The sequence below is a fragment of the Actinomadura xylanilytica genome (assembly GCF_030283145.1).
GTDB lineage: Bacteria > Actinomycetota > Actinomycetes > Streptosporangiales > Streptosporangiaceae > Spirillospora > Spirillospora xylanilytica.
Genome location: NZ_JASNWE010000001.1, coordinates 1672410 through 1783834 on the forward strand (window position 1 = coordinate 1672410; position 111425 = coordinate 1783834).

A 111425-nucleotide genomic window follows, 5' to 3' on the forward strand; every position below is an offset into this window, starting at 1 on the left:
CACCGACCTGGCCGCCCTCGTCGTGCACCGGGCAGCACGAGCGTACGGGGCAGGTCCGACACTTGTCGTTGGCCCGCGCCTGGAAGACCTCGCCGGCCATCCCGGTCGCGACGATCTCCACCAGTTTCCGCGGCCACTCGGGATCGTCGTCCTGCCCGGGGGGCGGCTGCTCCTGCTCGCGGGCGCGCGCGGTGAACGCCGCCTTGCCGACCTGGATCAGCTTGGCGCCGCCCGGCTCGATCAGGCCGTGCCGCTCGAACGCGCCGAGCATCACCGCGTACTGGTAGACGCCGAGCTGCGGGTGGCGGGCCAGGTCGTCCTTCGGAACCGCGGTGGTGGAGGTCTTGATGTCGATGATGACCGCGCGGCCCTGCTCGTCGCGTTCGGCGCGGTCGATGCGGCCCTTGATGACGACCCGGCCGAGGTCGACCTTGAACGACTCCTCCAGCGCGACGACCTCGTTGGGGTTGTCGCGGTGCCAGCCGAGGAACTTGTCGACCATCGCGGCGGCCTGCTCGCGCTGCTTCTCCGAGTACCAGGCGCTGCGGAACTCCAGGTCGTTCCAGATCTCGTCGAGCCGCTCGGCGACGTGCACCTCGCCGACGCCGTCGTCGGCGCCCGCCATCTCGGCGACCGCGTGGATGACCTTGCCCATGGTGCTGTACTCGTTCGGGCCGCCCTCCTGCGCGCCGACGGCGGAGGCCAGCAGCCAGCGCAGCCCGCAGGTGGTGAACGCCTCGACCTGGGACGGGGAGATGGTGATCGGCTCGTCCTCGGCGAACGCCGGGCCGGGGTCGGACAGCGCGGTGATGGCGTACCAGTTCTCCGGACGGGCGCCGCGCACCCCCGCGCGCGCGAGGCGGGCCAGGTGCCCGGCGGCGGCGCGGCGCAGCGGCTCGGGGCGGGACGGGTCGGCGACCGCCGAGCGCAGGTCGGCGACCAGCGCGGGCAGCGACAGCCAGCGGGTCTTCTCGTCGAGCTGGGACTCCTCGATCGCGCCGGGCACCAGCTCGTTGAGGAACCGGGAGGGGCGCTCCTCGCTGTCGGCGCCGCCCACCGCGGTGACCACCAGGCGGCGGCGCGCGCGGGTGACGGCGACGTAGAACAGCCGCCGCTCCTCGTCCATCATCTTGGCGGCCATCGACGCGCCCGCGGCGGCCTCCCCGCCGGTCTCGTTGCCCGCCGCGTGCTCGATCAGCTCCTCGACGCCGAGCAGCGAGCCGCGCAGCCGCACGTCCGGCCAGACGCCCTCCTGGACGCCCGCGACGACGACCACGTCCCACTCCAGGCCCTTGGCGCGGTGCGCGGTCAGGATCCGCACCGCCTCGCCCTGCGGGGCCTGCTCGGCGAGGGTGTCGCCGGCGATCTCCTGGGACGCGATGTTGTCGACGAACAGCTCGGGCCCGGCCTGCGGCAGCCGGTCGACGAACCGCGCGGCGTGGTCGAACAGCGCGACGACCGCGTCGAGGTCGCGGTCGGCCGCCGCGCCCCGGGTGCCGCCCTTGACGCTCTGCTCCAGCAGCGCGTCGGCCTGGCCGCTCTCCTGCCACACCGCCCACAGGACGTCCTCGGCGGTGCCCTTCCCGGCCGCGTCCCGGGCGACCTCGATCAGGTGCCCGACCCGTTCGGCGGGGGCGCGCACCTTCTCGTGGACGAGCGCGAGCTCGCGCGGGTCGTCGATCGCGGCGACCATCAGCTCGTCGAGCTGCCGGTGCCCGCCGGACAGGTCCTCCAGGTCGCGCAGGGCCCGTTTGAGGCGCCGCATCGCCAGCGCGTCGGCGCCGCCGAGCGGGCCGGTGAGCAGGTCCTCGGCGACGACCTCGTCCAGGTGGCCCTTCTTCAGCGCGGCGCGCAGCAGCACCAGGATCGGCCGGACGGCCGGTTCGGCGATCAGCGGCACCTCGTCGCCCGCGACGACGACCGGGACGCCGGCCTGCGCGAGCGCGCGGCGCAGCACCGGCACCTGCCGGACCGCGCTGCGCACCAGCACCGCCATCCGCGACCACGGCACGCCGTCGAGCAGGTGCGCGCGGCGCAGCTCGTCGGCGACGAGCGCGGACTCCTGACTCTCGGAGTCGGCGATGACGGCCCTGACCTCGCCCTCCTCGACCCCCTCCGGGTGGCCGAGCGCGCGGTGCTCGGCGGCGAGCGGGCCCGCCGTGAGGCGGCGCGCGATGCGGCGGGACGCGGCGAGGATCTCCGGGCCCATCCGGCGGCAGGTGCGCAGCGCCACCACCGGCGCCGGATCGCCGCGCAGGGTCGGGAACCGCTCGGGGAACCCGAGGATGCCGCGCACGTCGGCGCCCCGGAACCCGTAGATCGACTGGTCCGGGTCGCCGACCACGACCAGGTCGCGGCCCTCCCCCGCCAGCCGCCGCAGCAGCTCCTCCTGGGCCGGGTCGGTGTCCTGGTACTCGTCCACGAACACCGCGTCGTAGGCGTCGCGCTCGCGGACCCGCGCGGCCTCGTCGGTGAGCGTCCCCGCGGCCATGTGGATCAGCTCGGCGTAGTCGTAGGTCGGGACGGGGTCGAGCGAGAACCGGTCGGCGTACCGGTCCATGAACGTGCCGATCGCGGGCCAGTCGTCGCGGCCCCGCGTCCGGCCGAGGCCGAACAGGTCCTCGGGCACGTACCCGCGTTCGGCGGCGCGCAGCGCGAAGTCGCGCAGCTCCTCGGCGAACCCGCGGGTCGCCAGCGCGGCCCGCAGCCGCTCGGGCCAGTCGCGGGCGCCGTCGGCCAGCTCGCCCTCCAGCAGCCGCCGCACCTCCAGGAGCTGCTCGGGCCCCGACAGCAGCCGCGGCGCCTGCTCCTCGTTCAGCACCGCGTCGCGTCTGAGCAGCGCGTAGGCGTACCCGTGGAACGTCAGCGCCAGCGGCGTGCGGGTGGTGCGGCGCAGCCGTCCGGTGATGCGCTCGCGGAGCTCGCCCGCGGCCTTGCGGCTGAAGGTGAGGACCAGCACCCGCTCGGGGTCGACGCCCCGGTTCTCGATCCGGTCGACGACCGCCTCGACGATCGTGGTGGTCTTGCCGGTGCCGGGACCGGCCAGCACCAGCATCGGCCCGCCGGCATGCTCGACGACCCGTCGCTGCTGCTCGTCGAGCACCGGCGGGACGGCCCGCGCGGGACCCGCGCGGCGCACGAGGCGATAGGAGGCTTGCGGCACAACAGTCGATTCCAGCAGATCATCGGAGCTGGTCTGACCACATCGCACGCATGTCGCGGACGAAACCCCCGTGACCACACCGTCACCGCCGGTACCGCACGTCCCCGAACCCCTTGCTGAGGTGCGGTTTCAGCGCTCAGGTCAGGCGGCCCGCCCCAGCTCTCAGGTCGAGCCGTCCCAGCGCGCCCGCCGGATGTCGACGCGGCGGCCGTCCGGGCGCAGCGGCGTTCCCTCCGCGCGGTACTCCTCGTGCGCGCGGACCTCGTGCCCCGAGGCCGGGCTCCCGTCGGCGCGCACCACCCGCCACCACGGCACCCCGCCGCCATAGAGGGACATCACCCGTCCCACCTGGCGGGGCCCGCCGGTCCCGACCAGCTCGGCGATGTCACCGTAGGCCAGCACGCGGCCGGGCGGTATCCGTTCGACGGCGTCCAGGACCGCCTCGGCGTATTCGTCAGGTTCGGACTGCATCTGAGAATTCTCGCGCTTCACAGGTGCCGCCGCTGCCGCTGCCGCTGCACGGTCACTCGTCGATGGACGGGCGGCGGCGGAACAGGTGGGCGATGGCGGCGACCAGGCCGATGCCCGACAGGACGCAGGTCGCGGCGTACGCGACGATGGGCCCGCCGGCCCGGTGCACGACCTGCACGGGACGGACCGCGTCCGTCCCGAACCGCCGCGCGGCGGGCAGCCCGGCCCCGGCGGTGCGGACCCCCGCGAGGCGGTCGGACTCGGTGAGCGCGGCGAGCGCGTCGGCGCGGCCGAAGCCGACGCCGAGGTCGTAGCCGCGGGCCGGACGGCCCCGGGCCCCTCCCACGATGGCCTGGGCGACCAGCGCGGGCGCCAGCCCGGGGTGGCGGGACCGGACCAGCGCGGCGATGCCGGACACGAACGCCGTCGCGGGACTGGTCCCGTCGCCGATCCAGTACCGCGACCCCGGCCCGGCGCCGATGATCTGCACGCCGGGCGCCGACACCACCACGGCGGAGTTCCGGTTGGAGAAGCCCGCGTGCCGTCCGGCCGAGTCGACCGCCGCGACGGAGATCACACCGGGGAACGAGGCCGGATAGGAGTACTCGGTGTGCCCGCCGCGCCGCGCCGGGCGGTCGGCGCCGCCGTTGCCCGCCGCGGCGACCACCACCACGTTGCGGCGGATCGCGTCGGCGACCGCCTCGCGTTCGCGGCGGGTCGGGTACGAGCGGCCGAGCGACAGGTTGACGACGTCGGCGCCGTGGTCGACCGCGTAGCGGATGCCCTGGGCGATGGTGCCCTCGTAGCGCTCGTCCTCGGTGAACGCCGCGAACCCGGGCTCGTCCCGCTCCAGGATCACCCGCAGCGACAGCAGCCGGGCCTCGGGCGCGACGCCGAGCATCCCGGCGGTGCCGCCGGGGCCGTGGCCGTGCCCGGCGATGATCGAGGCCATGTTGGTGCCGTGCAGCCGCTTGGGCGCGACCCCCGGCGGGTTGGCGCCCTCGGTGTAGTCGGGGCCGGACGTGACCGAGCCCGCCAGGTCGGCCTGCGCCGGGTCGACGCCCGAGTCCAGCACGGCGACGGTCACGCCGCGTCCCTCGGCGAGGTCCCACGCGCGGGGCACGTTCAGCGACTCCAGGACGGGCGTCATCGCGTCCCGCACCTGATCGGCGCGGGCGGGCCGGGCGGACGGTCCGAACACGGCGGGGACCGCGAACAGGACAGCGCCGAGGGCGGCCATCAGCCCGCGCGCGGTCAGCACGACCAGTCCGGGGTGTCGCAGCGGACCGGCGCGGCGGCGGTGAGCGGGCGCAGGACGCCCTCGACGAGCTGCGGGCCGAGGGCGGGCAGGTCCGGCTGCTGCTGCCCGGCGCGCAGGGCGGGGCGTCCGTCCGCGTAGCCGACCGTCGCGGCGACCACGTACGGGCCGTGCTGCGCCACGGCGGCGGACTGCCGGGCCGCGTCACCGAAGCGGGCCGTCACCGAGCCCGGGAAGGGGACCGCGCGCAGCCCGGGACGCGGCGAGCCCCTCGGGAACCAGGGGACGACCGCGCGCGCCGCCACCTCGTCCGGGAGGACCACCACGGCGACCGTCACCGCGAGCCCCTGCGGCTGGTCGAGGTAGGTGGCGCGGAGCACCGCACGGCAGCCGCGGACGTCGAGGGAAGCGCCGAGCCGCTGGTCGACGGCCGTGCCGCACCGGGTGTCGGTATCGATCCCGACGCGGCGCGCGGTCTCGGCGGACCCCTGGTCGAGGGTGTAGGGGATCTCCGCGGGGAAGACGCGCCCGGAGGGCCACGCCTGATAGCGGCGGGCCACCTCCGCGGACACCGCGGCGGCCCGTTCCGGACGGCTCGGGTCACGGGTCAGCTCGGCGGCCAACCGCACCCCGGCGACGCTGAGCACCGTCGCGCATCCGGCGGCGGCCACCAGCGCGAGGGGCACCCGGCGTCCCCCGGCCCGTTCCCCGAGCGGCTCCCGACCGGCGTCCGGGGCTGAGATCTCGGCGCGCGACACGGGGCGGAGCGTAGCCGACAGACGATCAAGACACCGGACGCGGCCCGGGAGGTTGGTCAGGGGACGGCCCGGGGACGCGGCCCGGGGACACGGTTAAGGGACGCGGGCGGTGGGGCGGGGGTGGCGGCGGGCGAAGACGACCGCGATCGTGACCGCCGCCGCGGCGCCGCCGATGCCGAGCACCAGCACCACCGCGATCAGCGGGCGCACCCACACCGGACGGTCGATCACGTCGACCGGGCCCGGGGCGGATCCGAACCGCTGCGCGGCGGGCTTGCCGCCCCCGGCCGTCCCGGACGAGGTCAGCCCGTCCGCCGCGGCGAGCGCGCGCGGCGCGTTGACCTCGCCGAACCCGACCTCGGGGTCGTAGGTCCCGGCGGGCCCGTACCGGGTGCCGGCGATGAGCGCCTGGGCGACGAGGGCGGGCGGCAGCTTGGGGTGCCGGGCCCGGATCAGCGCGGCGATCCCCGAGACCAGCGCGCTGGAGTCGCTGGTGCCGTCGCTCATGTAGTACTTGCCGTCGGGGCCGCCCGCGGGCAGCCCGGCGCCCGGCGCGGACAGCAGCACCGAGTAGTTGCGGTTGGAGAACATCGCGCGGCGGTGCCCCGGCTCGGTGGCCGCCACCGCGATCACGCCGGGGTAGGCGGCCGGGTAGGAGTAGGGCGCGAACCCGTCGGAGTCGAGCCGGCGCCCGCGGTCCCCGTCGTTGCCGACCGCCGAGACCACCACGACGCCCTTGCCGATGGCGTACCCGATCGCGGCCCGTTCGGCGGGCTCCTCCTCGTACTTGCCGAGGGAGAGGTTGATGACGTCGGCGCCGTGGTCGGCGGCGTAGCGGATCCCGCGCGCCACCGCGCCCTCGGCCTTGTCGGACGAGCGGTAGGCCCCGTAGCTCGCGTCCTCGCGCTCGCCGATCGCGCGGACGGCCAGGATGCGGGCCTGCGGGGCCATCCCGATGATCCCGTCACCGCCGCCCGGCCCGTGCCCGTGCCCGGCGATGAGCGAGGCCATGTTGGTGCCGTGCAGCCGGGCGGGCTTGGTGGCGCCGTCGACCTCCGCCAGCATGTTGGGTCCGCTGATGACCGATCCCCGGAGGTCGGCCTGGCGGGGGTCGACGCCGGAGTCGACCACCGCCACCGTCACCCCGGAGCCCTTGGTCGTCTGCCACGCGGTCTCCATCCCGAGCGTCCGCAGCATGGCGCTCTGCCGGTCCCGGACCTCGTCGGCCCGCGCCGGCGCGGCGGTCGCGAGCGGCAGGCCCGCCGCGACGGCCAGCGCGAGGAGAGCCCTGGCCGCCCCGACCCGGCGCCCCACGCCGGCACCACGGGGTCGGACAGCGGCGGCACGGGTGCGCCCGGAGAGGGCATCACGTCTGAGCGGTGCGTCGCGCATCGGGGTCAGCACCGCCACTCGCGGCTGGAGCAGTCGGGCAGGGACCGCATCGACAGGGACCGCGCGATCGTGTGCGCGATCTGCGGCGCGAGGGTGAACGGGTCGGCGGGCCGGTCCTTCTTGATCGCGGCGGCCGGACGCCCGTCGGCCTGGCCTGAAGTGGTCAGCAGCACGTACGGGCCGCCGCGGTCGGCGGTGCGGGCCTGCCGGGCGGCGTCGGCGAACCGGCCGGACGCGGTGCCGGGGAAGGCGGCGGCGCGCAGCGCGGGCCGCACTCCGCCGGACTGCTCGGGCTCCCGCGCGCCGGGAGTCTCCTGGTAGGCGCGGTCGGCGCGCCACGGATCGGGGAAGGCCACCACGCCCACCGTGACCACGACCCCCTCGAGGTGGTCGGTGTAGGTGGCGCGCAGCACGGCGCGGCAGCCGTGCTTGCGCAGCGTCGCGGCGAGCTCGGCGTCGACGGCGTCCTCGCAGGTGGTGGAGGCGGCGATCCCGGTGCGGGTGGCGAACTCCCCGTCCCCGTCCTCCGGCTTGTAGGAGAGCCTGTCGGGGAAGATCCGGTCGGCGGGCCACGCCTGCCAGCGCCGCGCCACCTCGGCGTTCGCGGCGCGTTGCAGCTCGGCGTTGGTCGGCTCGCGGTGCAGGCTCGCCCACGCCCCGGTGAGCGAGACGGCGCTCAGCAGCAGGTAGCAGCAGCCGAGCACGAGCGCGACGACCATCCACTGGCGGCTGCGCAGCCCCAGCACCGTGACCCGCCCGGACGCGGCGTCCGGGCCGCCCGCCATCGGCGCGCCCGGGTGACCGGGCGGCGGGCCCGGCCGCCACTGCTGCGACTCCGGCCGCCACCCCTGCTGCTCCGGCGACCAGCCGGAATGTCCCGGAGGACGGCTCTGCTGCTCCGGTGGCCACCCTCGCTGCTCCGGCGGCCGGCCCTGCTGCTCTGGCGGCCAGCCTTGTGGGCCTGTTCGCCCAGGTAGGGGGCTTGGTTGAACGGCCGACGGGTCTGGTGGACCGGTCGGCCTGCCAGGCGGCGGGCCCGATGGACCGGCGGGCGGTCCCGGTGAGGGCGGCTGTTGTGAGGGGGGCTGGAACGCCACAACCGTCAAGATTAGCTGTGGTTCACCACATTCCGCCCTGCCCGCCGGTAAGACACCGGCCAGGGACCGGGGCGCTCGGCGCTACGGGCGGAAGCCGTTCCGCATCCGCCCGGCCTCCTCGTGGATCCGCGTCTCGGTCTTCCATTCCTGCGGACGTAGGGGCTGACGTGGGCGTTCGACGGTCCGGGGTTCGGGGAATTCCGGGGGGCATGGCAAGGTTGTGCGGTGAAGGGACGATGGCGTCCGCCCCCCCGAACCAGCCGAGCGTCAGCACAGGAGCACTCACCGTGTCGTTGCCACCTCTGGTCGAGCCCGCAGCGGAGCTCACCCGTGACGAGGTCAATCGTTACTCGCGGCATTTGATCATCCCCGATGTGGGCATGGCCGGGCAGAAGCGTCTCAAGAACGCCAGGGTCCTGGTCGTGGGCGCCGGCGGGCTCGGCTCGCCCGCGCTGATGTACCTGGCCGCGGCGGGCGTCGGCACGCTCGGGGTCATCGACTTCGACATCGTCGACGAGTCCAACCTCCAGCGCCAGGTCATCCACCGCCAGTCCTCGCTCGGCAAGCCCAAGGCCGAGTCGGCGGCGGACGCGGTCCGCGAGATCAACCCGCTGATCGAGGTGGTGGTGCACAACACCGCGCTCGACCGCGACAACATCATGGACATCTTCGGCGGCTACGACCTCATCGTCGACGGCACCGACAACTTCGCCACCCGGTACATGGTCAACGACGCGGCGGTGCTGCTCGGCAAGCCGTACGTGTGGGGCTCGATCTACCGCTTCGACGGGCAGGCGTCGGTGTTCTGGGCCGAGCACGGCCCCTGCTACCGCTGCCTCTACCCCGAGCCGCCGCCCCCCGGCATGGTCCCCTCGTGCGCCGAGGGCGGGGTGCTCGGCGTGCTGTGCGCCTCGATCGGCTCGATCCAGGTGAACGAGGCGATCAAGCTGCTGGCCGGCATCGGCGAGCCGCTGGTCGGCCGGCTGATGATCTACGACGCGCTGGAGATGACCTACCGGCAGGTCAAGGTCCGCAAGGACCCCGAGTGCCCGCTGTGCGGCAAGAACCCGACGCAGACCGAGCTGCTGGAGGACTACGAGGCGTTCTGCGGCGCGGTGTCGGAGGAGGCCACCGAGGCCGCCAAGGACTCCACCATCTCGGTGGTCGACCTCAAGGCGATGCAGGACCGCGGCGACGGCATCTTCCTGGTGGACGTGCGCGAGCCCAACGAGTACGAGATCGTCTCGATCCCGGGCGCCACGCTGATCCCCAAGGGCGAGTTCCTCAACGGCTCGGCTCTCCCCCGGCTGCCGCAGGACAAGAAGATCGTCCTGCACTGCAAGTCGGGCGTGCGCAGCGCCGAGGCGCTGGCCGTGGTGAAGGGCGCCGGGTTCGGCGACGCCGTGCACGTCGGCGGCGGCGTGCTGGCGTGGGTCAACCAGATCGACCCGAGCCTGCCGTCCTACTGACGCGCTGAACACTCCGAACATCCCGGACGCCCCGGGCCGCACCCGCGGCCCGGGGCGTCCGGCCGTCCGGGGCGTCCGCCGATCCGCGGGGGCGTCCACCGGTCTGGGAGGGGCGGGGCCGCGCGTCCCCATGGTTTCGGAGTGTGATATAGCGGATACATAGAGTGACGCAGGGTGGTCTCAGAGTCGGCGCTCCTAGGCGAAAAGCGCATGTGGACGCCGAGTAAACGCAAAGCGCTTGTGATCTCCCCCACGCAGGGAGAGACTGAGCGCGCTCCCGGGTCACACCGTCACGCGAACACCCGCGCGACGTGAGTTCACGCCCCGGCGGCATTCTCTCGATTCTTTGCACGCTTTTCTGGAGGCACGATGTCCACGCAGGTGACCACTGATGCCGAGACTTCGCTCGGGTATCTGGAGCGCCTGACCGACGAACTGCGCTCCCGCGGCTGGACGGTCGAGGTGGCCGCGCCGGCCGACCGCTGGCCGTCCGCGCTGGTGGCCAACCCCGAGATGCGGGCGCTGAACGAGAACGTCATCGCCGCGCAGGAACGGGCCGACCACACCTGGTCGTACTTTTACGGCTGGGGCGAGCGGATCGCGCCGTGCACCGACCCGGCCCGCGCCGCCGCCCTCCTCGGGCGGGTCCTCGGGACCTCCGGCTCCGACCGCTGAGCGCCCGGCCGGGCACCGCGTTCCCTTCAGGGCACCACGCGTTCCTTCAGGGCGCCGCATTCCCATCCGCCGTGTCCAGGCACTGCGTCCAGGGCAGTGCGTCCAGGGCACTGCGTCCAGAGCACCGGACTGAGCGGCCTTCGGGCAGGTCAAATAGCATGCTCGCATGGCATGGAAGCGATATGCGGCGATCGGCGACTCCTTCACCGAGGGGCTCGGCGACCCCCGGCCCGGCGGCGGCTGGCGCGGCTGGGCCGACCGCGTCGCCGCGGAACTCGCCGCGCGCACCGACGGCTTCGCCTACGCCAACCTCGCCGTCCGCGGGCGGCTGCTCGACCAGGTCCTGCAAGAGCAGCTCCCGGCGGCGCTGGATCTGAAGCCCGACCTGGTGTCGGTGTCGGGCGGCGGGAACGACCTGCTCCGTCCCGGGACCGACGTCGACGACCTGGCCGGGCGGATGGACGCCGCCGTGGCCGGGCTGCGCGCCGCCGGCGCCGACGTGGTGCTGTTCACCGGGGTCGACCCGGTCGGCTCGGCGGTGATCCGCCGCACCCGGGGACGGGTCGCGGTCTACAACGAGCAGCTCCGCGCCATCGCGGTCCGGCGCGGCGCGCACGTGGTCGACCAGTGGTCGATGGACGTCCTGCGCGACTGGCGGATGTGGGGCGTCGACCGGCTGCACATGTCGCCGGACGGGCACCGCCGCGTCGCGCTCGCCACACTGGAGTCGCTCGGCGTCGCGGACGCCGGCGACTGGCGCGAACCCGGACTGGAGCCGCTGCCCGAACTCGGCCGCGGCGCCCGCATGCTGTTCGATCTGCGCTGGGCCCGCGCCCACCTCGCCCCCTGGGTGGCACGGCGGGTGCGCGGCCGGTCGTCCGGCGACACCGTCACCGCGAAGCGCCCAACGCTGGCGCCGCCCGACTGATCCGCGTCCGCCCGCGTGCCCGTGCGGAGGGTCAGGCGGACTTGCGTCCGCGGGGCTTGGACTCGGTCTTCTTCGCACCGCTCTTGCTCGACGGCGCCTTCCCTGACGCGGCCTTCCCGGACGCGGCCTTCCCCGACGGCTTCCGCGACGAGGACGACGACGAGCGGGCGGCGGGCTTCTCGGCGCCGCCGCCGCGGCCCTTCTTGGCCGCCTCGACGCTGGCGCGCAGGGCGCTGAGCAGGTCGGCGGCGGGTTCCTCGGCGGCCTCGGCCTCGGGCCGGGTGACCTCCCGGCCCTCGACCTTGGCGTCGATGACCGCCTGGAGCGCCTCGCGGTAGGCGTCCTTGTACTCGCCCGGGTCGAAGTCGCCCTCCATGCTCTCGATCAGTGAGGACGCCATCGTCAGCTCCTGCTTGCGGACCTCGATGTCCTCCTCCAGGAACGGGAACTCGGGCGCGCGGACCTCGTCCGGCCACAGCATCGTCTCCAGGACGAAGACGCCCTCGCGGACCCGCAGCGTCGCCAGCGACTCGCGCTGGCGCAGCGCGATCTTGACGATGGCGACCTGCCCGGAGCCCTCCAGCGCGTCGCGCAGCAGCACGTACGGCTTGGCGCCCTGCTGGTCCGGCTCCAGGTAGTAGGACTTGGCGAAGTAGATCGGGTCGACCTCGGCGCGGTCGACGAACTGGAGCACGTCGATGCGGCGGCTGGACGACAGCGGCAGGTCGGCGAAGTCCTCGTCGGTGAGCACGACCATCTCGCCGCCGGGCAGCTCGTAGCCCTTGGCGATGTCGGAGTAGGTGACCTCCTCGCCGTCGACCGTGCACACCCGCTTGTACTTGATCCGCCCGCCGTCCTGGCGGTGCACCTGGTGGAAGGACACGTCCCGCTGCTCGGTCGCCGAGTAGACCTTCACCGGGATGGTCACCAGGCCGAACGAGATGGCGCCCTTCCAGATACTGCGCATGATCTCTCCTTACCCAGCGTGCTCCTGCCCTTAGCGTCGCAATCCCGTTCGATTTATGCCACAACGATCCGTTGATCCTTTTCTTGGGATCGGCCATCGGGTAGGACCCGACTATGACCATGCCGTGGCCGGTCGAGCCGATGATGGCCGCGACCGGGGACCTTCCGGGCGACACCGGCCGCTGGGGTCTGGAGGTCAAGTGGGACGGCGTCCGCGTCCTCGCCCACGTCTCGGCCGACGGCGTGCGGGCGGGCGGGCGGCGGGCCGGCGAGGTCGCCGGCCGCTACCCCGAGCTGTCCGGCCTCTCCGACCTGCTCCCCCACCACGACGCGACGCTGGACGGCGAGGTGGTCGCGTTCGACGACGGGCGGCCGAGCTTCGAGCGGCTCCAGCGCCGGATGCACGTGGCCCGCCCGGACACCCGGCTGATCCGCGAGGTCCCGGTCCGGTACGTGGTGTTCGACCTGCTGTTCCTGGACGGCAGGCAGCTCTACGACGTGCCGTACGCCGACCGCCGCGCGCTGCTGTCGGAGCTGGACCTGGCCGGCGCGGGTTCCGTCGAGGTGCCCCCGTACCTGCACGGCGGCGACGCCGCCCAGGTCGCCGAGCTGCTGGAGTTCACCCAGGAGCAGCATCTCGAGGGGCTGATGGCCAAGCGCCTGGACTCCCCGTACCGGCCGGGCCGCCGGGTCGACTTCTGGCGGAAGGTCAAGAACTTCCTCACCCGGGAGGCGATCGTGTGCGGCTGGAAGCCCGGCAAGGGGCGGCGCGAGGGCGGCTTCGGCTCGGTGCTGCTCGGCGAGTACGACGGCAAGGGCCGGCTGTGCTTCGTCGGGCACGTCGGCACCGGCTTCAGCGATCGGGCGCTGGACGAGCTGTACGAGGCGCTGTGGCCGCTGCGCCGGCCGTCCAGCCCGTTCGACGAGGAGGTGCCGCGCGAGGTCGCCCGCGACGCCCAGTGGGTTGAACCGCGCCTGGTCGGGGACGTGGCCTACAGCGCCCGGACGAGGGACGGCAGGCTGCGCCACCCGTCGTGGCGCGGGCTGCGCGACGACAAGGATCCGCACGAGGTGGTCGGTGAGTTCTGAGAAGGTCGGCGTCGAGGTGGACGGGCGGGAGCTGACCCTGTCCAACCTCGGCAAGAGCCTCTACCCCGACTTCACCAAGGGCGAGGTCATCGACTACTACGCCCGGATCGCGCCGGTGCTGCTGCCGCACCTCGCGGACCGTCCGGCGACCCGCATCCGCTACCCGGACGGCGTCGACGGCGGGTCGTTCTTCGAGAAGAACGCGCCGTCCCACACGCCGGACTGGGTGCGCACGGCGACGATCCCGACGCCGGGCAGCTCGCGGGGCCGCGACACGCTCGACTTCGTCGTGGTCGCCGACCTGCCGACGCTGGTGTGGTGCGCCAACCTCGCCGCGCTCGAACTGCACGTCCCGCAGTGGCGGGTGGGGCCGCGCGGCGGCCTGCGCAGTCCCGACCTGATGGTGTTCGACCTGGACCCGGGCGCCCCCGCGACGGTCGTGGACGCCTGCGAGGTCGCCCGGCTGCTCCGGGAGCTGCTCGCCGCCGACGGGCTGGAGTCGTACCCGAAGACCAGCGGCAAGAAGGGCCTGCACCTCTACGTGCCGGTCGAGGAGACCGACCGGACCTCCGAGTACGCCAAGGAGGCCGCCGAGCGGCTCGCCACCGACCACGGCGGCCTGGTCGTCAGCAAGATGGAGCGGCGGCTCCGCACGGGGAAGGTCTTCGTCGACTGGAGCCAGAACAACCCGGCCAAGACCACCGTCGCCCCGTACTCGCTGCGCGCCGCCGCGAGCCCGTCGGTCTCCACCCCCGTCACCTGGGACGAGGTCGGCCGCTGCCGCGCGCCCGCCGATCTGGCGTTCGCCCCCGACGAGGCGCTGGCCAGGGTGGACGAGCACGGCGATCTCCTCGAACCGCTGTTCAGGGAGCGCCGCCCCCTCCCCTGACGGTGCGGCCCTCCCCTGACGATTCGTTCACCTCCGCGCCGCCGTATGTGTTCGAACCGGCACTCTCCGGCGCCACCTTCCGTCACCATGTGCAGGCGGGAACAGCGTGACCGAGGAGTTGAGCAAGGTGTCGCAGAACCATCGCTTCGACGTCGTGGTGCTGGGCGGGGGCAGCGCGGGCGAGCTCGCGGCCTCGCAGCTTGCCAGGGCCGGACGGATCGTCGCGCTCGTGGAGAACCGGCTGGTCGGCGGGGAGTCGCCGTACTACGCCTGCGTGCCGTCCAAGTCGCTGCTGCTGTCGGCGCGGCGCGGCGAGACCTGGGAGCTGGCCGTCGCCCGCCGCGACGAGGCCGCCCGCCACCGAGCCGACGACGGCGCGGCGGCGCGGCTGACGGGCGACGGCGTGACCATGCTGCGCGGCCGGGGCCGGGTCACCGGGCCCGGCCTGATCGAGGTGGGCGGGACCGAGCACGGGTTCACCGACCTGGTCGTGTGCACCGGCAGCGAACCCGCCGTCCCCGCCGTCGACGGGCTGGCCGAGGTGCCGACGTGGACCAGCGACGAGGCCCTCGCCCTGCCCGACCTGCCGCGCCGGCTGGTGATCCTCGGCGGCGGCCCGGTCGGCTGCGAGCTGGCCCAGGTGTACGCGGCGTTCGGCTCCCAGGTCGCGATCGTCGAGGAGGCCGGGCGGCTGCTGACCGACGAGGCGCCCTTCACCGGGGAGGCGCTGGCGGGCGCGCTCCGCCGGATGGGCGTCGACGTGCGGCTCGGCGCCGGGGTCGCGCGGATGGAGCGCGAGGACGCCGGGGCGCGGCTGTGGCTGTCGGACGGCGGGACGCTCGAGGCCGACCGGGTCCTGGTCGCCGCCGGACGCCGTCCCCAGGTGGACGGGCTGGGTCTGGAGTCGCTCGGCGTCCCCGTCGAGCCCGGCCGCGCGCTGCCGGTGGACGGGACCTGCCGGGTGCCGGCCGGGGAGGACGCGCCGGGCGGGGTGTGGGCCGCCGGCGACGTGACCGGCGTCGCCCGCACGGCGCACGCCGCCCGCTACCAGGCGCGCGTGGTCGTCTCCAACGTGCTCGGCGAGCACCGGGAGGCCGACTACCGGGCGATCCCGCGGGTCGTCCACACGACGCCGACGGTCTACTCGGTGGGGCTGCCGCCCCGGCGGGCCGCCGAACTGGGCTTGGACCTGCTCACGGCCGGGTACGACCTGGCCGCGACGGCCCGCGCGAGGGTGGAGGCCGAAGGCCCGGGCCGGGTGGAGCTCTACGCCGATCGCTCCAGCGGGCTGCTGATCGGCGCCGCCGCCGCCGGGCTCTACGCTGAGGAGTGGATGAGCGAGATCGCACTGGCCATCCGTGCCGAGACGCCGTTGAGCCTGCTCACCGATGTCGTGCACGCGTTCCCGACCTTCGGCGAATCGATCGAGGCGCCGCTCCGGGAACTGGCCGGACGCCTCTGAGGGGGAGGACGCGTGATGAGCGAGACCAGCGAGACCGGGCCCGAGACGCCGGACGAGGCGCAGGAGGCCGACGCCGCCGAGCAGCGGGCCGCCCTGGTGGACGGCGAGGACCGGGACGAGTGGCCCGAGCAGGTCCCCGACGACGTCGACGAGGCCGACGCCGCCGAGCAGAAGCGGGTGGTCGAGATCGACGAGGAGGACTACCGCTGACCCCGGAAGCGGCGGCGGGCGGGCGGTGGCGGGGACGAAGGAGAGGGCGAATGCGAGGAACGTCCTCGGCATTGTTGGTGACCAGCAAGGTTACCGGCGCGTAGGATGATGGGATTGATTCCCCGCGACGGGTACCCCTCTGACCGTCGCACTGATTCGGTGATCGGAGAGTGTGGTGACCGCGACCCCGGACGCCCGCCCCCGTGGCACGAGACTGCCGCGACTGGCGCGCCGCAGGCAACTGCTCGGCGCGGCCCAGGAGGTGTTCGTCGCCCAGGGCTATCACGCCGCGGCGATGGACGAGATCGCCGAACGAGCGGGCGTCAGCAAGCCCGTGCTCTACCAGCACTTTCCCGGCAAGCTGGAGCTCTACCTGGCCTTGCTCGACGAGCACGCCGAGGCACTGGTCAAGACCGTCCGCGACGCGCTGGAGTCCACCTCGGTCAACAAGCTGCGGGTGCAGGCCAGCATGCAGGCGTTCTACGACTTCGTGTCGGGTGAGGGCGAGGCGTACCGGCTGGTCTTCGAGTCCGACCTGCGCAACGTGGCCCCGGTCCGGGCCCGGGTCGAGCGGGCCAACCAGCAGTGCGCCGAGATGATCGCCCAGGTGATCGTCGAGGACACCGACGCACCCGCCGACGAGGCGCACCTGCTCGGCATGGGCCTGGTCGGCATGGCCGAGGTCAGCGCCCGCTACTGGCTCTCGCAGCACCGGGCCATCTCCAAGGACACCGCCGAGAAGATCATCGCCCGGCTGGCCTGGCGCGGCATCTCCGGCTTCCCCCTCCCGAACTGACCGGGGCGCCCCACGGCCGTTCCGGGCCGGTTTCACTCGGGGCGAAGCCGCCGGGCCGCGGATCCGGTGATCTCCGTGCGACCATCGGGGGCAGCCCCCGCCGGCCGTCGGCGGGGCGGATGGACACAGGAGCATCGCGTGCAGGTTCGCATCGGCGTCCAGTTCGTGCCCAAGGAGCTCGTGGTCGAGACCGCGCGGTCCGCCGACGAGGTGGAGCGGGCGCTGGCCGACGCGCTGGCCGATGAGCACGGCGTCTTCGTGCTCAAGGACCAGCGCGGCGGCCGGGTGGTCGTCCCCGCCGACCGGGTCGGCTACCTGGAGATCACCGAGGAGGAGGGCCGCACCGTCGGTTTCGGCGGCTCCCAGCGCCCCTGAGCCCGCGCCCGCCCCCCGCGCCCCGCCCCCCGCGCCCCGCGTACGGTCAGGAGCGCTTTGGTGACGGCGTACCGGACGGCGCGCCGGCCGCGGCGAGGACATCGGGCCGCAGGACGTCGCGCAGCCGCTCGTAGGGCACCACGATCGGCGTCCGCGACCGGACGCAGGCCATGCTGTAGCCCAGGTCGAACAGCGGGATGTGGAACTCGGCCCCCCGCTTGCCCAGCAGCAGGTCCGTCCCCTTCGAGAGGTTCTCGGCGGAGAGGTCCCGGGGGGTCGTCGGATCGGTCTCCCAGGGTTTCTCCTTGAAGCCCGATCCTCCTTGCTCGCACAGCGAGCCGCCGCCCGGCCCGTACCGCTCCAGCAGGCGGGTCAGCGTGCGGGCCCCCGCCGTGGTGATCACCGCGGGCAGCAGCAGGTCGCGCGTCTCCAGCTTCCGGCCGGTGGTCAGGTCGGCGTTGACGGTGAACGGCGAGCCCGTGTTCCTCTGGGTATCGGTGAACTGATAACGCACCGAGAAGAGCCGCGGGCCGGTGATCCCGGTCTCGTACGAGTCGGACGGGCGGAACGGGGTCGGCCGGTCCGAGGGCCCGCTGAACGACGCGATGTCGCCGGCGACGTCATCGGCCATCTCCTCCACCGCGTTCCTCAGCACCTTGTTGACGGCCGCCTCCACGGCGGGGCGGCCGAGGCCTGACACGCGCGGGTAGCTCAGCCTGACCTCGGTCGCCGGACGGTTGAACGTCCTGGTGTGCCCGGCCCTGGTGACGGTGATCGCGGCGGCCCGCACCGTGGGCCGTCCATCCTGGCCGCCCTGGGGGCCGCTCACGGCGTAGACCCCGGCGCCGCCCGCCGCGACGGCCGCCGACGCGGCCACCGCGACCGCGACCTTGGCGCCGGTCGCCGCCAGCAGCCCGCCGCCCCCGGCCATCGCCCCGCCTGCCGCGGTACCGCCCGCCGCCGCCCCGCCGGCCGCAGTGCCGCCGGCCGCCGCCCCGCCTGCGACAGCCCCGCCGGCCGCCGTGCCGCCCGCCGCCACCGCGGTCGCGGCGGCGCCTCCCGCCGGGGCGAGGCCCGCGGCGATCAGCGGGAAGACCGCCGCGAGGGCCACCGCCGCCCCGGCCAGGGCGCGCACGCCCTGCCGCTCCCAGTCCGGGCCGTACGCCGCGCGGGCCGCCGTCTCCAGTTCGGCGACGAAGGCCGCGGCACCGGGCGGACGGTCCTCAGCGGACTTGGCCATTCCCCGGGCGACCAGGTCGCGCAGCGCCTCCGGTACCTCCCCGGCCGGGACGGGCCCGCTCAGATGACCCGCCGCCAGCGCCGCCACGTCGCCGCCCGCGTACGGGCGGTGCCCGGTGACGCACTCGAAGAACACGCAGGTCGCCGCGTACACGTCGGTCTCGGGCGAGGCGGGGCGCTTCCGCCACTGCTCGGGGGCCATGTAGGCGGGCGTGCCGGCCCCGGCGCCCTCCCCGGCGAACGTCGCGATCCCGAAGTCGATCAGCTTGCTCAGCCCGTCGGCCTGGACGACGACGTTCGCGGGCTTGTAGTCGCGGTGCACCACGCCGGCGTCGTGCGCCGCCGCCAGGCCCAGCAGCGACCCCTTGAGCACGGTCAGCGCGGCCTCGGGCGCCAGCGTTCCGTGCTCGGCCAGGACGGTCCGGAGCGGGACCCCGTTCACCGCCTCCATCACCAGCGCGCAGCCGTCCGTGCCGGACACGAACCGGTAGAGCCGGACCACGTGCGGGTCGGTCACCCGGCCGAGCATGACCGCCTCGTCGCGCAGCCGCTCGACCGCGGCCTCGTCACCGTCCCGCCGGGTCAGGTACTTGATCGCCACCGGGGTGCCGGCGGTGGCGTGGCGGGCCAGCACGACCCGGCCCTGCGCGCCCGAGCCGAGCTCGCGGACCTCGGTGAACCCCTCGACCCGCCATCGATCGCCCATCCGCACACCCGCCCGTCAGTCCGTTCGCCCGTCGGTTCGACCGTCCGCGCCCGTCGCGCTGTCCGTCGCCCGTCGCCCTGTCCGTCCGCTCGCCGGTGCGTCGCGCGTCCCGTCCGCCCAGGCCGGGCGGGTGGTCACTTCGCGCCCGCCGCGGCGAGGAGGCGGGGGTAGATCTCGGGCTTGATCAGGTCCTTCACCTTGGAGTACGGCGCGGTGAAGGTGAAGTTGTTGCAGTCGGTGCCCGTGGTGGACCAGATGAGCTCCATGCCCTGCGGGGTGAACAGCACCCCGGCGGGCGCGGGCGACTCGATCGGGTCGCCGTCGCGCTTGCCCGGGGAGAAGTCCTTGCGCTGCGGGACCTCCAGCTCGCAGTCCGTCCAGTCGTCCTTGGGACCCGACAGCCGGTCGAACAGCTTCTTCAGCCCGTCCTCGCCCAGCGTCTTGGAGGTGAACAGGTCCTCGGGCTCCAGGACCTTCCCGGCCTTGAGGTCGACGGTGACCGGGACGGTGGGCAGCCCGCCCTCGCCGTCGTAGCAGGGCACCATCTGGATGGCGTTGGCGACCGACACCACCTCGCCGCGCAGCCCCATCCGCACGTTGGTCTGGATGACGCTGGAACGCCCCCCGCACTCGGCGCGCTGCTCCTTGAGCAGGGTGGCGCCGGCCCACTGGACCGCCCAGTCGAGGGGGCTGCGCAGGGCCTGGTCGAGCCGCTTGGCCGCGGCGGCGTCGGGCAGCCCGGCGATCTTCACGTACTGGGCGTTCTTGAGCTGGACCTTCTGCTCGGGATGGGACGTGTTGTCCTGCTCGACGAGCGGGCCGTCGGCCGGCCTCCCCCGCCCCTTCGCGCCGTCCGATGAGGAGCAGCCGGACGCCCCGGCCACCGTCGCGGCGACCGCCGCCACGGCCAGCACGCCCTTCAACCTCGCCCGCATACGTCTCCGTTCTTCTCGCCGTCCCGGGTGCTCCCGCGGATTCTGGCGGATCCAAGAATGTCAGGATCCGACCCGGAACGGGGGTCCGGACCGTCGAACGGAAGATCCATTAGCGCCATCTTTTGTCCGGATGTGGCCGCTTCACCGGCCCCGTCCGGCCCGTCCGGACGTCCCGTGTGCGTTCCTGGCAAGGCCTGCCGGACGGGGGGCATGGAATACCACGCGAGGGGGAACCGTTAACACTGGTGATCGGCTATTGGTGTAGACAATCAACGGTCGGTACACTGCGTGGCGGAGTGTGACCGCACGCAGCCACAGCGAGTGACTGCATCTCAACCCCTGACTGCGGTCGCCGAGAAATTTGATCGACGGCTGGTCCCTCCCGCGCGAGCGCGCGGTCACGGAAAGCGACCGGCGGGCCCGCGACAGACGCCGAGCCCGACCGGCACGGACCGTGTCCTTGAACGGCCTGGCCCATCGGCATCCGGCCCCGCCGGGCACCGAGCAGCGCCGCACCGGGGAGCGAGGACCCCGCACTTTTGGAGGCTGAAAGCCCTGACTACCTTTCTAGAACTCGGGGTCGTACCCGAGATAGCCGATGCCCTGCGAGCCGAGGGCATCGTCGAAGCGTTCCCCATCCAGGAGCTCGCCCTGCCGATCGCGCTGGGCGGCCATGACATCATCGGACAGGCCCGCACGGGCACCGGCAAGACGCTCGCCTTCGGCGCGGCGCTGCTCCAGCGCATCGAGCACGGCGGCAAGAAGCCGCAGGCCCTGGTCGTCGCGCCGACCCGTGAACTGGCCCTCCAGGTCACCGACGACCTGCTGGTCGCCGGCGGCAAGCTCGGCAGCCGCGTGCTGTCGGTGTATGGCGGGCGGGCCTACGAACCGCAGATCGAGGCGCTCCGCGAGGGCGTCGACGTCGTCGTCGGCACCCCGGGCCGGCTGCTCGACCTGGTCAAGCAGAAGCACCTGGACCTGTCGCAGGTCGGCATCCTGGTGCTCGACGAGGCCGACCGGATGCTCGACCTGGGCTTCCTGCCCGACATCGAGCGGATCGTCGAGCGGATCCCCAAGCAGCGCCAGACCATGCTGTTCTCGGCCACCATGCCGGGCGAGATCGTGGCGCTGTCGCGCCGCTACCTGACTCGGCCGACCAACGTGCGGGCCGAGTCGCACAGCGAGTCCGAGGCCACCCCGCAGGTCGTCCAGCACGTCTTCCAGGCGCACCAGATGGACAAGCCCGAGATGGTGGCCCGGCTGCTCCAGGCCGAGGGCCATGGGCTGACCATGGTGTTCTGCCAGACCAAGCGGGCCTGTGACCGGGTCGCCGCCGATCTCGTCCAGCGCGGGTTCTCCGCGGCGGCCGTGCACGGCGACCTCGGGCAGGGCCAGCGCGAGCGGGCGCTCCGCGCGTTCCGCAGCGGCAAGATCGACGTGCTGGTCGCCACCGACGTGGCGGCGCGCGGGCTCGACGTGGACGACGTCACGCACGTGGTCAACTTCGAGTGCCCCGACAGCGCCGACACCTACGTGCACCGCATCGGCCGCACCGGTCGCGCGGGCAAGGAGGGCATCTCGGTCACGCTGGTCGACTGGGCCGACCTGACCCGGTGGAAGCTGATCAACAGCACCCTCGACCTGCCGTTCGCCACCCCGGAGGAGACCTACTCCACCTCCGAGCACTTCTTCACCGCGCTGGGGATCCCGGCCGGCACCAAGGGCAAGCTCCCCAAGGAGCAGCGCGGCGAGCGGGCCGGGCTGGACGCCGAGGAGCTGGAGGACATCGGCGAGACCGGCAAGACCCGCTCGACCGGACGGAGCGGCGGCCACGACCGCGGCAACGACCGCGATCACGAAGAGGAGCGCGAGCGGCCCCGGCGGCGCACCAAGCGCCCCCGCTCCCGGACCCGCGGCGGCAGGCCCGTCGAGGCCGGCGCGGACGGCGCGGACGGCGGCGAGCCGAAGGCGGCGAGCACGTCCGGCACCAAGGCCGCCTCCGGAACGGCGGGCGCCGCGGGCAGTGGCCCGGGGCAGGACGACGGCGGCCAGAACGCCGCGTCCGACCAGGCCGCGACCGAGCGCAAGCGGAGCCGGCCCCGTCGCCGGACCCGTGCCGGCAAGCCGTCCGGCGACGGCGCCCCGGCAGCCGCCGAGGCATCGCCGACCGCCTGACCCGCGGGCGCCTTCGGGCGCCCCGGGCCCGGCCACTGCGAGATCACGAGAATCCACCCGTGGTCTCGCGGTACGCCCGGTCAGCATGAATGTCTTTCATGTTCGTTATCGGGGCGACATCCGATCGCAGCCCTCCCGTAATCATGCGGCCGGACGCTACTCGGCATGAGCACAGGCCCGTCCCGCCGTTCCCTCCTCGCCTCCGGCGCCGCCGTCGCCGGGGGCGCCGCCGCCGCCTCCCTGCTGCCCCCCTCGGTGCACGCCGCCCTCGCCCGCCCGCTCCCGCCCGGCGGGCTCGGCGCGATCGAGCACGTGGTCTTCCTGATGCAGGAGAACCGCTCGTTCGACCACTACTTCGGCACGCTGCGCGGGGTCCGCGGATTCGCCGACCGCAACGCCGTCGAGCTGCCCGACGGGCATCCGGTGTTCGAGCAGCCCGGCCTGCTGCGGCACGTCAAGCCGTTCCTCGCCCGCGACGCGATCGGGCACGGCCCGCTCACCGACGTCAACTACATCTCCGGGCTGGACCACTCCTGGGACGGCGGGCAGCGGGCCCGCGGGAACGGCTGGCACAACGGCTGGATCGCCGCCAAGCTGATGCCCACGATGGTCCACTACGACCACCGCGACCTGCCGTTCCAGTACGAGCTGGCCGACACCTTCACCATCTGCGACGCCTACCACTCCTCGGTGTTCGGGCCGACCAACCCCAACCGGACCTACCACTGGACCGGCACCATCGGGTCCGAGCCGGACGGCCGCCGCGCGATCGAGAACGACGCCTACGCCGAGGCCACCCACCCCGGCTACGCCCTCACCTCCTACGCCGAACGGCTCTCCGCTGCGGGCCGTACCTGGCGCGTCTACCAGGAGTGGGACAACTTCACCGACAACTCGCTGGAGTTCCTGACCACGTTCAAGAAGATCATGCGGAAGGCGCTCGCGCCGGCCGGGTCGTACCAGAGCCTCACCGACTTCTACGGCGCGGTCGGCAAGGCCGGGGCGGACGAGCGCAAACGGCTGCTGGCCGCCCTCGACCAGGGCGTCGCCGCGCTGCCGGCCGCCGAGCGCGAGCTGTTCGAGCGGGCGCTGCGGCGGGTGGAGGGCGGCACGCTGGGCGCCGCGTTCCGGGCCGACGTCGCCGCGGGGCGGCTGCCCGAGGTGTCCTACATCGTGGCGTCGGCCGCCGAGTCCGAGCACCCGGGCTCCGGCAGCCCGATCCAGGGCGCGGGCATCACCTACCAGGTGCTCGACGCGATCGCCTCACACCCGAGCGTCTGGGAGTCGACGGCGGTCTTCCTGCTGTTCGACGAGAACGACGGCTACTTCGACCACGTCCCGCCGCCGCTGCCGCCCGCGGACGCGGACGGCGAGCACGTGGACGGCAAGCCCATCGGGCTGGGCTTCCGGGTCCCGATGACCGTGGTCTCGCCGTGGTCGGCGGGCGGCCACGTGTGCTCGGAGGTGTTCGACCACACCTCCACGATCCGGTTCCTGGAGCGGTGGCTGGGCGTCCGCGAGCCCAACATCAGCCCCTGGCGCCGCACCGTCGCGGGCGACCTGACCTCGGCGTTCGACTTCCAGCGGGCCGCCCGCCCGCAGACTCCGGCGCGGCCGGGGAAGCCGCCGCAGTTCCACTTCCGCTGGCCGCCGCTGCCCCCGGTCGCGCAGAAGGGCCCGGCGCCCGAGCCCGGTACCCGTCCCGCCCGGCCCCTCCCGTACCGGCCCGAGGCGTCCGCGCGGCTGGAGGGCGGCGCGCTGACCGTCACCCTGGACGGACGGGGCGCCCGCCCGTCCCATTTCGCGCTCTACCCGTACGCGAAGGAGTTCGGCACCCCGCGCCACTTCGACGTGTCGGGACGGCGCACAGAGCGGATCACGCCCGCGGGCGGCCACTACCGGCTCACCCTCACCGGGGCGAACGGGTTCCGCCGCGAGTTCGCCGGTGCGACGGCCGGACCGGCGGCCACGGCGGCGGTGGCCTCGGCCGGGACGGCGGACGCCCGACATCTCGTGATCACACTGGCGAACCCGGGGTCCCGTCCGCTCACGTTCACGCTCGCGGCGCTGGCGTACGGCACGGCCGCCCGGAAGGTGACCGTCGCGCCCGGCCGCCGCGCCACCGTCCAGTGGCGGACCCGGCACGGCTGGTACGACGTGGAGATCAAGACCGCCGAGGACACCGCGTTCCGGCGCCGCCTGATGGGCCATCTGGAGAACGGCCGGGCGAGCGTCTCCGGCTAGCGGACCTCCCCCGCGCCGCCCCTCCACGTACGTCCGCGCGCCCTGGTCGTACTGCCCGGGGACACCTAGTCGCGGTCCCGAGGGCGGTCGCGGGGGCGGTAGCGGTCGCGGAGCGTCAAGGCGGCGGACGGATGGTCGGTGACCAGCACCGCCACCCGCGGGTCGGCGAGGAAGCGGCGCATCAGCGATTCGGCGTTGACCGTCCAGATCATCGCGGGGATGCCGGCGCGGGCGCACTGCCCCAGCACGCCGATGCGGGCCAGCCGGTGGTTGAGCGCCACCATGTCGGCGCCGGCGCGGCGGACGAAGGGCAGCGGGGCGAAGTTGCTGACCGCGTCCCGCTCCCAGAGGTTGCGGCCCACCGAAAGAGCGGTCTTGACCTGCGGAAACGCCTTCTTGATCTCGGCGATCGAGGTGGCCTCCCCGGTGGTGACCACGAAACCGTCCGGGCCGAACGCCTCCAGGGCGAGCCCGGTCATCTCGTGCTCGCAGCCGCGCTCCTTGAGGTCGAGGTGGCCGCGGGTGCGGCCGGCCATGATCTCCAGGGCGTCGGTGACCAGCGGCACCGGCTGCTCGGACAGTTCTTGGACCCGGTCGTAGGTCAGGCGGTTCAGCGGGAGGCCGGCCACGGCCGGATCGTGGTGCACGACCAGCCGGGCGTCAGCGGTGCGGCGCACGTCGATCTCGACGTACTCGGCGCCCGAGCCGACGGCTTCGCGCAGCCCCGCCAGGCCCGCCCTGTCGCGCCGGTGCGCGGACACGGCCGTCAGCACGGCTCGTCCGGACACGGGAACCGGCATGCCTGCACGGGACGGACGCTACCACCAAAGGCCGTTGACCGGTGTGCGCGGAGGCGGATTTAGTATGGTGGCGACCTGTGAGTACGCCCCGATTCCTGACCCTGCCCCCCGGCGTCCGCCGGACGACCGTCGAGACCTCCCGCGGCGCCTTCGCGGCTTTGGAGGCCCTCCCCGGGTCGGGCGTACCCGATCGCCTCTCCGCCCTCCTGGTGCCCGGCTACACCGGCAGCAAGGAGGACTTCATCGCGGTCCTGCACACGCTCGCCGCGTCCGGCCGCCGCGTCGTGGCGATCGACATGCGGGGGCAGTGCGAGACCGCGGGGCCGGACGACCCGGCCGCCTACACCAAGTCCGCGCTGGGCGCCGATCTGGCCGCGCTGATCGAGGTGCTCGGCCCCGAGCCGGTGCACCTGGTCGGGCACTCCTTCGGCGGGCTGGTGGCCCGCGAGACGGTGCTCGCCGGGACCGTCCCGCCCGCCTCGGTCACGCTGATGAGCTCGGGCCCGGCCGCGGTGACCGGCCAGGCCGCCGCCAAGGCGCGGGCGCTGCGCGACGCCCTGCCGCAGCTCGGCATGGAGCAGATCTGGGCGCTCAGCATGGAGCCGGACGCGGCCCGCCGCGGGCTGCCCGCGGAGATCGTCGGCTTCTTGAAGCGGCGCACCCTCGGCAACTCCGAGGCCGGGCTGGTGGCCATGGCCGGCGAACTGCTGTCGGCGCCCGACCGGGTCGACGAGCTGGCCAAGACGGCCGAGGACACCGGACTCCGGACGCTGGTGCTGTACGGCGAGGACGACGACGTCTGGGATCCGCGCGAGCAGGCCGCGATGGCCGAGCGGCTGGACGCCGACCGGGTCGTCATCCCGGGCGCCGCGCACTCGCCCGCCGTGGACGCCCCGGAGACCACCGCGAGCGCGCTCACCGACTTCTGGAACCACGCCGAGCGCTGCGTGCGCTGACCTGACCGTTCGCCCCCGCGAGCCCGCCCGGAGGGGGCCGGGGGTGCGCCCGCGTCCGAGTAATGACACACTTACTTCAGTTTGTCTCACGCTGATGCGGGGAGCCCCTCCCCCACGAGCTGGCGAGGTGCGAATGTCGGCGACGGTCCAGCCACCCGAAAGCGTCACCTGGCGCGTCCACATCGACCGGTCCATGTGGATCGGCGGAGTGCGCAGCCTCATGCTGCAAGCCCTGCACCCCATGGCCATGTGGGGCGTCTGGCAGAACTCCAACTTCCAGGAGGACCCCCTCGGCCGGCTCCAGCGGACGGCCGACTTCGTGGGCATGGCCACGTTCGGCGGCCACGAGGAGATCGAGGAGCTGGCCGCCCGCGTCCGCGGGATCCACCGCAGCCTGCGCATCCTCAACCACGACACCGGCAGGAAGGAGCGCCTCGACCAGCCCGAGCTGCTCCGCTGGGTGCACTGCGCCGAGGTCTACTCCTACCTGGAGGTGGCCCGCAGGTCCGGGCTGCCGCTCACCGCCGCGATGGCCGACAGGTACCTCGACGAGCAGCGCCACACCGCCACCTACGTGGGCCTGCACGCCGAGGACGTGCCCGGCGGCGTCGCGGAGATGGAGTCCTACCTCGCCGAGATGCGCCCGCAGCTCCGCGTCACCGAGGAGGCCGCGGCCACCGTCCGGTTCCTGATGTGGCCGACGATGCCGGAGAACCTCAAGTTCCTCAATCCCGGAAAGCCCGGCTACTTCCCGTTCGGGGCGCTCTGCTACTACTCGCTGCCGGACTGGGCCCGCCAGATGTACGGGGCGCTGCCCGAGGTGCCCCAGCCGGCCGTCACGGCCGCGCTGCGCTCGTTCCGCACCACGATCAGCGCGGTGCCCGAGCGGCTGCACGACTACGCGTTCGCCAAGCCCACCCGCGACATGCTGGACCGGGCCCGGCAGCGCCTCGCGGCCGACGGCTACGACCTCGGCCGCGGCCTGTACGGCCTGCGCGACCCGCGCCGCTGGCCCCAGCGCCCCGCCCTCATCCCGGCCTGACCCCCGGCCCGCATCCCGCATCCGGCCCGCGAGGCGTTCACCGAACCCTCACGGGCCGGGCGCGGGCTCAGGCGGGTCAGGCTTCGACGGGGAGGGCGGCCCAAGGGTCCTTGCGCGGGGCGGCCTGCGTCCCCTCCGGGCAGTGCCGGGCGAAGTCGCACCAGGAGCACAGGTTGCCCGGACGGGGCGGGAAGACCTCGTCGTACGGGGCGTGGTCGATCGCCGGCTGCGCGCCCGAACGCGGCTTCGGGACGGGACCGAGGCGCGTCCTGTACGCCTCGTCGGCCGCCGCGGCCTCGGCGGCGATCTGCTCGGCCCGGCGCAGGTGCCGGTCGAGCGAGGCGTCGGTGTGCTCCCAGACGGCGGTCTCGCCGGACGGCAGATGGTGCAGCTCGACCCGGTGGCACGGACGGCGCAGCACCCGAGACGCGGCCACCGCGTACAGCGCGAGCGCGAGGGAGCCCCGCGCGTCGTCGGCGGTGAGGACGTGCCGTCCGGTCTTGTAGTCGACCACGACCAGCTCGGGGCCGCGGGCGTCGAGCCGGTCGATCCGGCCCGACACCGCGATCTGCTCGGTGCGGGTGGCGACCGTCCGCTCGACGCCGAGCGGCTCGTCGGACGGGTCGAGCCTGGCCGCGTAGCGCTCGACCATCTCGCGGGCCCGGTCGCGCTGCCCGGCGGACTGCGCCTCGTCCCGGAACCCGTCGGTCAGCCAGCCGCGGATCAGCAGCGTGCCGGCCATCTCGGGGGTGCGCTCGGGCCGCGGCAGCTTCCACCAGGCCGCCAGCGCGTTGTGCACGCTCGAGCCGACGCTGTTGTGCGCCCACCGCGGACCCTTGGACGGCATCGGCCGGTCGAGGTAGGTCATCCGGTAGCGCCGCGGGCAGTCGAGCCAGGTGTTCAGCCGCGACGGCGTGCAGGAGTAGAGCTTGCGCGGCATGCCCTCGAAGCCCAGCTGCTCTGGGGCCACGGTCAGCGCTCCCTGGCGGGTCGGTCTGTGGTCGGACGGCCGGCGAAGCCGCCCGGTTCGGTCGCCCGGCAACCGGGCCGGCCGTCGGCAGCCGGGTCAGTCGCAGTCGCCAGGTCAGTCGCAGTCGGCGGGTCGGTCGCAGTCGCCGGGTCGGTCGGCGGCGAACCGGCCTTCGGCGGCCGGGTCAGTCGTCGTCGCCCTCGCGGGCGAGGGCGCCCCAGGTCTCCCAGCGGGCGTCCTCTTCGCCGACCGTGGTCTCCTCGCCCTGCCCGGGCAGGACCCGCAGGTCCTTGGGCAGCGGGGTCAGCATCGCCCCGATGGAGTTGAGCTGCTTGCGCAGGTCGTCGTAGGCACCGCCGATCGAGCCGGGCCGGCCGCGGTGCAGGGTGTCGCCGGCGAACAGCACGCCGAGCTGCTCGCTGATCACGCACATGCTGCCCGGGGTGTGCCCGGGGGTGTGCATGACCTCCAGGGCGACGTCGGCGATCTCGAAGACCCCGCCGTCCTCCAGCCAGATGTCGGGCTCGAGGGAGCGCAGCGCCTTGGCGTCGTCCTCGTCGTCCTCCTCCTTGGCGAGGCGGCCGAAGTAGTCGCGCCACAGCAGCCGGTCGGCGCGGTGCAGCGCGATGGGGGCCCAGTCGTCCTCGTCCTCCTCGCCGGCGGCGGCCACCTCGAGCGCCACGGCGAGGTGGTGCTCGTTGCCGTCGGTGAGGAGCACGGCCATGACCTCGCGCTCACCGACCTTCTCGAGGATGGCCTCGGCGTCGTACGCCGGGTCGATCACGATCACCTCGTCATCGTCGCCGACGATGAAGGTGTTGTTCTCGACGTCGTACTCGGTGTCGTCCAGGGTGAGCTTCCCCGACGTCACGACCTGTTCGATGCGCGCGTCCACGCCCCGCACCCTACCGTGCTTCCGCAAGCCCCCGGGGGCACGCCCCGAACCCGTCCGGCCCGGCCGGGATCACCCCTGGCCGGGGCGCCGTCAGGCCCCGCCGGTGACCGGGACGGCGCCCGTCGCGGCGGCGCGCAGCGCCGCGTAGGCCGCCGGGGCGGTGGTCTCGGCGCCGAGCCGGTCGCCGGTCGGCTCGCCGTGATCGTCGCTGGAGCCGGTCCGGACCAGGCCGAGCCGGTCCGCCAGTGCGGCGAGGCGGGCCCGGTCGTCCGGGGCGTGGTCGGGATGGTCGACCTCGACGCCGGTGAGCCCGGCGGCGGCCAGCCGCTCGATGACCTCGTCCGGGACGAGGTGGCCGCGGCGCCGCGCCCGCGGGTGCGCCAGCACGCAGGCGCCGCCCGCCGCGCGGACCAGCCGCACGGCCCGGACCGGGTCCGGCGCGTAGCGGCCGGCGTGGGCCCGACCGCCGGACGCGATCCACTCCTTGGTGAACGCCGCGTCGACGGTCCGGACCGCGCCCGCCTCGACCATGGCGCGGGCGATGTGCGGGCGCCCGACCGCCTCGCCGCGCGCGAGCGACCGCACCCCGTCCCAGGTGACGTCCACGCCGAGTTCCCGGAGCCGGTCCACCATGAGCCGCGCCCGGTCCACCCGGCCGTCGCGAATGCGGGCGAGCTCGGCGGCCAGCACCGGCTCGTCCGGGTCGAAGAGGTAGCCGAGCATGTGCAGGCTCTCGCCGTCCTGCTCGCAGGACAGCTCGACACCCGGGGCCAGGGTCAGCCCGGACGGGAGGGCCGCCGCGGCGGCGCCCCAGCCCGCGACGGTGTCATGGTCGGTGAGCGCGAGGACGTCCAGCCCGGCGGCCTTGGCGCGGCGAACGACCTCGGCAGGCGGACGGGTGCCGTCCGACACGTCGCTGTGGGCGTGCAGGTCGATGCGCATGCCCCTTTTGTAACAGCCCGCGCGCGACGGCGGGGCCTGCGCTCAACCACCATTGAGACGGGGGCTGAGCGCGCCGTAGGGGAGGTCGGGTTTCATCCCGGGCTCGCGCAGATCGAGCAGGCTGGGACGGGCCAGCATCAGCGCCCCGGCCTCCGCGGGCCACAGCACCGCCCAGAGCCAGTCGCCCATGGCCTCGCCGACGTAAACGGCGCGGTCGGGCCGGGTGGGCACCGACCACATCGGCACGGTGTGCCCGCATGTCGCCGACGGGCCGCTGACGTCCAGCTTGACGTGCGGCGGGTCGGCGTCGAAGCCCACGCCGGGGTCGGGCTCGTCGAGGCCGGCGTAGTGGGAGCCGAGACCGGCGCCGGGCTGCTCGGCGATCAGCACCAGGTCGGCGGGACCGCTGACCGTCGCGGGCCCGGACAGGGCGACCGCGCACGCCCTCGCCCCGGTGTGCTCGTCGCCGGCGGTGGCGAACCCGGTGACCAGCCAGCCGAGCGGCAGCGGCCAGGGCGTCCAGACCGGGACCCTGGTGTCGTCCAGCACGGCCGCGAGGCTCTCGGCGCCGGGCCGCCCGGACGGCTGTCTCGGCAGTACGGTGCCGTGCACCGGGCACTGCCAGTCGCTCGACCAGAGACTCGGCTCGTGCAGCGGACCCGCGCAGCGCGGGCATGTGGGCTCCGCCCTCATGATTACCAACAGTGCGCGGCGGATCCCGTCACGTCAAGTTCTCCGGGACGAATATCAGCGGCTGGAGGGGCGAAATAGGATGATACGAGTGCGGTGCGTCGGCGGGATCGTCCGCGACGAGGCCGGTCGGTGGCTGCTGGTCAAGCGCGGGCACCCGCCCGGCGAGGGGCTGTGGTCGATCCCCGGCGGCCGGGTCGAGCCGGGCGAGGGCGACGCCGCCGCCGTCGTCCGCGAGCTGCTGGAGGAGACCGGCCTGGACGTCACTGTCGGTGACCTTGCCGGGACGGTCGACCGGCCCGGCCCCGGCGGCGTCACCTACGTGATCCACGACTACACGGCGACGGCGGTCGGCGGCGCGCTGCGCGCGGGCGACGACGCCGCGGACGCCCGCTGGGTCACGTCCGCCGAGCTGAGGGCCCTGCCCACCGCGCCCGGCCTCCTCGAAGCCCTGACCGCCTGGGGCCTGCTCACCTAAGGCCCGGCGGCCCCGCTCAGCGGTCGCCGTTCAACGCGCCGTTGGAACCGGTCGGGGTGTCCGGGAGGCTCGGCGCATCGGAGGCGTACGAACTGTACGGACTGTACGGGGCGTACGGGGCGTACGGGGCGCCGGGGCCGGCGTGGTCGTATGGGGCGGGTGGGGTGTCGGCCGAGGCGTCCCCGGGGACGCCCGCGGGGGCGTCCACCAGGGCCGCCGTCGCCGGTACGTGGCCCTCGGTGACGGTCCGGATCCGCATCCGCCGCATCAGCCAGACGATGACGGCCGCGTACAGCAGCATCGGTAGGACATCGGCGAGGACGTACTGCCAGGGCACCCCGCCCTGCTCGATGTCGAGCGTCCCGACGGCCGCCGGGAGCAGGAACGCCATCAGGTTGTTGAAGACGTGCAGGGCGATGGACGCCTCAAGGCCGCCGCTCCGGACCGCCAGCCAGCCGGACAGCGCCCCGAAGAAGAAGATGTCGAGCATCCCCCAGCCGGTGTAGCCGTGCCCCGACGTGAAGAGGGCGGCGCCGACGACGATGCCGGGCCAGGGGGTCCGGAACACCACGCCGAACGCGCGTGCGACCTTGCCCCTGCGGGTCTCCAGCGTGCACGCGCCGAGCGCCTGGATGATCCAGCCGCGGAAGACGTACTCCTCGGCGGCCGACTGGAACGGCACCAGCAGGATGATCACCAGGGCCGGGCCGGCGAAGTCGCCCCAGCCGACCCAGTGCTCATCCGCCCCCGAGGTGTCGTTCATCAGGGTGCCCGCCAGCCAGGACGCCCCGAACGACACCGCGCAGAACCCGATCGCCACGCCGCAGCACACCAGCATCCAGCGCAGCCGCAGCCGTCCGGCCACCGAGGACAGCGTGCCGGGCGAGCGCCGCTGCACCAGCCAGGCGGCGCCCAGCACCACCGGCAGGAACACCGCGAGGGAGGCGAGGTTGAAGGCGAGGTCGGCGGTCGGGTCCGTGAACAGCGCGTCGTCGGAGCCGGACACCGGCGCCCGCCCGGTCACCACGGCGACCGCCACCAGCAGGACGACCATCAGCATGATGATCGCCGCGAAGCCGACCACCACGACCGCCAGGCTGCCGACGAGCGGACGCCACCAGCGGTGCACTTCCGTCCGGGCCATGCGGTGGTACGGGCTGCCCGGAGGCATCGGCACCACCCACGGCCGCCTCACCCGCCCCGGCGGCGGCCCGTACTGCCCGTAGGGCTGAGAGGGCGCGTACTGCCCGTACGGCTGGGACGGCCCGTACGGCTGGGGCTCTCCGTACGGCTGAGACGACCCGTACTGTCCGTACGGCTGCTGATGTGGGGGGTGTGGTTGTTGCGACGGGTACGCGTACTGCCACTGGCCGTGGGACTGCCCGCTCGGCTGACCGTGGGACTGCCCGTACGGCTGCGCCGGATCGTCCTCCGGCGTGGCGGCACCGGGCGGTGGTCCCGGATCGGGTGCGACACGATCGGGTGGCGCCCAGCCGTTGTCGTCCACCGGTTCCGACACCTATGACCCCCTGTCCAGAAGCTCAGCACTCTGGGGGAGAGCGTACGTGCCCTTAGGCGGGCGGGGGTTCGAAGGTCTTGGTGCGGGCGAGTCCGGCGGCCCGGCCCTTGGCGGAGACGACCAGCGCCATCTTGCGGGACGCCTCGTCGATCATCTCGTCGCCCAGCATGGCCGCGCCGCGCCGCTCGACCCTCGTGGCGTGGTCGTAGGCGTCCAGGATCAGCTCGGCGTGGTCGTAGTCGTCCTGCGTCGGGGAGAACACCCGGTTGCCCGCCTCGACCTGGGACGGGTGCAGCACCCACTTGCCGTCGAACCCGAGCGCCGCCGACCGCTCGGCGACCCGGGTGAAGGCGTCCACGTCGCGGACGTTGAAGTAGGGCCCGTCGATCGCCTGGAGGTCGCGGGCGCGGGCGGCCATGAGGATCCGCATCAGGATGTAGTGGTAGGCGTCGCCCTCGGTGTAGCCGGGCGGCTGCTCCCCCACCACCAGCGTCTTCATGTTGATCGAGGCCATGAAGTCGCCGGGCCCGAAGACCAGGGTCTCCAGCCGGGGCGACGCGGCGGCGATCGCGTCGATGGCGACCATGCCCCGCGCGTCCTCGATCTGCGCCTCGATGCCGATCCGGCCCGGCTCGTACCCCATGGCCCGCTCGATCTGGGTGAGCAGCCGGTCGAGCCACTGGACGTGGGAGGCGTCCTGCGTCTTCGGGAGCATGACCGCGTCGAGGTTCGCGCCCGCGCCCTCCACCACCTCGATCACGTCCCGGTAGGCCCAGTGGGTGTCCAGGTCGTTGATCCGGACGACGCGCACCTTCCCCGACCAGTCGCCCTCGTTGAGCGCCGCGACAACGTTCTTGCGGGCGTCCTCCTTGGCGGCGGGCGCGACCGCGTCCTCCAGGTCGAGGAAGATCTCGTCGGCGGGGAGTCCCTGGGCCTTCTCGATGAAGCGGGGATTGCTGCCGGGGACGGCCAGGGTGGTGCGTCGCGATCGCATGGGCCGGATGCTACCGACCGTCCGCGCCCTGTTCCGGGCCGGGGCGTGAGACGCTGCGGGCATGGGCGAGCTGAACGCGGCGCTGGTGGAAGAGGCGGCGAAGAAGTCCGGGCTGCTGTGGCTTGACCTGCCCGGCCTGCCGCAGCCCCGGGCGGCCTGGCACCTGTGGCACGACGGTGCCGCGTACGTGCTGACCGGCGGTGAGGGCGAGCAGCCCCTCCCCGGCCTGCCGGACGCCGAGCGGGTGACGGTCATCCTGCGCAGCAAGGACAAGGGCGGACGGCTCCTGTCGTTCGTCGCGACGTGTGCGCAGGTGGAGCCCGGCGGCGACACGTGGAACACCGTCGCCCCGCTGCTGGCCAAGGACCGCCTGAACGCCTCCGGCCACGAGGGGCAGCTCGAACGCTGGGCGGACGAGTCGTACATCATCGAGCTCACCCCGCACGAGGCGGCGGGCGAGGCGGCGGGCGAGGGCGGCTACGCGACGGTCCGTCCCGTCCCGACGCCCGCCACCACCGCCGGGACGCCTCCGCGCCTGCGCGGCGCCAAGGGCCGCAAGGTCGATCGCTGACCGCCCGGCCCCACCCTCTCCCCCGATCCCGCCGCCCGTCCGCCCGCTCGTCCGCACGCTCGTCCGGATCGAGTGTGACTACATCGGGAGTTCGCGGCCCTCGGCGATGGCGCGCAGCTTGTCCGGGTTGGCGACGATGTGGACGGCCCGGACCAGGCCGGCGTCGTCGACGTCGCAGGTGATCGTGGTGAGAGGGCCGCCCGGACCCTCGATGACCATCGACGGCTCGCCGTTGGCCTCGATCCGGCGCACCCGCATGTCCTTCGGAAGGACCCCGCCGTAGGGATGGCCGACGACGGCGGCGAGGAACCGGCCGACCTTCGTCGCGCCATGGATCGTCCGCCGCGCCGCCTTGACCTTGCCGCCGCCGTCGGTCCAGAGGGTGACGTCCGGGGCGAGGACCTCCATGAGCCGGTTGATGTCGCCGCCGAGCGCCGCGTCGAGGAACCGCTCGGTCACCGCGCGCCGCTGCGCGCCGCCGGTCTCGAACCGGGGGCGGCGCGCCTCCACGTGCTTGCGCGCCCGGGTGCCGACCTGCCGCACCGACGGCTCGGAGTGGTCCAGCGAACGGGCGATCTCGGCGTAGGGGAAGCCGAAGACCTCCTTCAGCACGAAGACCGCGCGTTCCAGCGGACTCAGCGTCTCCAGCACCACCAGCATCGCCATCGACACCGACTCCGACAGCTCGGTGCCCTCGGCGGCGTCCGGGGAGGTGAGCATGGGCTCGGGCAGCCACGGCCCGACGTAGGCCTCGCGCCGCACCTGGGCCGAACGGAGCCGGTCGAGCGCGACGTTGGTGGTGATCCGCACCAGGTACGCCTTGGGGTCGGCGACGCCCGACCGGTCCACCCCCGCCCAGCGGATCCAGGTGTCCTGGACCGCGTCCTCGGCGTCGGCGGCCGTTCCGAGCATGCGGTATGCCACCGCGAACAGCAGGTTGCGGTACTCGCCGAACACCTCAGCCAACTCTTCGCTCATGCGGCCAGAGCTTCTCATGGCGCTCCTCCGTCTCCTCGCGGGCCTGCCCGTCGCCTCTGGGACGGTACGGCCGCCCCGAATGTGACACGCGCCCCCGCGGCCTGCGCCACGCCCCCGCCGTATGACATCCGCCCGCGGCCCCCCGCACCCCGCACCCCGCACCCAGCCACGGCCGACTCCAGCCCGGCACGACCCGGATGAGCTGCATGATCGCGGGTAACCTCCCTCCCATGAGCGGAGCTCCGACGCGGGTGTTCGTCGCCCGGCTCGCCGGGATCGCCGTGTTCGACCCGGCCGGCGACCAGGTGGGGCGGGTCCGCGACATCGTCGTCGCGCTGCGGCTCGGCTCCCGTCCGCCCCGGGTGCTCGGCCTGGTGGTCGAGGTGGCGCCGCGGCGGCCGGTGTTCCTGCCGATCACCCGGGTCACCGTGATCGAGGCCGACGCGATCGTGTTCGACGGCCGGCTCAACGTCCGCCGGTTCCACCGCCGCGCCTCCGAGACGCTGATGATCGCCGAGCTGCTGGACCGCACCGTGCGGCTCCGCGAGACCGGCGAGCCCGTCTCGGTGGTGGACGTGGCGATGGAGCCGACCCGGACCCGGGACTGGCTGGCCACCAAGATCGCGGTGCGGCGGCAGGGCGGCCGGGGGCTGCGCCGCCGCGGCCCGACGTTCGTCGTCGACTGGGAGTCGGTGGAGGGCTTCTCCGCCGTCGAGCACGGCCAGGGCGCGGCGGTGCTGATCGCCGCGACCGAGCGGATGAAGCCCGCCGACCTGGCCAACTTCGTGCACGACCTGCCCGAGAAGCGGCGCACCGAGGTCGCCGTCGCGCTGGACGACGAGCGGCTCGCCGACGTCCTGGAGGAGCTGCCCGAGGACGACCAGATCGAGATCCTCGGCAAGCTGGAGTCCGACCGCGCCGCCGACGTGCTGGAGGCGATGGACCCCGACGACGCCGCCGACCTGCTCGGCGAGCTGCCGACCGAGCAGCGCGAGCGGCTGCTGACCCTGATGGAACCGCAGGAGGCGGCCCCGGTCCGGCGGCTGCTGACCTACGCCGACCACTCGGCGGGCGGCCTGATGACCACCGAACCGGTCGTGGTGCCGCCCGACGCCACCGTCGCCGAGGCGCTCGCGCAGATCCGCAACCCCGACCTGAACCCGGCGCTCGCCGCGCAGGTGTACGTCTGCCGGCCGCCCACCGCCACCCCGACCGGCCGCTTCCTCGGCACCGTGCACTTCCAGCGGCTGCTGCGCGAGCCCCCGCCGACCCTGGTCAGCGGCATCGTCGACACCGCGCTCGACCCGCTCCGCCCGACCATGTCGCTCGGCGAGGTGGCGACGTTCCTGGCCACCTACAACCTGGTCGCGGGGGCGGTGGTGGACGAGAACGGCCACCTCCTCGGGTCGGTGACCATCGACGACGTCCTCGACCACCTGCTGCCCGAGGACTGGCGGGAGACGGTGATGGAGGCGGCGACGGCCGGGGACTCGGCCGGGAGCGGGCTCGGCGGCGCCGATCCCGAGGAGGAGGCCCTCCGCGGCCCCAGGGGGACGACATGACCACACGCCTGGACCAGCCGCGCGAGATGCGCCGCACGGTGCTGCCCCGTCCGCACTACGACCCCGAGTCGTTCGGCCGGCTCTCCGAGCGGATCGCCCGGTTCCTCGGCACCGCCCGGTTCCTGGTCTACATGACGGTCTTCGTGGCGGTGTGGCTGCTCTGGAACGCGCTGGCGCCGCCCGGATGGCGGTTCGACCCCTACCCGTTCATCTTCCTGACGCTGATGCTGTCGCTCCAGGCGTCGTACGCGGCGCCGCTGATCCTGCTCGCGCAGAACCGGCAGGACGACCGCGACCGCGTCCAGTACGAGCAGGACCGGGGCCGCAACGACCGCACGATCGCCGACACCGAGTACCTCACCCGCGAGATCGCCGGGCTCCGCATCGCGCTCAACGAGGTGGCGACCCGCGACTTCCTCCGCTCGGAGCTCCAGCAGCTGGTCAGGGAGCTGGACGGCAAGGACCAGCACCCCACCCTGTCGTAGCCCGAGATCAGGCGGGGACGGTCCTGGCGGGCTCCCCGGCGCGGGCGGGCTCGGCGCGGGCGGGCTCCTCGGCGCGGGCGGATACGGGACGGCCGGGCTCGTCGGCGAGCTTGTCGAGGATGTGGCCGAACTGGCGCAGGTCCTCGTCGTCGAGCCGGCTCAGCACGTACTCCCGCACGCCCTGCTGGTAGGTGGGGGTGGCGGCGTCCAGGCGGGCGCGGCCGGCGGGGGTGAGCACGGCGTAGAGCCCGCGCGCGTCGCTCGCACAGGACTGGCGGACGACCAGCCCCTCCCGCTGCAACCGGTCGACCAGGCGGGTCAGCCCGCTGCGGGACAGCAGCACCCGGTCGGCCAGGTCGTTCATCCGCAGCCGGCCGCCGGGCGTCTCGCCGAGGTGCATGAGCACGTCGTACGAGCCGAGCGCGAGGTCGTGGTCGGCCAGCAGGTCGGCCTGCAACCGGCGGGAGATCTGAACCTGGGCGCGGAGCATCGTGCGCCATACGGTCAGTTCCGCGGCCGAGATGGCGCTGGGCTGCGTTGTCACGGACCGATCGTACGGGCAGCGCCCGCACCGCGCGATGGTGACGCCACAGTGTCGCCACCTCGCGGTGAGATCCCGGAGGGCGCGGCGGCGGCGCCCTGACCTGCCGTCCGGCGGCCGGAAGGGGCCCGCGGGCCCCTGGTTAACGGGCATCGCCGCGGAGTTCATACCATGGGGACATGTCCTCCCAGCTGACGACCGAGCAGGTGACCGCGGCGCTCGCCACCGTGAACGATCCTGAGATCCGCAAGCCCATCACCGAGCTCGACATGGTCAAGAGCATCGACATCGCGCCGGACGGCGCGGTCAGTGTCGGCATCTTCCTGACCGTGGCGGGGTGCCCGATGAAGGACACCATCACCAGGAACGTCACCGAGGCCGTGGCCAGGCTCGACGGCGTCTCATCGGTCCGGGTCGAGCTGGACGTGATGAGCGAGGAGCAGCGCAAGGACCTTCAGACCAAGCTCCGCGGCGGCGAGCCCGCCAAGGAGATCCCGTTCGCCAAGCCCAACTCGCTGACCAAGGTCTACGCGGTCGCCAGCGGCAAGGGCGGGGTCGGCAAGTCCTCGGTCACCGTCAACCTGGCCGCGGCGCTGGCCGCGCAGGGCCGCAAGGTCGGCGTGGTCGACGCCGACATCTACGGCCACTCGGTGCCGCGGATGCTGGGCGTGGAGCAGGCGCCGACCAAGGTCGCCGACATGATCATGCCGCCGTCGGCGCACGACGTGAAGGTCATCTCGGTGGGCATGTTCACCGCCGGCAACCAGCCGGTGGTGTGGCGCGGGCCGATGCTGCACCGGGCGCTCCAGCAGTTCCTCGCCGACGTCTACTGGGGCGATCTGGACATCCTGCTGATGGACCTGCCCCCGGGCACGGGCGACATCGCGATCTCGGTGGCGCAGCTGCTGCCGTCCGCCGAGATCCTGGTCGTCACCACCCCGCAGCAGGCGGCGGCCGAGGTCGCCGAGCGGGCCGGCGCGATCGCCGCGCAGACGCACCAGCAGGTGGTCGGCGTGATCGAGAACATGTCCTACCTCACCTGCGCGCACTGCGGCGAGCGGCAGGACATCTTCGGCTCGGGCGGCGGCCAGTCCGTGGCCGACGCCCTCACCCAGACCCTCGGCACCCGCGTCCCGCTCCTCGGCCAGGTGCAGATCGACACGCGGCTGCGCGAGGGCGGCGACAACGGCACCCCGCTGGTGCTGTCCGACCCCGACGCCGGCGCCGCCAAGGAGCTGCGCACCATCGCCGACAGGCTGGCGGGCCGCTCGCGCGGGCTGGCGGGCATGTCGCTCGGCATCTCCCCCAAGGGCCGCTGACCCCGTCCCGGCCGGGACGGATCAAACCGGGACGCACCGGGTCAGTTCACCCCAGGCTGGACGAGACCGGCCTCTGAGGCGCTCATCGGGCCTCTGACACGATGACGGCCCCGCCACGGACGCAGTGTCCGGGACGGGGCCGTCGTCGTTGTCCGTTGACGTCCGGGCCGCTCAGGCGACCTCTGGGCCAGGGCGAAGAGGTCTGGGGAGTCCGGGGGGGCGGGGGAACCTGCGGGGGGACGGTCAGGTGGCCTCGTTGTCGAAGGGGGGGCGTTCCCCGTAGTCGAGCCCGCCGGCCGTCATGTAGGACGGCTCGTCGTCGAACAGCTTGCCGTTGCTGACCAGGCCCCCGTCGTCCGGGTCCTCGAACAGGTGCTTGCGGACGAACGTCTTGGGGTTGAGATCGGCGACGTCGAAGTCCTTGAACTCCGGGCCGAGGCCCTCTTGCAGGTCGCTCTTGGCATTGTTGGCCATCTCGCGGAGCTGGCGCAGCGTCCGGCCCACCTGGCCAGCGACCTGGGGCAGCTTGTCACCGAAGATGACCAGGGCGAGCACGACGAGTACCACCATCTCGCCCAGTCCGACGTCGAACAACCCGTCCTCCCACCGCCAAGCATCAGGGGACCGGACCCGCGTGCGCGGTTCCGGTCCCCCCAAGCGTATCCGCAGCCCGGATCAACCGGACATGAACATCAGTTGGCCGTGCCGAGTGTGATCTCGACGGTGGTCTCCTTCCCGGCCCGCTGATAGGTGAGCTGGACCTTCTGGCCCGGGGCCCGGCTGCTGATCTGGGCCGACAGGTCGGAGGGGTCCTCGATCGGCTTGCCGCCCAGCTTGGTGATCACGTCGCCGGGCTTGAGCCCCGCCTGCTCGGCCGGGCCGCCCTTGACCAGTGGCTGGACGCCCTCCATCGCCCGGTCGGCGATCTTCACGCCGGGGCCCTGGTAGCGCTGGTCCATGCCGATGCCGAGCTGGGCGCGCCTGGCGCTGCCGGTCCGGATGATCTCCTCGGCGACCCGCTTGGCCTGGTTGATCGGGATGGCGAAGCCGAGCCCGATGCTGCCGCTCTGCTGCTCGCCGCCGAGCGACTGGCCGCCGAGCGTGGCGATCGCGGTGTTGATCCCGATGACCCGGCCCTTGCCGTCGACCAGCGGGCCGCCGGAGTTGCCCGGGTTGATCGCCGCGTCCGTCTGGATCGCGTTGAGCACCGAGGAGTCGCCGCCGTTCTCGCCCTTGGTGGGCACCGGGCGGTTGAGCGAGCTGACGATGCCGGTGGTGACCGAGCCCTGGAGCCCGAGCGGCGAGCCGATCGCGATCACCGGGTCGCCGACCGCGAGCGCGTCGGAGTTGCCGACCTCCAGCGGGGGCAGCGAGTGCGTGCCCTCGGGCTTGAGCACCGCGACGTCCGAGCTCGGGTCGCGGCCCTTGACGGTGGCGGGCAGCTTCTGCTTGTCGTTGAAGATCAGCTGGATCTTGCCGCCCGCCGCCGCGCCCGCCGCCACGTGGTTGTTGGTGACCACGTAGCCGCCGTTGACGATGAAGCCGGTGCCCCCGGTGCCCTGCCCGTTCGAGGACTCCACCTGGATCATCACCACGCTGGGCAGCACCTTCTGCGCCACGCCCGCGACCGAGTCCGGCGGGCGGTTCTTGACCGCCGGCCCCGTGCCGGAGTCGCTGCCGCCGAGGCTCACGCCGCCGCCGTCGTCGTCACCGGTGGCCATCACCCCGACGCCGGCGCCGACACCGCCGGCGACCAGCGCGACGATCAGCGCCACCACGGCCAGCACGCCCAGCCCCGGACCGCCGCGCGAGGCGGACGGCAGCGCGGGCACGGGAGCCCAGTTGGGCCCCCCGCCCGGAGGCGGGCCGTACCCGGCGGGAGGGCCCATCGGCCGGGGCCCGCCCGGCGGGGGCGGTCCCATCGGCCCGCCGCCCATCGGCGGGGGTCCCATCGGCCTGCCGCCCGGCGGGGGCGGCTGCTGGGACTGCTGCGGGGGCCACCCGTACGGGGAGCCCTGCTGCGCCCTCGGGTCCTGGTGGTGAGGGACGAAACCGGGCCGCTGCCGCTGCTCGGGTCCCTCGGGGCCGTACTTGTCCAGCGCCACCGGCTGCTGGGGCATCTCCTGGGCGGTCATGCCGAGCGGGCCCTCACCGGGCCGCCCCATGCCGGGGCCGCCCGCGGCGGGCGTGTCCTGCGGGATCTCGTCCCGGGTCGGGCCGTCCGGCGGGGCGAACCCGCCGGCCACCAGCCGGTCGCTGCTCCCGGGACCCTCGGCGCCATAGGGCTTCGCCCCGTACGGCTCCGCGCCATAGGACTCCGCGCCGCGGGGCTCCGCACCGTACGACTCCGCGGCGTAGGGCTTCGCGCCGTAGGGCTCCCCGCTACCGGGCTCCGCACCGTAGGGCTCCTGACGGTGCTGCCCCCGGTCCTCGCCCTCTTGTGCGTACTGCTGTCCCCCGCCTTCCCGGCTGGGGGGTTCCTGGCCGAGAGGAGTCGCCTCCTCCGGCTCGGGCATCTCCCGGTCGGCCACCGTCTCCGGGGGAGCGGTGGTCTCCGGCGAGCCGGCCGTGCCCTGCCGCTCGGCCCCGAAACCGGGGACGATGTCGTCGTCCTCCGACGACGCCTTGGCCGGCCCGCGGTTCTCTTCCGTCATCCCCATCTCCTACCGAGCATGGTTCTCTATCATCCGCGCTCATCGTGCCTAGCCGGGCATGTGGCGAGCATAAGACCCCTCAGCCGAAGGGATTAATCCAGGATCCCACGCGCCGAAAGCCTCTGCCCAACCGCCGCCAGAAGGGCGTCCCGTCGCGCGGCAAGGTGCGGGCCACCGCGTCGGCGGTACTTTGCGGCGCGTCGGTCAGCACCGTATAGACATACCCGTTTCCCGCAGAAACCGCCCATCGCTGAAGCGCCTCTCGGCGGAACACCGTACGGTCCCGCTTACCGGTCTTCTGCCAGTCCCCGAAGCGCCGGTCGTCGAGATTGCCGTGCTGGACGAAGACCGACACCGCCGCCAGCCCGTCCGAATAGCTGAGGTGGACGACATCGCCGCCCGACTGCGGGCGCCGCGCATCGTAGAGCTTGAGCCGTCCCGGAAGGCTGCGCGGTACCGGCCAGCCGTTGTCGCGCAGCTCAGCCAGCTCGGCGCCGTCCAGCCGGTCCGCCCAGAGGGTCGCCGGGACCGCGCCGTCGGCGATCCCCTTGGCGGGCGCGTCCACGGGGGTGCGGGCGGGCGCCTTGGTGGGGGAGCGGCCGGCGCGCAGCGTGCCCCGTCCGCCCCGCTCAGCGGCCAGGTTCACCTCGGTGAAGCCGGTGGCGGCGACCCGGTGCCCGGCGGCGTCGATCAGCTCGCGGTGCAGCATCAGGCCCGTCTCGGTGTCGAGCCAGAACCGGCCCGCCGGGCTGCCGTCCGGACGGCGCGCCTCGACCACCTGGGCGGGCCTGCCGCAGACGGCCGCGTCGGGCGCCCGGACGACCGTGTAATTGCGCGTCAGCAGCGTGAGGGTCTCGGACGTGAACCCGTACGACCCGCCCCAGAACGCCGCGGCGTCCGGCTGGTAGGCGCGGCCGTCGGAGTCGCTCTGGTAGTACGTGCCGTCGCCGGGAGTGTGGGTGACCCGCACCGTCGAGGTGGACGTGCGGCGGCTGCTCCAGGTGGTGAGGAAGCGCCGTCCCTCGTACGGGACGCGCTGCGCCGCGCCGGTCGCGGCCCTCAGCAGCCGCACCGCCTCGGGGTCGCTGCGCACGCGCCGGACCGTTCCGGTGTCGCCGGCCAGCGCCGCGGCGATCGCGAGCGCCGCGGTGAGACCGCCGACCAGGACACCGGACCACCGGCTCCGGCCACGCGGCGGGCGGCCTCCCCGGACGGTCGCGTTCGTCCCGGTCACGGCTCCGGCGGGGCCTGGACGGGGATCTGCTCTCCGGGGTCGGTGAGGGGATCGGTGAGCGGGGAGTCGCCCGAGGTGAGGGCGTGCTCGACCGCGAACCGGTCGAAGGCCGGGGTGACGGTGGGCGCCTCCTGGCCGCCGCCCGCGACGTACGAGACGGTGCCCAGGCCGAGGAACAGGGTGGCGGCGCCCACGGCGAGGTAGCGGCGCCGCGGCTGCCGCCTGGCCTGGCCCACGGCCGCGGCGGGCCTGGCCGCCGGGCGGTTGTCGCGCGGACGGGCCGCGGGCGTCGGCCGCGTGGCCGCCGGTCGCACCGCAGCGGGCCGCGCCGCAGCCGGTCGCGCCGCGGCGGGTCGCGCCGGACGGTTCGCCGAGCGCAGGGGCCTGGTCGGCTGGGTGGTCTCCTCGGGCTCGGCGGCCTCCCCCAGCGACCGCAGCCGGGTCAGGAAGTCGGCGGACGGGAGAGCGTCGGCGCCGTCGGACGGCGGCAGGTCGGAGAGGCTCCGCAGCCGGCTCTTGAGCCGGCGCAGCTCGTCGGCCTCCGTCCGGCATCGCGCGCAGGCCGCGAGGTGGGCGAGCGCGCGATCGCGCTCCTCATGCCCCAGCTCACCGTCGACCAGAGCGGTCAGACGCTCCCCCAGACAACTCACGCGGCTCCCTTATCGATCGTTCGGTCACGCGCGGGCGCGTCGGCGCCCGGGTCGTTTACGCACCCTCGGGCTGCGGATGCCGCCGCGGCGGACCGGGCACGGCGAACGCGGCGGCATGCGCGCCGCGCTCCCCCTCGCCGGTCTCGGCGGCCGACTGCGCGGCGGCGGCAGCGGCGGCCTGGTACTCGTTCCGGGTTCCCGGACGCCTCCGCTGCGGCGCCCGGTGCTCCAATGCGGCGCGCAGCTGGGCCCTTCCCCGGTGGATGCGGCTGCGCACGGTTCCGAGCTTGACGCCCAGCGTCGCGGAGATCTCCTCGTAGGAGAGCCCCTCGATATCGCACAGCACCACGGCCGCCCGGTACTCGGGGGCCAGGGCGTCGAGCGCGTTCTGGACGTCGGCATCGAAGTTGCGGTCGTCGAACGCCTGCGCCGGGGTGGGCTCGCGGCCCTGGAGGCGCTCGGCGGCGTCGTCGGCCAGTCCCTCGAAGCGGATGCGCTGGCGGCGCCGCGCCATGTCGAGGAACAGGTTCGTGGTGATCCGGTGCAGCCAGCCCTCGAACGTGCCCGGCGTGTAGTTCGACAGCGAGCGGAACACGCGGACGAAGACCTCCTGGGTGAGGTCCTCGGCGTCGTGCTGGTTGCCGGTCAGCCGGTAGGCCAGCCGGTAGACGCGGGCCGAATGCTCGCGCACGACCTCGTCCCAGGACGGAGGCGCCCACTCGGCCTCCGGGACGTTCTCGCGGGTGCGCGACGCCGCTGCGTTACCGAACCCCTGCCTGGGGCCGACCCCCACAGCGCCCTTGAAACTCAGTGCTGCGACTCCCATGGTGCCGGGTTGTTCCTCTCTGGTCGCCAAAGGCTGTCGCCTTGGAACGGCACGGTCTCGCCTGGGCTGGGGCGGTTCTGGACCGAGGTCACTTCGTTAAGATCACGCCCACCGGTAAAGGTGGGCGCCATCGTCGGTTAGAACGCGCTGAAACGCCGGTTGGTTCCCGACCAGCGATATGGTCTTTCCAGCATGAGCCAGGCGGGGGTCCCGCGAGGAGGCAGCCATCGACGCCATTCAGGCCACCCTGGCCTACGTGGAGGATTTCCTCCCCGAAGACGAGCCACTACTGAACGCGCGGCGCCACGGGGAAGAGGTCGGCGCGACCCCGATCGGCCCCGCGGGCGGTGCGGCACTGCGCTTCCTGGCCACCCTGATCGGGGCCCGGACGGTCGTGGAGGTCGGGTCCGGCTGCGGCGTGTCCGGCATCTGCCTGCTCCGCGGCATGGCCAAGGACGCGGTGCTCACCAGTGTCGACGTCGAGCCCGAGCACCAGCGACTGGCCAAGCACGCCTACGCCGAGGCCGGCCTCGGCGCGTCCCGGACCCGGATGATCATCGGCCGGGCGCTGGAGGTGCTGCCGCGGCTCACCGACGGCGCCTACGACATGGTCTTCTGCGACGCGGTCGAGCAGGAGTACCCCGAATACCTGACCGCGGCGCTGCGGCTGCTGCGCCCCGGCGGGGTGGTCGCCTTCGACAACGCGCTCTGGCACCACCGCGTCGCCGACCCCGACCGCCGCGACCCCGACACCGAGGCGGTCCGTGAGGTGGGCCGCATGATCCGCGAGGACGAGCGGCTGGTCCCCCTGCTGATCCCCGTCGGCGACGGGCTCCTGTGCGCGGTCAAGCGCGACTGACGCGCCGATGACCGATACCGGCCCGCAGCCCCCCACAGCCCCCGACGCCGACGACGCCACCTCCACCCCTGACCCGGACGCCGCCGCCTCTGAGGACGCCCCCGGCACGGACAGCGTCGCCGCCACCTCCGCCGCGGACGGCAATGGCGAAGCCGACGCGGACGGCGACGGCGTGGCCGACGCGGACGGCGTCGCGGATGCGGGCGGCGAGGCCCCCGCAGGGGTGTTCGCGGTGCGGACGCGGCCCACGTGGCGGGGCTTCTGGCAGCTGACCGCGTTCGTGATCCTCTTCCTGGCGTCGGCGGGCTTCGTCGCGAGCGGGCTGATGCGCCGCGAGGGCGCGGGCAGCGTGGTGTTCGTGGTGCTCGGCATGGCGGGCATCGCCCTATTCGGGGCGGGGATGATGGTCTCCATCGGGGCGATGCTCGCCCGCCGCCCGGTACTGGAGCTGACCGACGGCGGGGTGCGCCGTCCGGCGCGCTGGCCGCTGCCCCGGCGAACCGACCGCACGCTGCCCTGGGAGCGGCTGACGGCGCTGACCGCACTGCGCCGCGGGGTGGCCGGCGCCCGCGGCGGCGAGCAGGACTTCCTGGTGTTCCTGCCGACCGCCGAGCTGGCCGCGATGGCGCGCACCGCCGAGCGGCCCCAGCTCGTCGCGCTGACCCTGCGGGACGTCCCGGCGACCGCCGCGGCGACCGGCTGGTGCTTCGCGGTGGAGCCGGGCTGGGACGCCACGCTCCCGCAGATCGTCAAGCAGGTGCGGCGGCGCAACGCCGTGCCGGTCGTCGACCGCCGCACCAGGTGATCACCGCACCTCAGGCCGGCAGCGTCGTGGCGAAGATCGACCGGGGGCGGACGGGGTGCGGTGACCTGCTCGGACGGACGGCCGGACGAACCGGCCGGTCGATCTAGGCGGTGCCGCCGCCTGCGGAGTCGGCGTCGGAGTCGGCGTCGGCGTCGGCGTCGGCGTCGGCGAGCCAGCTCAGCAGCAGCCGGGCGCCGAAGCCGGTGGCGCCGCGGGTGATCTCGGCGTCGTCGGAGGTGGACCGGCCCGGCCCGGCGATGTCGAGGTGGGCCCAGGCGCGGTCGCCGACGAACTCGCGCAGGAACAGCGCCGCCGTGATGGACCCGCCGCCGTAGCCGCCCCGGCCGATGTTGTTGACGTCGGCGACGTCGGAGTCGATCGCGGCGCGGTACTCCTCGACCAGCGGCAGCCGCCACAGCGGCTCGCCGGCCTCGGCGCCGGCGCCGGACAGCGCGCCCGACAGGGCGTCGTCGTTGGCGAACAGCGCGCCGTACCGCAGGCCGAGCGCGACCTTGGCGGCGCCGGTGAGGGTGGCCACGTCGACGACCACGTCGGGGTCGAGCTCGGCGTCGGCGTAGGCGAGCGCGTCGGCCAGGACCAGCCGGCCCTCGGCGTCGGTGTTGAGCACCTCGGAGGTGGTGCCGCCGAAGTGGGTGATCACGTCGCCGGGCCGCATCGACGAGCCGGACGGCATGTTCTCGGCGGCGGCGACCAGCCCGGTGACCCGGTCGCGCACGCCGAGCTCGCGCAGCGCGCTCATGACCGCGATGACCACGCCCCCGCCGGCCATGTCGGTCTTCATCGTCTTCATGCCCTCGTTGGGCTTCAGCGACAGGCCGCCGCTGTCGAAGGTGATGCCCTTGCCCACCAGCACCACGTGCCGGCCGGAGCCGCCGCCGGACGGCTCGTAGGACAGCTCGATCAGGCGGGGCGGGCGGGACGAGCCCGCGCCGACGGCCAGCAGGCCGCCGAAGCCGCCGTCGGCCAGCTCCTCCTCGCCGCGGACGCGGACGGTGAGGCCCGCCCCGTCCGCGAGGCCCGCGGCCCGGTCGGCGAGCCAGGACGGGCCCTTCTCGCCGGCCGGGGTGTTGGCCAGGTCGCGGGCGAGGGCGGTGGCCTGCGCGCGGACCGTCCCGCGCCGGACGGCCCCGGCGTCGGACTCGGGGCCCGCCTCGGTGAGCACCGTGAGGACGTCCAGGGCGGGCTTGGCCGGGGCCGCGCCGATCTTGAACTGGTAGGACGCGAGGAGCGCGCCCTCGACGAACGCGGCCAGGTCGCCCGCGGGGACGCCCGCGACCAGCCCGGACCGGCCCTTGCCCCGCCGGGCCAGCGCGGCCCCGGCCTTGCGCAGGTCGGCCGGGGTCGCCTCGCCGACACCGTAGAGCAGGAGTTCGCGCACGCGGTCGCCCACCCGCACCGGGCTGGAGACGATCTCGCCCGGCTCGCCCTTGGCCCGGTTGAGCGTCAGCAGCTCGTCCAGGGTGAACGGCAGGGCCCCGGCGATCTCCGCCGCGGGCGCCACCGGGCCGGACCGCACGGGCACCGCCACGACCTCGGCGCCGAGGTCGGTCGCCACCTGCGACACGCTGCCGCCGGCACTGCGGACCCGGGTCTGGATGGGCATGGTGCTGGTTCCCCTGTCTGGTGTGCGGGAAGTGCTGGGAGCGGAAACGACAAGGGTCCCGGCGGCAGCGCCGGGACCGTCGCCGCGTCTCGGGGGCGGCCTGGCCGTCAGCCCACGACTTCCTTCAGGGCCTCGCCGAGCTCCTTGGCCTCGTCGGCGGAGAGCTCGACCACGAGGCGACCGCCGCCTTCAAGCGGGACGCGCATGACAATTCCGCGTCCCTCCTTGGTCACTTCGAGCGGACCGTCTCCCGTCCGCGGCTTCATCGCCGCCATGCGTGCATCCCCTTCCTGCCTAGGGCCGCGTGGGGCCTCCGGGCACCTGTGGCCGCGTGGCCGCCTGTCGCATCCGCGTCATCGGTAGTGGTTCATTATCTCGTCTTCCGGGCGCGAAGTGGTAACGATCAGCCTCCAGATCGGGAGACCGCACTCATAAACGCTCGTCCGGCGCTGTTCGATCTGTGCGGCGACCACCGCCGTGAGCGGGGCGGCAGGGCGGTGGTGGCGGCGCTGGTGCGGCTGCTCGCCGCCCTCGGCGCGGCGGCTCGGGCGGTACGCGCGCGGTCACGCGAGCGGCCCGGTTCTTCGACGCCGGGACGGCGCGGCTCTTGCCCGCGGCCTCCCGGTTCGTCGATGGTTGCCTGGGAGATCCACCTGCTGATCGTGAGGACGATGATGACTGAGACCGTGCGGTACGACGTGACCCAGGGTGTGGCGACGATCACTCTCAATCGCCCCGAGGGGATGAACTCCCTGACGGGCGAGATGAAGGACGGGTTGCGGGCGGCGATCGACCGGGCGGCCGGGGACGCGACGGCGCGGGCGGTGATCCTCACCGGCGCCGGGCGGGCCTTCTGCGCCGGGCAGGACCTGCGCGAGCACGCCGACAACCTCGCCTCGGGCAAGGGCCTGGACGACACCGTCCGCCGGCATTACAACCCGATCGTGCTGGCCATCACCGAGATGGCCAAGCCGGTGGTGGCGGCGGTCAACGGCGTGGCGGCGGGCGCCGGGGCGTCCCTGGCGTTCGCCTGCGACCTGATCGTCGCCTCGGAGAAGGCGGTCTTCGCCACCGCGTTCACGGGGATCGGCCTCGCCCCCGACAGCGGCATGTCGTGGACGTTGCAGCGGCTGGTCGGCCGCGCCAAGGCCGCCGAGCTGCTGCTCCTCGGCGAGCCGGTGAGGGCGCCCGAGGCGCTGGAGCTGCGCCTGGTGAACCGGGTCGTCCCCGTTGACGAGCTGGCGCCCGTCGCGGTGGAGCTGGCGCGGCGGCTGGCAGCGGGCCCGACCGTCTCGTACGGGGCGGTCAAGGCGTCGCTCGACCACGCCGCCTCGCACGATCTGGCCTCGTCCCTGGAGAAGGAGGCCGAGCTCCAGGACCTGTGCGAGAAGACGGCCGACCACCACAACGCGACCGAGTCGTTCCTGAAGAAGCGGCAGCCCGCCTTCGAGGGCCGCTAACCGCTCATAGGGCGGGGGCCGGCTGTCAGCGGGACAGTTCCGGGGGGAACGGCTCGAAGTAGGTCTGAGCCTGGAGATAGCCGATGTCCTCGCCCTTGGCGTGGTGCCGCAGCAGCGCCATGGGGACCGCGAGCGGCGCGTCGCCGCGCCCGTAGGCGTCGATGACCCCGGCGATGTCGCGGCGCCGGGCGGTGTCGAGGCGGTCGGTCATCGGACTGAAGACATGCAGCATGGCGTTGACGTGGCGGCCCCGGCTGGGCCGTATGGCGAACGCGGCGGCGAACAGCTCGGTGTACTCGTCCTGAAGCTCGGCTGCGGGGCGGTTTCCCGCTTCGGCGACGACGCGTCCGGCCGTCCGGTAGCGGGCCGGGTCGTGCGCCAGGAACTGGAGCTTGTGCGCCGAATGGAACGCCACCAGGTCACGGGGCATCCAGGCCCCCGTGAACAGGGCCCGCAGACGCGCGTACGCGAAGATCCGCTCGACGAAGTGGTCGCGGAGGAGAGCGTCGTTGAGCCGCCCCTCCTCCTCGACCGGAAGCTCGGGCCGGACGTCCATCAGCCGCCCGGCGAACATCCCTGTGCCGCGCCTGTCGGTCGGCTGGCCCTTCCTGAAGCGGGACACGCCGCGCGGTCCGCAGCTCGGTGAGCGGGACTTCAGCACCCAGCCGTCCAGGTCGGGCAGCTCGGCGACGCGCTGTTCGGCGAACGCGAGCATGGCGGCGGTGTGGTCGTCGCCGCCGTCCTTGGTGGTGAGGCGCTCGACGCCGCCGTCGGTCACCAGGCGGAGGGTGGGACGGGGCGCGCCGAGGCCGATCTCCATCTCCGGGCATACGGGCACCCAGTCGACGTGGGCGGCGAGGGTGTCGGTGAGGAACCTGCTGCGGCTGTGCCCGCCGTTGTAGCGGACGGGCTCTCCCAGCAGGCAGCTCGATACCGCCACGCGCGGCCGGACGTTCTGCTGCCTGGGGATCGCCGTCGGCTTGGGTCCGGGCTTGGTCGTCGTGTTCATGCTCTGGGCTCTCCTCCTCGCTGTCAGGAGCGCGGGCTGGGCTGGTTTCCGGGGCTGGTGTTCACGGCTGGGCTCACGGGCTCAGCAGGGCTTCGAGCCGGTGCAGGCCGCGGGCCGTGCGGGCCTTGACGGTGCCGAGCGGGGCGCCGGTCCGGGCGGAGATCTCCCGCTGGGTCAGGTCGCCGAAGTAGGCCAGCTCGATCGCTTCACGCTGGAGGGCGGGCAAGGCGCCCAGAGCGCGTCTCACGTCCTGCTGGGCGGCGACCCGGTCCGCGGTGTCGGGTCCGGGGCGTTCGGCCGCCTGCGTGAGCGGCAGGGCCGCCGGGGGGCGGGTGCGGAGCTGGTCGATGGCCCGGCGGCGGGCGATGGTGAACGTCCACGCCTCGAAGCTCCGGGCCTGGTCGAACCGGTGGCGGCAGCGCCACAGCTCGACCAGGACGGCCTGGACGACATCGTCGACCAGGTCGTCGGGCACGAGGCGGCGCAGGTAGCGGCGCAGGGCGGGGCCGAGCGCGGTGTGGCAGTCGGCCAGCGCGCTCTCGTCGTCCTGAGCTAGGCGCGCCGCAATAGCCGCGGCCGGTACGGCTGGTGCGGTCGGTCTCAGATTCATGACGCTCCCCCGAGACGAAACCTCTTCAAAATCTGTTCATAGTCGGAATGCTCGGCATCCACAACCGAGGCAGGGCAAAAAAGCGGACAAGGAAGCGAGCGGGAGCGCGGGGACGCGCGGGAAGGGCGAGGACGCGCGGGAAGGGCGAGGTCAGGCGCGGCCGAGGGCGGCGCGGACCTCGGCGAGGGCGGCGGGCAGGGACCCGACGCGGTGCGCGGACGCGGGGAGGCGGCCGTCCTCCCAGCCGGGGCCGCCGATGATCAGGCGCGCGGGCGGACGGCTCCCGGGCAGCTCCGCCAGCGGCGCGGGATCACCGGTCCAGGACGTCTGCGACCAGACGAACACCGCGGCGGGCCCGAGGCGCCGCATCGACTCGCCCAGCGCGCGTGCGGGGACACGGGCCCCGAGGACGCGCACGGAGATCCGCTCCCCCGCCAGGGCGGCGCCGAGCGCGTACAGCGGAAGGCTGTGCTGTTCCTCGGGGGCGCAGGCGAGCAGGACGGGACGCGCGGTGAGGGGCGGTGTCTCCGCGGCCTGTGCGGCGGCCTCGGCGGCGAGGGCGTCCCGGATGCAGCCGGACAACACGTGCTCGACCTCGATGATGGCGCCGGTGGCCGCGTGCCTGTCCCCGATGCCGATGAGGACCGGGGCCAGCAACTCCTGCCAGGCACGTTCGGCGCCGTCGCGGCGCAGCGCCCCGCCTATCAGGTCGCGCATCGTCGGCGTGTCCATGGCCAGCGCCGCACGCGCGAGCGCGCGCGTGGCGGGGGTCGCGTCCGGCACGGTCAGCCGGTGCCCGCCCCTGCCCTTCGCCGAACCCGCCAAAGACGGGATCGCGGGCGGCAGGGTGCCGGTTTCGGTGGCGAGGGCCGAGCGGGCCGCCTCCTCGGGAGGGACGCCGTCCAGGATGAGCCGGTTCATCAGCTCCAGCCGGGCCACGTCGGCGTCGTCGTAGCGGCGGTGGCCGCCCGCGCTGTGCCGGCTGGGCCCGATCCCGTACCGGCGGCCCCAGGTGCGCAGGGTGGACGGCGGCACACCGAGGCGGCGCGCGACCGCGCCCACGCTCAGCCCGACACCGGCCACCGCCCACCTCCGATCGAGTGCACAGACTAGGGCTCGTGCCAGAGCCCGGCCCGGCAACGCACTCGCGCGACGACCGAGTACTCCTAGGGCTCCATCAGGGAATTCGACGGCGATCGGCGACGGGTTGCAACCGATCGCCGATCGCGGTGCGAAGAAGGGACGATGGATACCGCGATCATGCTCTTCACCCGCGATCTCCGGGTGCACGACCATCCCGCCCTGGCCGCCGCCTGCGAGGCCGCCCGGCACGTCGTGCCCGTGTTCGTGTTCGACGACGTGCTGCTGGCCGGGGCGCCCAACCGGGCCCGCTTCCTGCTGGACTCGCTCGCTGATCTGCGCGCGTCCCTGCGCGCGCGAGGCGGCGACCTCCTCCTCCGGCGCGGCGATCCCGTGGTGGAGGCGCTTCGGCTGGCCGAAGAGGCCGGTGCGCAAGGAATCTTCCTGAGCGACGACGTCAGCCGGTACGCGACGCGGCGGCGCACGCGGCTGGAGCGGGAGGGCGCGCGGCGGCGGATTCGCGTCTCGGTCCATCCGGGGCTGACGGTCGTACCGCCCGGGGACCTCACTCCTGCGGGCGGAGACCACTACCGCGTCTTCACGCCCTACTGGCGTGTGTGGAGCGCGGCCCGCTGGCGTCCGATGGCGGACGCCCCGGACCGCGTCGCCCTGCCGTCCCGTTTGTACCTCTCCCCTAATCACGTCGAGCTGGACGTCATCGCGGAGAAGTTCGCCCGGGACCCGTCGCCGGGCCTCCAGCCGGGGGGCGAGTCCGCCGGACGCGAGCGGATGCGGACCTGGCTGCGCGACGGCCTCACCGGCTACGAGGACGGCCACGACGACCTGCCCGGGAACCGGACGTCCCGGCTCAGCCCGTACCTGCGGTTCGGCTGCCTGTCCCCGCTGGAGCCCGCGGTGGCCGCCAGGGAGCGGACGGGCGGTGAGGCGTTCGTCCGGCAGCTCGCCTGGCGCGACTTCCACCACCAGGTCACCGCCGCGTTCCCCGATATCGACCGCGTGGACTACCGGCCCCGCGGCACGGAGTGGAACCAGGACCGGGACGCGCTGGACGCCTGGCGCGAGGGCCGCACGGGCTTCCCGATCGTGGACGCGGGGATGCGGCAGCTCCTGCGCGAGGGCTGGATGCACAACCGGGCCAGGATGATCTGCGCCTCGTTCCTCACCCGCGACCTGCGCGTCGACTGGCGGCACGGGCTGGCCCACTTCGGCGCGTGGCTCGCCGACGGGGACGTGGCGAACGACGCGGGCAACTGGCAGTGGGTCGCGGGCACCGGCAACGACACCCGGCCCAACCGCGTCCTGAACCCGCTGCGGCAGGCCGCCCGCTTCGACCCGGACGGCCGCTACGTGCGCGAGCACGTCCCGGAGCTGGCGGAGGTGGCCGCCCCCTACGTGCACACCCCCTGGAGGCTCCCGGACGACCTCCGCCTCCGCCTGGGGTATCCGGCGCCGATCGTGGAGCCCCGCTCTGACGGCGGGCCGCCCGACCTGAGCGGACAGGCGCCGGCGGGCGTCCTCAGCGGGGGGCGTCGCGGAGCTGCGTGATCACGGCCAGCACCCGGCGGTGGTCGTCGGCGGTCTGGTAGAGGTCCAGCTTGGTGAAGATCGACCCGACGTGCTTGATCACCGCGGCCTCGGACACGACCAGCGCGCGGGCGATCGCCCCGTTCGACCGGCCCTCGGCCATTAGCGCGATCACCTCGCGCTCGCGCGCGGTCAGCCGCTCCAGCGGGGAGTCCTCGCGGCGCCGGGCCAGTAGCCGCCGCACCACCTCCGGGTCGATCACCGTGCCGCCCGCGGCGACCCGCTCGAGCGCGTCGACGAACTCGGCGACCTCGCCGACCCGGTCCTTCAGCAGGTACCCGACACCGCCGCCGGTCTGGAGCAGGTCGGAGGCGTACGACTGCTCGACGTACTGCGACAGCACCAGGATCGGCAGCTCCGGGCGGGCGGCGCGCAGCGCGAGCGCGGCGCGCAGCCCCTCATCGCGGAACCCCGGCGGCATCCGCACGTCGGTGACGACGATGTCGGGCCGGTGCTCGGCGACGGCGGCGGCCAGGCCGGGCGCGTCCTCCACCGCGGCGACGACCTCGTGGTCGAAGCGGGCCAGGATCTGGCCGAGCCCCTCCCGCAGCAGCACCGAGTCCTCGGCGATCACGACTCGCATGGGATCTCCACCCGCAGGATCGTAGGGCCACCGGGCGGGCTCGACAGCCGCACGGTTCCGTCGTAGACGGCGACGCGGTCGGCGAGGCCCTGGAGGCCGCTGCCCGCCGACACCCGCGCGCCGCCGGAGCCGTCGTCGCGGATCTCCAGTACGAGCGTCCGCCCGTCCGTCCGGGCCGTCACCCGGGCGGCCGACGCGCCGCTGTGCTTGGCCACGTTGGCGAGGGCCTCGGCGATGACGAAGTACGCCGCCGACTCGACGCCCTCGGGGGGCCGGGCGGGCAGCCGGGCGTCCACCTCGACCCGGACCGGCGACCGTTCGGCCAGGGACTCCACCGCGGCGTGCAGGCCCCGGTCGGTCAGCACCGACGGGTGGATGCCGCGGACCAGGTCGCGCAGCTCCGCCAGCGCGGCCCGCGCCTCGTCCTGCGCGCGTTCGACCAGTTCGCCCGCCGAGCCGTCCAGCCGGGCCAGCCCGAGCGTCATGATCAGCCCGGTCAGCCGCTGCTGGGCGCCGTCGTGCAGGTCGCGCTCGATGCGGCGCCGCTCGATCTCGAAGGCGTCGGCCAGCCGGGCGCGGGACGCGCGCACCTCGACGAGCCGCTCGCCGAGCTCCTCGGCCACCGGCCGGACGAGCAGGGCGCGGGCGAGCGCGGCGCGCGCCCCGGCCAGCGCGGTGACGGCGTAGAACGCGACCACGGCCATGAGCGCACCCGCCACGGCGACGGGCCACGCCTCCCCCGGGGTGTCGACCGTGACGCCCGGCCCGTACATGATCTGGTCGCCGTTCCCGACGAGCGCCGGCGCCGACACCTGGACGAACGCGCCGACGAAGAAGGTGAACGGGACGACCAGATCCACCACGGAGAGCAGCGCCGCCAGCAGCGCGTACCCGAGCTCCCGCCAGGTGGCGGTCTCCCGCAGCCGCAACCGCAACCAGGAGCGCAGCCCCGGACGGTCCGCGCGGTCCGCGCGGTCCACGCCGAGGTGCGGGGACGGCGCCGGGCGGCGGTCCATCAGGCCCAGGCGGCGGCGTTCGACGGCGGCGAACGCGATCGCCGACAGCGGGACGCAGAGCAGCAGCGCTATACCGATCCCGACCGGGATCAGCAGCGTCCCGACGATGACCAGCAGGATGGCCGTCAGCAGCCACACCGTCCCGACGACGGGTCCGGTGACCACGTACACGAGCGCGCGCCAGGGCCAGGCGGAGAACAGGAACCGCAGCGGGTTGCCCGCCATCGCCCGCCACACCGTGGGACGAGCGGATCCGGTCGCCGCGCTCATGCCCCGACCGTACTGGACGCGTCGCGCAGCAAGTCACGAAGGCGCTGGTAGGAGCGGTCCCAGCTCCAGGTGGTGATCAGGCAACGAGGCACAGGCGCGTCTCCTCCCGACGCCCGCCGTACGCACGTGCGCGCGTCGCGAGGACGGCCCAGGCCGCCAGGACGGCCGGGTACACGAGGTAGCCCCATCGCGTCGCGGGCATCAGCGCGGCGGCCACCAGCAGCCCCGCCGCGATCCGGAACGCGGCGGCGCGCACGTCGAGGGGCGGACGCGCCAGCAGCCAGGCGCCCATGGCGACCGCGGCCAGCCCGAGCGCGACCACCGCGACGGCGTGCCCGGACGGCCCGAGGTCGGCGAGCAGCCGTCCGGGCAGCGGGCTGGCGGCCGGTGACGCGACCCCGGCCAGCCCCAGCGGGAACCGCACGGCGTTCTCCATGAACCCCGCCGGATCGACCAGCGCCGGAAGCCCCACCCCCAGCGCGACCAGGCCCGCCGCGGCCGTCCCGTACCGCCGGGCCCCCGTCCCCCGCACCGCGATCAGGACGAGGCAGACGATCAATGCGGGCCACGCGGTGGCCTTCAGCGTCGCCGCGACGCCGAGCGCCACGCCCGCCGCCCCGGGACGGTCCCGGGCCGCCAGCGCGAGCCCCAGGCAGACCAGCCCGATCACTGGCAGGTCGTCCCCGCCGACCACCAGCGGCAACGCCACCAGCGGCGACGCGACCAGCACCGTCAGCGGCCCCAGCACGGGACGGCCTCGCAGCAGCCACCCGCTCAGCCCCAGAGACACCGCCAGCACCGCGCCGAACAGCAGCCGCGGATCAACACCCGGCAGCCCGAGCAACGCCATGCCAGGGAGGTACGGGTTGTACGCCTCGTAGCCGCCACCGCCCAGCCCGGCCGGACCCAGGTAGGGCGTTCCGTGCTCCAGCAGACGCGCCCCCGCACGCTCGACGACCCACACCTCGGGCTGTGCCTGCCCGGCTGCGACCAGCACCCCCAGCGGCAGCAGCACAGCTCCGCCCAGGACCAGCGCGGCCAGCGCGCCCCGGTACCGGCGTCCCCAGGGCAGCAGCGCCACGACCGCGCCCGCTCCGTAGACCACCGCCGCGATCCGTCCCCACTCCCGGTGCGGGCCGAGGTCGGTCACGACGGCGGTCACGGCCGCGAAGACGGCGGACGCCCCATAGACGGCGGGCACGACGCGGACGGCTGGGGCGCGCCCGCCCAGGAATCGGAGCACGCGCCGCGAAACCGGAGCGCCGCGGAGCGCCGAGAGGGTCTGCATGGTCATGGGTCAAGGCAACCGCCGCAGGGCGCGCGGATCAGTAGATCGGACCGCCGACTTGGAGGTAGACCCAGCCCTACCCCGCGCCGCGTTAGCATCGCCGATCATGACCGACCCCTCCCACCTGAACACGACCCGCGCGTTCTACGACGCCGTGGTCGACGACTACGCCGCACGCTTCAAGACCGTGCTCGACTACGACCCGCTCGCCCGCGCGATGCTCACCGCCTTCGCCGAGACCGTGCGCGCCGCCGGCGCCGGTCCGGTCGCCGATCTCGGCTCCGGCCCCGGCCTCGTCACGGCGTTCCTGCACTCCCTCGGGCTGGACGTCTCCGGCCTCGACCTGTCCCCGGCGATGGTCGAGCTGGCCCGCCGCGATCACCCGGGCCTGCGGTTCGACGAGGGCTCGATGACCGATCTGGACATCCCGGACGGCACCCTCGCCGGCGTCGTCGCCTGGTACTCGATCATCCACACCCCGGCCGAGCTGCTGCCGGACGTGTTCGCCGGGTTCCACCGGGTGCTGGCCCCCGGCGGCCACCTGCTGGTCGCCTTCCAGGTCGGCGACGAGCCGCTGCGCCTGGAGAAGCCCTTCGGCCACCCGGTGTCGCTCGACTTCCGCCGGCTGTCCCTCGACCACGTCGCCGACCTGCTGGGCCGGGCCGGCTTCGCCATGACCAGCCGGACGCTGCGGGAGACTCCGGAATCCGAGCTGTCCTCGCAGGTCCCGCAGGGCTACCTCATGGCCCGCAAGCCGCCCGCTTCCTAGGGCGTGTTTCCAACGCCCGGCCCGGCGTCCTCGCCTAGGGCTCGGACGCCGACCGTGCTTGGGCGAGCGCTGCATCGCTTCGCGATCTGGCCGGTTCGGCTCGCCTTCGGCTTCGCCTCACCGGCCAGGTAGCGCGCTCGCGCGACAGCCGAGGACTTTGAGACAGGCCTCCCGTTCCGGGGTGGGGCTGGCCCTACCCCGGGTCCTCCGGGTCGCGCCAATGCCCTGGGGGGCGGCGCGGCGGTTGGCTTGAGGCATGACACAGACAACCGCCGCACCGCCGTCCGGGCAGGTACTGGAGCACGTCGCCACGGCGTCCGACCTGACCAGGTCCTACGGGCACGGTGACGGGACGGTCGCCGCGCTGCGGGGCGTCTCGGCGGCCTTCGCCCGCGGGCAGTTCACCGCGATCATGGGGCCGTCCGGGTCCGGCAAGTCCACCTTCCTGCACTGCATGGCCGGGCTGGACACCGTGACGTCCGGCTCGGTGGTGATCGGCGGCGTGGACATCACCACGCTGAGCCGCACCCGGCTCACCAGGCTGCGCCGGGACCGGCTCGGGTTCGTCTTCCAGTCGTTCAACCTGCTGCCGATGCTGACCGCCGAGGAGAACATCCGGCTCACCGGCCGGCTCGGCGGGCGCCGCGCCGACCGCGAGTGGTTCGACACCATCGTGGACGCCCTCGGCCTGCGCGAACGCCTCTCGCACCGTCCGGCCGAGATGTCGGGCGGGCAGCAGCAGCGCGTCGCGGTGGCGCGGGCGCTGCTGACCCGTCCCGAGGTCCTCTTCGCGGACGAGCCGACCGGCAACCTCGACTCGCGCGCGGGCGCGGAGGTGCTCGGCTTCCTGCGCACCGCCGTCGACACCTACCGGCAGACCGTGGTCATGGTGACGCACGACCCGGTGGCCGCCGCCTACGCCGACCGGGTGCTGTTCCTGGCGGACGGCCGGATCGTCACCGAGCTCGGGGACCCCACCATCGACGGCGTCCACGCGCTCATGCGCCGGATGGAGGGCTGAGCGGCATGTGGCTCATCGCACGGCGCTCGTTCACCGAAGGGTGGATGCGGCTCGTCGCCACACTGCTGGCGGCCGTGTTCTCGATCGCGCTGATCGCGGGATCGCTCCAGTTCACGCTGCGCGCCCAGCAGGCCGTCGCGGGCAGCGACGCCAGCGAGTACTCCCGCGCGGACGTGCTGGTCCAGGGCGGCACCGTCGACCCCGACGACGTGGACGGCCCGCCGGACGGCCGGATCCGGCTCGACCGGGTGGCCGGACGGCCCGGGGTCGCCGCCGTGGCCGGGGACGCGATGGTCCAGGTCACCGCCACCGGGACCGACGGCAAGACGATCATGCCGCCGGCCGGGGCCGGCACGACCCTGCGGCCGTGGGTGCAGGACCCCCGGCTGAACCCGTACGAACTGGAGTCGGGCCGCGCCCCGTCCGCCGACGGCGAGGTCGCCGTCGTGCGGCACCTGGCCCGCGCCGGGCACCTGGACGTCGGGTCGACCACCCAGGTGCTGATGCCCCGCCGGACCGGCGCGATGAAGGTCGTCGGGATCGTCACCGTGCAGGGGCACGGTGCCGTGGCGGCCGGCGACCTGCTGCTCGCGCCGCCCGAGACCGTCCGGCGGGCCGCCGGGCTGCCCGCCGGCACCTGGCAGGCCGTCTGGGTGAAGGCCGCGCCGGGCGTCCCGGAGGCCCGGCTCCGCGCCGGCCTCCACCGCCACCTGGGCGGCGCCGCGACCGTGCGGAGCGCGGCGAAGGTGCGGAGCACGCAGTCCGACAACCTGAGCAGCGACAGCGCCTCGCTCGGCGGCGTCATCGCGATGCTGTCCTCCGTCGCGGTGTTCGTCGGCCTGTTCGTCGTGGCCAACACCTTCGGCACCCTGGTCCGGCAGCGCACCCGAAGGCTGGCGCTGCTCAGCGCGATCGGCGCCACCCCGCGGCAGATCAAACGGCTGATCCGGCTGGAGGCGCTCGGCCTCGGCGTGGTCGCCTCGATCGGCGGGGTGCTCCTCGGCTACCCCGTGTCGGGACTGCTCACCACCCTGTTCGCGCAGGACGGCTTCGACATCTCCGCCGCCGACGCCCAGTTCGGCTGGGTCGCGCTGGCGGTCCCGGCCGCCGCCGGCATCCTGGTCACCCAGCTCGCCGCCTGGCGCGCGGCCCGCCGCGCCGCCGGGATCTCCCCCATGCAGGCGCTCCGGGCGACGTCCGACGGCGGGACGGGCCGCGCCTGGCCCCGGCTGCTCGGCGCGGCGGGCGTGTTCGCGCTCGCGCTGATGTTCTACGGCGCGGTGTTCGCGATCAGGTCCGAGGAGCCGCCCGGCCCCGACCGCACCGTGGCGGTCGCGATGATGATCCTGCTCGGCTCGATGGTCGCGGTGTCCGGCCTGGCGGTCCTCGCCCCGTTCTTCGTCGGTCCGCTCGGCGGCCTAGTCGGACGGGCCGGGACGGCGGTCAGCGGGGAGGCCGGGCGGCTCGCCCGCGCCACCATCACCCGCAGCCCCCACCGGGTCTCCTCCGCCGCGTCCTCGCTGATGCTCGGTGTGGCCCTGGTCCTCGCGCCCGCGCTGATCGTGATGTCGGCCGACGCGCGCTTCGAGGAGACCGGGACCCGGGTGATGGCCGCCGACCACGCGATCGCCGCCACCGGCAAGACGGCCGACGGCGCCGCGCCGCTCTCCCCGGACGCCGAGGCCAAGGTCAAGGCCGCGCCCGGCGTCGCGCACGCGACCGCGCTCACGTCCGCCTCGGTGAAGCTCGTCTCCCCGGAGCCGCCCCGCCTCATCCCCGACGAGGCGCCCGCGCCCGTCTACCTGACCCTGACCGGCGCCGACCCGGCCGCGCTGCCCTCGGTGCTGAAGCTGGGCGGGCGGCCCCTCGTCCTCGGCCCCGGGCAGATCGGGCTGAGCGGCACCGTGATGCGGGCCAACAAGATCAAGCGGGGGCAGCGGGTCGTCGTGCGCGGCGCGCGCGGACGGGTCGCACTCACCGTCGCCGGGGGCTACCACGACCCGTCCCACCTGTTCGCCGACCAGGGGCTGGTCGCGCCCGCCACGATGGACCGGCTCGACCCCGCCGCGCCGGTCCGGACGGTGCTGGTCCGCGGCGGCGGCGAGGCCGCGCTGAACGCGGCGATCGCCGGGGTGCCCGGCGCGGAGGTCGTCGACCGGGCCGCCTACGTGAAGACGGCCGCCGGGTCGATGACCAAGGGCCTGCGGGTCGTCTACGGCTTCATCGCGATGGCGCTGGTGCTCGCCCTGTTCGGCATGGCCACCACCGTGTCGATGAGCGTCGCCGAGCGGACCCGGGAGTTCGGGCTGCTCGGCGCGGTCGGCGCGACCGCCGCCCAGATCCGCTCGATCGTCCGCTGGGAGGCCGCGACCGTGGTGCTGCTCGGGACGCTGCTCGGCCTCGGCTCGGCGGTCGGCACCGTCGTGGGGATCCACGTGGCGTCGGGCAGCTCCTTCCTGCGGCCGAACGCACCGTGGTGGGTGTTCGCCCTGGTCGCGGTGGGTGCCGCGGCCGTGACGCTGGCCACCTCGGCCCTGCCCGCCCGCCGCGCCTCGACCGTCCCGGTGCTGGAGGCCGCCAAGGCCGAGTGAGACCGGGTGACATCCGGGTCGGCGGCAGGCGCCTGGTCAGGGGCAGGCGCGTGGTCAGCGGTAGGCGCCGTGCCGGTGGCAGCCCGTCAGATGGTCGTCGACCAGGCCGCACGCCTGCATCAGCGCGTAGGCGGTGGTGGGCCCGACGAACCGGAACCCGCTCTTCTTCAGCTCCTTGGCCATCGCCTTGGACCCGCTCGTGTACGCCGGCACGTCGGCCATGTCGGCGTACGCGGGCGCGCCGGGATCGGCGTGCCGCCACAGGGCCGCGGCCAGCCCGCCGGGCAGGTCGAGCGCCGCCCGCGCGTTCGCGACCGCCGCCTCGATCTTGGCCCGGTTGCGGACGATCCCGGCGTCGCCGAGCAGCCGCTCGACGTCGTCCGGCCCGAACGCGGCGACCTTCTCCAGGTCGAACCCCGCGAACGCGGCCCGGAATCCCTCGCGCTTGCGCAGGATCGTCAGCCACGACAGCCCCGACTGGAACGCCTCCAGGCACAGCCGCTCGTACAGCCCCTGGTCGTCTCGGACCGGACGGCCCCATTCATCGTCGTGATAGGCGACGTAGTCGGGGGCCGACAGCCCCCAGGGGCAGCGGGCCAGCCCGTCTTCACCTCGGATCGCGGTACTCACCGGCCCTGTCTACCGCATGCCGCCGACAGGTCCGCCCGCCTCGGCCAGCCGCGCCAGCCGGCGCAGGCCGAACGCCATGAACGCGCGGACCACCGGGCCCGCCACCAGCCAGCCCGCCCGGCCGAGCACGCCGAGCGGCAGATCGACCCGCTCGGCCCACGCGATCCGGCTGCCGCCGTCCGGCCGCGGCTCGACCCGGAACCACGCCTCCCCGCGCACCACCCGGCCGGTGTGCCGCACCGCGACCCGCCGCCCCGGCCGCCAGTCGGTGATCACCATGGTGTCGAGGAAGCCGATCGGGCCGATGCCCGTCCAGCCCTCCAGGCCGGCGCCGACCTCGTGCCCGCCCTCGGCCCGGGTGAACGGCATCCACTCGGCGTGCCGGGGCCAGTCGGTCAGCACCGCGAAGACCCGCTCGGCGGACGCCCGCGCGGGCACCTCGACCTGCACGGCGACCTGGCTCATCGGTACTCCTCGGGTTCCTCGGCGGCCTCGCGGGCCTTCACCAGCCCGACCGGCTGCGCCCCGCGCCGCTCGGGCTCGGTCGACGTCTCCGCCTCGTGCTCGGCCTCCGCCGGCGCCTCCGCCGCCTCGTGCTCGGCGAACAGCTCGTCCTCGAACGGCACCTGCCCGTCGCCGTCCGGCCGGACGGCCTCGGGCGGCGTCGGCAGCCGCCGCTCGGCGAGCCGCCATTCCAGCTCGGCCACCCGGGCCTCCCGCTCGGCCAGCAGGCCGACCAGCCGGTACACGACCTCGTCGGCCACCTCGGACTGGTAGCCCCAGAGCCCCCGCGGGAGCCGCAGCCGCGCGGACTCCAGCGCGGCGACCAGCTGCTCGTCGCCCCTCGGAAGCGGCGGCCGGTCGGGACTCGCCGCGCTCAGCTCGCCGCCCCTGCCCTTGGCCAGGACGACGACGCCACCCAGCACCGCCAGGCCGGCCAGGGCGAGCACCACAAACACGATCAAGCTCCGATCTGTCTACACCTAGTCGATCGTGCCACGATCAGGGAATGGAATTGCACGAGCGGAGCGTCCTGGCCCTCGACGCGCCGGTGCCCGAGGGCGTGGTGGACGCCGGGGTCGGGCCCGCCGCGGCGCGGGTGGCCGAGCTGGTGGCGGGCGGGCGGCCGGTCCTGGTGACGCTCGTCGCGGCGGGCCCAGGCCCGGTGGAGGCGGAGGATCCCGGGCTGCTCGCGACGGCCTCGGTCTACGCGTGGCTGGGGGTCCGGGTGTTCCGGGCGCCGGAGCCGTGCGCGCCCGCGGTACGGCAGGCGCTCGACATGGTGGCCTCGATCCGGGGCGAACGCCGGCCCGCGCTGGCCCGGCGCGGGCTCGCCTGAGCGGGACCGGGCCGGGCGGCGTCCGGGGGCCGGGTCACAGCTCGGCTTCGGCGTAGTCCTCCGGGGTCGCCTGGATCCGCGGCCGGGAGCGTTCCAGCAGGTCGAAGGCCACCGGGACGGAGTCGGTCCAGCCGATCGCGTCGAAGATCTTGGGCCGGGCGAAGCCCTGGTCGGCCAGGCCCTTCATCAGCTCGCGCAGCGGGTCGTACACGCCGGTGGGATCGAGGATCACCACGGGCTTGTCGTGCATGCCGAGCACCCGGGCCGTCCAGATCTCGAACAGCTCCTCCAGCGTGCCGATGCCGCCGGGCAGGACGAGGAAGGCGTCGCTGCGGCGGTCCATCTCGCCCTTGCGGGAGCGCATGTCCGGCGTGACGACCAGCTCGTCGTTGTCCTCGTCGGAGATCTCCACCTGGACCAGCCCCTCGGGGATCACCCCGACCGTGCGGGCTCCGCCGGCCCGCGCGGCGCGGGCGACCGCGCCCATGCACGACACCTGGGCGCCGCCGCTGACCAGGCTGTGGCCGCGGCGGGCCAGCTCGGCGCCGGCCTCGGCCGCCAGCTCCACATGGCGCCGGTCGATCTTGCTGCTGGACGCGCAGAAGACGCAGACCGCGAGCCCCATCAGCTCGCGTCCCCGGCCTCGGCCGCGATGCTTCGCGCCGCGGCCTCCTCCTTGGCCCGCTGCGCGGCCTGGTGGTGGGCGTCGGTCACGATCCGGACGACCTCGTCGGGGTCGTCGGTGAGGTGCACCAGGTCGAGGTCGTTCGGGCCGATCTTGCCGGAGCTGAGCATCGTGCTGCGGATCCAGTCGAGCAGCCCGCCCCAGAACTCGGTGCCGACCAGCACGATCGGGAACCGGGTGATCTTCGTGGTCTGGACCAGGGTGATCGCCTCGAACAGCTCGTCCAGGGTGCCGAAGCCGCCCGGCAGCACCACGAACGCCTGGGAGTACTTGACGAACATCGTCTTGCGGACGAAGAAGTAGCGGAACACCAGCCCGATGTCGATGTGGTCGTTCAGCTTCTGCTCGAAGGGCAGCTCGATGCCGAGGCCGACCGACAGCCCGCCGTTGTCGTTGCAGCCCTTGTTCGCCGCCTCCATGATCCCCGGGCCGCCGCCGGTGATCACCGCGTAGCCGGCGTCGTCGAGCCGGGCGCCGATGTCGACGGCGAGCTCGTACTCGTCCGACCCGGGCTTGGTGCGGGCGCTGCCGAAGACGCTGACGGCCTTGGGCAGCTCGGCCAGCAGGCCGAAGCCCTCGACGAACTCGGCCTGGATGCGCATGACCCGCCACGGGTCGGCGTGGAGCCACTCGACGGACCCCTGGCTGTCGAGAAGCCGCTGGTCGGTGGTGGTCTGGGGGATGGCGCTGCCGCGCAGCGTCGCGGGCCCCTGCCGTCGCGAACGAGGGTCGGATTCGGATGTCATGGCCTCACCGTAGCCAAGCCCCGGAGTGATCACCCCCTGGAATTCCGATCGGCCCCCGAACCCGCCGGATCCGGTCAGAACGCGCGCCGCGGGCCGCCGGTCAGGAGGTGCCGAGCCAGGCGCGCATGCGCCGCTCGCAGTCGGCGATCAGGGGGAGTTCGACGTACTCGTCCTTGGTGTGGGCGAGGGTCGGCTCGCCGGGGCCGTAGTTGACCGCGGGGACGCCCAGCCCGGCGAACAGCGCCACGTCCGTCCAGCCCAGCTTGGCGCGCACCTCCGCGCCGCTCGCCGCGACGAACGCGGCGGCGGCCGGGTGGGTGAGGCCCGGACGGGCGGCCGGGGCGGAGTCGACCACGCGCACCGCGAAGCCGCCGAACACCTCGCGCAGGTACTTCTCGGCCTCGGCCTCGGACTTGTCGGGCGCGAACCGGTAGTTGACGGTGACGACGCACTCGTCGGGGATCACGTTGCCGGCGACGCCGCCGCGGACGAACACCGCGTTGAAGCCCTCGTGGTACTCCAGCCCGTCGACGACCGGACGGGTCGGCTCGTACGCGCGCAGCACGTCGAGGACGGCGCCGGCGGCGTGGATCGCGTTGGACCCCATCCAGGCGCGCGCGCTGTGCGCCCGCTCGCCCGTCGCGGTGACCTCGGCGCGCATGGTGCCCTGGCAGCCGCCCTCGATGAGCGCGCCGGTCGGCTCCATCAGCACCGCGAAGTCGCCCGCGAGCAGCTCGGGCCGGGTCGCGGCCAGGCGCTTGAGGCCGTTGCGCTCGGCCTCGATCTCCTCGCACTCGTAGAACACGTAGGTGAGGTCGCGGGACGGCTCGGGCACGGTCGCGGCGAGCCGCAGCGCCACCGCGACGCCGCTCTTCATATCGGTGGTGCCGCAGCCGTACAGCCGGTCGCCCTCCACCCGGGACGGCAGGTTGCCGTTCAGCGGGACGGTATCGAGATGCCCGGCGATCACCACCCGCTCGGCGCGGCCGAGCCCGGTCCGGGCGACGACCGAGTCGCCGTCGCGGACCACGGTCAGGTGCGGCAGCGCGCGAAGCGCCGCCTCGACGGCGTCCGCGAGGCCGCGCTCGGCGCCGCTCACCGACTCGATGTCGACCAGAGCGGCGGTCAGGTCCCCCACGTGCGAGTTCAGGTCCAGCAGCATGGTCACCAAGGGTAGTGGCGCCGGGCCGCGGCGAGGGCGGCCTATCATCGCGGACGTGGAGACCCCTGTGCTGGAGATCGCCGTCCACTGGGCCCGGCCCGTCGACGAGCCGTCGATGCGCGTCCATCTCGACGATGCCGAACAGACCCGCTACGACCGATTCCTCCGCGCGGAGGACAAGGCCCGGTTCGTCACCGGCCGCGCGCTGGCGCGCACCGCGCTCGCGGAGGCCACCGGTCTGCCCCCGGAAGAGATCCGCTTCAGCACCGACTGCGAGCACTGCGGCGGCACCCACGGCAAGCCCCGCCTCCCCGGACGGGGCGTGCACTTCTCGCTCTCGCACTCGGGCGGCCTGGTCGTCCTCGCACTGTCGCGGGGCGCGGGGGCCGCCGAGGTCGGGGTGGACGTCGAGCGCGAGAGCGACCGCGACATCGACAGCATCGCGGACATGGTGCTGGCCGCGCCCGAACGGGAGGTGCTGGCCGCCCTGCCCCCCGCGGAGCGGCGGCGGGCCTTCCACGCGTACTGGAGCCGCAAGGAGGCGCTCCTGAAGGCCACCGGGCACGGCCTGGCCGCGCCGATGTCGGCCATCCACGTGTCGGCGCCCGCCGCCCCCGCGGAGGTGCTGGCCTGGGAGGGTGAGGCCGCCGTGCCCACCGCCCGGCTGGCCGACCTGTCCCCCGGCCCCGGCTACGCCGCGTCCGTGGCGGCCCTGACCACCCGCCCCCTCGCCGTCACGGTGGCCGGCCCGCCCCCGCCGGCCTGAGGGAGCGGGCCCGGCACCGTCAGGTGTTGATGCCGTGATCGCGCAGGATGTCGTTCAGCACGGCCTTGTCGTGCCGCCTGCCCTCTTCCAGGCGCTTGAGGATCAGCACCGCGGGCAGCCCGAACGTGCCGCCCTTGAACTCCTTCTGGCGAGTGCCGCCGACCGCCACGCACCAGTCGGGGATCCGGCCGCGGCTGATCTCCTCGCCCGTCTCCACGTCGATGACCGGCATGGACGCCGACAGGTTGGTGCCCGAGCCGACCACCGCGCCGCGCCCGACCCGGGCACCCTCGACGATCATCGACCGGCTGCCGATCATGGCCTCGTCCTCGATCACCACCGGGACCGCGTTCGGCGGCTCCAGCACCCCGCCGATCCCGACGCCGCCGGACAGGTGCACGTTCTTGCCGATCTGCGCGCACGACCCCACGGTGGCCCAGGTGTCGACCATGGTGCCGGAGTCGACGTAGGCGCCGATGTTGGTGAACGAGGGCATCAGCACCACGCCCGGCGCCAGGTGCGCGCCCCAGCGGGCGATGGCGCCCGGCACCACGCGGACACCGTCCAGCCGGGTCTTGAGCGGGATGCGGTCGTGGTACTGGAAGTCGCCGACCTGCGAGCGGACCATGCCGAGCACCTTGAAGCTCAGCAGAATCGCGCGCTTGGCGCGCTCGTCGACGGCGACCGTGTCGGTCGCCGCCTCGATCCGGGCGACACGGGCCTCACCGGAGTCGAGCTGGTCGACGGCGGCCACGATGGCACTGCGCGCCTCGGCGTCGTCCGGGGTCAGATCTGCTCGCCGCTCCCACAGCTCGTCGATGACGCTGGAGATCGGGCTGGTGAACGTTTCGGTCATGGCCCTTGAGCTTACTGGTGGCCATCTGCCGGTACGGTCGTCGCGTGGTTGCTTGGGCGAGGTCGAAGGGACGCCCCGAAAAGGGGCCGGGCGGCGGGCACCGCCGCCGTTGGCGGTGGGCCGCGATCGTCATGGCCGTCGTGGTCGCCATCGGCGTGGGCGGCTACGTCGCCTTCTCCCGCGCCCGCCCCTACCTGCACGGATCCGGCTGCGAGGTGCGCACGACGCTGGGCAAGATGCCGCTCGACCTCGAACAGGCCGCCAACGCCTCCACCATCGCCGCCGTCGCGTTCCGCAAGCAGCTCCCCGAACGGGCCGTGGTGATCGCCTACGCGACCGCGATGCAGGAGTCGCGCATCCACAACCTGCCCGGCGGCGACCGCGACTCGGTGGGCATGTTCCAGCAGCGCCCGTCCCAGGGCTGGGGCAGCGTCGAGAAGCTGCGCGACCCCGTCCAGTCCACCAGCAAGTTCTTCGACGCCCTGGTCAAGGTGAAGGACTACCTCGACAACGACCTGCACAAGGCCGCGCAGGAGGTGCAGCGCAGCGCCGACGGCACCGCCTACGCCCAGCACGAACCCGACGGCAAGCTGCTGGCGCGCGCCTACACCGGCCGCGAGCCCGCCACCGCGCGCTGCTGGTTCCCGCCCGACAAGAAGACCGCGCCGCGCCGCGCCGAGGCGATCCGCGAACTGCGCCGCGCCTTCGGCAGCCGCCTCCAGGTGGACGCCCCGCGCACCACCGCGAAGGGCGCCCCGTCCCAGCAGCCGCCCAACCAGTCCGTCCGCGTCGCGTCCCCCCGCTCAGGCTGGGCGGTCGCCTCCTGGGCGGTCTCCCACGCCCAGGCGTACGGCCTCACCCACATCCGCTACGGCGGCAAGCACTGGGAGGCCGACGCCGGCCACGACGGCTGGACCGAGGACAAGAACGCCCCCACCGACCGCGTCATCATCGACTGACCGGTCGCCGCTGACCGGGGGCCGCGGTACGGGCCTGTCCGACATGCCAGGCCCTCCGTCCGGAAGGCGGGCGACGGCTTCGTCGTCCGCATCGACCGGGAGGCACTCAAGGACGACCCGATGGGCCGCTACGACGTCACCGTGATCGTCACCCGTTCAAATCGGGCACGCTGATCGAGTGGACCATCCGCCACGCCCAGCGCCGCAAGACCGGCGGGGAAGAGTGGTGGTATAGGCGGCGTCGACTTCGGCGGTGAAGCCGTCCTCGGCCACATCGCTTTCGGTAACAGAGACGCGGGCCGTGCGAGTCCGAGATGAGCGATCAGCCGAATCCGGGAGAACTCCAGAGACCGCGCCCTCACCTCGTCGTACAGCGGCTGATCGCCTTTTGCCTCTTCCTCCAAGAGACGACGGACCAAAGAGTGATCGCCCGCTTGAAACGCCCTCTGCGATCGGACGCCGTCCGCCTCCTGGTAGGACTGCCAGCATTCGACTTTGATGATCCGATCGAGGACGGCCCCTCCACGGTGCGCCGACGTCAAGAACGCCGCACAATGCCATCGAAAGTATGCACAAATCAGGCTTTCACCACGAGGTGGCCCGGCCGTGCCGCTTCACGGTCACGCGGCGGGTAGCCAGGCCGAGTGAGGCAGATCGGCCCGGACCACGCCACGCCCTCTAAGCTACGCGGCTCCGCCGCTACAGGCCGAACTCTCCTCGCTTCACGCGCACCAGCAGCCCGGCGAACGACGCCCGCCCGAACTCCAGCCGCTCACCCTCGGGATCCTTCGAGTCCCGCACCCAGACCCCACCAGCCAACTTCGCCAGTTCCACACAAGCATCATCGTTCCCGCCGCCGGTGTAGGAGCTCTTACGCCACTCGGTCACTACAACCCCGCCTCTCCACGCTTCACCCGTACCAACAGCCCGGCGAACGACGCACGCTCGAACTCCAACCGCGCACCGTTGGGGTCTTTGGAATCCCTCACCCACACCCCGCCAACCGACTCCGCCCACTCCACACAGGCCGGATCGCTGTCGCCGCCACTGTGGGAACTCTTACGCCACTCGATCACTACAACCCCGCCTCTCCACGCTTCACCCGTACCAACAGCCCGGCGAACGACGCACGCTCGAACTCCAACCGCGCACCGTTGGGATCCTTGGAGTCCCGCACCCACACCCAGCCTGCCGACTCCGCCAACTCCACACACGCTTCGTCGTTCCCACCGCCGGTATAGGAACTTTTGCGCCAGTTGATCATTCGTACACTCCAATCGTCCGCCTCATCAGGTCCAGCGAAGCCGCTCGGGAGAGGGCCAGTGCCCCGATCTCATCGAACCGTACAGCCAGAATGTCGGCCTCGTCACCGGCCTCGATCAGACGGCCACCGACCTGGGCCCCGGCATAAGCCACCTCTCTTCCCAGGACCTTCAAAACCTGGAATGGGCCATCGTGACCGGGGTGCCAACCAGCCTCCCGGGGGACGATCCGCACGCAAACACGCGGCATCTCCGCGAGCCTGATCAGGTGTGCGATCTGCTCACGCATCACCTGTCGCCCTCCGACGATGCATTCGAGGACTTCCTGATCGATGACGACCCACACGAACGGAGGATTCTTCCGCACAAGGATCTCCTGCCGCTTCATCCGGGCCCGGGTCGTCGCCTCCGCCTCGTCGACGTGGCCAGCAGCTCGGAGCACACCCTGTGCATACGCCTCGGTCTGAAGCAGAAGCGGAATGCTCTTCCCGTGAAACACCTTGATGATCTCCGCGACCATCTCGTACTGGACGTACTGCTTAAACCAGTCCGGATCATGACCAGTACAGGCGAACAGGTGAAGTCGCTCGAAGTGGCCACCAGTGCCCCATGCCTTGTCTAGGCGTTTAGACAGGTGTCACTTGGCCGAAATCGACCCGCTTCCCAGTTGGATACAGTGCCCCGGGTCGTCTTGACAATCATGGCGGTCTGGGCCAGCGAGAGACCTCGCTGGGTACGGTGAAACCACAGGTCAAAGGCCAGCCAGGCCCACAGCGAGGACTTCGGGTCGATGGTCTCTCTGACACTCATCACTCACCCACAGGTGTATTGAGCTACTTGCAATCCACTTCACGTTAAAGCGCGAACACTGACAGTGAGGGCACGTTCCACCAACTCCAGGACGGCCCTCATGAACGATCAAGATCTGACCTCGTCGCCCCTCGGCATCCCCGAAGTCCGCCTGACTCTGCTGGCCGAGCCGTCGTCCGTGGTCCTGGCGCGTGAACTGGTCCGCTACGCGCTCGGCGACTGGGGCTGTGGCCGCGATCTCGTCAACGACTCCATGCTCGTGATGAGCGAGATCGTCACCAACGCCGTGGCCGCCGCGCGAGGCCACCACATCCGCCTCCGCTGCACCATGCAAGATCAAGCGCCTCTACTGGAGTGCTGGGATCCGTCGCCCGCGCTCCCGGCCCCTCGCGCCGCTCCCGAAACGGCGGAGAACGGCCGCGGGCTCACCATCGTCGCGGCCTACGCCAAGGAGGCGGGCGTCCGCCGCTCGGCCACCGGCAAGGGCAAGATCGTCTGGGCTCTCATGGCGACCTAGGAATGGTCGACGGCCGCGGGTGTCGTTTCCACTGGGGCCGGGGCCCCCGCCCCAGGCGGCCTTGTTCTCCTGCGCGGCCCAGTAGCCGCGGGTCCCGGTGCACGGGTGGTCGCGGAGGAGCCCGGGCAGGGGATGTGCGGTCTCCAGGTGGGCATGCGTGCCGCGATCCTCGCCACCTGCGGGCGGGCCACCACCGGATACTCACCGCGGGGCGGCGGGGGGGTGTGTGGTTCACGCCACGGAAGGCGGCCGGCCGCCGCGAATGCGGCGGGACGGGGCCGGGTGTGAACGATCATCGATAGGCTCGGGCGCATGACGATCACCAGTGCCGCCCTCGACCGGGTGCCCGAACAGGTCCGGCCGATCCTGATCAAGAACAGGGTGCTGGTCAAGTTCGGGCTGACGGGCGGCCTGTGCTACGTCGTGACGGTGGCGATCAACTTCGCGCTCAAGCTGACCGTGATGGAGCACAAGCCGGTGACGGCGCTGCTCGTCGCGACGGCGGTGGCCACGCTGCTGTCGTACGCGCTCCAGCGCGGGTGGGCGTTCCGGGTCAAGGCCAAGCGCCGCAGCCCGGCCGAGTTCCCGCTGTTCGTGCTGATCAACGGGATCTCGACCGGCATCAACGCGGTGCCGCTGTATGTGGCGCGCTACTTCTTCGACCTCAAGTACCCGGTGGTGGGGCGCGGGGTCCAGGAGGTCTCCGACTTCGTCAGCGGGATGATCCTCGGCACGGCCCTGGCGATGCTGTTCCGCTACTGGGCCTACCGGCGCTTCGTGTTCAACGAGGCGAAGGCCACGTCCGCCTGACGGGTCAGACGCCGAGGCCGCGGCCGATGATCTCTTTCATGATCTCGGTGGTGCCGCCGAAGATGGTCTGGATACGGACGTCCTGGTACGCCTTGGCGATCGGGTACTCCATCATGTAGCCGTAGCCGCCGTGGAGCTGGAGGCAGCGGTCCACGACGCGCTTGAGCAGTTCGGTGTTCCAGTACTTGAGCATGGCGGCCTGGTCGGCCGACAGCTCGCCCCGGCCCTCCTTGACCGCGCACTCGTCGGTGAAGGCGCGGGTGACGGTGAGCTCGGTCTTCATCTCGGCGAGCGTGAAGCGGTTGTGCTGGAACGTGCCGATCGGGCGGCCGAACGCCTCGCGGGTCTTGCAGTACTCCAGCGTCTGCTCGAAGGCCGTCTCGGCGGCGGCCTGGGCGGTGATGCCGATGGACAGGCGCTCGCGGGCGAGGTTCTGCATCAGGTAGATGAAGCCCATGCCCTCCTCGCCGAGGAGGTTCGCGGCGGGGACGCGGACGTTGTCGAAGAACAGCTCGGCGGTGTCCTGGGCGTGCATGCCGACCTTGTCGAGGTTGCGGCCACGGCCGAAGCCGTCCATGCCGCGCTCGACGGCGAGCAGGCTGACGCCCTTGGAGCCGGCCGCGGGGTCGGTCTTGGCGACGACGATGACCAGGTCGGCGAGGATGCCGTTGGAGATGAAGGTCTTGGAGCCGTTCAGGACGTAGTGGTCGCCGTCCTTGACCGCGGTGGACCTGATGCCCTGGAGGTCGGAGCCGGCGGCGGGCTCGGTCATCGCGATGCCGGTGATGATCTCGCCGGAGCAGTAGCCGGGGAACCAACGCGCCTTCTGCTCGTCGGTGCAGAGCTGGCGCAGGTAGCCGCCGTTGATGTCGTTGTGCACCGAGAAGCCGGGGCCGTGCACGCCGGCCTTGGCGAACTCCTCGTTGAGGACGATGTAGTAGCGGTAGTCGGGGTTGCCGCCGCCGCCGTACTCCTCGGGCATGTCGATGCCGAGCAGGCCCTGGCGGCCGGCGGCGAGCCACACCTCGCGGGAGACGATCCCGTCCTTCTCCCACTGCGCGTGGTGCGGGGCGATCTCCTTCTCGATGAAGGACCGCACCATGTCGCGGAACGCCTCGTGCTCCTCGGTGAAGATCTCGCGCGCCATCCGGGGTGCCTCCTCGCGGTAAGTGTGTACTGATACAGAGTTAATGTAACACTGGCACTGTCACATACCGCCGGACAGGGGAGCCCATGGAGGAGATGACGGTCGACGCCCTGGCGGCCCGCGCCGGCGTCACGGTCCGGACGGTGCGCTTCTACGCCGGACGGGGCCTCCTCCCCCCACCCCGCCTGCGCGGGCGGACGGGCCTGTACGGGGAGGACCACCTGGCCCGGCTGGAACTCGTCCGCGAGCTGCAAGCGCTCGGGCTCACCCTGGCGGCCGTCGAGCAGCACCTGCGGAAGATCCCACTGGACGCCTCGCCCGAAGACCTCGCCCTCCAGCGCGCGCTGCTGTCGCCCTGGGCGCCGGAACGGTCCGAGGTGCTGGACCGGCACGAGCTCGACCGCCGGGCCGGACGGCACCTCGACGAGGACGCGCTGCGGCGGCTGGAGGCGCTCGGCGTGATCGAGTCCGGTGGCGACGGGACGGTCCGGGTGCTCAGCCCGGCGCTGCTCGGGATCAGCGCCGAGCTGGCCGAGCTGCCGATGCCGCTCGAAACGCTGGTCGCCGCGCACGAGGCCGTCGAGCGGCACACCACCGCGCTGGCGGGCGAGCTCCAGCGGGTCTTCCAGGACACCGTCGTCCGGCCCTACCGCGAGCGGGGCCGCCCACCGGGCGAGCGCGAGCGGCTGCTGGAGCTGGCCGCCAAGCTCAAGCCGCTGATGATCCAGTCGCTGGTGACCTCGTTCCAGCGCTCGGTCGACAAGGCGATCCGCCGCACCGTCCCGCGCGACTGACCCGGTCAGGCGTCGCGCCACTCCTCGTTCTCGTAGTCGACCAGGCGCGGGTGGACGAGCGTGTTGACCTCCACGTCGCGGCGCCGCAGGTCCTTGCCGAACACGGTCGCGGCGCGCAGCACGTCGGTGTCGAGGAACCGCAGCGGCGGGACGTCCCGGGCGAGCCCCGGCTCCGGGGGGTCGTCGCCGGCGGACGCCAGCACGTAGCCCCAGTCGCCGAAGCTCGGCACGTCCACGTGGTAGGGGGTGGTCGCCAGCCCCGCCGCCGCGATGCTCTTCTGGATGCTCCAGAACGACTTGGGCGCGAAGTACGGCGAGCCCGACTGCACGACCATCCGGCCGCCCGGCGCGAGGACCCGCTTCACCAGGCCGTAGAACTCCACCGAGTAGAGCTTGGCCGTGGACACGTCGTCGGGGTCGGGCATGTCGACGATCACCGAGTCGAACCGCTGGGACGGCGCGCGCAGCCACGAGAACGCGTCCGCGTTGAGGGCCGTGACGCGCCGGTCGTCCAGCGAGTGCCCGTTGAGCCGCGCGAGCTCGCCGTAGGTGCGGGCGAGGTGGAGCATCTCTGGGTCGAGCTCGACCAGCGTCACGCTGGAGACGTCCCGGTAGCGCAGCACCTCGCGCAGCGCCAGCCCGTCGCCGCCGCCCAGGATCAGCACCCTGCCGCGCGCCCCCGCCAGCGCCGGGTGCACCAGGGACTCGTGGTAGCGGTACTCGTCGACCGAGGAGAACTGGAGGTCGCCGTTGAGGAACAGCCGCAGGTCCGGACGGCCCGACAGCGCGACCTTCCGGGTGATCACGATCTCCTGGTAGGGGGTGCGCTCGGCCAGCGCGATGGGCGCGTCGTACAGCGCCTGCCGCGCCGACACCTCGAACCCGTCGGCGAGCGCGTACGTCCCGCCGAGGACGGCGAGGACGGCGGCCATGCCCGTCCAGAGGGCGGCCTGCGCGGCTCGTCCGACCTGCCGGCGGAACAGCCAGAGCACCACCGCGATCCCGGCGACGGCGTTCACCGCGCCGACCAGCAGCGCGCCCTTGATGTGCCCGAACACCGGCAGCAGCACGAACGGGAAGGCCAGCCCGCCGATCAGCGCGCCCACGTAGTCGGCGGCGAACAGGTCCGCGACCGCGCTGCCCGCGTCCTGCCGCCGGATCCGCTGGAGCAGCGTCATCAGCAGCGGGATCTCCGCGCCGATCAGCGCGCCCACGGTGAACGCGACCACCACCAGCGCGGGGACGTAGAGGTCGAGCCAGGCGAACGCCGCGTAGAGCACCAGCACCGACAGCCCGCCGACCAGCGCCAGCACCCCCTCGATGACGGCGAACGCCGCGACCGGACGGCTCTGGAGCGGCTTGGCGAGCAGTGACCCGACGCCCATCGCGAAGACCATCACCGACAGCACGATGGACGCCTGCGTGACCGAGTTGCCGACCAGGTAGCTGCCCAGCGCGACCAGCGCCAGCTCGTACACCAGCCCGCAGGCGGCGCAGGTGAACACCGCCGCCAGCACCAGCGCCCGCGCCGCCCGCGCGGACACCCGCAACCCGGCCTCGCCCGCCTCCCCCGTCTCGACCATCTCGACCGTCTCGCCGGTCTCGCTCGCCTCGGCTGAGGCGTCCTTGGCGTCCTCGGCGGGGTCCGCGGTGGTGGTCTCCTTGGTCAACCGATCCCCCGATCGTCGGCGTTCAGGAGACGGCGCCGGCCACGATGGCCGCGACGGCGAGGTCGGCCGCGGCGACCACCCAGCCGGCGGCGTGCACCGAGTCGCCGTCGACGAGGGTCGCGCCGAGCTTCCCGGGGGTGATCAGGTCGAGGAGGTAGAAGGCCACGACCATCAGCACCATCCCCATCAGGCCGTAGACCGCGGTGTCGGTCAGCCCCTGGCTCAGGTCGGAGTCGCTGGTCACGATCGCGGTCGTGACGATCGCGCCGACGCCGATCAGCTTGGCCGACAGCAGCAGCGCGGCGCCGCGGTTGCCCTCCTCCCAGATCTGGTGTCCGAGCCGGCCCGGCGTGGTCACCTCGACGACCAGGTAGCCGAGCGCCATCAGCGCGATGCCGAGCGCTCCGTACGCCAGCGTGGCGCCGCCCTCGTGCAGGATGTCGTTCATCGGATGCTCCTCACTTGCCCGAGCCGGGGCCGCCGCCGCGGAATGATGCCATGCCGTTGCTGTTCCAGCCGTTGCTGCCGGGGCTGCTCCAGTGGCCGCCGACGTGCGAGTGGTAGCGGTTGTAACCGGAGCTCGGCACGTCGACGGTGATCCGGCTGCCGGTGCCCTGGGCCAGCACGCCGACCATCGTCTTCGGGTACTGGAGGAAGATGCCGCCGGCCCCCGGGCCGAGCGTCGCCAGGTCGTCCACCCGGTTGATGGCCTTGAACTTCTTGGTGATCTCGGCGCTCACCCGCTGCGGGGGCTTGGGCGAGGTGTACACGCCGGACGTGACCCGGTGGTACCGCTTGGCGATCCACCGGTCCACCGAGCCGCGGGTGACCAGCACCGCGACCAGGGCGATCAGCGCGATCACCACGGCCGCCGCGATCGCGATCAGCACGGGCTTCCTGGTCACGGCTGACTCACCAGCCGGCTGCGGGTCATCACGATCTCCATCGTCTGGGGGTAGGCGTGCCAGGTGCGCCAGCCCGTCCCGGACGGCTCGACCGCCAGCGCCGTGACGGCGTGCGGGGAGCCGGGGAACGTTCCGGTCAGCGCGTCGCCGCGGTCGCCCAGCCGGGCGCGCAGCGCGTCGACGGCGCGGCCGAACGCGGCGGCGCCGTCATGGGTCTCCGTGGTCGCGGTGAAGTCGTAGGCCCAGCCGGGCAGCTCGGTGCTCACCCGGCCCGGGAGCGGGCCGGGGCGCTCCGGCAGGCAGGCCACGGTCTCGCTGAGCGGCCCGGCGATGACCTGGTGGGACGCGCCGAGCAGGCGCAGTTCCACGGTCAGGCCGCCGCGCGCGACCGGCAGCACGGCCAGCGCGTCCAGCGGTGCCAGGCCGAGCGCGAACGACAGCGCGTCCGGCCGCGAGTCGGCATAGGGGGTGTCGAGGGTCGCCAGCAACGCTCAGCTTCCCGGGTAGATCGTCAGGCTGCCGTTCGGGACGAGCTCGCCGAGCCCGGCCTCCCAGGTGCTGCCGCCGTACTGCTCGAACGACAGGTAGCGTCCGCGCGGGCCCTCGTAGTCGACGTACTCGACCCGGCCCCGGACGCCCACCCCGGTGGTGCCCTCGCTCGCGTAGTCGGCGGTGCCGTGCTCGTCGCGCCGGTACTCCACCCCGTCCACGGTGAGGGTGCGCCGGTCGGGGGTCAGGTCGCCGATGTCGTGCTCGGTCCACCACACGACCTCCAGGTCGGGGTCCTCCTCGACGGAGAGCCAGACCTTGGTGCCCTCGATGGTGTCGGCGTCCAGCAGGTGCTCGCTCCAGGTGAAGCCGCCCTCGCGGAGCCGCAGTGAGCCGCGGACGAAGTAGCGCACGCCGAGGTACTCGACCATGTCGCCGGCCTTGAGCGTCCGCGGGTCGCCGCCCGCCTGGTCCTCGGCCGCGAACGGGTCGCGCGGCGGCGCCGGCGCCGGTCCGGACCCCGGACCTCCGCTGCCCGACCGGCGGCGCAGGAGGACCACGACCAGCACGATCAAAGCGACCAGGATCAGCACCAGCAGGACCGCAATCGCCGCTTTGCCCATGCGCACCTCCACAGATTCGACCGCGAGCCGGTGGAATCGACGCGGATCCTACCGACATGCAGCACAGATGACCATCCGCGCTATGACGGCGCCTATGCCGGAAAAGTTCCACTTCCCCATCGACCCTGGCCGCCCCCGCCCCCGTGGCCCCGGGCGGGACGCGGGACGGGCGAGGTGCGCGGACGTCGCCGGTCACTCTGCGTGGCGTGTCGGGGGACCGTGTCACCTGACGGCACCGCCCCGGGTGGAGAGCATCACTACACTGACCCGCGATCAAATGATCATGAAGACACGGCGAGCGATGCGAGGACCGGTGATGTCGATGTCCGGCGCAGGAACGGCGACGCTTTCGGACGAGGAGATCGTCGACCTCGGGCGGTGGATGAGCGGTGCCGTGACCGATGGTTGGCGGGACCCGGCCATGGCGGAGCTCCTGAAAGAACGGGAGTGGAAGCTCTCCCATCCCGGTGATCAGGCGGTCGTGCCCACCGGGTCGGCGACGGGCGACGCGCGCTTGCTTCCTGTAGGTGACATCGAGTCCCGCTACGTCTCCATGGGGGAGGAATATGTGGGGTTGGCCGTTCCCGTGGCGGTCACCGATCGATCCGCCAAAGCGCAGACAGAGTGCTTTCGACGCGTGGCCCGGATGCTCACACAGGCGCTCGGTCCGGCTCCGATCGTCGGCAGCCATGGAGATCTCCGCCCCTTCTTCGAGAGCGGCCCGGCCTGGGGCGACCCGTACCTGCGATGGCGTGGCGGTGTCGATTCCCTTGAGCTGCGCGCCGGAGTGCACGGCCCGGAGCTGGTGCTGATGCCGAACGGCCCGGTGGAGAACTGGCTCTCCCGGCAGGGGCACGGTGAGCAATTCGCACTCAAGGGTTTCCTCGGAGAGAGACACGTGGTGCGCTTCGATGAGAACGGAGCTCGACGCGTCTACGACCAGGCTCTTGCCGGCCTTGAGCTGCCCGGCCTCTGGCAGGCCGAGGACTGGGACACCTTCTCCATCGCGCTGACCGAATGGCTGACGACGTTCTCGGCGGAGTTGCGTGCGCTCGGCGTGTGGTTCGGCCCCGTCATCCATGGCGGCGATCGCGTCGGATTCGATGTCTATCCACTGGACGACGGTGTCGTGCTGGCGGCCGACCTGCCCGAGGACTTCGACGCGGCTCCGCTGGGATGGAGCAGTGAATCCATTCCGGATGACCCGTGGATCGGCGCGCCTCATCAGTGGCGGCTTTCCGGGGTGAACGCCAAAGACCTCGCCACCGCGCTCGTCGAAACCGCTCGGGCGACTGGCCTGACGGCTCCCAACGAGCTCGTCATCGCGGATGGGACCGACCACCAGGATGGGGACGGTCGGGATGCCCTCCGCTACAGCTTCACGTGCTACGGCCTCGGCCTGCGTCAGGGGTGGTGACGCCATGGCCGGGCGCGGCAGGTGCGGGACGGCCGGGCGCGGCGGATGCGCGGGGCGGGGCGGTCAGAGGCGGGCGGCGGCCTCGGCCACGCGCTCGTCGGTGGCGGTGAAGGCGACGCGGATGTGCCGCGCCCCTGACGGGCCGTAGAACTCCCCCGGGCCGACCAGGACGCCGAGCCCGGCCAGGTGCTCGACGGTGTCCCAGCAGGGCTCGTCGCGGGTCGCCCACAGGTACAGGGACGCCTCGGAGTGGTCGATGCGGAACCCGTGCCCCTCGAAGGCGGCGCGCAGGGTCGCGCGGCGGCGCGCGTACCGCTCCCGCTGCTCGTCGACGTGCGCGTCGTCGTCGAAGGCCGCCGCCATCGCCGCCTGCACCGGCGCCGGGACGATCATGCCGGCGTGCTTGCGGACCTCCAGCAGCCGCCGGACCAGCGCGAGGTCGCCGGTGACGACCCCGGCGCGGTAGCCCGCCATGTTGGAGCGCTTGGACAGCGAGTTCAGCGCGAGCAGCCCCTCGTGGGAGCCGCCGCACACGTCCGGGTGCAGGACCGAGACCGGCGGGGCGTCCGGGTCCCAGCCGAACTCCAGGTAGCACTCGTCGCTGACCACGACCGCGCCGCGGTCGCGGGCCCACGCGACGACCTTGCGCAGGTGCTCGGCGGGCAGCACCTTGCCGGTCGGGTTGGACGGCGAGTTCACCCAGACGATCTTGGGGGCGGCCGGACCGAGGGACAGCAGCCCGTCGGTCGCCACCGGGCTCGCCCCGGCCAGCCGGGCGCCCACGTCGTAGGTGGGGTAGGCCAGCTCGGGGAAGACCACCTGGTCGCCGGGACCAGCGCCGAGCAGCGTGGGCAGCCAGGCGACCAGCTCCTTGGTGCCGATCACCGGGAGCACCGCGTCCGGGTCGGCGCCGGTCACGCCGAGGCGGCGGCGCAGCCAGCCCGCCACCGCCTCGCGCAGCACCGGCGTCCCGTAGGTCTGGGGGTAGCCGGGCGCGTCGGACGCGGCGGCGAGCGCGGCGCGCACCCGTTCGGGGGTGGGGTCCACCGGGGTGCCGACCGACAGGTCGACGATCCCGCCGGGATGGGCGGCGGCCCGTTCCTTGTACGGCTGGAGCCGATCCCACGGGAAATCCGGCAGCGTGAACACGCCCACTCCTTCTCGGAAATTACGCGAGGCTTCTCGAAAGAACGCGCGAGGCCGCGGTCTCCGGCATCGGAGGCCACGGCCCTGCGGTCATGGAGAACGGCGGCCGGCGCCCCGCGAGCGCACCTCGGCGGTGCCCCCGCGGGGCGGCGGCGCCGTCTAGTCCTGGCTCTGCGGAGGCAGCGCGGCCACGATCGGGTGGTCCTTGTCGATCTTCCCGACCTTGGAGGCGCCGCCCGGGGAGCCGAGGTCGTCGAAGAACTCCACGTTCACCTTGTAGAAGTCCTTCCACTGCTCGGGGACGTCGTCCTCGTAGTAGATGGCCTCAACGGGGCAGACCGGCTCGCACGCACCGCAGTCGACGCACTCGTCCGGGTGGATGTAGAGCTGACGCTTCCCTTCGTAGATGCAGTCGACCGGGCACTCCTCGATGCATGCCTTGTCGAGCAGGTCCACGCAGGGCTGCGCAATGACGTAGGTCACGTCAGTGACTCCTCTCGGGTTTCCGGCCCCGCCGCACGTCACGGCTCACCGCAAGCTCGCTGTGAATAGTATTGCCACCACGGCTCAGTCGATTCGACATGGGGGTCCTCACATGTCCGGACGTCTCGTCGGCCGGCTGGTGGTCAAGGTCGGTCCTGCGGACGTGGGGCAGCGGGTCTCGCTGCGCCGGCGTCTGCCAACGGGAGAGTACAGCGACGTGATCGGCGTACTCGAATCGTGGTCCGGCCAGACGCTCCAGGTGCGCCGCCGCACCGGCGAGCTGGTCGAGGTCCCCGAGGAGATCGTGGTAGCGGGCAAGGTCGTCCCGCCCGCCCCGCCGATCCGCCGCAGGCGCGACGCCCCTGGTGGGGACTGACTCAGCCCGGCCTTCCCCCGGCCCAGCCTCCGTCCGGCACCGTCCGGTCCCGTCCGGCGAGTGAGACCAATGACTCACTCGGCGCGTCCCGTCCGGCCGCGATGCGGGAAAGGCGCGGAGAGCCTCGGCGCGACGGGGAGGCGGAGGCGAAGAAAGGCTCGGGCGGGCCGAGCAGGGCACCCACGCGCTCGTGAACGGCCTCGGGCAGGCCGAACAGGGTTCGGCCGCACTCGTGGGCGGCCTCGGGGACGCCGAGGACGGCACGGCGACGCTCACGACCGGGCTCCGCGCTAAGGCGACCCGGGCAAGGGGTTGGGCGCGGGGCCCGACGGCGAACCCGGCCTGCCCGGCTCACCGGGCGTACCAGGCCCACCGGGCGTGCCGGGGGGTCCCGGCGTGCCGGGGGTTCCCGGACTTCCGGGCGTCCCGGGCGAGCCGGGCGAGCCGGGCGAGCCGGACGGGACCTCGCCCGACGACCCGCCCGACGGGCCGGGCGGAGCGGACGGGCCCCCCGACGACGGCCCGGACGGCGATCCCGGGGCGGGCGGCGGGGTCGGGGGTGTGGGCACGAGGTTCTCGGCGTAGACGTGGCCCGGCTTGAGCTGCCGGTTCTGGAACAGCTCCGACACCGTGACGAGCGTGAACCCGCGCCGCTTCAGTCCCGCGAGCACGTCCGGGACGGCCATCACCGACGGCTTGTGGATGTCGTGGAACAGCACGATGCCGCCGCGCTTGGGCTCGTTCACGCCGACCTTCACGTTGCGCTTCACGTTGCGGAAGCGCCAGTCCTCGGTGTCGACGCTCCACAGGATCTCGGGCAGCCCGATGGCGTGCCCGACCCTGGCGTCGGTCGCGCCGTACGGGGGCCGGAACAGCGTCGGCGTGATGCCGCCCGACGCCTTCTCGATGGCGTGCTGGGTGCGCTGCGTCTGCGACCGGACCGCCGCCGTCGACATCGCGGTGAGCTGCGGATGCGACCAGCTGTGGTTGGCCAGCTCGTTCCCGTCCAGGGCCATCTGCCGGACGGCCTGCGGGAAGCCGCCGACGTTCTGGCCGAGCATGAAGAAGGTGGCGCGGGCCCCGGCCGTGCGCAGCATGCCGAGCAGCCGCTCGGTGTACTCGCCCGGCCCGTCGTCGAAGGTGACCGCGACGCACTTGACCTTGTCGCAGTCGATCCGCCGGGGCGGCGGCGGTGTGGGCGGCGCGGTCCGCGCGGGCTGCTGCCCGCGGACCGCGAGCCGCTGCCGCGCCGTCTCCGCCTGCTTGCTCCCCGCCTGCCCGCATCCGGCGGCGAGCAGGACCCCCGTCCCCACCACGACCGCCCAGAACCTGCTTCGCACCACGAACCCCCGAAACGTGTTGCCTCGGGCGCTTCCTACCCGACGTCCTCCGCGGCGACACAGAACAATCACGTAAAGATCGCGTCCCGGCGGCCCGTCGTCTCCCTCGGGCGGGCCGCCGGGCTGGTATGACGGCGGCCGGACGGGTGGTCAGCGGGTGGGCCAGTCGGGGACCTGCGGCGGGAGGTCCTTGGTGACGCTCATCGGGAACTCCGCGGGGCGCTTCTCCAGGAACGAGGTCACGCCCTCCGCGGCGTCCGGGGCGCCGCCGAGGGCGGCCATGAGGCGCGAGTCGGCGGCGTGCGCGTCCCACGGGGACGGGGCCGACAGGCCCGACCACATGAGGCGGCGGATCGCGGCGACCGACACCGCCGAGGTGTTGTCGGCGATCTCGCGGGCCAGCGCGTAGGCGGCGGGGAGCAGCTCGTCGGGCGCGTACACGCGGGAGACGAGCCGTCCGGCGAGCGCCTCCTGCGCGTCGAACACACGGCCCGTCGCGGCCCACTCCATCGCCTGCGCGATGCCGACCAGGCGCGGCAGGAACCAGCTCGACGCCGCCTCGGTGACGATGCCGCGGCGCGCGAACACGAACCCGAACTTGGCCTTCTCGCTGGCCAGCCGCACGTCCATCGGCAGCGTCATGGTGACCCCGACGCCGACCGCCGCGCCGTTGAACGCGCCGATGACCGGCTTCAGGCAGCGCGCGATGCGCAGCGCGACCGTGCCGCCGCCGTCGCGCGGGGTGCCGTCCTCCAGGACGTCGTCCTCCCCGGCGAACATGTCCTGGGACCGGTCCTTGTCGAACGTGCCGCCGCCCCCGCCGAGATCGGCGCCCGCGCAGAACGCCCGGCCCGCGCCGGTGACCACGACCGCGCGCACGGCGTCGTCGGCGTCGATGCGGTCGAAGACGTCGAGCGTCTCCGCGCGCATCACGGGCGTGTAGGCGTTCATCCGGTCCGGGCGGTTCAGCGTGATCGTGGCGATCCCGTCCTGAACCCCGTACTCGATCTCGGTGTACGACACCTGCGGCCCCTCTCGCGTCGGCCAGCCCTTAGAACCCGATTCTAGGAAGCCGCCCGGGGCGCCGCGAGGGCGGCCCGCTCACACCGAGGCGGCGGGGAACAGCCGGACCAGGACGTCGCGGCGCCAGGCTTCCGGCGAGCCCTCGTGGCCGTCCGGCGGACGCACCGCCAGCACGCCCGGCTCGTCCGCGTCGGCCACCAGCCCGAGCGCGACGCCGTGGTCGAGGACGACCTCGTCCGGCGGCGCCGTCCCCGGACCGAACGGGGCGCCCGCCAGGCGTCGCGCCACGTCCGCGAGGACGCGCGCCCAGCCTTGACCGAGGTAGGGCGGCAGCGCGGTGACGCGCAGTTCGGGCAGGCCACGGGCGGCGAGCCCGCTGGTGCGCAGTTCCAGGCCGCCGGGCCGTTCGGCGCCGACGATCCGGAGCTCGGCGCTCGCGCCGTTCCCCTCGTCCATGCTCCGACGGTACGCGGCCGGCATCGGCAACCCAGCCTCGACTGTCCCACTTGTCAGATAAATTACGACGGTGAACTGGGCCGTGACGACGTACGACTCCGCCTTCGGGTACGTCTCCGCGCACGGCGCGCCCCTGATCGACCTGCTCGATCCCCAGCCCGGCGAACGGGTCATCGACCTCGGCTGCGGCACGGGCACGTTCTCCGCGGAGATCGCCGAGCGCGGCGCGCAGGTGCTCGGCATCGACGGCGCCCCCGAGATGATCGCGCGGGCGGCCACCGAGCACCACGGGCTGTCGTTCATCGTCGGCGACGCGCACGACTTCACCGTCAGCGAGTCGTTCGACGCGGTCGCCTCCAACGCGGCCCTGCACTGGATGACCCGCGACCCGGACGCGGTGATCGGCCAGGTGCACGCGGCGCTCCGGCCCGGCGGGCGGTTCGTCGCCGAGCTCGGCGGCGCCGGCAACTGCGCGGAGCTGATCGCCGCGATGCAGACCGCCTGGCGGGTGTTCGGGCTCGGCGAACCCGAGCTGCCGTGGTACTTCCCGAGCCCCGCCGAGTACGCGACGCGGCTCGAGGCCGGCGGCTTCACGCTGCGGCTGCTCGAGCACGCCGACCGTCCCAGCCGTATGACCGAGGGCCCGAACGGCGCCGCCGACTGGGTCCGCGCCTACGCGGCGAGCGCGCTGGCCGACGTCCCGCCCGAGCTGGTCGAGCCGCTGCTCGGCAGGGTCAACGACCTGGCCGCCCCCGCGCTGCGGCGCGAGTCGGGCTGGGTGGCCGACTACGTGCGGCTGCGGTTCGCCGCCATCCGCAAGCCCGACAGCGCCGCGCCCATGCCCGGCGGCCCGCTCACAGATCCGGTGTCCTGAAAGGGCCCGCGTCTAGGGTGGGACCATGCTGCACCTGTACGACCACCGCACCGGCCGGGCCGAGGAACTCCCGCCCGGTCCCGTCCGCGTGCACGTGCAAGGCGGAGCCGAACGGGCGCTGGTCACCGCCGACCTGCTGCGCCGCGTGGCCGACCGCGGCCGGCTCCACCCGACCGTGACCCGGTCGGCCGACGCGCGACCCCGGCACGGCGCGGCCGGTGAGCTGAGCGTCCCGGAGTTCGAGGTCAGGGACGCGGCACCGGACGGCGCGCTACTGGTCGGCCCGGACGAGCCGGACGCCCGCTCGCTCGTCGTCCCGCCGGAGGACGGCGCCTGGCCCGTCCCGTCCGCCGATGAGGGCGACGTCCTGTGCGTGCGGCTGGCGATGCTCCGCGCCCGCTACCGCGACCCCGTCGACGTCGCGGCCCTCCTGCCCGCCGCGCGGGACGACCTGGCGCGGTGGCGCGGACTGATCGCGCAGTGGGCCGAGGGCCCGGGACGGCCCATCGCGCGCGCGTACGCGGCGGAGGCCGAGGCCGCGTTCGCCGACGACCTCGACAGCCCCGCCGCGCTCACCGTCCTCGACCGGCTCGCCGACGACCCCGGTGTGCAGCCCGGCGCCAAGCTGGAGACGTTCATCAACCTCGACCTGATCCTCGCCCTCAACCTCGTCGCCGACATCGGCCGCCGCTGAGCGGACGGGACACCGTGCGGCGCGGCCTGCTCTACGTGCTGTGTCCCGCGCGTCCGGCGGCGAAATCCTGTTGCCTTCGGAGCGGGCGGGTCGTCAGGCTCGGGGCATGCGCACTGACGAACTGGTCGAGTTGGAGAACCGTGCCGAGCTGCCGGAGTTCGTACTGTTCTGGGGCGGACCCGAGCCAAAGGGCTGCCTCAGCCAGTGGTACGGCTCACCGTTCACGCTCGACGGCGTCGAGTACGCCACGGCCGAGCACTACATGATGGCCGAGAAGGCGCGGCTGTTCGGCGACGCGCGGGCCGAGTCCCGCATCCTCGGCAACCCGTCCCCCGCCATCGCCAAGAGCCTCGGCCGCGACGTGCGGCGCTACGACGAGAAGACCTGGGCGGCGCACCGCTACGACATCGTGGTGCGGGGCAGCAAGGCCAAGTTCGCCGCGCACGCCGACCTGCGCGAGTACCTGGCGTCCACCACCGGGAAGATCCTGGTCGAGGCCAGCCCCGAGGACACCGTCTGGGGCATCGGCCTGGACGAGCACCAGCCCGAGGCGAAACGGCCGTCCCAGTGGCGCGGGCTCAACCTGCTCGGCTTCGCCCTGATGGACGCGCGTCGCGCGCTCGCCTAGCGGCACCCGGTCGGGACCCGGTCGGGACCCGGCGAGCGGGCGCGGACCGCCGCCTGCCATCGCACCTCGCGCCCTTGGCCACCTATGCGGTGCGGGGCGACCTCGATAACGTCCTGTGCCGTGTCCAGTGAAACCGCGGCACCGGCCGCCCCCGCACCCTCCGGTCCGACGCCGCGCCCGCCGAGGCGGCGGCGGCCGGTCCGGGCACTGCTGATCGTGGTCGTGGCGCTCGCCGTGCTGTGCTGCGCGGCGGTCGGCGGCATCGGCTGGTACTTCTCCGGCGTGGCCACCGAGGTCGACCACTCCCCCGAGTACCCGATCAGCGTCCTGGACGCCGGGAACGGCACCGTCACGCTGCCCCGCACCCCCTACACCGAGCGGCCGGGCACCTGGGGACTGGTCTGGAAAGACGGCGGGCGCGCGGTCCTCGGGCCGGTGACCGGCGGCGACACCGGCAAGGTCGTCCGGACGGTCACCGCCGCGCCGCGCGGCGCCCCCGCCAAGGGCACGCCGGTCGCGGTCGACCACTGGGTGTACGGCGGCGACCCCCGGACAGCGCTCGGCCTCGACTTCCAGAACGTCGCCTATCCGTCGCGGCTCGGCCCGATGCCCGCGTGGCTGGTGCCGGGGGCGACGATGAAGGGCACGTGGGTGATCGGCGTCCATGGGCACAACGCCGACAAGGCCGAGACGTTCCGCGTGATGCGGGCCGTCCACGGGCTGGGGCTGCCGATGCTGTCCATCGCCTACCGCAACGACGTCGGGGCGCCCGCGTCCCCCGATGGGAAGAACCATCTGGGCGACACCGAATGGAACGAGGTCGCGTCCGCCATCGCCTACGCGCGCGCACACGGGGCGACCGGCATCGTCCTGCACGGCTGGTCGATGGGCGGCGAGATGGTCATGACGGCGCTCCGCAAGGACCCGGCGCTCATCCGCGGCGTCGTCCTGGACTCGCCCGTCATGGACTGGGCCGCCACCCTCGACATGCAGGGCGCCGACCGCGGCCTGCCCGGATTCGTGACCGGCGTCGCCAGGCGGATCGTGCAGTGGCGCATCGGCATCGACCTCGGCGACTACGACCAGCGCCGCTTCGCGCCGCGGCTGAAGACACCGACGCTGCTGTTCACCACCGCCGACGACGACACTGTCGACAACGGGCCGTCGCTGGAGTTCGCCAAGGCCGCCCCGCCCGGCATGGTCACCCACGCCCCCACCGCGGGCGGCCACACCGAGTCGTGGAACGTCGACCCCGCCGCCTACGAGCGCGCCCTCACCGCCTTCCTGACCAAGGTCCGCTAGGACGGGGCGGCGACGGCGGCAAGCTCGGCCCGACCTTCGCGGAGGTCACCGGACCTCCAGCAGCGTCTTGCCGACCGTCGCCCGCGCCTGGATCGCCGCGTGCGCGTCCGAGGCGCGTTCGAGTGGGAACCGCTGGCCGACCACCGGACGCAGCCGTCCGGCCGCGGCCTCCTCCAGCGCGCTCAGCGTGAAACCGCGCATCTCGTCCGGTGACGCCGCCGCCTTGACGAGCGTCACGCCCCGTCCGGCCGCGGCCTCCTCGGGGATCTCCGCCCACTCGCCGCTGGCGAGTCCGAAGCTGACCATCCGCCCGCCGGGGCGGAGCAGCGTGAACGCCGCGCGGGCCACGTCGCCGCCGACCCCGTCGAACACCACGTCCACGCCCGCCACCGCGTCCGCCCAGCCCGGCTCCCGGTAGTCGACCGTCTCGTCGGCGCCGAGCCCGCGCGCCACCTCGGCCTTCCGGTCGCCTCCCGCCGCCGCGACGACCGTCGCGCCCGCCGCCTTCGCAAGCTGGACCAGCAGCGTGCCGACACCACCGGCCGCCGCCTCCACCAGCACCCGCTCGCCCGGACGCGGCGCCGCCGCGCGCAGCATCATCGTCGCCGTCCGCCCATCGGCCAGCAGCGCCACCGCATCGCTCAGCGCCAGACCGTCCGGCACCTCGAACAGGCCCGCCGCGTCCACCGCGACCCGCTCGGCGTAGCCGCCCGAGCCCCCGGTGGAGGTCACCACCCGCCGTCCCGCGAGCGCCGGATCGATGCCCGCGCCGACCGCCGTGACGGCACCGCCCACCCCGTTCCCGGGGATCACCGGGAGCTCCGGGCGGAACGGCGACGGGCCGTTGCCCGACCGGAACTGGGTCTCCACGAACGTCACGTTGGCGAACCCGACCGCGACCAGAACCTGCCCCGGACCCGGCACCGGATCCGGGGCGTCCCCCGGCACGAGCACCTCCGGGCCACCGAACTCCTTCAACCACACCGCGCGCATAACGTCCTCCGTTCAGTGGTCTCCCCCCACCTTGCGACCTCGACCAAAGTCGAGGTCAAGCCGCGTGCGGCGCCCCGGCCGCCGTCCCCCACCGCTAACGTCACCTTCCATGACCATCGCCCGCTCCCTGCTGCTGTTCGTCCTGGCCGCGCTCGCCGAGATCGGCGGGGCCTGGCTGATCTGGCAGGGCGTCCGCGAGCACCGCGGCGCCGCCTGGATCGGCGCGGGCGTCGTCGCGCTCGGCCTGTACGGGTTCGTCGCCACCCTCCAGCCCGACGCCCAGTTCGGCCGCATCCTCGCCGCCTACGGCGGCGTCTTCGTCGCCGGCTCGCTGGCCTGGGGCGTCGTCCTGGACGGCTACCGCCCCGACCGCTACGACCTCACCGGCGCCGCGCTCTGCCTCGCCGGCGTCGCGGTCATCATGTACGCACCCCGTGGCTGAGCCGCCACACCCCCGTGGCGGGCCGTCCGCAAGACCGGCACCTTTCCGCAACGAATCTCTTTTCTCGCCCCATCCACCTCTGTAAGCTTTCGCGCGTACTCGCCCCGTTGTCGGCTGCACGATCAGGGATGGCGATGCGCGCCCGGTTGGTAGGTTCCTCCCCCCGCGGGCCCCGCCACGCCGTCCCGGCCCTGCTGCTCGCGGCGCTCCCCCTCGCCGCCTGCGGCGAGTCCGCCCCGTCCGGCGGCGACTTCAAGCCCAACGGCAGCCTGAGCAGCGCCGTCCCCACCGCCGCCCCGCCGCCCTCGGCCATCCCGACCGAGCAGATCGACAAGACGGTCCTGGAGCGCTACCACGTGTACCAGACCGTCTACCAGCGCGCCTACGAGGCCAACGACCCGGCCGAACTCGGCACCGTCGCCGTCGACCCCCTCCTGAGCCGGGTCACCGGCGACATCGAGCGCACCAAGGCCAGGGGCGAGCTGTGGCGCTTCACCAACGTCTCCAACGCCAAGGTCTACGCCCGCTCCAAGGACGGCCTGATCGTCTACGTCGTCGACTGCCTCCGCACCGTCGGCGGCTACCGCTTCTCCGCCAAGACCGGCAAACGCCTCAGCGGCGGCGCCGGCAAGGCGTATCTGCACCGCGCGGCCGTCCGTTACGGCGCCGGCACTTGGAAGGTCTCCGAGACCAACCGGGACAAGCAATGCTGATCCCCGAAGGACATGAGATGCGTCCCCTCCGCACCCGCGACAGCCGCGATCAACGAAATCTCGCCCGGCCGGTACGGGTCGGTGCCGTGCTGGCCACCGCGCTGACGGCCACGGCACTGGCCGCCGGCGCCGCCGAGGCCGCCCCCTGCCAGGGCGTCGGCTCCCCCGGCGGGATCAACTGCTCGGGCAGCAAGCCCGGCGGGACCACCGGCGGGGGCGGGGGCGGAGGAGGGGCCCGCGGCCCGCAGACCGGAGGCGGGGGCGGAGGAGGGCCCGACGAGACGCTCCCGCCGTTGGGCCTGACGCCCGACCAGGGCATGGGGACCGTGGCGGGTCCCGCGCCGGCCCAGCAGCCTCCACCGCCCCCGGCCGTCCCGACGATCGTGCTCGCCCAGCAGGCCCGCGACTCGGCCCAGCTCCCGGTCCCCACGGTCCACACCGCCCCCAAGGACAAGACCTACGTGCGGGTCCAGACCTCGCTCTGGGTCGACGGCTTCGTCCCTGTCCAGACCGACCCCATCACCGTCGGCGCGCAGACCCTCCAGGCGACCGCCACCCCGAAATCGGTCGTCTGGCAGCTCGGCGAGACTCAGCTGACCTGCGGTGACGCGGGCAGCAAGGACGGCGGGACGTGCCATTACACCTACAAGCGCTCGTCCGCCGGGCAGCCCGGCGGCGCCTACAAGATCACCGCGACCGTCGTCTGGACGGTCGCGTGGACGTGCACCGGCGCCGACTGCGACAGCCCGGGCGGCGACCTGGACGACCTTCGGATGTCCTCCGCACCCACCGCCCTGACGGTCGGCGAGATCCAGACGAACAGCCGGCAGTGATCCGCGGTTCGGGATGAGCGCGGCTCCTTGGCACCTGCCGGGCTTCACCGAGCTCGGCGAGCTGGGCACCGGTTCTCAGGGGCGGGTGGTGCTGGCCAGGCACGAGGCCGGCGGCGGGCAGGTGGCGATCAAGTACCTCGCGCCCGACCTGCTCGGTGACACCTTCGCCCGGGACACCTTCCGCAGCGAGGCCGCGCTGCTGACACGCGTCGTCGACCCGAACGTGGCCCGGCTGTACGAGTACGTGGAGACACCGCGGGGCGCGGCGATCGTGCTGGAGGCCGTGCCCGGCGGCTCGCTGCGCGAGCTGCTCGACGAAGGCGACGGGCCGATGCCCGTCGAGGCCGCGCTGGCGACGCTCAAGGGGTCGCTGCTGGGTCTCGCCGCCGCGCACGCCGCCGGAGTGGTGCACCGCGACTACAAGCCGGCGAACGTGCTCGTCCAGGGGGACGGGCGGAGCAAGCTGATCGACTTCGGGATCGCGGTCCTCGCCGGGCAGGGCGGGGTGGGCGGCACCCCGCCCTACATGGCCCCGGAGCAGTGGTCCGGGCGCCCCGCCTCGTCCGCGACCGACATCTACGCCGCGACCTGTGTCTTCTTCGAGTGCGCCACGGGCGCCCAGCCGTACCGCGGCGACACCGTCGAGTCGTTGCGGGACCAGCACGCCACCGCGCCGGTCCCCGTGCACCTGGTCCCCGAGCCGCTGCGTCCGCTGGTGGCCCGCGGGCTCGCCAAGACGCAGACCGAGCGGTTCGCCGACGCGCGCGCGTTCGTGGCCGAGCTGGAGGCGGCGGCCACCAGCGCGTACGGGCCGGACTGGGAGCGGCGCGGGGTGATCGCGCTCGCCGGGGTGGCGGCCGTCCTCGCGACCGCGGTGCCGATCGTCTCGCTGGGCGGCGCGATCCTGGCGCCGGCCGCGGCGTCCGCCGGGGCGGGAGCGGGAGCGGGAGCGCTGACCGGCGCGGCGACGGGCGGGGCGGCTGCCGGGAACAGCTCCCTGGCACTCGGCCAGGCGGCGGCGGACGCGGCAGGTCATGCGGGCACCGCTGCCTCGAAGGGATTCCTCGCCAAGGCCGGGGGCGCCAAGGGCGTGGCCGCGATCGCCGGCACGGGCGCAGCCGCCGCCGTCGCGGCAGGTGTGCTGGTGTGGCCGTCCGACCCCGATGTCGGCGGGGTGAACCACGGGGTGCTGCGGGCGTCCTTCAGCCGGCCCGGGGTGCTGCTCGGCCAGCCCCACATGCCCCCGTCCGAGACCCCCTACATGAGCCTCGACATCACGGTCCGGCCGGCGCGGGCCACCCCGGGGACGGCGGTCACGGTGACCACGCGGTTCCGGGCGCGGAATCCGCTGGGCGCCACCTGGCTGCCCGGCGGCGCGCGGCGGTGCTTCGGCGAGAAGTCGAAGCGGCCGGACGTCAGGTACTCCTACGGCTACACCGTCGGCGGCGACACCGAATCCACGCTGCCGAAAGGCAAGGGCATCATCGGTTTCTATCGGGCTTCGCGCGCGAATTCCCGAGCACTTCCCGCCGGTCCCACCGAGCACATCGTCGCCGATTCGGAGATCACCGGCGCGGCCCAGCCCTATGTCGCCTCGGAATGCGCGCACATGAGCCGGTGGACCGATACGCGGACGTTTCCGCTGCCGGGACGCGAGCTGCTGAGGCCGGGCGCATACTTGGTCACTCCCGCGATTCCGCCCCGGCTCTCCAGCATCAGGCGGGACGGGGCGGAGGTGGCGCCGGAGGCGGTGGGAGCCGTTACCGTGGGCACCCTGCCCACGCTCACCGTCCTGGACGGCTGACCCGACCGCTCGCCGGGGGCATATGGTCCTCGCTGCTATGATCGGCGACTCTCATCCGCTATGACCGTTATGACCCCGGTCACTCCAGGCGGTCCCGCCGTGCGGGGTGGCGTCACCCCTCGCCACCGCCCGTCCAGAGTTAGGGTTTCCGGTGCCACTGTCCCTTCAGAACCGACGACTGAAACGCATCCCGGTGGGCCGGGCGGTCAAGAACAACGTGCTGTTCTCGATCGTGCTTTTCGCCGGCGTGCTGCTGAGGGTCGTCACGGTGCTCGGATACCCGCCGGCGTTGTGGTTCAACGACAGTTACGACTATGTCCGGCTCGGCAATTCGCCCTTCCCGAATCCGCTGCGGTCGGAGGGGTACGGGATCATGCTGTGGCTGCTGAGGCCGTTCCACAGCCTGGCGTTCGTGGTGACGTTGCAGCACCTGATGATCGTGGCCGTGGCGGTGCTCGGGTACCGGGTGCTGGTGCGCGACTTCGCGGTGCGGCGGGGGTGGGCGGCACTGGCCGTGGCGCCGCTGCTGCTGGACGGGTTCCAGATCGAACTCGAGCACATGCTGCTGTCGGACGCGCTGTTCACGGCGCTGCTGCTCGTCGCGGTGCTCCTGATGGTGCGGCCCGGGTCGTCGTCGCTGCGGCGGGCCGGCATGGTCGGGGGGCTGCTCGGGGTGGCGGCGGTGACCCGGACGGTGGGGGTGCCCATCATCGTCATCGCGGTGCTGTTCCTGCTGTTCAGGCGGACGAAGTGGACGGCGGTCGCGGTGCTCGCGGTGGCGTTCGCGGTGCCCGTGGGCGGGTACGCGGTGTGGTTCCAGCAGGAGCACGGGAGGCTCGCGCTGACGGGGGCCGACGGGATCTTCCTGTGGGGGCGCACGACGACGTTCGTCGACTGCTCCAAGAAGCTGCCGCCCGGTGACCTGATGTACATGTGCCCGGCGGGACGGCCGGGGACGCGGGGCGCGGCGTCGCACCAGATCTGGGTGGAGGGGTCGCCGACCGGGTGGCGGGACGGGTACGCGTTCTCGCCGGAGATGAACGACCGGGCGCAGCGGTTCGCGTTGTGGGCGATCGCGCAGCAGCCGGGCGACTATGTGCAGGCCGTCGCCTACGACTTCTTCATCCGGACGTTCTCCTGGGACCGGACCGGCCATCCGACGCCCGCCACGGCGGCGAAGTACCGTTTTCCGAAGCGGCCGGACCGGCAGAAGGACCTGCCGGTGATCGGCGGCGGCGACCGGAGCTCGGTCGTCCGCGAGTACGAGCACGGGTCCGCGGCGACGCGGATCGTCGAGCCGTTCGCGGGGTTCATGCGCGGCTACCAGACGTATGTGAACGTGCGCGGGACGCTCCTCGGGATCGTGCTGCTGTTCGCGTCCGCGGGCATCGTGCTCCGGCAGGCGCGGCCGGAGAGCGCGGTGTTCTGGCTGGTCGGGGTCGCGCTGCTGACGGTTCCGCCGGTGACGACCGACTTCGACTACCGGTACGTGCTGCCGGCGATGCCGTTCCTCTTCCTGTCTGCGGCCACCGCGTGGAACCGCGACCGCGGCGGCACGGCGGACGGCTCGGAGGCCCCGCGCTCCACCGAGCGCAAGCCCGAACCCGTGCGGGTCTGACCCGGGGAGTTCCGCACGGTGACGGCTCCGCACCTCGACGCCGTCGCGGTCGTCGTCGACCGCCACCGCTGACCCATTGCGCGCGCCACCGGTTTACGTGAGGATCATTCACATTCTTCGGGATGTGGAGGACGGCCATGAGGACCTCGATCCGGGTGCGCCTGGACGTGCTGGCGGGCGTCGTCGTCCTGGTGGACGTGCTGCGCGTGTTCCTGCCGTCGCTGATCACGCTGGTCGGCAGCGCGGGCGAGACGCCGGCCGAGGTGATGGGGGCCTACGCCCTGTCGTGGTTCGTGGCGGCGTTCCTCGCGGTGCCGCTCGTCCGGCTCGTCCCGGCGCGCCGGCTGGCCGTGGGCGCGGGCCTGCTGCTGGTGGCGGCGAGGGCGGTGCTCCAGTTCACCGACGGCGGCGACGGGCAGCTCTACACCGCCAGCCTCGGGCTGCTCGCCGGGCTGGTCTGGCTCGTCGCGACGGCGATGGACGCGCGGACCGCGGGGCCGGTGACGACCGGGCTGGTCGCGGGCCTGGCGGCGGCGACCACGCTGCACGCGACACTGGAGGGCATCGACCTGGTGTGGCGGGACGGCCCGGTGGCGTGGGTCGTCCTGGCCGCCTGCCTCGCGTTCTTCGCCGTCGCGCTGGTGCGGCGTCCGGCCGAGGACGGCGAGTCCGCCGGCGCGCCCCGGATCTGGCTGCTCGCCGGCCCGGCGCTGCTGGTGTGGGGCATCTCCACCGGCAACGCCGCCCACGCGCAGGCGAGCGCCGGGTGGCCCGCCGAGGTGGCCGTGCTGATCGCGGCGGTCGGGGTTCTGTCGGTCGCGGTCGCGGCGCGGCCCCGGTTCTGGACGCGGCATCCGGCGGTTCCCGCGCTGGCGCTGGTGGCCTCCGCGGCCGTGTTCACGTTCGGCCGCGCCACCGTGGACGGGGTGCACGGCGTCTCGGCGTGGTGGACGGTCTTGGCGCAGGTGCTGGGGCAGCTCGCGCTGGCGGGCTGCGCCGGCTGGGCGAGCGGCACCGCCGGTCCCGACCGCGCGGCGCGGCGCGGTCTGGCGATGGCGGGCGGGATGCTGGTGTTCGTCCTGCTCCTGTTCGCCTACTACTCCGCGTACGACCTGGGCGTCCCGAACCGCTGGGTGCCGATCACCGCGGCGGCCTGCGTGGCCGTGCTGGGCTGGGCCGGAACCGGGGCCGGGGCCGATGCGCGGGACGAGGCGGCGGGCGGCGGGCTGGACCTGCGCGTGCCCGCCGCCGCGGTCGTCGCCGCGCTGCTGGTCGCGGCCGTCCCGCTGTGGCGCGACAGCGGTCCGCGCTGGCGGCCCGTCGACGACGGGCTGCGGATCGCCGCCTACAACGTGCGGATGGGCTACGGGATGAACGGGACCATGACCGTCACCCGGCAGGCGGCGGCGCTGCGCGCGCTGCGTCCCCACGTGGTGGTGCTCGGCGAGGTCGACCGCGCCTGGCTGCTGAACGGCGGCCGGGACCAGCTCCGGCTGATCGCCGACCGGCTCGGGATGCGCGCGGTGTGGGCGCCCGCCGGCGACGAGGTCTGGGGCGACGCGCTTCTCACCGACCTGCCCGTCACGTCCGTCCGCAACCGGCCCCTGGTGAAGGGCGGGCCCACCGGGGCGCAGGCCCTGGAGGTCGGCCTCCGCAAGGACGGCCGCGACATCACGGTCATCGCCACGCACACGCAGCCCCCGGAGGACTGGAAGAGCCTCGCGCAGGCGGAGCAGCTCGCGGGCATCGCGCGCGCCGCCGCGCAGGGGGGCCGCCCGGTCGTGCTGACCGGCGACCTGAACCTTCAGCCCGGCGACCGTGCCTGGGACGTGCTGCTCGGGGCCGGTCTCACGGACGCGATGGCGTCCGTCCGGCCCGCCCTGACCTTTCCGGCCTTGCCGAAGTCGACGAAGCAGCTCGACCACGTGCTCGTCACGCCCGACCTGGTCCCGAGCGATCCGGCCATCCCGGACGTGCCCCACTCCGACCACCGGCCGATCGCGGTCACCCTCGCGCCCCGGTCCTGACCGGACGGGCGGTCAGCGGCCGTCGAGGTGCTCGGCGGCGAGGAACTTGGGGACGACCATCCGCCACGCCTCGACGACCAGCTCGCGCATCTCGTCCTCGTCCAGCGCGCCGGTCCACGCCTCCACCCAGTTGAACCGCAGCTCGGACTCGCCCGGCAGGTGGAAGGTGCCGGGGGCGGACGCGACGAGGCCGGGCCGCTCCTCCTTGGGGAAGGCGAACCCGAACTCGGTCTCGTCCCGGGAGAACGCGGCGTAGACGATCGCGCCGACGCGGAACTTCACCCGGTCCCTGATCAGGTGCTCGGTGGTCCGGGGCAGCGACAGCGCCAGCCGCCGCACCTGCCCGACTGTGATCATCGTGGTCTCCCTCCCGGCCGCATCCCGCCAGTATCCCGATCCCTTCCCCGCATTTTGGCGATCTTGTTAGATTGCTGGCGGACCGGACACACGGAGCCTTCGGGCGGACGAGGGGACGATCGTGAGCGAGCTGGTGCGCTGGCAGACCGAGCACGGACCGGTGGTCGTCGAGGTGGGCGACCGCGATCCGGGATTCCGCTCGGTGTCCCGGGCCGACGGGGTCGTGTACGAGGCGCAGGTCCGGTTCGAGGACGCGATGCGGAACGTGCGGTCCGCCGCCGAGTCCGCGCTGGCGACCCTGCGCGACGGCGCCCTCAAGCCGGACGCGGTGGAGCTGGAGTTCGGCGTCAAGCTCAACGTGGCGGCCGGCGCGGTCATCGCCAAGACCTCCGTGGAGGGCCAGCTCAAGGTCAAGCTGACCTGGGGCGCGGCCCCGGCCGGAGAACCGGAGCAGGAACAGGAGTAGCCGCCCGTGGACGACTGGCAGTGGCGCGCCTGGGTCGGCCCCCCGGACGGCGGCCGGCTCGGCGCCGCGTTCCTGATCGCGCCCGACCTGCTGCTGACCTGCGCGCACACCGTGGCGGGCCTGGACGCGGCGCGGGTCGGGTTCCCCGGGCTGATCGAGGACCTGCCCGCCGCCGTGGTCCGTCCCGGCGGGTGGGAGCGGCCCGGCGACCCCGGCGACGTCGCGGTGCTGCGGCTCGCCGCGCCCGTCGGGCTGCGGTGCGCGCGGCCCGCCGGGCCCGAGGCGCTGCACGCGAGCGCGGGCCCCGCCTCGTTCGGGCGCCGCGCGCTGCGCGTCTGCGGGTTCCCGCGCCGCGCGGACGGCGACGAGCGGTACGCCACGGTGACGACCGGCCCCGACATGGTGCTGCGGCACGAGTGGTGGCAGCTCCGGACCGGGCCGGGTGAGCAGCTCGAAGAGGGCTACAGCGGGTCGGCGGTGTACGACCCGGCGACCGGCGAGGTGATCGGCATGGTGACCGACGCCGAGTTCGGCGGGGACGACGGGCCCGGCGGCGAGGGCGGGCTGGGCCGGATGCTGCCGGTCACGGTGATCCGGCGGTACTGGGAGGAGCTCGACGACCATCTCCCGCTGGCCTGGCTGACCGTCCCGGCGCGGCGCGAGCTGCGGGCGCTGCTGGCGGACGCCGGCTTCACCGCGCCGATGGCGGCCGGGCTGGAGGAGATCACCGGGCGGCGCGCGCACCGGCCGTTCCGCTCGGCCTGGGACTCGGTGCGGCACGTCGCGGAGGGCTGGCCCGAGGACCGGCTGGCCCGCTACCTGCGGGCGATGGCGCGGCACCTCCCCGAGGCGGGCCGGCGCGACCTTGCCGAGTGGTCCGGACGGCACCTGGCCGCCGCCGCACCTGCCCCAGGGCGGGCCGGGCACGAGGCGGCCGGGCTCGAGCGGGCCGGGCCCGCGTCGATCATCGTGCGGCTGGAGCGGGCGACGCTCGACCGCGCCTTCGACGTCACCGTGCACACCTGGATCGACGGTGCCGAGGGCCCGGCGCAGGACACCGTCCGGGTGCCGGAGAACCGGGTGCGGGCCGCGGTCGAGGCGGGCGTGGCGCGGGCCCGGGCGGCGGTCGTCGGACGCGACTGGATGATCGAGTTCGCGGTGCCGGAGAGCTGGCTGAGCAAGCCGTTCGAGGAGTGGTACATCGACCGGGCGCACGGGATGCGGATGCGGCTGTACCCGGTGGTGGTCCGCGATGTCGAGCGGCTGTGGCCCGGCTCGATCCGGCGTGACCAGGCGCACCGGCGCTGGCGGCTGCTGAACGAGCGCGGCCGGATCGACCCGCAGGGGGTCCGGTGCGAGACCCCGAGCAACGGCAGCGGGTTCAGCGACTGGCTGGAGGCCGACACCGGCCTCTGCGTGCTCGTCTACGGGACGCGGCCGGCCAGGCGCTGGCTGTTCGCGGCGCTGAACAACGGCGTCCCGGTGATGCTGTGGACGCGGACCCGCTGCGCCGCCGCGTCCCATGACGACTGCGACGGCCACCGCACGCTCGGCGCGCTGGCGGGCGCGGTCGCCGGGGAGCGTCCGGGCGATCTGCCGTGGCTGGCGATGGCGCTGCGGAAGAAGGCGCTGACCGCGCCCAAGGACGAGCCGCACGTCGGCCGTGACCTCACCCTCATGTGGGACGACCCGTCCCGCCTGCCCGATCCCCCTCTCGCCATGGAGGTATGAGATGCCCGACTGGCTGCTCTACACCGGGAGCCGGCGCACGCACGACGGCGTCGACCGGCTGCCGCCGCCCCCGCCATGGCGCGCGTTCGACGGCGGCCCGGTGCTGCCGGCACCGTCCGGCGGGTCCGGGAACACCCATCAGGCGACGACCTACCGTCCGTCGGACGACGCCGTGCAGCAGGTCAACGCGGCCCTGTACCTGCGCCGTCCGCTGCTGGTGACGGGCCCGCCCGGGACCGGCAAGTCGACCCTCGCGTACGCGGTCGCGCACGAGCTCGGCCTCGGGCCCGTCCTGCACTGGCCGATCACCAGCCGGGCGACGCTGCGCGACGGCCTGTACCAGTACGACCCGCTGACCCGCCTGTACGCGGCCGGACGCGAGGTCGGGGGCGGGCCCGCCGAGGACGAGGACATCGGCCGCTACATCCGGCTCGGCCCCCTCGGCACCGCGCTCCTCCCGTACGGGCGGCCCCGCGTGCTGCTCGTCGACGAGATCGACAAGAGCGACATCGACCTGCCCAACGACCTGCTGACGATCTTCGAGAAGGGCGAGTACGAGATCCCCGAGCTGACCCGCCGCGCCGAGCCGGACGCGGAGGTGCTGACCGCCGACGGGTCGGGCGGGGCCCCGACGCGCCGCGACGGCGGCCCCGGCGGACGGGTCACGGTGCGGGGCGGGACGGTGCGGTGCAGCGCGTTCCCGCTGGTGGTGATGACCAGCAACGGGGAGCGCGAGTTCCCGCCGGCGTTCCTGCGCCGCTGCGTCACGGTGGAGCTGCGGCAGCCGGCGGGCGAGGCGGAGCTGGCCGCGATCGTCCGCGAGCACCTCGGGCCGCTCGCGGGCGAGGGCGAGGACCTGGTCCGGCTGTTCCTGCGGCGCGCCGGCGGCGGGACGCTCGCGACCGACCAGCTTCTCAACGCGGTCTACCTGTGCCGGCACGCCGACGCGACCGACCGCCGGGAGCTGGCCGACCGGATCATGCCGTACCTGGCCGGGGCCGCCGATGACGATTGACCGGTTCCGGGCGGCTCTGGCGGGCGCCGGACCGCCGCCCGACGCCGTCGAGCTGAGCGAGATCATCTGGCTGGCCTGCCACCTCGGCGGCGCGTCGGGCGAACCGCGGCGGTCCGCATCGGACACGCCGCGCGAGGCCGCGCCGGACGTCCTCGACGCTCCGCCGCCGGCGCTCCCGGCCGCCGGCGATCCGGCCTCCGCGCCGTCGGCGGCGCTGCATCCCGTGGCCCCTCCGGGGCCCGGCGAGGCGGCGGTGGGCGGCGGCGACGAGATCCTGGTGCCGACCGCGCCGATGCTCGACGATCCGCTCGGCGTGCAGCGGGCGCTGCGTCCGCTGAAGCGCAGCGTCCCGTCGCGGCGGCGCCTTGAACTGGACGAGGGGGCGACCGCCGCGCGCGTCGCCGACACGGGGTCGTGGGCGCCCGTCCTGGTCGCCGCGCCCGAACGCTGGCTGAGCCTCAGCCTGGTCGTCGACACCGGGGCCGCCATGCGGCTCTGGCGTCCCCTCGCGCGCGAGCTGGCCGAGACGCTGCTGCGCCAGGGCGCGTTCCGCGACATCCGGGTGACGTACCTGCACACCTCGGGACGGGTCTCGTCCGCGCCGGACGGCCCGTCCCGGGACCCCTCGACGCTGCTGGACCCGTCCGGGCGGCACGCGACGCTCGTGCTCAGCGACTGCTCCGGCCCGCACTGGTGGGACGGGCGGGCCGGACGGGCCGTGCGCCGCTGGGCGGCGGCCGGGCCGACCGCCATCCTCCAGCCGCTGCCCGAACGCCTCTGGCGCCGCACCGCCGCGCCCGCCCTCCCCGGGCTCGCCGTCCTCCCCCGCCCCGGCGGCCCCAACACCGAGCTGCGCTTCACCCCCTACGACGGCGCCCCGGCGCCCGGCCTGCCGGTGCCCGTGCTGGAGGTCGCGCCGCGCTGGCTCGCCGCCTGGGCCCGGCTGGTCTCCGGCGGCGGCCCCCAGCCCGCCGCCGTGGCGGCGCCGCCCGTCTCGGCGCCGAGCACCGCGCCGGTGCGCCGCGAACGCGAGCTGGCGGTCGGGGAGCGGGTGCGCCGGTTCCTCGGCTCGGCCTCGCCCGGCGCCGCCGAGCTCGCCGCGCACGTCGCGGTGTCGGTGCCGTCGCTGCCGGTGATGCGGCTGATCCAGCGCCGGGTGCTGGCCGGGTCCGGGCCGGGCCAGCTCGCCGAGGTCCTGCTCAGCGGGCTCCTCAGGCCGCTGTCCGGCACCCGGTACGAGTTCGTGCCCGGCGCCCGCGAGGCCCTCCTCGACACCCTGCCGCGGCCCGAGGCGCAGCACACCCGGCACGTGCTGGAGGCGGTCTCCGCCGAGATCGAGTTCCGCGCCGTGACGTCCGCCGAGACCTTCCGCGCCCTGCTGCGCGCCACTGGCGGCGACCACCCGGACGACGCCCATGCCGGCGCGGGCGCCGAGCGCCCGTTCGCCCTCCTCAGCCCCGAGGCCCGCTCCCTCCTGGACCGCACCTCCGGCACTCCCGTGACACAACCGCCGCCCGCCACCGGGCGATCGCGGGCAGGGGTGGACGGTCGACGGCCGCCCTCGAGCGAGTCCGCGGCCGGATCGAGCCCCCCGCACCTCCGTGCCATCGCGCCGCCGCCCATCGGGCTCGACGACGCCGGGCAGCCGGTGACGCTCGACCCGCTGAGCGGCGACGGACCGCACGGGCTGGTCATCGGCGACACGGCGGACCGCCACGCCGTCGTCCGCGCGATCGTGCTGGCGCTGGCCGAGACCTCCCCCCCGGACGCCCTCGCCATCGTGCTCGGCGGGCTGGGCGAGCATCCGCTCGGCACCCCGGCCGACCTCCCGCACGTGACGGACTCGGGTGAAGAGCTGCTCGGCAGCCCGGACGGGCTCCGCCACTTCCTCGGCGTGCTCTCCGACGAGCTGGACCACCGGGCGCGGACGCCGTCCGCCCCGCCGCTGCTGGTGGTGGTGGACGTGTCGCTGAGCCTCCCGTCCAGCAAGCCGGAGGTGGCCGAGACGCTGCTCCGGCTGGCGGCGCGCGGCGAGGGGCTCGGCGTCCATCTGCTGATCGCGACGACCACCTGGGAGCGCACCACGGCCTGGGAGCGGCTGCTCCCGCTGCTCACTTGGCGGATCGCGGTCCGCGGGCCGTCCCCGCAGGTGCTCCAGCGGGTGATGGGCCGGGCCGGGCTGCCGTTCACGGCCGGGATGGAGCAGGGGTACCTGCGGAGGCCGGGGCGGCAGCCGGTGCGGTTCGAGCTGCCGCGCCCATCGCCCGCGCCCCATCCCGGGCCCCCGCCCGTCCCCGCGCTCACCCCCGTGCGGACGCGGGAGAACGACCTGGAGGTCCTCGGCCGGCTGCTGACCGAGGTGGACGTCCTGATCCCGGGCGAGGGCCGGGAGACGGCCCGGCGGGCGCTGCGCGAGCTCATCGCCGCGAAGGTCTCGGCGACGCGGGCGGGCGGGCCGGCGGGCCATCCGCATCTGGTCTTCCGCGGGCCGCACGGGACCGGGCGGACCCCGGTGGCCCGGCTGTACGGGGAGATGCTCGCCGAGCTGGGCGAGCTGCCGCACGGTGACCTGGCCCTCGCGTCCTGGCGGGACCTGGTCGACCAGTATCCGGGCGAGACCCCGTCGAACGCCTCGCGGGTGTTCGCCCTGGCCCAGGGCGGGGTGCTGCTCATCGGCGACGCGGACGACCTGGCGCCGGAGGCCGGCACGACGGACGGGACCGGCACGACGGACGGGACCGCCGCCGCGGACGGGACCGCCGCGACCGGCGAGGCCGTCGCGCAGTTGATCGCGCGGATGGAGGAGCACGGCGACGACCCCCTGGTCGTCCTCGCCGGGCGGGCCGGCCGGATGGACGCCCTCCTCGCCCGCAACCCCGAGCTCGCCGACCGCTTCGGCCGGGTCGTCGACTTCGAGGAGCAGGGGGTGCCGCGCGTCCCGCGGTGGGAGGTGGAGGTGGGGACGCTGGCGGAGACGGGCGAGCCGGCCGTCGTGGATCTGCGGACGGCCCGGCACCTGGTCGTCCAGGGCGCTCCGGGCTGGGGCAAGACGGCGCTGCTGCGGAACGTGGTCGCCTCGCTGAGGGCCGCCGGGGCCAGGCGCGAGCTGTTCATCATCGATCCGAGCGGGACGCTGCGCACCGCGGTGTTCACCGGCCCCGGCCGGGACCTCGACCACCGGGACGCGTACAGCAACACCTCGTCCATGGTCAGGACCGTGGTGCGGGAGCTGGTCGGCAAGCTGGACGGGCCCGACCCGTCCGCCGAGATCTTCCTGGTCGTGCACGACCAGGACCTGCTGGACGCGGAGGTCCTGCTCCCGCTCATCCCCTACCTGGACCCCGGCCGGAACCTCCACCTGGTCCTCGCGCGCACCCGCGGCGGACCGGACCCGCTGCTCGCACGGCTGGCCGAACTGGGCGTCCCGACGGTGTCGGACGAGGGAGGGCTGCCCCCCGGCCGGGCAGTGCTCGGCCGGGGCGATGAGCGCGACCTGGTCGTGCTCCCGGAGGATCCGCGACACTAGCTGTTTTGTATCATCCAGTCCAAAACAGGTACGGTCTCTGGTATGGCGCGACCGAGAACGTTCGACGAGGAGCGGGCCGTCGACGCGGCGATGCGGGCGTTCTGGGCGTCCGGCTACGAGGCGACCTCGACGCAGGACCTGTGCGAGGCCACCGGCCTCGGGCGCAGCAGCATCTACAACACCTTCAAGAGCAAGCACGACCTGTACGAGATGGCACTGGCCCACTACATGGACATCATGACCGCCTCGGTGCTGGAGGTACTCGAGGGCGACCGGCCGGCCCGCGACAAGGTGCGGACGCTGCTGGACCGGGCCGTCGACCCCACCGAGGGGGACCCGATCGGGTGCCTGGTGGTCAACAGCATGGTGGAGATGGCGCCGAGCGACCCCGCGATCGCCGGACGGCTGGAGCGCGACCGGCTGCGCCGCTTCGAGGCGCTGCGCGCGGCGATCGGGGCCGGCGTCCGCGCGGGCGAGATCGATCCGGGCAGGGACGCCGGGGCGCTCGCGCACTTCATGATCGCGACGATCGCCGGGATGCGGGTCGCGTCCCGGGGCGGCGCCGGGCGGGACGTGCTGAAGGCGATCGCCGACACCGCGATGACCGCACTCTGACCAGGGACGAGCGGGTGCCCGTCCCTTTTTCACGGCCTAATTTTGTATCGATCCATCTAAAACAAGGAGGCGGAGCGATGCCGCTCGCCGTCTACGTCCTGGGCATGGCGATCTTCGCCCAGGGCACCTCGGAGCTGATGCTCGCCGGGCTGCTCCCCGAGATGGCCGCCGACCTCGGCGTCTCGGTCCCGGACGCGGGGCTGCTGATCTCCGCGTTCGCGCTCGGCATGCTGGCGGGCGCGCCCGTACTGGCCCTGCTCACCCGGCGCTGGCCGCGCCGCCGAGCGCTGCTGGCCTTCCTGGTGATCTTCGTCCTCGCGCATGTGGCGGGCGCGCTGGCCACCGGATACGCGACGCTATTCGCCACCCGCGTGATCGGCGCGTTCGTCTACGCCGGGTTCTGGGCGGTGGCCGCGATCACCGCGGTCGGCCTGGTCCCGGCGGGCGCGCGCGGCCGGGCGATGAGCGTCGTCGCGGGCGGGCTCACCCTCGCCACCGTCATCGGCCTGCCCGCGGGCACCGTCATCGGCCAGCACCTCGGCTGGCGGGCGGCGTTCTGGACGGTGGCTGCCCTGTCGACGATCGCGATGGCGGGAGTGGCCGCGACGATCCCCGGCGGCCGGCCCGGCGGCGAGGTCCCCCGGCTGCGGCACGAGCTGGGCGCGATGACCTCCGCCAGGCTGTGGGTCTCCTACGGGACGACCGCGCTGGCCACCGGCGCGCTGATCGTCACCTTCAGCTACCTCGGCGCGATGCTCACCGAGACCACCGGCCTGCCGGAACGCTGGGTCCCGGCCGTTCTCGCCCTGTACGGGGTCGGCGCGTTCATCGGTGTCACCGCCGGCGGGCGCACCGCCGACACCCGGCCCTTCGCCACGCTGTACTGGGGCTTCGCCGGACTCGTCGCCGTCTCGGCCGCGCTGGCTCTGACCGCGGGCTCGCCGGTGCCGGCCATCGCGCTGGCGTTCCTGCTCGGCGCGTTCGGGTTCGCCACCAACCCCACGCTCAACACCCGGGTCTTCGTGCTGGCGGGTGGCGGCCGGACGCTCGCGACGGCGACGAACGTCTCCGCGTTCAACGTCGGCATCACGGCGGGCCCGTGGCTCGGCGGCCTCGCGATCAGCGCCGGCGCCGGCTACCCCGCCACCGCCTGGATCGGCGCCGGGCTCGGCACCGCCGCGCTCGGCGCGGTCGCCTTGGGCGCCGCCCTGGACCGCCGCGCCGCCACGAGCCCGGCGGCGCGGACCGCGCGGGTCGCCGCCCACGCCGACGCCTGAGCCACATCGTCTGAGCGACGACACCTGAGCCACGGCACCTGAGCCACAGGCCGGGGGGGCGGACGCGATAAGGGCCGGTACGGGGCGTCCCATACCGGCCCTCAGCCACCGACGGACTACGGCGTCAGTTGGTGTTGCACGGCTCTTCGAGCGTTCCCCACAGGGCCCGCTTGCCCGCGTGCTCGGCGACCGTCCAGACCCGGCGCTGCCCGCGGAAGCAGGACAGGTCCTCGGGCCCGTAGGAGATGGTGCGCCGCTGGACGCCGCCCCAGCCCTTCTTCTGAGCGTTCCAACTCGTCACCAGAAGCTGGCCGCGCTTGGCGCCGCCCGCCGTGTCGACGTTGTGGGTGAACCACCAGAAGTCGTGCGACCGAACCGCACCCTGGATCTTCTTGTCCGGGAGCGGCGCCGCCCAGTCGGCCTTCGCCACGCCGCCCGAGCTCACCAGCCCGGTGCCGACCTTCATCGGCCAGGTGGCGACCCGGCCCTTGGGGGACGCGGTGGCACAGTACTCGCCGGTGATGAGCTTGGGCTGCTGGCGGGCCGTACGGTCGACCGACACCCACGAGGTGCGCGGCGGGCCGGAGCCCTTGCACTTGGTCAACGGCGCGTCACCGTTCTTATGCTGCCAGCTCCCGACCTGCGGCATCACGTACCGGTAGCCGTGGCCGTAGTACGTCTTGCCGTGCAGGCCGACCAGGCCCTTCTTCTTGGTCGTGCCGTTCTTGCTCTTGCCCAGGTCGAAGATCTTGGTCACGTCGAACACCCGCAGGCCGTGCACGGTGTCGGCCACGTACACGTAGTTCCCGAACCACGCGACGCCGCCCGCGTGCAGGTCGATGTCGGTGTAGTTCGCGCTCTTCCCCTTCAGCTTCGGGTAGGTGAGCAGGACGTGCCGGTAGGTCTTCTTCGCCGGGTTGACGAAGGTGAGCCGGATCGCCTTATCGGCGTACCAGACCACCATCATCGGCTTGTTGGCGCCCCACGCCTCGTCCGCCGTCGCGTCGGACGAGCTCGTGACGCCCTGGGGCACCCACTTCTTGGTGGTGGAGTCCTCCTTGTTGAAGCAGTAGACCAGCGACTTGGCGGGGACGCCGGCCTTGCCCCCGCAGCCACTGCCGAGCTTGCGCTGGCCCGAGGCGTTGAGCAGGGCGGTGACGCTGCTCTTCTTGAGCGCCTTGTTCATCGCCTTGAGCGGCGCGGCGCGGTCGGAGCCCTTCTTCAGGGCGAAGTCGCCGAGGCTCGGCGCCGCCGCGGCACTGGGCGCGGCGTTGTGGACGTTGTCAGTCCCCAGGTACGTGTAGGCGGGGACACCGGCCGCCATGGCCACCAACGGGGTGGCGATGGCGAGGGAGCGCCGGACTTTCACTCGATCACCTCCAGGCAATCCCGGAAGGTAGCATCCGGGCCGGACGACCGTGATCAGGATTTCAGTCACGATGCCGTAACACGGTCAACCGAAAGCCGTCTACAGCCGCCCGGCCCCAGGGCCCGCCACGTGCCGCGCACCGCTCGCCGCAGCTCGCCGCCGCTCGCCGGTGGAATCGGTCAGGGCAGGCGGCAGGTTCCGCTGTCGGACTTGCCCGGGTCGCTCTCCGAGGTCGCCGTGAGCCGCAGCTCGGCCTTGCGGTCGGCGCCCGGCGCGGCCTTGGCCCAGACCTCCGCCTTGGCCCCGGCGCCCGTCTTCGCGGTGGCCAGCGCGTTCGGCACCCAGGTCGTCCAGCCCTTCCCGGCGACATCGGCCTTGAGCCGGAAGACGTCGGAGCCGTAGTACCCGGTGCCGCCCTTGCCGGTGTTGCGCACCGCCATCGTGCACTTGGTCCAGCCCGAGCCCGCGGGCTTGGCGCCGGCCGAGTCGACCTTCACGCCGCGCCGCTGCGCGCCCGCCCCGTCCAGCGAGCGGACCGCCACCGTGTACGACAGCACGCCCTTCTGGTCGCGCTTGAGGTCCAGGACGTAGAAGTGCAGCCGGTTGGCCTCGTCCACGTACTCGTACTGGCTGCCCGAGCCCGTCCCGGCGTGGAACAGCGAGTCGGAGAGCTGGCGGTAGTCGCCGATCGTCATCTTCTGCGGGGTGCCGTCCGGCAGGAGGAAGTCGACCTTGTCGATGTCCTGCGGGTTGGCGTCCTTGATCCAGATGAACGGGGCGCTGTCGCGCTCCTTGGTCTTGGCCAGCAGCACCCCCGAGTCGGGCGTGAACGAGTCGAAGCCCATCCGGTCCACGACCTCGACGGTGTAGTTGTCGTACTTGCCGCCGTCGCAGAGCGGGTCCTGGGCGGTGTCGCACGCCGGGCTCCTGTCACCGCCCGTGCCGAGCTTGAGGTTGATGCCCGCCAGGCCCTTGCTGCCCGGCTCGACGGCCCGCGCGGTCACCTTCGCGACCGCCGCCCCGGACGCGGCGAGGCCGTCCCGGTCGAGCTGGAGCACGTTCGCCGGATCGACCAGGCCCAGCTTGATCTTGTTGCGGAGCATGTGCTGGGCGCCCATCGACGCGCCGCCGGTCGCGGGGATCGTCCACCGGCTGTGCGGACCGCCCGGCCCGTTGAAGCTGCCGCGGCTCAGCATCTCCCACGGCCCGGTGTAGGCCCGGCGCGGCGGGTTCCCGTACGGGTTGTTGTAGTTGTCGCCGATGCCGAGGATGTGGCTGAACTCGTGCGCGAAGACGCCCATGCCCGAGCTCTCGGCCTGGGTGGAGCTCCCGGTGACCGCGTTCGGCCAGATGGTGGAGCCCGCCGCCCACGACGACCAGTCCACGTACCGGGTCTTCACCCAGTTGGGCAGCTTGGCGTCGCCCGGCCCCCACTCCGCGGGCACGTCCTCCTTCTTCTGGAACTTCATCTGCCCGAACTCCTGCCAGGTGGACGATTCGTCCTGACCGGCGGAGAGGAAGAAGACGAAGTCGAACTTCTTCGCCGTCTCCTCCCCCACGTCGGCGATCCACGCGGCCCGCGCGTCCTTGCGCAGGTCGCGCCCGCAGGTGTCGCCGGCCGGGCAGCCGCTGCCCTCCTGGAAGTCGTCCACGCCGTACTCGTGGTCCTTGGCCGGCATCTTGTACGCGCCGAACGCGCTGAGGTCCACGCCGTAGCGCCCGCCCGAGTCCTCCATCCAGTACTCGTGCAGCGTGTGGCCCCGGTTCAGGTCCTGCGGCCTGTTGAGGAAGTCGTGGTAGAACTGCGCGACCTTCGCGCGCGGCAGGTCCCCGACCACGGTCGGGTTGCCGAACAGCGTCGAGTTCTTCGGCTGCGTCACCACGAACGGCTGGTCGGGATAGTCGACCAGCACGACCGCGCCCTTGAAGTTCTTGATCGACCCGGCGCGGGACGGGTCGGCCCACGAGGCACCCGGCACCGGCGTGTAGTCGTCCCACGTCATCGTGTCGGGCAGCTCGTAGTTCTGCGGATCGACGGGACGCGGGGCGCCCGCCGCGTACGTGCGCGCCCCCTGGCCGCGCTGCCACGGCTGGGTCTGCGGCCAGTGCCGCATCTGCCACGGGTTGGCGGTGGGGTCCGGGATCCGCGGTCTCGGCTCCGCCGCGGCCGGCACCGCCGCGAGCCCTGCGGTCAGCACGATCGCCGCCACGGGTATCAGCCATGTCCTCTTGGCGCGCATGTCACCCCTGTCTCCGTCGTTGCCCGTGACGCTAAGCAGGCGGTGACGGGCGATCAAGGGCCGAGATCGCCGATCCCTCCGCGTCGCCGCTGGCACCTCACGCCAGCGGCGACAGGGACGAGAGGGAGGAAGAGAGGGAGGGGCGGCGGATCAGCGCAGGGCGCGTCCGGACACGACGATGCCGTCCTCGTCGCTGTAGAGCCAGTCCCCCGGGCTGAACCGCACGCCGCCGAAGTGCACCGGCTCGCCGGTCTCGCCCGCGCCGTCCTTGACGCTCTTGCGCGGGTTGGAGCCGAGCGCCTTGACCCCGAGGTCGAGACCGCGCAGCGCCACCACGTCCCGCACCACGCCGTTGATGACCACCCCGGCCCAGCCGTTCAGCACGGCGGCGCCGCCGAGCATGTCGCCCAGCAGCGCGGACGCGGCCGAGCCGCCGCCGTCGACCACCAGCACCCGCCCCTCGCCCGGCGTGTCGAGCAGCCGCTTCACCAGGCCATTGTCGCGCAGGCAGCGGACGGTGGCGATCGGCCCGCTGAAGGCGGACCTCCCGCCGAACTGCCGGAACTGCGTCTCGCAACTCTGCAACTCGTCGCCGAAGTCGTCGATCAGATCAGCCGTCGCGAAATCCATGCCCGGCAGCCTACTGGCCGGTGATCTTGCGGTCCCGACCGGGGAACCGGTGACGGGCAGCGGCGATCTTCGGTACAACGAGACCGAATCCCTGGAGGACACGATGCAGTCGCACGCCTGGTCCGGCCCCGCCTTCGCCCCGCTCGAACCGGGCGACCCGCCGCTGATCGGCGGCTACCGCGTGCTGGCCCGGCTCGGCACGGGCGCGCCGGGCCGCGCCTACCTCGCCACCACGCAGAGCGGGCGGCGACTGGCGATCACGATCGTCGCGTCCGGACCGGCGGGCGCCCCCGGGTTCCGGCGCCGGTTCGGGGAGCTGATCGCCGCGGCCCAGCGGATCCAGAGCCCCCACATCGCGCCCGTCGTCGACGCGCACGCCGACGGGCCGCGGCCCTGGGCGGCGACCGCGCACGTCCCCGGCCCGTCCCTCGCGGAGGCGGTCGCGCGGCTCGGCCCGATGCCGGACGCGACCGTCCGGGCCCTGCTCGCCGGGACGGCCGAGGCGCTCCACGCCGCCCACACCGGCGGCGTGGTCCATCACGGCCTCAAACCGTCCGCCGTGCTGCTCGCCGAGGACGGCCCGCGCGTCACCGGATTCGGCCTCCCCCGCGACGGCGACGCTGACGGCGACGGCAACCCGGCCGTCGACGTGTTCGCGCTCGGCGCCGTGGTGCTCTACGCGGCGACCGGCCGCACCGTCCGCGAGGACCCCGATCTGGAGGGCTGCCCGGAGGATCTGCGCGACCTGATCGGACGGTGCCTGGCCGAGGACCCGGCCGACCGGCCGCGGCCCCACGAGATCCTCGACGAACTGGGCGCGGACGACGCCGTCCCCGCCCAAGGCTGGCTGCCGCCCGACGTCATCCGCCGCCTTCCCGCCTACAGCGCCGCGCCTCCGGGGCCGGTCCCGTCCCCGCTGCCGGCTCCGCCCGCCGCGCCCCGCGCGCGCCTCGCCCCGCCCACGCCCGAGGACGGCCCGCCGACCCTGCCCGCGGGGGCGCACGCGCGCACGGCGGTCCGGCCCGTCCCGTACCCTCCTCCGCCCGGACCTGCGCCGGCCGGCCCGAACCCGCCGGTGGGCCCGCCCGCGACCGGGATCAGCCCGGCGCTGCTGCTCGGGCTCGGCGCGGGTGCCTGCGTGGTGGGGATCCTGCTCATCGTGGCCGTCCTGCTCTTCGCCGCCGGCTGAGCGGGCCTCAGCCTGCGGACGGGGCGTCGATGGGGCGGCCGATCAGCCGGGACAGCACGATCGCGGTCTTGGTGGCGGTGATGTTGTCCTCGCGGCGCAGCCGTTCCAGCACCTGCTCGAGATGCTGGATGTCGCGGGCCCGCACGTGCACGATCGCGCTGGCGTCGCCGCTGATGGTGTAGGCGCCGACCACCTCGGGATGGCCGCGGACGCTGGTGTGGATCTCCTCGGGGGACGTCGCCCCGGTGCAGAACAGCTCGATGAACGCCTCGGTCGTCCAGCCGAGCGCGGCCGGGTCCACGACCGCCGCGAAGCCGGTGATCACGCGGTCCGCGCGCAGCCGGTCGACCCGCCGCTTGACCGCCGGGGCCGACAGCCCCACGTGCTCGCCGATCTGCGCGTAGGAGGCGCGGCCGTCCTCGAGGAGGCGCGCAACGATTCGACGGTCCAGGTCGTCAAGACGCAACAAATAACTCCCCCAAAGTCGGTTTTCATCATTGGTCGCTGATTGATCCCGAACATACGCTGAAGGAGGGCCTCGGGCCATCCGTTCCCGGAGTCCGCCACTCCAGCACGGCACCGGGCCCCGGTGCCTCCAGCGACCCCGGCCCACCCGGCCGGGCCGAGCCGCGAAGGAGAACCGTGACCCGAACCGACCAGCTGCGGGCCCTGTCCGAGGAGCACAGCGCGCACAACTACCACCCGCTCCCGATCGTGATCGCCGAGGCCGAGGGGGCCTGGGTGACCGACGTCGAGGGCCGGCGCTACCTCGATCTGCTGGCCGCCTACTCGGCGGTCAACTTCGGGCACCGCAATCCGCGGCTGACCGAGGCCGCCCGCCGCCAGCTGGACCGGGTCACCCTGGTCAGCCGGGCCTTCGAGCACGACCAGTTCGGCCCGTTCGTCGCCGAGCTCGCGGCGCTGTGCGGCAAGGACATGGTGCTGCCGATGAACAGCGGCGCCGAGGCGGTGGAGACGGCGCTGAAGACCGCCCGCAAGTGGGGGTACGAGGTCAAGGGCGTCCCGGCCGGCGAGGCCAACATCATCACCTTCGAGGGCAACTTCCACGGCCGCACCACCACGATCGTCAGTTTCTCCACCGACCCGGAGGCCAAGGACTCCTACGGCCCGTACACGCCGGGCTTCCGCACCGTCCCGTACGGCGACGTCGAGGCGCTGCGGGCCGCGATGGACGCGACCACGGTCGGGGTGCTGGTCGAGCCGATCCAGGGCGAGGCCGGGGTGAACGTGCCGCCGAGCGGGTTCCTGACCGCCGTGCGCGAGCTGTGCACCGCGAACGGGTCGCTGATGCTCGCCGACGAGATCCAGTCGGGCCTCGGCCGGACCGGCACCACGTTCGCGGTCGAGCACGAGAACGTCGTCCCGGACGTCTACATCCTCGGCAAGGCCCTCGGCGGCGGCATCATGCCGGTGTCGGCGGTGGTCGCCGACACCGACGTGCTCGGCGTCTTCAAGCCGGGCCAGCACGGCTCCACCTTCGGCGGCAACCCGCTGGCCTGCGCGATCGGCCGCGAGGTGGTGGCGATGCTGCGGACCGGCGAGTACCAGGAACGCTCCAGGGAGCTCGGCGCGCACATGCACGATCGGCTCGGCCGGCTGCCCTCCGACGTCGTCCGCGAGGTGCGCGGGCGCGGCCTGTGGGCCGGGGTGGAGCTGC

112 protein-coding genes (2 of these 112 cut by a window edge) are annotated in these 111425 nt (G+C 73.6%); 51 read left to right on the plus strand and 61 right to left on the minus strand.

The annotated features are described in order from the left end of the window. The 6 genes from QP090_RS07805 to QP090_RS07830 all read right to left on the minus strand — a co-directional run. On the minus strand, nucleotides 1-3139 hold the 5' portion of the coding sequence (locus tag QP090_RS07805; protein ID WP_285937844.1) for an ATP-dependent helicase. 5 nt of this gene lie to the left of the window's left edge; only the first 3139 of its 3144 coding nucleotides appear in the window; it begins with the start codon at nucleotides 3137-3139; the stop codon falls past the left edge of the window. A 186-nt stretch (nucleotides 3140-3325) separates the two neighbouring features. Continuing rightward, complete coding sequence (locus QP090_RS07810; protein ID WP_285937845.1) at nucleotides 3326-3634, minus strand: MGMT family protein; 309 nt, start codon at nucleotides 3632-3634, stop codon at nucleotides 3326-3328. Between the two features lie 52 nt (nucleotides 3635-3686). Further along, a complete protein-coding gene (locus tag QP090_RS07815) occupies nucleotides 3687-4895 on the minus strand; it encodes a S8 family serine peptidase (RefSeq protein WP_285937846.1) in 1209 nt (402 codons plus the stop codon). Beyond that, nucleotides 4889-5650, minus strand: a complete 762-nt coding sequence (locus QP090_RS07820; RefSeq protein ID WP_285937847.1) for a hypothetical protein — start codon at nucleotides 5648-5650, stop codon at nucleotides 4889-4891. Before QP090_RS07820 ends, QP090_RS07815 begins: the two co-directional genes overlap by 7 nt. Before the next feature lie 93 nt (nucleotides 5651-5743). After that, nucleotides 5744-6964 (minus strand): S8 family serine peptidase, encoded by a 1221-nt coding sequence (locus tag QP090_RS07825; RefSeq protein WP_285937848.1) that lies wholly within the window; start codon nucleotides 6962-6964, stop codon nucleotides 5744-5746. A gap of 83 nt (nucleotides 6965-7047) precedes the next feature. After that, complete coding sequence (locus QP090_RS07830; RefSeq protein ID WP_285937849.1) at nucleotides 7048-7827, minus strand: hypothetical protein; 780 nt, start codon at nucleotides 7825-7827, stop codon at nucleotides 7048-7050. A gap of 599 nt (nucleotides 7828-8426) precedes the next feature. Here QP090_RS07830 and moeZ point away from each other — a divergent pair. From moeZ to QP090_RS07845, 3 genes are all read left to right on the plus strand, one after another. Continuing rightward, the gene (moeZ, locus tag QP090_RS07835) at nucleotides 8427-9608 is read left to right on the plus strand and encodes an adenylyltransferase/sulfurtransferase MoeZ (protein ID WP_285937850.1); all 1182 of its coding nucleotides are present in this window, start codon (nucleotides 8427-8429) and stop codon (nucleotides 9606-9608) included. 369 nt (nucleotides 9609-9977) lie between these two features. Further along, nucleotides 9978-10283 (plus strand): hypothetical protein, encoded by a 306-nt coding sequence (locus tag QP090_RS07840; RefSeq protein ID WP_285937851.1) that lies wholly within the window; start codon nucleotides 9978-9980, stop codon nucleotides 10281-10283. Nucleotides 10284-10449: 166 nt separating this feature from the next. After that, nucleotides 10450-11211 (plus strand): SGNH/GDSL hydrolase family protein, encoded by a 762-nt coding sequence (locus QP090_RS07845; protein WP_285937852.1) that lies wholly within the window; start codon nucleotides 10450-10452, stop codon nucleotides 11209-11211. A 31-nt stretch (nucleotides 11212-11242) separates the two neighbouring features. Here the strand turns inward: QP090_RS07845 and ku are convergent, their stop codons facing one another. Continuing rightward, complete coding sequence (gene ku / locus QP090_RS07850; protein WP_285937853.1) at nucleotides 11243-12178, minus strand: non-homologous end joining protein Ku; 936 nt, start codon at nucleotides 12176-12178, stop codon at nucleotides 11243-11245. A gap of 113 nt (nucleotides 12179-12291) precedes the next feature. On the opposite strand from ku, the gene ligD (QP090_RS07855) reads away from it, so the two are divergent. The 6 genes from ligD (QP090_RS07855) (at nucleotide 12292) to QP090_RS07880 (ending at nucleotide 16998) form a co-directional block, all read left to right on the plus strand. After that, entirely contained in the window at nucleotides 12292-13266 is a 975-nt protein-coding gene (ligD, locus tag QP090_RS07855; RefSeq protein ID WP_285937854.1) for a non-homologous end-joining DNA ligase, read from the plus strand. Further along, nucleotides 13256-14155, plus strand: coding sequence for a non-homologous end-joining DNA ligase (gene ligD / locus QP090_RS07860; protein WP_285937855.1), 900 nt, complete (start codon nucleotides 13256-13258; stop codon nucleotides 14153-14155). The genes ligD (QP090_RS07855) and ligD (QP090_RS07860) overlap by 11 nt, the downstream gene beginning before the upstream one ends. Nucleotides 14156-14261: 106 nt before the next feature. Further along, nucleotides 14262-15617 carry a dihydrolipoyl dehydrogenase family protein gene (locus tag QP090_RS07865; RefSeq protein ID WP_285937856.1) on the plus strand — a complete coding sequence of 452 codons (1356 nt, stop codon included), beginning with the start codon at nucleotides 14262-14264 and terminating at the stop codon, nucleotides 15615-15617. Nucleotides 15618-15632: 15 nt separating this feature from the next. Next, the gene (locus tag QP090_RS07870) at nucleotides 15633-15827 is read left to right on the plus strand and encodes a hypothetical protein (protein WP_285937857.1); all 195 of its coding nucleotides are present in this window, start codon (nucleotides 15633-15635) and stop codon (nucleotides 15825-15827) included. A 175-nt stretch (nucleotides 15828-16002) separates the two neighbouring features. After that, nucleotides 16003-16623 carry a TetR/AcrR family transcriptional regulator gene (locus QP090_RS07875; protein ID WP_285937858.1) on the plus strand — a complete coding sequence of 207 codons (621 nt, stop codon included), beginning with the start codon at nucleotides 16003-16005 and terminating at the stop codon, nucleotides 16621-16623. Between the two features lie 138 nt (nucleotides 16624-16761). Further along, nucleotides 16762-16998, plus strand: a complete 237-nt coding sequence (locus tag QP090_RS07880; protein WP_285937859.1) for a DUF3107 domain-containing protein — start codon at nucleotides 16762-16764, stop codon at nucleotides 16996-16998. 46 nt (nucleotides 16999-17044) lie between these two features. Here the strand turns inward: QP090_RS07880 and QP090_RS07885 are convergent, their stop codons facing one another. The 3 genes from QP090_RS07885 to QP090_RS07895 all read right to left on the minus strand — a co-directional run bounded on the left by QP090_RS07885 (nucleotide 17045) and on the right by QP090_RS07895 (nucleotide 20631). After that, nucleotides 17045-18943: a protein kinase domain-containing protein gene (locus tag QP090_RS07885; RefSeq protein WP_285937860.1), complete on the minus strand. Its 1899-nt coding sequence runs from the start codon at nucleotides 18941-18943 to the stop codon at nucleotides 17045-17047. 134 nt (nucleotides 18944-19077) lie between these two features. Continuing rightward, entirely contained in the window at nucleotides 19078-19878 is an 801-nt protein-coding gene (locus tag QP090_RS07890; protein ID WP_285937861.1) for a hypothetical protein, read from the minus strand. Between the two features lie 567 nt (nucleotides 19879-20445). Beyond that, entirely contained in the window at nucleotides 20446-20631 is a 186-nt protein-coding gene (locus QP090_RS07895) for a hypothetical protein (protein ID WP_285938635.1), read from the minus strand. Between QP090_RS07895 and QP090_RS07900 the strand changes: the two genes are divergently transcribed. Both QP090_RS07900 and QP090_RS07905 read left to right on the plus strand, forming a co-directional pair. Next, the gene (locus QP090_RS07900; RefSeq protein ID WP_285938604.1) at nucleotides 20542-22053 is read left to right on the plus strand and encodes a DEAD/DEAH box helicase; all 1512 of its coding nucleotides are present in this window, start codon (nucleotides 20542-20544) and stop codon (nucleotides 22051-22053) included. The two genes, QP090_RS07895 and QP090_RS07900, sit on opposite strands and share 90 nt — an antisense overlap. A 165-nt stretch (nucleotides 22054-22218) precedes the next feature. Beyond that, a complete protein-coding gene (locus tag QP090_RS07905) occupies nucleotides 22219-24297 on the plus strand; it encodes a phosphocholine-specific phospholipase C (protein WP_285937862.1) in 2079 nt (692 codons plus the stop codon). Between the two features lie 65 nt (nucleotides 24298-24362). On the opposite strand, the gene QP090_RS07910 is transcribed toward QP090_RS07905, so the two are convergent. Then, on the minus strand, nucleotides 24363-25097 hold the full coding sequence (locus tag QP090_RS07910; protein ID WP_285937863.1) for a glycerophosphodiester phosphodiesterase: 735 nt from the start codon (nucleotides 25095-25097) through the stop codon (nucleotides 24363-24365). Nucleotides 25098-25174: 77 nt separating this feature from the next. Between QP090_RS07910 and QP090_RS07915 the strand changes: the two genes are divergently transcribed. Together QP090_RS07915 and QP090_RS07920 are read left to right on the plus strand one after the other, a co-directional pair. Next, nucleotides 25175-26053, plus strand: a complete 879-nt coding sequence (locus QP090_RS07915; RefSeq protein ID WP_285937864.1) for an alpha/beta fold hydrolase — start codon at nucleotides 25175-25177, stop codon at nucleotides 26051-26053. A 133-nt stretch (nucleotides 26054-26186) separates the two neighbouring features. After that, nucleotides 26187-27095: an oxygenase MpaB family protein gene (locus tag QP090_RS07920; RefSeq protein ID WP_285937865.1), complete on the plus strand. Its 909-nt coding sequence runs from the start codon at nucleotides 26187-26189 to the stop codon at nucleotides 27093-27095. 76 nt (nucleotides 27096-27171) lie between these two features. Here QP090_RS07920 and QP090_RS07925 read toward each other — a convergent pair whose 3' ends face one another. From QP090_RS07925 to QP090_RS07940, 4 genes are all read right to left on the minus strand, one after another. After that, nucleotides 27172-28065 (minus strand): RecB family exonuclease, encoded by an 894-nt coding sequence (locus tag QP090_RS07925; RefSeq protein WP_285937866.1) that lies wholly within the window; start codon nucleotides 28063-28065, stop codon nucleotides 27172-27174. Between the two features lie 184 nt (nucleotides 28066-28249). Further along, complete coding sequence (locus QP090_RS07930) at nucleotides 28250-28960, minus strand: MBL fold metallo-hydrolase (RefSeq protein ID WP_285937867.1); 711 nt, start codon at nucleotides 28958-28960, stop codon at nucleotides 28250-28252. A 90-nt stretch (nucleotides 28961-29050) separates the two neighbouring features. Continuing rightward, nucleotides 29051-29902: a PHP domain-containing protein gene (locus QP090_RS07935; protein WP_285937868.1), complete on the minus strand. Its 852-nt coding sequence runs from the start codon at nucleotides 29900-29902 to the stop codon at nucleotides 29051-29053. Between the two features lie 42 nt (nucleotides 29903-29944). Further along, nucleotides 29945-30595, minus strand: a complete 651-nt coding sequence (locus QP090_RS07940) for a DUF6758 family protein (protein ID WP_285937869.1) — start codon at nucleotides 30593-30595, stop codon at nucleotides 29945-29947. Between the two features lie 79 nt (nucleotides 30596-30674). Here QP090_RS07940 and QP090_RS07945 point away from each other — a divergent pair, with 79 nt between their 5' ends. Beyond that, a complete protein-coding gene (locus tag QP090_RS07945; RefSeq protein ID WP_285937870.1) occupies nucleotides 30675-31070 on the plus strand; it encodes an NUDIX hydrolase in 396 nt (131 codons plus the stop codon). 16 nt (nucleotides 31071-31086) lie between these two features. Here QP090_RS07945 and QP090_RS07950 read toward each other — a convergent pair whose 3' ends face one another. Further along, the gene (locus tag QP090_RS07950) at nucleotides 31087-32214 is read right to left on the minus strand and encodes a CPBP family intramembrane glutamic endopeptidase (RefSeq protein ID WP_285937871.1); all 1128 of its coding nucleotides are present in this window, start codon (nucleotides 32212-32214) and stop codon (nucleotides 31087-31089) included. Between the two features lie 427 nt (nucleotides 32215-32641). After that, a complete protein-coding gene (locus tag QP090_RS07955; RefSeq protein ID WP_285937872.1) occupies nucleotides 32642-33583 on the minus strand; it encodes an HpcH/HpaI aldolase/citrate lyase family protein in 942 nt (313 codons plus the stop codon). Nucleotides 33584-33644: 61 nt separating this feature from the next. Here QP090_RS07955 and QP090_RS07960 point away from each other — a divergent pair, with 61 nt between their 5' ends. Continuing rightward, nucleotides 33645-34154, plus strand: a complete 510-nt coding sequence (locus tag QP090_RS07960; RefSeq protein ID WP_285937873.1) for a hypothetical protein — start codon at nucleotides 33645-33647, stop codon at nucleotides 34152-34154. Between the two features lie 78 nt (nucleotides 34155-34232). Here the strand turns inward: QP090_RS07960 and QP090_RS07965 are convergent, their stop codons facing one another. Further along, nucleotides 34233-35132, minus strand: coding sequence for an RNA polymerase sigma-70 factor (locus QP090_RS07965; RefSeq protein ID WP_285937874.1), 900 nt, complete (start codon nucleotides 35130-35132; stop codon nucleotides 34233-34235). Between the two features lie 230 nt (nucleotides 35133-35362). On the opposite strand from QP090_RS07965, the gene QP090_RS07970 reads away from it, so the two are divergent. Next, nucleotides 35363-36694 (plus strand): magnesium transporter MgtE N-terminal domain-containing protein, encoded by a 1332-nt coding sequence (locus tag QP090_RS07970; RefSeq protein ID WP_285937875.1) that lies wholly within the window; start codon nucleotides 35363-35365, stop codon nucleotides 36692-36694. Continuing rightward, a complete protein-coding gene (locus QP090_RS07975; RefSeq protein ID WP_285937876.1) occupies nucleotides 36691-37179 on the plus strand; it encodes a DUF1003 domain-containing protein in 489 nt (162 codons plus the stop codon). Before QP090_RS07970 ends, QP090_RS07975 begins: the two co-directional genes overlap by 4 nt. Nucleotides 37180-37186: 7 nt before the next feature. Here QP090_RS07975 and QP090_RS07980 read toward each other — a convergent pair whose 3' ends face one another. Then, nucleotides 37187-37723, minus strand: coding sequence for a MarR family winged helix-turn-helix transcriptional regulator (locus tag QP090_RS07980; RefSeq protein WP_285937878.1), 537 nt, complete (start codon nucleotides 37721-37723; stop codon nucleotides 37187-37189). Between the two features lie 176 nt (nucleotides 37724-37899). Here QP090_RS07980 and QP090_RS07985 point away from each other — a divergent pair, with 176 nt between their 5' ends. Beyond that, nucleotides 37900-39039 carry an Mrp/NBP35 family ATP-binding protein gene (locus QP090_RS07985; protein WP_285937879.1) on the plus strand — a complete coding sequence of 380 codons (1140 nt, stop codon included), beginning with the start codon at nucleotides 37900-37902 and terminating at the stop codon, nucleotides 39037-39039. Between the two features lie 243 nt (nucleotides 39040-39282). Here the strand turns inward: QP090_RS07985 and QP090_RS07990 are convergent, their stop codons facing one another. From QP090_RS07990 to sigE, 5 genes are all read right to left on the minus strand, one after another. Further along, nucleotides 39283-39633 (minus strand): sec-independent translocase, encoded by a 351-nt coding sequence (locus QP090_RS07990; protein WP_285937880.1) that lies wholly within the window; start codon nucleotides 39631-39633, stop codon nucleotides 39283-39285. Nucleotides 39634-39731: 98 nt separating this feature from the next. After that, complete coding sequence (locus QP090_RS07995; protein WP_285937881.1) at nucleotides 39732-41693, minus strand: trypsin-like peptidase domain-containing protein; 1962 nt, start codon at nucleotides 41691-41693, stop codon at nucleotides 39732-39734. Between the two features lie 79 nt (nucleotides 41694-41772). After that, nucleotides 41773-42927 (minus strand): MucB/RseB C-terminal domain-containing protein, encoded by a 1155-nt coding sequence (locus QP090_RS08000; RefSeq protein ID WP_285937882.1) that lies wholly within the window; start codon nucleotides 42925-42927, stop codon nucleotides 41773-41775. After that, on the minus strand, nucleotides 42924-43577 hold the full coding sequence (locus QP090_RS08005) for an anti-sigma factor family protein (protein WP_285937883.1): 654 nt from the start codon (nucleotides 43575-43577) through the stop codon (nucleotides 42924-42926). The genes QP090_RS08000 and QP090_RS08005 overlap by 4 nt, the downstream gene beginning before the upstream one ends. A gap of 55 nt (nucleotides 43578-43632) precedes the next feature. Further along, nucleotides 43633-44403, minus strand: a complete 771-nt coding sequence (sigE, locus tag QP090_RS08010; RefSeq protein ID WP_285937884.1) for an RNA polymerase sigma factor SigE — start codon at nucleotides 44401-44403, stop codon at nucleotides 43633-43635. Between the two features lie 256 nt (nucleotides 44404-44659). Here sigE and QP090_RS08015 point away from each other — a divergent pair, with 256 nt between their 5' ends. Continuing rightward, nucleotides 44660-45262, plus strand: coding sequence for an O-methyltransferase (locus QP090_RS08015; protein WP_285937885.1), 603 nt, complete (start codon nucleotides 44660-44662; stop codon nucleotides 45260-45262). A gap of 7 nt (nucleotides 45263-45269) precedes the next feature. Then, nucleotides 45270-46067: a hypothetical protein gene (locus tag QP090_RS08020; RefSeq protein ID WP_285937886.1), complete on the plus strand. Its 798-nt coding sequence runs from the start codon at nucleotides 45270-45272 to the stop codon at nucleotides 46065-46067. A 103-nt stretch (nucleotides 46068-46170) separates the two neighbouring features. Here QP090_RS08020 and QP090_RS08025 read toward each other — a convergent pair whose 3' ends face one another. Next, complete coding sequence (locus QP090_RS08025; RefSeq protein ID WP_285937887.1) at nucleotides 46171-47691, minus strand: leucyl aminopeptidase family protein; 1521 nt, start codon at nucleotides 47689-47691, stop codon at nucleotides 46171-46173. A 107-nt stretch (nucleotides 47692-47798) separates the two neighbouring features. Then, nucleotides 47799-47966 carry a DUF3117 domain-containing protein gene (locus tag QP090_RS08030; RefSeq protein WP_075022250.1) on the minus strand — a complete coding sequence of 56 codons (168 nt, stop codon included), beginning with the start codon at nucleotides 47964-47966 and terminating at the stop codon, nucleotides 47799-47801. A 399-nt stretch (nucleotides 47967-48365) separates the two neighbouring features. Here QP090_RS08030 and QP090_RS08035 point away from each other — a divergent pair, with 399 nt between their 5' ends. After that, nucleotides 48366-49151, plus strand: a complete 786-nt coding sequence (locus tag QP090_RS08035) for an enoyl-CoA hydratase-related protein (protein WP_285938605.1) — start codon at nucleotides 48366-48368, stop codon at nucleotides 49149-49151. A 25-nt stretch (nucleotides 49152-49176) separates the two neighbouring features. Here the strand turns inward: QP090_RS08035 and QP090_RS08040 are convergent, their stop codons facing one another. The 3 genes from QP090_RS08040 to QP090_RS08050 all read right to left on the minus strand — a co-directional run bounded on the left by QP090_RS08040 (nucleotide 49177) and on the right by QP090_RS08050 (nucleotide 51853). Beyond that, nucleotides 49177-50160, minus strand: a complete 984-nt coding sequence (locus tag QP090_RS08040) for a YbgA family protein (RefSeq protein WP_285937888.1) — start codon at nucleotides 50158-50160, stop codon at nucleotides 49177-49179. 73 nt (nucleotides 50161-50233) lie between these two features. After that, a complete protein-coding gene (locus QP090_RS08045; RefSeq protein WP_285937889.1) occupies nucleotides 50234-50770 on the minus strand; it encodes an RNA polymerase sigma factor in 537 nt (178 codons plus the stop codon). Nucleotides 50771-50920: 150 nt separating this feature from the next. Then, nucleotides 50921-51853 (minus strand): MerR family transcriptional regulator, encoded by a 933-nt coding sequence (locus tag QP090_RS08050; RefSeq protein WP_285937890.1) that lies wholly within the window; start codon nucleotides 51851-51853, stop codon nucleotides 50921-50923. 162 nt (nucleotides 51854-52015) lie between these two features. On the opposite strand from QP090_RS08050, the gene QP090_RS08055 reads away from it, so the two are divergent. Further along, complete coding sequence (locus QP090_RS08055; protein WP_285937891.1) at nucleotides 52016-53416, plus strand: cryptochrome/photolyase family protein; 1401 nt, start codon at nucleotides 52016-52018, stop codon at nucleotides 53414-53416. Here QP090_RS08055 and QP090_RS08060 read toward each other — a convergent pair. From QP090_RS08060 to QP090_RS08070, 3 genes are all read right to left on the minus strand, one after another. Next, nucleotides 53388-54038, minus strand: coding sequence for a response regulator (locus QP090_RS08060; RefSeq protein ID WP_285937892.1), 651 nt, complete (start codon nucleotides 54036-54038; stop codon nucleotides 53388-53390). The genes QP090_RS08055 and QP090_RS08060 overlap by 29 nt on opposite strands. Continuing rightward, on the minus strand, nucleotides 54026-55324 hold the full coding sequence (locus tag QP090_RS08065; protein ID WP_285937893.1) for a sensor histidine kinase: 1299 nt from the start codon (nucleotides 55322-55324) through the stop codon (nucleotides 54026-54028). Before QP090_RS08065 ends, QP090_RS08060 begins: the two co-directional genes overlap by 13 nt. Before the next feature lie 76 nt (nucleotides 55325-55400). Then, complete coding sequence (locus tag QP090_RS08070) at nucleotides 55401-56618, minus strand: glycosyltransferase 87 family protein (RefSeq protein ID WP_285937894.1); 1218 nt, start codon at nucleotides 56616-56618, stop codon at nucleotides 55401-55403. A gap of 100 nt (nucleotides 56619-56718) precedes the next feature. On the opposite strand from QP090_RS08070, the gene QP090_RS08075 reads away from it, so the two are divergent. The 3 genes from QP090_RS08075 (at nucleotide 56719) to QP090_RS08085 (ending at nucleotide 60993) form a co-directional block, all read left to right on the plus strand. Beyond that, a complete protein-coding gene (locus QP090_RS08075) occupies nucleotides 56719-57381 on the plus strand; it encodes a class I SAM-dependent DNA methyltransferase (RefSeq protein WP_285937895.1) in 663 nt (220 codons plus the stop codon). Between the two features lie 256 nt (nucleotides 57382-57637). Next, nucleotides 57638-58402 (plus strand): ABC transporter ATP-binding protein, encoded by a 765-nt coding sequence (locus tag QP090_RS08080; RefSeq protein WP_285937896.1) that lies wholly within the window; start codon nucleotides 57638-57640, stop codon nucleotides 58400-58402. A 5-nt stretch (nucleotides 58403-58407) separates the two neighbouring features. After that, the gene (locus QP090_RS08085) at nucleotides 58408-60993 is read left to right on the plus strand and encodes an FtsX-like permease family protein (protein ID WP_285937897.1); all 2586 of its coding nucleotides are present in this window, start codon (nucleotides 58408-58410) and stop codon (nucleotides 60991-60993) included. A 54-nt stretch (nucleotides 60994-61047) separates the two neighbouring features. Here the strand turns inward: QP090_RS08085 and QP090_RS08090 are convergent, their stop codons facing one another. The 3 genes from QP090_RS08090 to QP090_RS08100 are packed head-to-tail and all read right to left on the minus strand — an operon-like array spanning nucleotide 61048 to nucleotide 62588. Further along, nucleotides 61048-61623, minus strand: a complete 576-nt coding sequence (locus QP090_RS08090) for a DNA-3-methyladenine glycosylase I (RefSeq protein ID WP_285937898.1) — start codon at nucleotides 61621-61623, stop codon at nucleotides 61048-61050. 9 nt (nucleotides 61624-61632) lie between these two features. Beyond that, nucleotides 61633-62088, minus strand: a complete 456-nt coding sequence (locus QP090_RS08095; protein WP_285937899.1) for an SRPBCC family protein — start codon at nucleotides 62086-62088, stop codon at nucleotides 61633-61635. Continuing rightward, a complete protein-coding gene (locus QP090_RS08100) occupies nucleotides 62085-62588 on the minus strand; it encodes a hypothetical protein (RefSeq protein ID WP_285937900.1) in 504 nt (167 codons plus the stop codon). Before QP090_RS08100 ends, QP090_RS08095 begins: the two co-directional genes overlap by 4 nt. 44 nt (nucleotides 62589-62632) lie before the next feature. On the opposite strand from QP090_RS08100, the gene QP090_RS08105 reads away from it, so the two are divergent. After that, nucleotides 62633-62962 (plus strand): hypothetical protein, encoded by a 330-nt coding sequence (locus QP090_RS08105; protein ID WP_285937901.1) that lies wholly within the window; start codon nucleotides 62633-62635, stop codon nucleotides 62960-62962. A 34-nt stretch (nucleotides 62963-62996) separates the two neighbouring features. Here QP090_RS08105 and QP090_RS08110 read toward each other — a convergent pair whose 3' ends face one another. The 3 genes from QP090_RS08110 to dapE form a co-directional block, all read right to left on the minus strand. Further along, a complete protein-coding gene (locus tag QP090_RS08110; RefSeq protein ID WP_285937902.1) occupies nucleotides 62997-63587 on the minus strand; it encodes an LOG family protein in 591 nt (196 codons plus the stop codon). Then, entirely contained in the window at nucleotides 63587-64393 is an 807-nt protein-coding gene (locus QP090_RS08115) for an LOG family protein (protein ID WP_285937903.1), read from the minus strand. Before QP090_RS08115 ends, QP090_RS08110 begins: the two co-directional genes overlap by 1 nt. A 100-nt stretch (nucleotides 64394-64493) precedes the next feature. Next, entirely contained in the window at nucleotides 64494-65555 is a 1062-nt protein-coding gene (gene dapE, locus QP090_RS08120) for a succinyl-diaminopimelate desuccinylase (RefSeq protein WP_432763017.1), read from the minus strand. Nucleotides 65556-65610: 55 nt separating this feature from the next. On the opposite strand from dapE, the gene QP090_RS08125 reads away from it, so the two are divergent. Next, nucleotides 65611-66321 (plus strand): 4'-phosphopantetheinyl transferase family protein, encoded by a 711-nt coding sequence (locus QP090_RS08125; protein ID WP_285937904.1) that lies wholly within the window; start codon nucleotides 65611-65613, stop codon nucleotides 66319-66321. A gap of 19 nt (nucleotides 66322-66340) precedes the next feature. Here the strand turns inward: QP090_RS08125 and QP090_RS08130 are convergent, their stop codons facing one another. Next, nucleotides 66341-67177 (minus strand): 2,3,4,5-tetrahydropyridine-2,6-dicarboxylate N-succinyltransferase, encoded by an 837-nt coding sequence (locus tag QP090_RS08130; protein WP_285937905.1) that lies wholly within the window; start codon nucleotides 67175-67177, stop codon nucleotides 66341-66343. A gap of 44 nt (nucleotides 67178-67221) precedes the next feature. Between QP090_RS08130 and QP090_RS08135 the strand changes: the two genes are divergently transcribed. Further along, nucleotides 67222-68136, plus strand: a complete 915-nt coding sequence (locus QP090_RS08135) for a hypothetical protein (RefSeq protein WP_285937906.1) — start codon at nucleotides 67222-67224, stop codon at nucleotides 68134-68136. Nucleotides 68137-68835: 699 nt separating this feature from the next. Here the strand turns inward: QP090_RS08135 and QP090_RS08140 are convergent. Genes QP090_RS08140 through QP090_RS37625 form a run of 5 tightly spaced genes read right to left on the minus strand, consistent with a single transcriptional unit; the run spans nucleotide 68836 to nucleotide 70208 of the window. After that, entirely contained in the window at nucleotides 68836-69024 is a 189-nt protein-coding gene (locus QP090_RS08140) for a DUF397 domain-containing protein (protein ID WP_285937907.1), read from the minus strand. Then, nucleotides 69024-69212 (minus strand): DUF397 domain-containing protein, encoded by a 189-nt coding sequence (locus QP090_RS08145; RefSeq protein WP_285937908.1) that lies wholly within the window; start codon nucleotides 69210-69212, stop codon nucleotides 69024-69026. The genes QP090_RS08140 and QP090_RS08145 overlap by 1 nt, the downstream gene beginning before the upstream one ends. Further along, complete coding sequence (locus tag QP090_RS08150) at nucleotides 69212-69400, minus strand: DUF397 domain-containing protein (protein WP_285937909.1); 189 nt, start codon at nucleotides 69398-69400, stop codon at nucleotides 69212-69214. Before QP090_RS08150 ends, QP090_RS08145 begins: the two co-directional genes overlap by 1 nt. Continuing rightward, nucleotides 69397-70032, minus strand: a complete 636-nt coding sequence (locus QP090_RS08155; protein ID WP_349666483.1) for a DUF5753 domain-containing protein — start codon at nucleotides 70030-70032, stop codon at nucleotides 69397-69399. Before QP090_RS08155 ends, QP090_RS08150 begins: the two co-directional genes overlap by 4 nt. Then, complete coding sequence (locus QP090_RS37625; protein ID WP_432763018.1) at nucleotides 70017-70208, minus strand: helix-turn-helix domain-containing protein; 192 nt, start codon at nucleotides 70206-70208, stop codon at nucleotides 70017-70019. The genes QP090_RS08155 and QP090_RS37625 overlap by 16 nt, the downstream gene beginning before the upstream one ends. 100 nt (nucleotides 70209-70308) lie before the next feature. Here QP090_RS37625 and QP090_RS08160 point away from each other — a divergent pair, with 100 nt between their 5' ends. Together QP090_RS08160 and QP090_RS08165 are read left to right on the plus strand one after the other, a co-directional pair. Continuing rightward, nucleotides 70309-70725, plus strand: coding sequence for an ATP-binding protein (locus QP090_RS08160; protein ID WP_285937910.1), 417 nt, complete (start codon nucleotides 70309-70311; stop codon nucleotides 70723-70725). 312 nt (nucleotides 70726-71037) lie between these two features. Next, a complete protein-coding gene (locus QP090_RS08165) occupies nucleotides 71038-71535 on the plus strand; it encodes a GtrA family protein (protein WP_285937912.1) in 498 nt (165 codons plus the stop codon). Between the two features lie 4 nt (nucleotides 71536-71539). Here QP090_RS08165 and QP090_RS08170 read toward each other — a convergent pair whose 3' ends face one another. Further along, nucleotides 71540-72682, minus strand: a complete 1143-nt coding sequence (locus tag QP090_RS08170) for an acyl-CoA dehydrogenase family protein (RefSeq protein ID WP_285937913.1) — start codon at nucleotides 72680-72682, stop codon at nucleotides 71540-71542. An 86-nt stretch (nucleotides 72683-72768) separates the two neighbouring features. On the opposite strand from QP090_RS08170, the gene QP090_RS08175 reads away from it, so the two are divergent. Then, on the plus strand, nucleotides 72769-73476 hold the full coding sequence (locus QP090_RS08175) for a MerR family transcriptional regulator (RefSeq protein WP_285937914.1): 708 nt from the start codon (nucleotides 72769-72771) through the stop codon (nucleotides 73474-73476). 5 nt (nucleotides 73477-73481) lie between these two features. Here the strand turns inward: QP090_RS08175 and QP090_RS08180 are convergent, their stop codons facing one another. From QP090_RS08180 to QP090_RS08200, 5 genes are all read right to left on the minus strand, one after another. Continuing rightward, nucleotides 73482-75059, minus strand: a complete 1578-nt coding sequence (locus QP090_RS08180; RefSeq protein ID WP_285938608.1) for a polyamine aminopropyltransferase — start codon at nucleotides 75057-75059, stop codon at nucleotides 73482-73484. A 109-nt stretch (nucleotides 75060-75168) separates the two neighbouring features. Then, nucleotides 75169-75594, minus strand: coding sequence for a DUF350 domain-containing protein (locus tag QP090_RS08185; protein ID WP_285937915.1), 426 nt, complete (start codon nucleotides 75592-75594; stop codon nucleotides 75169-75171). Nucleotides 75595-75604: 10 nt separating this feature from the next. Beyond that, on the minus strand, nucleotides 75605-76051 hold the full coding sequence (locus QP090_RS08190; RefSeq protein WP_285937917.1) for a DUF4247 domain-containing protein: 447 nt from the start codon (nucleotides 76049-76051) through the stop codon (nucleotides 75605-75607). Further along, nucleotides 76048-76539, minus strand: coding sequence for a DUF2617 family protein (locus tag QP090_RS08195; RefSeq protein ID WP_285937919.1), 492 nt, complete (start codon nucleotides 76537-76539; stop codon nucleotides 76048-76050). The genes QP090_RS08190 and QP090_RS08195 overlap by 4 nt, the downstream gene beginning before the upstream one ends. Nucleotides 76540-76542: 3 nt before the next feature. Continuing rightward, nucleotides 76543-77163, minus strand: coding sequence for a DUF4178 domain-containing protein (locus QP090_RS08200; protein WP_285937921.1), 621 nt, complete (start codon nucleotides 77161-77163; stop codon nucleotides 76543-76545). Nucleotides 77164-77479: 316 nt separating this feature from the next. Here QP090_RS08200 and QP090_RS08205 point away from each other — a divergent pair, with 316 nt between their 5' ends. Further along, entirely contained in the window at nucleotides 77480-78580 is a 1101-nt protein-coding gene (locus QP090_RS08205) for a hypothetical protein (protein ID WP_285937923.1), read from the plus strand. A 63-nt stretch (nucleotides 78581-78643) separates the two neighbouring features. Here the strand turns inward: QP090_RS08205 and dapC are convergent, their stop codons facing one another. Together dapC and fdxA are read right to left on the minus strand one after the other, a co-directional pair. Continuing rightward, on the minus strand, nucleotides 78644-79729 hold the full coding sequence (dapC, locus tag QP090_RS08210; RefSeq protein ID WP_285937925.1) for a succinyldiaminopimelate transaminase: 1086 nt from the start codon (nucleotides 79727-79729) through the stop codon (nucleotides 78644-78646). A 156-nt stretch (nucleotides 79730-79885) separates the two neighbouring features. Beyond that, nucleotides 79886-80209: a ferredoxin gene (gene fdxA, locus QP090_RS08215; RefSeq protein WP_067477221.1), complete on the minus strand. Its 324-nt coding sequence runs from the start codon at nucleotides 80207-80209 to the stop codon at nucleotides 79886-79888. Nucleotides 80210-80321: 112 nt separating this feature from the next. On the opposite strand from fdxA, the gene QP090_RS08220 reads away from it, so the two are divergent. Further along, nucleotides 80322-80585, plus strand: coding sequence for a putative acetyltransferase (locus QP090_RS08220; protein WP_285937927.1), 264 nt, complete (start codon nucleotides 80322-80324; stop codon nucleotides 80583-80585). A 290-nt stretch (nucleotides 80586-80875) separates the two neighbouring features. Here the strand turns inward: QP090_RS08220 and QP090_RS08225 are convergent, their stop codons facing one another. The 3 genes from QP090_RS08225 to QP090_RS08235 form a co-directional block, all read right to left on the minus strand. Further along, entirely contained in the window at nucleotides 80876-81928 is a 1053-nt protein-coding gene (locus tag QP090_RS08225; RefSeq protein WP_285937928.1) for a polysaccharide deacetylase family protein, read from the minus strand. Nucleotides 81929-82075: 147 nt separating this feature from the next. Continuing rightward, a complete protein-coding gene (locus QP090_RS08230) occupies nucleotides 82076-82948 on the minus strand; it encodes a crotonase/enoyl-CoA hydratase family protein (protein ID WP_285937929.1) in 873 nt (290 codons plus the stop codon). A 78-nt stretch (nucleotides 82949-83026) separates the two neighbouring features. Then, nucleotides 83027-83404 (minus strand): hypothetical protein, encoded by a 378-nt coding sequence (locus tag QP090_RS08235; RefSeq protein WP_285937930.1) that lies wholly within the window; start codon nucleotides 83402-83404, stop codon nucleotides 83027-83029. A gap of 70 nt (nucleotides 83405-83474) precedes the next feature. On the opposite strand from QP090_RS08235, the gene QP090_RS08240 reads away from it, so the two are divergent. From QP090_RS08240 to QP090_RS08255, 4 genes are all read left to right on the plus strand, one after another. After that, nucleotides 83475-84278 (plus strand): class I SAM-dependent methyltransferase, encoded by an 804-nt coding sequence (locus QP090_RS08240; protein ID WP_285937931.1) that lies wholly within the window; start codon nucleotides 83475-83477, stop codon nucleotides 84276-84278. 25 nt (nucleotides 84279-84303) lie between these two features. Continuing rightward, complete coding sequence (locus tag QP090_RS08245; RefSeq protein WP_285937933.1) at nucleotides 84304-84972, plus strand: hypothetical protein; 669 nt, start codon at nucleotides 84304-84306, stop codon at nucleotides 84970-84972. 106 nt (nucleotides 84973-85078) lie between these two features. Continuing rightward, entirely contained in the window at nucleotides 85079-85600 is a 522-nt protein-coding gene (ybiA, locus tag QP090_RS08250; RefSeq protein WP_285937934.1) for a riboflavin biosynthesis intermediates N-glycosidase, read from the plus strand. A gap of 120 nt (nucleotides 85601-85720) precedes the next feature. Further along, the gene (locus tag QP090_RS08255) at nucleotides 85721-86902 is read left to right on the plus strand and encodes an alpha/beta hydrolase family protein (RefSeq protein WP_285937935.1); all 1182 of its coding nucleotides are present in this window, start codon (nucleotides 85721-85723) and stop codon (nucleotides 86900-86902) included. Nucleotides 86903-86947: 45 nt separating this feature from the next. On the opposite strand, the gene QP090_RS08260 is transcribed toward QP090_RS08255, so the two are convergent. Continuing rightward, the gene (locus QP090_RS08260; RefSeq protein WP_285937936.1) at nucleotides 86948-87895 is read right to left on the minus strand and encodes a zinc-binding dehydrogenase; all 948 of its coding nucleotides are present in this window, start codon (nucleotides 87893-87895) and stop codon (nucleotides 86948-86950) included. A 109-nt stretch (nucleotides 87896-88004) separates the two neighbouring features. Between QP090_RS08260 and QP090_RS08265 the strand changes: the two genes are divergently transcribed. From QP090_RS08265 to QP090_RS08290, 6 genes are all read left to right on the plus strand, one after another. Further along, nucleotides 88005-88337, plus strand: coding sequence for a YnfA family protein (locus QP090_RS08265; protein WP_285937937.1), 333 nt, complete (start codon nucleotides 88005-88007; stop codon nucleotides 88335-88337). Nucleotides 88338-88471: 134 nt separating this feature from the next. Continuing rightward, nucleotides 88472-89050 carry a hypothetical protein gene (locus tag QP090_RS08270; protein ID WP_285937938.1) on the plus strand — a complete coding sequence of 193 codons (579 nt, stop codon included), beginning with the start codon at nucleotides 88472-88474 and terminating at the stop codon, nucleotides 89048-89050. 17 nt (nucleotides 89051-89067) lie between these two features. Beyond that, nucleotides 89068-89883: a hypothetical protein gene (locus tag QP090_RS08275; protein WP_285937939.1), complete on the plus strand. Its 816-nt coding sequence runs from the start codon at nucleotides 89068-89070 to the stop codon at nucleotides 89881-89883. A 13-nt stretch (nucleotides 89884-89896) separates the two neighbouring features. Next, complete coding sequence (locus QP090_RS08280; protein ID WP_285937940.1) at nucleotides 89897-91687, plus strand: serine/threonine-protein kinase; 1791 nt, start codon at nucleotides 89897-89899, stop codon at nucleotides 91685-91687. A gap of 151 nt (nucleotides 91688-91838) precedes the next feature. Beyond that, nucleotides 91839-93305 carry a hypothetical protein gene (locus tag QP090_RS08285; protein WP_285937941.1) on the plus strand — a complete coding sequence of 489 codons (1467 nt, stop codon included), beginning with the start codon at nucleotides 91839-91841 and terminating at the stop codon, nucleotides 93303-93305. 137 nt (nucleotides 93306-93442) lie between these two features. Then, the gene (locus QP090_RS08290) at nucleotides 93443-95332 is read left to right on the plus strand and encodes an endonuclease/exonuclease/phosphatase family protein (protein ID WP_285937942.1); all 1890 of its coding nucleotides are present in this window, start codon (nucleotides 93443-93445) and stop codon (nucleotides 95330-95332) included. 12 nt (nucleotides 95333-95344) lie between these two features. Here the strand turns inward: QP090_RS08290 and QP090_RS08295 are convergent, their stop codons facing one another. Then, nucleotides 95345-95689: an MmcQ/YjbR family DNA-binding protein gene (locus tag QP090_RS08295; protein ID WP_285937943.1), complete on the minus strand. Its 345-nt coding sequence runs from the start codon at nucleotides 95687-95689 to the stop codon at nucleotides 95345-95347. Between the two features lie 121 nt (nucleotides 95690-95810). Between QP090_RS08295 and QP090_RS08300 the strand changes: the two genes are divergently transcribed. The 6 genes from QP090_RS08300 to QP090_RS08325 all read left to right on the plus strand — a co-directional run bounded on the left by QP090_RS08300 (nucleotide 95811) and on the right by QP090_RS08325 (nucleotide 104319). Beyond that, entirely contained in the window at nucleotides 95811-96155 is a 345-nt protein-coding gene (locus QP090_RS08300; protein WP_285937944.1) for a CU044_2847 family protein, read from the plus strand. Between the two features lie 6 nt (nucleotides 96156-96161). Then, nucleotides 96162-97886 carry a VMAP-C domain-containing protein gene (locus QP090_RS08305; protein ID WP_285937945.1) on the plus strand — a complete coding sequence of 575 codons (1725 nt, stop codon included), beginning with the start codon at nucleotides 96162-96164 and terminating at the stop codon, nucleotides 97884-97886. A 1-nt stretch (nucleotide 97887) separates the two neighbouring features. Continuing rightward, nucleotides 97888-98901 carry an AAA family ATPase gene (locus tag QP090_RS08310; protein WP_285937947.1) on the plus strand — a complete coding sequence of 338 codons (1014 nt, stop codon included), beginning with the start codon at nucleotides 97888-97890 and terminating at the stop codon, nucleotides 98899-98901. Next, nucleotides 98891-102427, plus strand: coding sequence for an SAV_2336 N-terminal domain-related protein (locus QP090_RS08315; protein ID WP_285937948.1), 3537 nt, complete (start codon nucleotides 98891-98893; stop codon nucleotides 102425-102427). Before QP090_RS08310 ends, QP090_RS08315 begins: the two co-directional genes overlap by 11 nt. Before the next feature lie 42 nt (nucleotides 102428-102469). Further along, a complete protein-coding gene (locus QP090_RS08320) occupies nucleotides 102470-103042 on the plus strand; it encodes a TetR/AcrR family transcriptional regulator (protein WP_285937949.1) in 573 nt (190 codons plus the stop codon). Between the two features lie 77 nt (nucleotides 103043-103119). Then, nucleotides 103120-104319, plus strand: a complete 1200-nt coding sequence (locus QP090_RS08325) for a Cmx/CmrA family chloramphenicol efflux MFS transporter (protein WP_285937950.1) — start codon at nucleotides 103120-103122, stop codon at nucleotides 104317-104319. A gap of 124 nt (nucleotides 104320-104443) precedes the next feature. Here QP090_RS08325 and QP090_RS08330 read toward each other — a convergent pair whose 3' ends face one another. From QP090_RS08330 to rraA, 3 genes are all read right to left on the minus strand, one after another. Then, nucleotides 104444-105688 carry a hypothetical protein gene (locus QP090_RS08330; protein ID WP_285937951.1) on the minus strand — a complete coding sequence of 415 codons (1245 nt, stop codon included), beginning with the start codon at nucleotides 105686-105688 and terminating at the stop codon, nucleotides 104444-104446. A 179-nt stretch (nucleotides 105689-105867) separates the two neighbouring features. Next, on the minus strand, nucleotides 105868-107928 hold the full coding sequence (locus QP090_RS08335) for a M6 family metalloprotease domain-containing protein (protein ID WP_285937952.1): 2061 nt from the start codon (nucleotides 107926-107928) through the stop codon (nucleotides 105868-105870). A 150-nt stretch (nucleotides 107929-108078) separates the two neighbouring features. Beyond that, nucleotides 108079-108558, minus strand: a complete 480-nt coding sequence (gene rraA, locus QP090_RS08340; RefSeq protein ID WP_285937954.1) for a ribonuclease E activity regulator RraA — start codon at nucleotides 108556-108558, stop codon at nucleotides 108079-108081. A 103-nt stretch (nucleotides 108559-108661) separates the two neighbouring features. Here rraA and QP090_RS08345 point away from each other — a divergent pair, with 103 nt between their 5' ends. Beyond that, nucleotides 108662-109747 (plus strand): serine/threonine-protein kinase, encoded by a 1086-nt coding sequence (locus QP090_RS08345; RefSeq protein ID WP_285937955.1) that lies wholly within the window; start codon nucleotides 108662-108664, stop codon nucleotides 109745-109747. A 7-nt stretch (nucleotides 109748-109754) separates the two neighbouring features. Here QP090_RS08345 and QP090_RS08350 read toward each other — a convergent pair whose 3' ends face one another. Continuing rightward, entirely contained in the window at nucleotides 109755-110213 is a 459-nt protein-coding gene (locus tag QP090_RS08350; RefSeq protein WP_285937956.1) for an Lrp/AsnC family transcriptional regulator, read from the minus strand. 176 nt (nucleotides 110214-110389) lie between these two features. Between QP090_RS08350 and rocD the strand changes: the two genes are divergently transcribed. Next, a protein-coding gene (rocD, locus tag QP090_RS08355; RefSeq protein WP_285937957.1) for an ornithine--oxo-acid transaminase crosses the window boundary here: on the plus strand, nucleotides 110390-111425 show its 5' portion. It continues 158 nt past the right edge of the window; the window shows 1036 of its 1194 coding nt (coding positions 1-1036); it begins with the start codon at nucleotides 110390-110392; the stop codon falls past the right edge of the window.

What these genes read in the sequence shown, in the direction of transcription:
- QP090_RS07810 (WP_285937845.1), bottom strand. Translation starts at nt 3,634, where the DNA reads ATGCAGTCCGAACCTGACGAATACGCCGAGGCGGTCCTGGACGCCGTC.
- QP090_RS07830 (WP_285937849.1), bottom strand. Translation starts at nt 7,827, where the DNA reads ATGGCGGGCGGCCCGGACGCCGCGTCCGGGCGGGTCACGGTGCTGGGG.
- QP090_RS07840 (WP_285937851.1), top strand. Translation starts at nt 9,978, where the DNA reads ATGTCCACGCAGGTGACCACTGATGCCGAGACTTCGCTCGGGTATCTG.
- QP090_RS07845 (WP_285937852.1), top strand. Translation starts at nt 10,450, where the DNA reads ATGGCATGGAAGCGATATGCGGCGATCGGCGACTCCTTCACCGAGGGG.
- ku (WP_285937853.1), bottom strand. Translation starts at nt 12,178, where the DNA reads ATGCGCAGTATCTGGAAGGGCGCCATCTCGTTCGGCCTGGTGACCATC.
- ligD (WP_285937854.1), top strand. Translation starts at nt 12,292, where the DNA reads ATGACCATGCCGTGGCCGGTCGAGCCGATGATGGCCGCGACCGGGGAC.
- QP090_RS07870 (WP_285937857.1), top strand. Translation starts at nt 15,633, where the DNA reads ATGAGCGAGACCAGCGAGACCGGGCCCGAGACGCCGGACGAGGCGCAG.
- QP090_RS07885 (WP_285937860.1), bottom strand. Translation starts at nt 18,943, where the DNA reads ATGGGCGATCGATGGCGGGTCGAGGGGTTCACCGAGGTCCGCGAGCTC.
- QP090_RS07890 (WP_285937861.1), bottom strand. Translation starts at nt 19,878, where the DNA reads ATGCGGGCGAGGTTGAAGGGCGTGCTGGCCGTGGCGGCGGTCGCCGCG.
- QP090_RS07905 (WP_285937862.1), top strand. Translation starts at nt 22,219, where the DNA reads ATGAGCACAGGCCCGTCCCGCCGTTCCCTCCTCGCCTCCGGCGCCGCC.
- QP090_RS07910 (WP_285937863.1), bottom strand. Translation starts at nt 25,097, where the DNA reads ATGCCGGTTCCCGTGTCCGGACGAGCCGTGCTGACGGCCGTGTCCGCG.
- QP090_RS07920 (WP_285937865.1), top strand. Translation starts at nt 26,187, where the DNA reads ATGTCGGCGACGGTCCAGCCACCCGAAAGCGTCACCTGGCGCGTCCAC.
- QP090_RS07935 (WP_285937868.1), bottom strand. Translation starts at nt 29,902, where the DNA reads ATGCGCATCGACCTGCACGCCCACAGCGACGTGTCGGACGGCACCCGT.
- QP090_RS07940 (WP_285937869.1), bottom strand. Translation starts at nt 30,595, where the DNA reads ATGAGGGCGGAGCCCACATGCCCGCGCTGCGCGGGTCCGCTGCACGAG.
- QP090_RS07945 (WP_285937870.1), top strand. Translation starts at nt 30,675, where the DNA reads ATGATACGAGTGCGGTGCGTCGGCGGGATCGTCCGCGACGAGGCCGGT.
- QP090_RS07950 (WP_285937871.1), bottom strand. Translation starts at nt 32,214, where the DNA reads ATGGCCCGGACGGAAGTGCACCGCTGGTGGCGTCCGCTCGTCGGCAGC.
- QP090_RS07955 (WP_285937872.1), bottom strand. Translation starts at nt 33,583, where the DNA reads ATGCGATCGCGACGCACCACCCTGGCCGTCCCCGGCAGCAATCCCCGC.
- QP090_RS07960 (WP_285937873.1), top strand. Translation starts at nt 33,645, where the DNA reads ATGGGCGAGCTGAACGCGGCGCTGGTGGAAGAGGCGGCGAAGAAGTCC.
- QP090_RS07965 (WP_285937874.1), bottom strand. Translation starts at nt 35,132, where the DNA reads ATGAGCGAAGAGTTGGCTGAGGTGTTCGGCGAGTACCGCAACCTGCTG.
- QP090_RS07970 (WP_285937875.1), top strand. Translation starts at nt 35,363, where the DNA reads ATGAGCGGAGCTCCGACGCGGGTGTTCGTCGCCCGGCTCGCCGGGATC.
- QP090_RS07975 (WP_285937876.1), top strand. Translation starts at nt 36,691, where the DNA reads ATGACCACACGCCTGGACCAGCCGCGCGAGATGCGCCGCACGGTGCTG.
- QP090_RS07985 (WP_285937879.1), top strand. Translation starts at nt 37,900, where the DNA reads ATGTCCTCCCAGCTGACGACCGAGCAGGTGACCGCGGCGCTCGCCACC.
- QP090_RS07995 (WP_285937881.1), bottom strand. Translation starts at nt 41,693, where the DNA reads ATGACGGAAGAGAACCGCGGGCCGGCCAAGGCGTCGTCGGAGGACGAC.
- sigE (WP_285937884.1), bottom strand. Translation starts at nt 44,403, where the DNA reads ATGGGAGTCGCAGCACTGAGTTTCAAGGGCGCTGTGGGGGTCGGCCCC.
- QP090_RS08020 (WP_285937886.1), top strand. Translation starts at nt 45,270, where the DNA reads ATGACCGATACCGGCCCGCAGCCCCCCACAGCCCCCGACGCCGACGAC.
- QP090_RS08025 (WP_285937887.1), bottom strand. Translation starts at nt 47,691, where the DNA reads ATGCCCATCCAGACCCGGGTCCGCAGTGCCGGCGGCAGCGTGTCGCAG.
- QP090_RS08030 (WP_075022250.1), bottom strand. Translation starts at nt 47,966, where the DNA reads ATGGCGGCGATGAAGCCGCGGACGGGAGACGGTCCGCTCGAAGTGACC.
- QP090_RS08035 (WP_285938605.1), top strand. Translation starts at nt 48,366, where the DNA reads ATGACTGAGACCGTGCGGTACGACGTGACCCAGGGTGTGGCGACGATC.
- QP090_RS08040 (WP_285937888.1), bottom strand. Translation starts at nt 50,160, where the DNA reads ATGAACACGACGACCAAGCCCGGACCCAAGCCGACGGCGATCCCCAGG.
- QP090_RS08045 (WP_285937889.1), bottom strand. Translation starts at nt 50,770, where the DNA reads ATGAATCTGAGACCGACCGCACCAGCCGTACCGGCCGCGGCTATTGCG.
- QP090_RS08055 (WP_285937891.1), top strand. Translation starts at nt 52,016, where the DNA reads ATGGATACCGCGATCATGCTCTTCACCCGCGATCTCCGGGTGCACGAC.
- QP090_RS08060 (WP_285937892.1), bottom strand. Translation starts at nt 54,038, where the DNA reads ATGCGAGTCGTGATCGCCGAGGACTCGGTGCTGCTGCGGGAGGGGCTC.
- QP090_RS08065 (WP_285937893.1), bottom strand. Translation starts at nt 55,324, where the DNA reads ATGAGCGCGGCGACCGGATCCGCTCGTCCCACGGTGTGGCGGGCGATG.
- QP090_RS08070 (WP_285937894.1), bottom strand. Translation starts at nt 56,618, where the DNA reads ATGACCATGCAGACCCTCTCGGCGCTCCGCGGCGCTCCGGTTTCGCGG.
- QP090_RS08075 (WP_285937895.1), top strand. Translation starts at nt 56,719, where the DNA reads ATGACCGACCCCTCCCACCTGAACACGACCCGCGCGTTCTACGACGCC.
- QP090_RS08080 (WP_285937896.1), top strand. Translation starts at nt 57,638, where the DNA reads ATGACACAGACAACCGCCGCACCGCCGTCCGGGCAGGTACTGGAGCAC.
- QP090_RS08085 (WP_285937897.1), top strand. Translation starts at nt 58,408, where the DNA reads ATGTGGCTCATCGCACGGCGCTCGTTCACCGAAGGGTGGATGCGGCTC.
- QP090_RS08095 (WP_285937899.1), bottom strand. Translation starts at nt 62,088, where the DNA reads ATGAGCCAGGTCGCCGTGCAGGTCGAGGTGCCCGCGCGGGCGTCCGCC.
- QP090_RS08105 (WP_285937901.1), top strand. Translation starts at nt 62,633, where the DNA reads ATGGAATTGCACGAGCGGAGCGTCCTGGCCCTCGACGCGCCGGTGCCC.
- QP090_RS08110 (WP_285937902.1), bottom strand. Translation starts at nt 63,587, where the DNA reads ATGGGGCTCGCGGTCTGCGTCTTCTGCGCGTCCAGCAGCAAGATCGAC.
- QP090_RS08115 (WP_285937903.1), bottom strand. Translation starts at nt 64,393, where the DNA reads ATGACATCCGAATCCGACCCTCGTTCGCGACGGCAGGGGCCCGCGACG.
- dapE (WP_432763017.1), bottom strand. Translation starts at nt 65,555, where the DNA reads ATGCTGCTGGACCTGAACTCGCACGTGGGGGACCTGACCGCCGCTCTG.
- QP090_RS08130 (WP_285937905.1), bottom strand. Translation starts at nt 67,177, where the DNA reads ATGACCGAAACGTTCACCAGCCCGATCTCCAGCGTCATCGACGAGCTG.
- QP090_RS08150 (WP_285937909.1), bottom strand. Translation starts at nt 69,400, where the DNA reads ATGATCAACTGGCGCAAAAGTTCCTATACCGGCGGTGGGAACGACGAA.
- QP090_RS37625 (WP_432763018.1), bottom strand. Translation starts at nt 70,208, where the DNA reads ATGAGTGTCAGAGAGACCATCGACCCGAAGTCCTCGCTGTGGGCCTGG.
- QP090_RS08160 (WP_285937910.1), top strand. Translation starts at nt 70,309, where the DNA reads ATGAACGATCAAGATCTGACCTCGTCGCCCCTCGGCATCCCCGAAGTC.
- QP090_RS08165 (WP_285937912.1), top strand. Translation starts at nt 71,038, where the DNA reads ATGACGATCACCAGTGCCGCCCTCGACCGGGTGCCCGAACAGGTCCGG.
- QP090_RS08170 (WP_285937913.1), bottom strand. Translation starts at nt 72,682, where the DNA reads ATGGCGCGCGAGATCTTCACCGAGGAGCACGAGGCGTTCCGCGACATG.
- QP090_RS08175 (WP_285937914.1), top strand. Translation starts at nt 72,769, where the DNA reads ATGGAGGAGATGACGGTCGACGCCCTGGCGGCCCGCGCCGGCGTCACG.
- QP090_RS08180 (WP_285938608.1), bottom strand. Translation starts at nt 75,059, where the DNA reads ATGGTCGAGACGGGGGAGGCGGGCGAGGCCGGGTTGCGGGTGTCCGCG.
- QP090_RS08185 (WP_285937915.1), bottom strand. Translation starts at nt 75,594, where the DNA reads ATGAACGACATCCTGCACGAGGGCGGCGCCACGCTGGCGTACGGAGCG.
- QP090_RS08200 (WP_285937921.1), bottom strand. Translation starts at nt 77,163, where the DNA reads ATGGGCAAAGCGGCGATTGCGGTCCTGCTGGTGCTGATCCTGGTCGCT.
- QP090_RS08205 (WP_285937923.1), top strand. Translation starts at nt 77,480, where the DNA reads ATGTCGATGTCCGGCGCAGGAACGGCGACGCTTTCGGACGAGGAGATC.
- QP090_RS08220 (WP_285937927.1), top strand. Translation starts at nt 80,322, where the DNA reads ATGTCCGGACGTCTCGTCGGCCGGCTGGTGGTCAAGGTCGGTCCTGCG.
- QP090_RS08235 (WP_285937930.1), bottom strand. Translation starts at nt 83,404, where the DNA reads ATGGACGAGGGGAACGGCGCGAGCGCCGAGCTCCGGATCGTCGGCGCC.
- QP090_RS08245 (WP_285937933.1), top strand. Translation starts at nt 84,304, where the DNA reads ATGCTGCACCTGTACGACCACCGCACCGGCCGGGCCGAGGAACTCCCG.
- ybiA (WP_285937934.1), top strand. Translation starts at nt 85,079, where the DNA reads ATGCGCACTGACGAACTGGTCGAGTTGGAGAACCGTGCCGAGCTGCCG.
- QP090_RS08260 (WP_285937936.1), bottom strand. Translation starts at nt 87,895, where the DNA reads ATGCGCGCGGTGTGGTTGAAGGAGTTCGGTGGCCCGGAGGTGCTCGTG.
- QP090_RS08265 (WP_285937937.1), top strand. Translation starts at nt 88,005, where the DNA reads ATGACCATCGCCCGCTCCCTGCTGCTGTTCGTCCTGGCCGCGCTCGCC.
- QP090_RS08270 (WP_285937938.1), top strand. Translation starts at nt 88,472, where the DNA reads ATGCGCGCCCGGTTGGTAGGTTCCTCCCCCCGCGGGCCCCGCCACGCC.
- QP090_RS08275 (WP_285937939.1), top strand. Translation starts at nt 89,068, where the DNA reads ATGCGTCCCCTCCGCACCCGCGACAGCCGCGATCAACGAAATCTCGCC.
- QP090_RS08280 (WP_285937940.1), top strand. Translation starts at nt 89,897, where the DNA reads ATGAGCGCGGCTCCTTGGCACCTGCCGGGCTTCACCGAGCTCGGCGAG.
- QP090_RS08290 (WP_285937942.1), top strand. Translation starts at nt 93,443, where the DNA reads ATGAGGACCTCGATCCGGGTGCGCCTGGACGTGCTGGCGGGCGTCGTC.
- QP090_RS08295 (WP_285937943.1), bottom strand. Translation starts at nt 95,689, where the DNA reads ATGATCACAGTCGGGCAGGTGCGGCGGCTGGCGCTGTCGCTGCCCCGG.
- QP090_RS08310 (WP_285937947.1), top strand. Translation starts at nt 97,888, where the DNA reads ATGCCCGACTGGCTGCTCTACACCGGGAGCCGGCGCACGCACGACGGC.
- QP090_RS08315 (WP_285937948.1), top strand. Translation starts at nt 98,891, where the DNA reads ATGACGATTGACCGGTTCCGGGCGGCTCTGGCGGGCGCCGGACCGCCG.
- QP090_RS08320 (WP_285937949.1), top strand. Translation starts at nt 102,470, where the DNA reads ATGGCGCGACCGAGAACGTTCGACGAGGAGCGGGCCGTCGACGCGGCG.
- QP090_RS08325 (WP_285937950.1), top strand. Translation starts at nt 103,120, where the DNA reads ATGCCGCTCGCCGTCTACGTCCTGGGCATGGCGATCTTCGCCCAGGGC.
- QP090_RS08335 (WP_285937952.1), bottom strand. Translation starts at nt 107,928, where the DNA reads ATGCGCGCCAAGAGGACATGGCTGATACCCGTGGCGGCGATCGTGCTG.
- rraA (WP_285937954.1), bottom strand. Translation starts at nt 108,558, where the DNA reads ATGGATTTCGCGACGGCTGATCTGATCGACGACTTCGGCGACGAGTTG.
- QP090_RS08345 (WP_285937955.1), top strand. Translation starts at nt 108,662, where the DNA reads ATGCAGTCGCACGCCTGGTCCGGCCCCGCCTTCGCCCCGCTCGAACCG.